This window comes from Microbacterium sp. MEC084 (assembly GCF_004514465.2).
In the GTDB taxonomy this organism is placed as follows: Bacteria; Actinomycetota; Actinomycetes; order Actinomycetales; family Microbacteriaceae; genus Microbacterium.
In genome coordinates, this window is sequence record NZ_MYFP02000008.1 from 1 (window position 1) to 104,542 (window position 104,542).

General features: G+C 72.9%; 93 protein-coding genes. 49 read left to right on the forward strand and 44 right to left on the reverse strand.

Annotation, left to right across the window (positions count from 1 at the left end; all coding sequences use genetic code 11):
• Together B5M43_RS15135 and B5M43_RS08745 are read right to left on the reverse strand one after the other, a co-directional pair.
• On the reverse strand, window positions 1–264 hold a 264-nt coding region (locus tag B5M43_RS15135; RefSeq protein ID WP_268993260.1), incomplete at its 3' end, for an ATP-binding cassette domain-containing protein.
• Window positions 261–950 (reverse strand): nucleoside/nucleotide kinase family protein, encoded by a 690-nt coding sequence (locus B5M43_RS08745; RefSeq protein ID WP_230667853.1) that lies wholly within the window; start codon window positions 948–950, stop codon window positions 261–263. The genes B5M43_RS08745 and B5M43_RS15135, both read right to left, overlap by 4 nt.
• 240 nt (window positions 951–1,190) lie before the next feature.
• On the opposite strand from B5M43_RS08745, the gene B5M43_RS08750 reads away from it, so the two are divergent.
• The gene (locus tag B5M43_RS08750; RefSeq protein ID WP_134746403.1) at window positions 1,191–1,919 is read left to right on the forward strand and encodes an SDR family oxidoreductase; all 729 of its coding nucleotides are present in this window, start codon (window positions 1,191–1,193) and stop codon (window positions 1,917–1,919) included.
• A gap of 11 nt (window positions 1,920–1,930) precedes the next feature.
• On the opposite strand, the gene B5M43_RS15140 is transcribed toward B5M43_RS08750, so the two are convergent.
• The 5 genes from B5M43_RS15140 to B5M43_RS08770 form a co-directional block, all read right to left on the reverse strand.
• Window positions 1,931–2,059 (reverse strand): hypothetical protein, encoded by a 129-nt coding sequence (locus B5M43_RS15140; RefSeq protein ID WP_268993261.1) that lies wholly within the window; start codon window positions 2,057–2,059, stop codon window positions 1,931–1,933.
• The gene (locus tag B5M43_RS08755) at window positions 2,056–2,781 is read right to left on the reverse strand and encodes an alpha/beta hydrolase fold domain-containing protein (protein ID WP_230667856.1); all 726 of its coding nucleotides are present in this window, start codon (window positions 2,779–2,781) and stop codon (window positions 2,056–2,058) included. The genes B5M43_RS15140 and B5M43_RS08755 overlap by 4 nt, the downstream gene beginning before the upstream one ends.
• 142 nt (window positions 2,782–2,923) lie before the next feature.
• Complete coding sequence (rhaI, locus tag B5M43_RS08760) at window positions 2,924–4,033, reverse strand: L-rhamnose isomerase (protein ID WP_134746401.1); 1,110 nt, start codon at window positions 4,031–4,033, stop codon at window positions 2,924–2,926.
• Between the two features lie 74 nt (window positions 4,034–4,107).
• Window positions 4,108–4,458: an L-rhamnose mutarotase gene (locus B5M43_RS08765; protein WP_134746399.1), complete on the reverse strand. Its 351-nt coding sequence runs from the start codon at window positions 4,456–4,458 to the stop codon at window positions 4,108–4,110.
• 91 nt (window positions 4,459–4,549) lie between these two features.
• Window positions 4,550–5,512 (reverse strand): acetylxylan esterase, encoded by a 963-nt coding sequence (locus B5M43_RS08770; protein ID WP_134746397.1) that lies wholly within the window; start codon window positions 5,510–5,512, stop codon window positions 4,550–4,552.
• Window positions 5,513–5,649: 137 nt separating this feature from the next.
• On the opposite strand from B5M43_RS08770, the gene B5M43_RS08775 reads away from it, so the two are divergent.
• Complete coding sequence (locus B5M43_RS08775) at window positions 5,650–6,651, forward strand: LacI family DNA-binding transcriptional regulator (protein WP_134746395.1); 1,002 nt, start codon at window positions 5,650–5,652, stop codon at window positions 6,649–6,651.
• Window positions 6,652–6,716: 65 nt separating this feature from the next.
• Window positions 6,717–8,156 carry an aldehyde dehydrogenase (NADP(+)) gene (locus B5M43_RS08780; protein WP_134746393.1) on the forward strand — a complete coding sequence of 480 codons (1,440 nt, stop codon included), beginning with the start codon at window positions 6,717–6,719 and terminating at the stop codon, window positions 8,154–8,156.
• Between the two features lie 10 nt (window positions 8,157–8,166).
• Here B5M43_RS08780 and B5M43_RS08785 read toward each other — a convergent pair whose 3' ends face one another.
• The 5 genes from B5M43_RS08785 to B5M43_RS08805 form a co-directional block, all read right to left on the reverse strand.
• Window positions 8,167–9,348: an ROK family transcriptional regulator gene (locus B5M43_RS08785; RefSeq protein WP_055990112.1), complete on the reverse strand. Its 1,182-nt coding sequence runs from the start codon at window positions 9,346–9,348 to the stop codon at window positions 8,167–8,169.
• A gap of 102 nt (window positions 9,349–9,450) precedes the next feature.
• Entirely contained in the window at window positions 9,451–11,898 is a 2,448-nt protein-coding gene (locus B5M43_RS08790; protein ID WP_134746391.1) for a glycoside hydrolase family 3 N-terminal domain-containing protein, read from the reverse strand.
• On the reverse strand, window positions 11,895–12,773 hold the full coding sequence (locus tag B5M43_RS08795; protein WP_055990114.1) for a carbohydrate ABC transporter permease: 879 nt from the start codon (window positions 12,771–12,773) through the stop codon (window positions 11,895–11,897). Before B5M43_RS08795 ends, B5M43_RS08790 begins: the two co-directional genes overlap by 4 nt.
• Window positions 12,770–13,786: a carbohydrate ABC transporter permease gene (locus tag B5M43_RS08800; RefSeq protein ID WP_055990116.1), complete on the reverse strand. Its 1,017-nt coding sequence runs from the start codon at window positions 13,784–13,786 to the stop codon at window positions 12,770–12,772. Before B5M43_RS08800 ends, B5M43_RS08795 begins: the two co-directional genes overlap by 4 nt.
• A gap of 4 nt (window positions 13,787–13,790) precedes the next feature.
• Window positions 13,791–15,086, reverse strand: coding sequence for an ABC transporter substrate-binding protein (locus B5M43_RS08805; protein ID WP_134746389.1), 1,296 nt, complete (start codon window positions 15,084–15,086; stop codon window positions 13,791–13,793).
• Between the two features lie 147 nt (window positions 15,087–15,233).
• Between B5M43_RS08805 and B5M43_RS08810 the strand changes: the two genes are divergently transcribed.
• The 5 genes from B5M43_RS08810 to xylB all read left to right on the forward strand — a co-directional run bounded on the left by B5M43_RS08810 (window position 15,234) and on the right by xylB (window position 21,041).
• Entirely contained in the window at window positions 15,234–16,259 is a 1,026-nt protein-coding gene (locus tag B5M43_RS08810; RefSeq protein WP_055990122.1) for a LacI family DNA-binding transcriptional regulator, read from the forward strand.
• Window position 16,260: 1 nt separating this feature from the next.
• The gene (locus tag B5M43_RS08815) at window positions 16,261–17,448 is read left to right on the forward strand and encodes an endo-1,4-beta-xylanase (protein WP_134746387.1); all 1,188 of its coding nucleotides are present in this window, start codon (window positions 16,261–16,263) and stop codon (window positions 17,446–17,448) included.
• 50 nt (window positions 17,449–17,498) lie between these two features.
• A complete protein-coding gene (locus B5M43_RS08820) occupies window positions 17,499–18,245 on the forward strand; it encodes a sulfite exporter TauE/SafE family protein (protein ID WP_134746385.1) in 747 nt (248 codons plus the stop codon).
• An 81-nt stretch (window positions 18,246–18,326) separates the two neighbouring features.
• Window positions 18,327–19,517, forward strand: coding sequence for a xylose isomerase (gene xylA, locus B5M43_RS08825; protein WP_134746383.1), 1,191 nt, complete (start codon window positions 18,327–18,329; stop codon window positions 19,515–19,517).
• A 108-nt stretch (window positions 19,518–19,625) separates the two neighbouring features.
• Window positions 19,626–21,041 (forward strand): xylulokinase, encoded by a 1,416-nt coding sequence (gene xylB, locus B5M43_RS08830; RefSeq protein WP_134746381.1) that lies wholly within the window; start codon window positions 19,626–19,628, stop codon window positions 21,039–21,041.
• Window positions 21,042–21,078: 37 nt separating this feature from the next.
• Here xylB and B5M43_RS08835 read toward each other — a convergent pair whose 3' ends face one another.
• Window positions 21,079–21,849, reverse strand: a complete 771-nt coding sequence (locus B5M43_RS08835; RefSeq protein WP_134746409.1) for an LLM class flavin-dependent oxidoreductase — start codon at window positions 21,847–21,849, stop codon at window positions 21,079–21,081.
• Between the two features lie 65 nt (window positions 21,850–21,914).
• Between B5M43_RS08835 and B5M43_RS08840 the strand changes: the two genes are divergently transcribed.
• Window positions 21,915–22,958 (forward strand): winged helix DNA-binding domain-containing protein, encoded by a 1,044-nt coding sequence (locus tag B5M43_RS08840; RefSeq protein ID WP_134746379.1) that lies wholly within the window; start codon window positions 21,915–21,917, stop codon window positions 22,956–22,958.
• A gap of 17 nt (window positions 22,959–22,975) precedes the next feature.
• Here B5M43_RS08840 and B5M43_RS08845 read toward each other — a convergent pair whose 3' ends face one another.
• Both B5M43_RS08845 and B5M43_RS08850 read right to left on the reverse strand, forming a co-directional pair.
• Window positions 22,976–23,389 (reverse strand): VOC family protein, encoded by a 414-nt coding sequence (locus tag B5M43_RS08845; RefSeq protein ID WP_134746378.1) that lies wholly within the window; start codon window positions 23,387–23,389, stop codon window positions 22,976–22,978.
• A 98-nt stretch (window positions 23,390–23,487) separates the two neighbouring features.
• Window positions 23,488–26,016: an ATP-dependent Clp protease ATP-binding subunit gene (locus tag B5M43_RS08850; protein WP_134746376.1), complete on the reverse strand. Its 2,529-nt coding sequence runs from the start codon at window positions 26,014–26,016 to the stop codon at window positions 23,488–23,490.
• A gap of 139 nt (window positions 26,017–26,155) precedes the next feature.
• On the opposite strand from B5M43_RS08850, the gene B5M43_RS08855 reads away from it, so the two are divergent.
• A complete protein-coding gene (locus B5M43_RS08855) occupies window positions 26,156–26,911 on the forward strand; it encodes an EI24 domain-containing protein (protein ID WP_230667858.1) in 756 nt (251 codons plus the stop codon).
• A gap of 12 nt (window positions 26,912–26,923) precedes the next feature.
• Here the strand turns inward: B5M43_RS08855 and B5M43_RS08860 are convergent, their stop codons facing one another.
• Complete coding sequence (locus tag B5M43_RS08860; protein ID WP_230667862.1) at window positions 26,924–28,234, reverse strand: HNH endonuclease signature motif containing protein; 1,311 nt, start codon at window positions 28,232–28,234, stop codon at window positions 26,924–26,926.
• 243 nt (window positions 28,235–28,477) lie between these two features.
• Window positions 28,478–28,870, reverse strand: coding sequence for a hypothetical protein (locus tag B5M43_RS08865; RefSeq protein WP_055990156.1), 393 nt, complete (start codon window positions 28,868–28,870; stop codon window positions 28,478–28,480).
• A 244-nt stretch (window positions 28,871–29,114) separates the two neighbouring features.
• Here B5M43_RS08865 and B5M43_RS08870 point away from each other — a divergent pair, with 244 nt between their 5' ends.
• A complete protein-coding gene (locus B5M43_RS08870) occupies window positions 29,115–29,363 on the forward strand; it encodes a WhiB family transcriptional regulator (protein ID WP_029152980.1) in 249 nt (82 codons plus the stop codon).
• Window positions 29,364–29,447: 84 nt separating this feature from the next.
• On the opposite strand, the gene B5M43_RS08875 is transcribed toward B5M43_RS08870, so the two are convergent.
• Genes B5M43_RS08875 through B5M43_RS08885 form a run of 3 tightly spaced genes read right to left on the reverse strand, consistent with a single transcriptional unit; the run spans window position 29,448 to window position 33,022 of the window.
• Window positions 29,448–30,968 (reverse strand): sensor histidine kinase, encoded by a 1,521-nt coding sequence (locus tag B5M43_RS08875; RefSeq protein ID WP_055990158.1) that lies wholly within the window; start codon window positions 30,966–30,968, stop codon window positions 29,448–29,450.
• A gap of 9 nt (window positions 30,969–30,977) precedes the next feature.
• Entirely contained in the window at window positions 30,978–32,270 is a 1,293-nt protein-coding gene (locus B5M43_RS08880) for a P-loop NTPase (protein WP_134745405.1), read from the reverse strand.
• Complete coding sequence (locus B5M43_RS08885) at window positions 32,267–33,022, reverse strand: SAF domain-containing protein (RefSeq protein WP_205829465.1); 756 nt, start codon at window positions 33,020–33,022, stop codon at window positions 32,267–32,269. The genes B5M43_RS08880 and B5M43_RS08885 overlap by 4 nt, the downstream gene beginning before the upstream one ends.
• Before the next feature lie 98 nt (window positions 33,023–33,120).
• Between B5M43_RS08885 and B5M43_RS08890 the strand changes: the two genes are divergently transcribed.
• Window positions 33,121–33,381 carry a helix-turn-helix domain-containing protein gene (locus B5M43_RS08890; RefSeq protein WP_055990163.1) on the forward strand — a complete coding sequence of 87 codons (261 nt, stop codon included), beginning with the start codon at window positions 33,121–33,123 and terminating at the stop codon, window positions 33,379–33,381.
• A gap of 33 nt (window positions 33,382–33,414) precedes the next feature.
• On the opposite strand, the gene B5M43_RS08895 is transcribed toward B5M43_RS08890, so the two are convergent.
• Complete coding sequence (locus B5M43_RS08895) at window positions 33,415–34,020, reverse strand: hypothetical protein (RefSeq protein ID WP_134745404.1); 606 nt, start codon at window positions 34,018–34,020, stop codon at window positions 33,415–33,417.
• A 155-nt stretch (window positions 34,021–34,175) separates the two neighbouring features.
• Between B5M43_RS08895 and B5M43_RS08900 the strand changes: the two genes are divergently transcribed.
• Window positions 34,176–34,637: an Rv3235 family protein gene (locus B5M43_RS08900; RefSeq protein WP_230667865.1), complete on the forward strand. Its 462-nt coding sequence runs from the start codon at window positions 34,176–34,178 to the stop codon at window positions 34,635–34,637.
• Between the two features lie 20 nt (window positions 34,638–34,657).
• Here the strand turns inward: B5M43_RS08900 and B5M43_RS08905 are convergent, their stop codons facing one another.
• Together B5M43_RS08905 and secA are read right to left on the reverse strand one after the other, a co-directional pair.
• A complete protein-coding gene (locus B5M43_RS08905) occupies window positions 34,658–35,917 on the reverse strand; it encodes a pyridoxal phosphate-dependent aminotransferase (RefSeq protein ID WP_134745403.1) in 1,260 nt (419 codons plus the stop codon).
• A gap of 82 nt (window positions 35,918–35,999) precedes the next feature.
• Window positions 36,000–38,804 (reverse strand): preprotein translocase subunit SecA, encoded by a 2,805-nt coding sequence (gene secA, locus B5M43_RS08910; protein ID WP_134745402.1) that lies wholly within the window; start codon window positions 38,802–38,804, stop codon window positions 36,000–36,002.
• Window positions 38,805–39,208: 404 nt separating this feature from the next.
• On the opposite strand from secA, the gene B5M43_RS08915 reads away from it, so the two are divergent.
• A complete protein-coding gene (locus B5M43_RS08915; protein WP_230667868.1) occupies window positions 39,209–40,675 on the forward strand; it encodes a stealth conserved region 3 domain-containing protein in 1,467 nt (488 codons plus the stop codon).
• Here B5M43_RS08915 and B5M43_RS08920 read toward each other — a convergent pair whose 3' ends face one another.
• The 3 genes from B5M43_RS08920 to B5M43_RS08930 are packed head-to-tail and all read right to left on the reverse strand — an operon-like array spanning window position 40,676 to window position 44,338.
• Complete coding sequence (locus B5M43_RS08920; protein WP_134745400.1) at window positions 40,676–41,620, reverse strand: phosphodiesterase; 945 nt, start codon at window positions 41,618–41,620, stop codon at window positions 40,676–40,678.
• Window positions 41,621–41,655: 35 nt separating this feature from the next.
• Window positions 41,656–43,770: a hypothetical protein gene (locus tag B5M43_RS08925; protein ID WP_134745399.1), complete on the reverse strand. Its 2,115-nt coding sequence runs from the start codon at window positions 43,768–43,770 to the stop codon at window positions 41,656–41,658.
• Window positions 43,745–44,338: an RNA polymerase sigma factor gene (locus tag B5M43_RS08930; protein ID WP_167626757.1), complete on the reverse strand. Its 594-nt coding sequence runs from the start codon at window positions 44,336–44,338 to the stop codon at window positions 43,745–43,747. Before B5M43_RS08930 ends, B5M43_RS08925 begins: the two co-directional genes overlap by 26 nt.
• Before the next feature lie 165 nt (window positions 44,339–44,503).
• On the opposite strand from B5M43_RS08930, the gene B5M43_RS08935 reads away from it, so the two are divergent.
• The 4 genes from B5M43_RS08935 (at window position 44,504) to B5M43_RS08950 (ending at window position 47,250) form a co-directional block, all read left to right on the forward strand.
• Window positions 44,504–45,100, forward strand: coding sequence for a PadR family transcriptional regulator (locus B5M43_RS08935; protein WP_134745397.1), 597 nt, complete (start codon window positions 44,504–44,506; stop codon window positions 45,098–45,100).
• Between the two features lie 103 nt (window positions 45,101–45,203).
• On the forward strand, window positions 45,204–45,440 hold the full coding sequence (locus B5M43_RS08940) for a hypothetical protein (protein ID WP_134745396.1): 237 nt from the start codon (window positions 45,204–45,206) through the stop codon (window positions 45,438–45,440).
• A gap of 48 nt (window positions 45,441–45,488) precedes the next feature.
• Window positions 45,489–45,848: a hypothetical protein gene (locus B5M43_RS08945; RefSeq protein ID WP_134745395.1), complete on the forward strand. Its 360-nt coding sequence runs from the start codon at window positions 45,489–45,491 to the stop codon at window positions 45,846–45,848.
• Between the two features lie 46 nt (window positions 45,849–45,894).
• Window positions 45,895–47,250, forward strand: coding sequence for a hypothetical protein (locus tag B5M43_RS08950; protein ID WP_134745394.1), 1,356 nt, complete (start codon window positions 45,895–45,897; stop codon window positions 47,248–47,250).
• A 67-nt stretch (window positions 47,251–47,317) separates the two neighbouring features.
• Here the strand turns inward: B5M43_RS08950 and hpf are convergent, their stop codons facing one another.
• The 5 genes from hpf to mtrA form a co-directional block, all read right to left on the reverse strand.
• Entirely contained in the window at window positions 47,318–47,983 is a 666-nt protein-coding gene (gene hpf / locus B5M43_RS08955; protein WP_134745393.1) for a ribosome hibernation-promoting factor, HPF/YfiA family, read from the reverse strand.
• Between the two features lie 138 nt (window positions 47,984–48,121).
• On the reverse strand, window positions 48,122–48,844 hold the full coding sequence (locus B5M43_RS08960; RefSeq protein ID WP_134745392.1) for a ComF family protein: 723 nt from the start codon (window positions 48,842–48,844) through the stop codon (window positions 48,122–48,124).
• A gap of 90 nt (window positions 48,845–48,934) precedes the next feature.
• Window positions 48,935–50,656, reverse strand: coding sequence for a GerMN domain-containing protein (locus B5M43_RS08965; RefSeq protein WP_134745391.1), 1,722 nt, complete (start codon window positions 50,654–50,656; stop codon window positions 48,935–48,937).
• On the reverse strand, window positions 50,653–52,461 hold the full coding sequence (gene mtrB / locus B5M43_RS08970) for an MtrAB system histidine kinase MtrB (protein ID WP_134745390.1): 1,809 nt from the start codon (window positions 52,459–52,461) through the stop codon (window positions 50,653–50,655). The genes B5M43_RS08965 and mtrB overlap by 4 nt, the downstream gene beginning before the upstream one ends.
• 2 nt (window positions 52,462–52,463) lie before the next feature.
• Window positions 52,464–53,159, reverse strand: coding sequence for an MtrAB system response regulator MtrA (gene mtrA / locus B5M43_RS08975; protein WP_134745389.1), 696 nt, complete (start codon window positions 53,157–53,159; stop codon window positions 52,464–52,466).
• A gap of 188 nt (window positions 53,160–53,347) precedes the next feature.
• Here mtrA and B5M43_RS08980 point away from each other — a divergent pair, with 188 nt between their 5' ends.
• From B5M43_RS08980 to aqpZ, 6 genes are all read left to right on the forward strand, one after another.
• Window positions 53,348–54,646 carry a hypothetical protein gene (locus B5M43_RS08980; RefSeq protein ID WP_134745388.1) on the forward strand — a complete coding sequence of 433 codons (1,299 nt, stop codon included), beginning with the start codon at window positions 53,348–53,350 and terminating at the stop codon, window positions 54,644–54,646.
• A complete protein-coding gene (locus tag B5M43_RS15330; RefSeq protein WP_134745387.1) occupies window positions 54,643–55,299 on the forward strand; it encodes a DUF4129 domain-containing protein in 657 nt (218 codons plus the stop codon). The genes B5M43_RS08980 and B5M43_RS15330 overlap by 4 nt, the downstream gene beginning before the upstream one ends.
• Window positions 55,296–56,495 (forward strand): DUF4350 domain-containing protein, encoded by a 1,200-nt coding sequence (locus B5M43_RS08990; RefSeq protein ID WP_230667871.1) that lies wholly within the window; start codon window positions 55,296–55,298, stop codon window positions 56,493–56,495. The genes B5M43_RS15330 and B5M43_RS08990 overlap by 4 nt, the downstream gene beginning before the upstream one ends.
• 19 nt (window positions 56,496–56,514) lie before the next feature.
• Window positions 56,515–57,507 (forward strand): MoxR family ATPase, encoded by a 993-nt coding sequence (locus B5M43_RS08995; protein WP_055990209.1) that lies wholly within the window; start codon window positions 56,515–56,517, stop codon window positions 57,505–57,507.
• 11 nt (window positions 57,508–57,518) lie between these two features.
• The gene (locus tag B5M43_RS09000; protein ID WP_055990212.1) at window positions 57,519–58,829 is read left to right on the forward strand and encodes a DUF58 domain-containing protein; all 1,311 of its coding nucleotides are present in this window, start codon (window positions 57,519–57,521) and stop codon (window positions 58,827–58,829) included.
• A gap of 106 nt (window positions 58,830–58,935) precedes the next feature.
• Window positions 58,936–59,721: an aquaporin Z gene (gene aqpZ, locus B5M43_RS09005; RefSeq protein WP_134745386.1), complete on the forward strand. Its 786-nt coding sequence runs from the start codon at window positions 58,936–58,938 to the stop codon at window positions 59,719–59,721.
• A gap of 73 nt (window positions 59,722–59,794) precedes the next feature.
• Here the strand turns inward: aqpZ and B5M43_RS09010 are convergent, their stop codons facing one another.
• Both B5M43_RS09010 and B5M43_RS09015 read right to left on the reverse strand, forming a co-directional pair.
• On the reverse strand, window positions 59,795–60,256 hold the full coding sequence (locus B5M43_RS09010; RefSeq protein WP_134745385.1) for a heme-degrading domain-containing protein: 462 nt from the start codon (window positions 60,254–60,256) through the stop codon (window positions 59,795–59,797).
• Between the two features lie 34 nt (window positions 60,257–60,290).
• Window positions 60,291–61,286, reverse strand: coding sequence for a stage II sporulation protein M (locus B5M43_RS09015; RefSeq protein ID WP_055990217.1), 996 nt, complete (start codon window positions 61,284–61,286; stop codon window positions 60,291–60,293).
• A 16-nt stretch (window positions 61,287–61,302) separates the two neighbouring features.
• Here B5M43_RS09015 and B5M43_RS09020 point away from each other — a divergent pair, with 16 nt between their 5' ends.
• Complete coding sequence (locus tag B5M43_RS09020; RefSeq protein ID WP_082543033.1) at window positions 61,303–62,151, forward strand: RDD family protein; 849 nt, start codon at window positions 61,303–61,305, stop codon at window positions 62,149–62,151.
• Between the two features lie 310 nt (window positions 62,152–62,461).
• Here B5M43_RS09020 and B5M43_RS09025 read toward each other — a convergent pair whose 3' ends face one another.
• Window positions 62,462–62,671 carry a DUF3499 family protein gene (locus B5M43_RS09025; protein ID WP_055990220.1) on the reverse strand — a complete coding sequence of 70 codons (210 nt, stop codon included), beginning with the start codon at window positions 62,669–62,671 and terminating at the stop codon, window positions 62,462–62,464.
• Window positions 62,672–62,875: 204 nt separating this feature from the next.
• On the opposite strand from B5M43_RS09025, the gene B5M43_RS09030 reads away from it, so the two are divergent.
• Window positions 62,876–63,226, forward strand: coding sequence for a hypothetical protein (locus B5M43_RS09030; protein WP_055990654.1), 351 nt, complete (start codon window positions 62,876–62,878; stop codon window positions 63,224–63,226).
• Window position 63,227: 1 nt separating this feature from the next.
• Here the strand turns inward: B5M43_RS09030 and B5M43_RS09035 are convergent, their stop codons facing one another.
• The 4 genes from B5M43_RS09035 to manA form a co-directional block, all read right to left on the reverse strand.
• Complete coding sequence (locus tag B5M43_RS09035) at window positions 63,228–64,622, reverse strand: DUF5719 family protein (protein ID WP_134745384.1); 1,395 nt, start codon at window positions 64,620–64,622, stop codon at window positions 63,228–63,230.
• A complete protein-coding gene (locus tag B5M43_RS09040; protein ID WP_134745383.1) occupies window positions 64,619–67,441 on the reverse strand; it encodes a glycosyltransferase in 2,823 nt (940 codons plus the stop codon). The genes B5M43_RS09035 and B5M43_RS09040 overlap by 4 nt, the downstream gene beginning before the upstream one ends.
• Window positions 67,442–67,782: 341 nt before the next feature.
• A complete protein-coding gene (locus B5M43_RS09045; protein WP_082543034.1) occupies window positions 67,783–68,106 on the reverse strand; it encodes a WhiB family transcriptional regulator in 324 nt (107 codons plus the stop codon).
• Window positions 68,107–68,288: 182 nt separating this feature from the next.
• Window positions 68,289–69,446: a mannose-6-phosphate isomerase, class I gene (gene manA, locus B5M43_RS09050; protein ID WP_134745382.1), complete on the reverse strand. Its 1,158-nt coding sequence runs from the start codon at window positions 69,444–69,446 to the stop codon at window positions 68,289–68,291.
• A gap of 43 nt (window positions 69,447–69,489) precedes the next feature.
• Between manA and B5M43_RS09055 the strand changes: the two genes are divergently transcribed.
• From B5M43_RS09055 to B5M43_RS09100, 10 genes are all read left to right on the forward strand, one after another.
• Window positions 69,490–70,884: an O-antigen ligase gene (locus B5M43_RS09055; RefSeq protein ID WP_134745381.1), complete on the forward strand. Its 1,395-nt coding sequence runs from the start codon at window positions 69,490–69,492 to the stop codon at window positions 70,882–70,884.
• Window positions 70,881–72,215: an O-antigen ligase gene (locus B5M43_RS09060; RefSeq protein ID WP_134745380.1), complete on the forward strand. Its 1,335-nt coding sequence runs from the start codon at window positions 70,881–70,883 to the stop codon at window positions 72,213–72,215. The genes B5M43_RS09055 and B5M43_RS09060 overlap by 4 nt, the downstream gene beginning before the upstream one ends.
• 76 nt (window positions 72,216–72,291) lie before the next feature.
• Window positions 72,292–74,244: a glycosyltransferase gene (locus B5M43_RS09065; protein ID WP_134745379.1), complete on the forward strand. Its 1,953-nt coding sequence runs from the start codon at window positions 72,292–72,294 to the stop codon at window positions 74,242–74,244.
• A complete protein-coding gene (locus B5M43_RS09070; protein ID WP_134745378.1) occupies window positions 74,241–75,239 on the forward strand; it encodes a glycosyltransferase family 2 protein in 999 nt (332 codons plus the stop codon). The genes B5M43_RS09065 and B5M43_RS09070 overlap by 4 nt, the downstream gene beginning before the upstream one ends.
• Window positions 75,236–76,408: an acyltransferase gene (locus tag B5M43_RS09075; RefSeq protein WP_134745377.1), complete on the forward strand. Its 1,173-nt coding sequence runs from the start codon at window positions 75,236–75,238 to the stop codon at window positions 76,406–76,408. The genes B5M43_RS09070 and B5M43_RS09075 overlap by 4 nt, the downstream gene beginning before the upstream one ends.
• 95 nt (window positions 76,409–76,503) lie before the next feature.
• Window positions 76,504–78,069, forward strand: a complete 1,566-nt coding sequence (locus tag B5M43_RS15335) for a C40 family peptidase (protein WP_134745376.1) — start codon at window positions 76,504–76,506, stop codon at window positions 78,067–78,069.
• Between the two features lie 210 nt (window positions 78,070–78,279).
• On the forward strand, window positions 78,280–78,444 hold the full coding sequence (locus B5M43_RS09085; protein ID WP_230667875.1) for a hypothetical protein: 165 nt from the start codon (window positions 78,280–78,282) through the stop codon (window positions 78,442–78,444).
• A 128-nt stretch (window positions 78,445–78,572) separates the two neighbouring features.
• Entirely contained in the window at window positions 78,573–79,922 is a 1,350-nt protein-coding gene (locus B5M43_RS09090) for a hypothetical protein (RefSeq protein WP_134745375.1), read from the forward strand.
• A gap of 37 nt (window positions 79,923–79,959) precedes the next feature.
• The gene (locus tag B5M43_RS09095; RefSeq protein ID WP_134745374.1) at window positions 79,960–80,652 is read left to right on the forward strand and encodes a hypothetical protein; all 693 of its coding nucleotides are present in this window, start codon (window positions 79,960–79,962) and stop codon (window positions 80,650–80,652) included.
• Window positions 80,649–80,948, forward strand: a complete 300-nt coding sequence (locus tag B5M43_RS09100; protein ID WP_134745373.1) for a hypothetical protein — start codon at window positions 80,649–80,651, stop codon at window positions 80,946–80,948. Before B5M43_RS09095 ends, B5M43_RS09100 begins: the two co-directional genes overlap by 4 nt.
• A 61-nt stretch (window positions 80,949–81,009) precedes the next feature.
• On the opposite strand, the gene B5M43_RS09105 is transcribed toward B5M43_RS09100, so the two are convergent.
• From B5M43_RS09105 to glf, 4 genes are all read right to left on the reverse strand, one after another.
• A complete protein-coding gene (locus B5M43_RS09105) occupies window positions 81,010–82,173 on the reverse strand; it encodes a polysaccharide pyruvyl transferase family protein (RefSeq protein ID WP_134745372.1) in 1,164 nt (387 codons plus the stop codon).
• 140 nt (window positions 82,174–82,313) lie between these two features.
• A complete protein-coding gene (locus B5M43_RS09110; RefSeq protein WP_055990264.1) occupies window positions 82,314–83,072 on the reverse strand; it encodes an ABC transporter ATP-binding protein in 759 nt (252 codons plus the stop codon).
• Complete coding sequence (locus tag B5M43_RS09115; protein ID WP_055990267.1) at window positions 83,072–83,866, reverse strand: ABC transporter permease; 795 nt, start codon at window positions 83,864–83,866, stop codon at window positions 83,072–83,074. The genes B5M43_RS09110 and B5M43_RS09115 overlap by 1 nt, the downstream gene beginning before the upstream one ends.
• A 20-nt stretch (window positions 83,867–83,886) precedes the next feature.
• The gene (gene glf / locus B5M43_RS09120) at window positions 83,887–85,026 is read right to left on the reverse strand and encodes a UDP-galactopyranose mutase (protein ID WP_055990270.1); all 1,140 of its coding nucleotides are present in this window, start codon (window positions 85,024–85,026) and stop codon (window positions 83,887–83,889) included.
• A 239-nt stretch (window positions 85,027–85,265) separates the two neighbouring features.
• Here glf and B5M43_RS09125 point away from each other — a divergent pair, with 239 nt between their 5' ends.
• The 8 genes from B5M43_RS09125 to B5M43_RS09160 are packed head-to-tail and all read left to right on the forward strand — an operon-like array spanning window position 85,266 to window position 93,055.
• Window positions 85,266–86,312, forward strand: coding sequence for a glycosyltransferase family 2 protein (locus tag B5M43_RS09125; RefSeq protein WP_134745371.1), 1,047 nt, complete (start codon window positions 85,266–85,268; stop codon window positions 86,310–86,312).
• Window positions 86,309–87,415, forward strand: a complete 1,107-nt coding sequence (locus B5M43_RS15340) for a glycosyltransferase (RefSeq protein ID WP_230667878.1) — start codon at window positions 86,309–86,311, stop codon at window positions 87,413–87,415. The genes B5M43_RS09125 and B5M43_RS15340 overlap by 4 nt, the downstream gene beginning before the upstream one ends.
• Complete coding sequence (locus tag B5M43_RS09135) at window positions 87,415–88,377, forward strand: lysylphosphatidylglycerol synthase domain-containing protein (protein ID WP_055990276.1); 963 nt, start codon at window positions 87,415–87,417, stop codon at window positions 88,375–88,377. Before B5M43_RS15340 ends, B5M43_RS09135 begins: the two co-directional genes overlap by 1 nt.
• On the forward strand, window positions 88,374–89,762 hold the full coding sequence (locus B5M43_RS09140) for a hypothetical protein (protein ID WP_167626755.1): 1,389 nt from the start codon (window positions 88,374–88,376) through the stop codon (window positions 89,760–89,762). Before B5M43_RS09135 ends, B5M43_RS09140 begins: the two co-directional genes overlap by 4 nt.
• Complete coding sequence (locus B5M43_RS09145) at window positions 89,759–90,268, forward strand: GtrA family protein (protein ID WP_055990283.1); 510 nt, start codon at window positions 89,759–89,761, stop codon at window positions 90,266–90,268. Before B5M43_RS09140 ends, B5M43_RS09145 begins: the two co-directional genes overlap by 4 nt.
• Entirely contained in the window at window positions 90,265–91,098 is an 834-nt protein-coding gene (locus tag B5M43_RS09150; RefSeq protein ID WP_134745369.1) for a glycosyltransferase family 2 protein, read from the forward strand. Before B5M43_RS09145 ends, B5M43_RS09150 begins: the two co-directional genes overlap by 4 nt.
• Window positions 91,095–92,117: a glycosyltransferase gene (locus B5M43_RS09155; protein ID WP_205829463.1), complete on the forward strand. Its 1,023-nt coding sequence runs from the start codon at window positions 91,095–91,097 to the stop codon at window positions 92,115–92,117. Before B5M43_RS09150 ends, B5M43_RS09155 begins: the two co-directional genes overlap by 4 nt.
• On the forward strand, window positions 92,114–93,055 hold the full coding sequence (locus B5M43_RS09160) for an NAD-dependent epimerase/dehydratase family protein (RefSeq protein WP_167626754.1): 942 nt from the start codon (window positions 92,114–92,116) through the stop codon (window positions 93,053–93,055). The genes B5M43_RS09155 and B5M43_RS09160 overlap by 4 nt, the downstream gene beginning before the upstream one ends.
• Here B5M43_RS09160 and B5M43_RS09165 read toward each other — a convergent pair.
• Window positions 92,997–95,246 (reverse strand): YfhO family protein, encoded by a 2,250-nt coding sequence (locus B5M43_RS09165; protein WP_134745368.1) that lies wholly within the window; start codon window positions 95,244–95,246, stop codon window positions 92,997–92,999. The two genes, B5M43_RS09160 and B5M43_RS09165, sit on opposite strands and share 59 nt — an antisense overlap.
• A 65-nt stretch (window positions 95,247–95,311) precedes the next feature.
• Between B5M43_RS09165 and rfbA the strand changes: the two genes are divergently transcribed.
• Genes rfbA through B5M43_RS09185 form a run of 4 tightly spaced genes read left to right on the forward strand, consistent with a single transcriptional unit; the run spans window position 95,312 to window position 100,420 of the window.
• The gene (rfbA, locus tag B5M43_RS09170) at window positions 95,312–96,181 is read left to right on the forward strand and encodes a glucose-1-phosphate thymidylyltransferase RfbA (RefSeq protein ID WP_055990295.1); all 870 of its coding nucleotides are present in this window, start codon (window positions 95,312–95,314) and stop codon (window positions 96,179–96,181) included.
• Window positions 96,181–97,179, forward strand: a complete 999-nt coding sequence (gene rfbB, locus B5M43_RS09175) for a dTDP-glucose 4,6-dehydratase (RefSeq protein WP_055990297.1) — start codon at window positions 96,181–96,183, stop codon at window positions 97,177–97,179. The genes rfbA and rfbB overlap by 1 nt, the downstream gene beginning before the upstream one ends.
• Before the next feature lie 5 nt (window positions 97,180–97,184).
• Window positions 97,185–98,600, forward strand: a complete 1,416-nt coding sequence (gene rfbD / locus B5M43_RS09180; protein ID WP_055990661.1) for a dTDP-4-dehydrorhamnose reductase — start codon at window positions 97,185–97,187, stop codon at window positions 98,598–98,600.
• Window positions 98,597–100,420, forward strand: a complete 1,824-nt coding sequence (locus B5M43_RS09185) for a hypothetical protein (protein ID WP_134745367.1) — start codon at window positions 98,597–98,599, stop codon at window positions 100,418–100,420. Before rfbD ends, B5M43_RS09185 begins: the two co-directional genes overlap by 4 nt.
• Before the next feature lie 64 nt (window positions 100,421–100,484).
• On the opposite strand, the gene B5M43_RS09190 is transcribed toward B5M43_RS09185, so the two are convergent.
• Entirely contained in the window at window positions 100,485–103,235 is a 2,751-nt protein-coding gene (locus B5M43_RS09190) for an SPOR domain-containing protein (RefSeq protein WP_134745366.1), read from the reverse strand.
• 152 nt (window positions 103,236–103,387) lie between these two features.
• Here B5M43_RS09190 and B5M43_RS09195 point away from each other — a divergent pair.
• The coding region (locus B5M43_RS09195; RefSeq protein WP_230667880.1) for a UDP-glucose/GDP-mannose dehydrogenase family protein at window positions 103,388–104,542 on the forward strand (1,155 nt) is incomplete at its 3' end.

A 104,542-nucleotide genomic window follows, 5' to 3' on the forward strand; every position in this document is an offset into this window, starting at 1 on the left:
CGTCTCGATACCCAGCGCCGACGCCTGCGACGGGGTGGACATGTCCACCTCCTGCCCATCGAACAGGATCGTCCCCGAATCGATCGCGAGGTTCCCCGACAGCGCCTTCACCAGCGTCGACTTCCCCGCACCGTTGTCACCGATCAGCGCCGTCACCTCCCCCGGGAACACCTCGAAGTCCACCTGATTGAGCGCCCGCACATGCCCGAACTGACGCGACAACCCCCGCGCCTGCAGAACCGGAACCGTTGCCGTCGTCGTCATGCGGAATCTCCTTCGGAAGGGACGGTGTGGTCGGGGACGACGCGCACGACGAGGTCGGCGCGGTCTCGTGCGGTCTCGACGACCCGCGCGTTGGGCTCGTCGACGTCGCGGACCCACGCGGTCGCCTCGTCGGCAGGATGCCCGTGGCCCAGGCGTCGGGCGACCAGGCGGCGTCGGCGCTCGTCGGCGTCGATGTCCAGGTACCAGACCTCGTCGAGGAGCGGGCGGACCCCGTCCCACCCGTGCGCGTCGTGAAGCAGGTAGTTGCCCTCGGTGATCACCAGGGGCACCTCGGCGCTGACCGCCACGGCGGAGCCGATCGACTCCTCGAGGGCGCGGTCGAAGACCGGGGCGTAGATCGTGCCGGCCGTCTGTGCCGACAGCCGGCTCAGCAGCGCGACATAGCCGTCGACGTCGAACGTGTCGGGCGCGCCCTTGCGGTCGCGACGCCCGAGGCGGAGGAGCTCGGCGTTGGCGAAGTGGAATCCGTCCATGCCGACGATGACGGCGCGATCCCCGAGAGCCGCGAGGAGCGCGGCCGTGACCGTCGACTTGCCGGCTCCCGGGGTCCCGGTCACGCCGAGGATGCGGCGCCGGCCGTCCTCGGCGAGGAGGCGTGCGCGCTCGGCGAGCTCCGCGAGCGTCGCCTCGGCGATCGGCGGCGGAGTGGGGCGGTTGCTGAACACTGCTTCGTGGTCTTCCTCGGGTCGATGCGGGAGCATCGCGGCTGCGTCGGTGGAGCGGTCGCCGGTGTGACCGGAGCGACTCCGAGCACGCTACGCTGTCCATGTCACCGGTGTCAACCCAGGCGTCCCGCGCCCGATGACACCGGAGACATGACCGCCGTTCTGTGGTTACATGTCCCACGGTGACGGCGCCTCGGCGGCGTCGGTCGCATGAATCATCCCGCAACAGAGAGCACGTCCATGAGCGAATTCCAGGGCCGCACCATCCTCGTCACCGGCGCCGGCGGCGGCATCGGCGGTGCCACCGTCCGGCACCTCGTCGCGGCCGGTGCGGACGTCCTGGCGGCGGGCCGCACGACCGAGAGCGTCGAGGCGATCGTGGCCGAGACCGGGGCCACGCCGGTCGCTTTCGACCTCGAGTCCGAGGACGAGATCCACGCGGCCATCGAGGGCCGCGACCTCTACGGCGTCGTGAACTGCGGCGGCTGGGGCGGCGAGATCGCCACCCCGATGGACACCGACATCGCCGTCTTCGACAAGGTCATCAGCATCAACGCCCGCGGCGCGCTCCTGGTCACGAAGTACGCCTCCCGCGAGATGGTGCGCGTCGGCAAGGGCGGCGCGATCGTCAACGTCTCGAGCCAGGCGAGCCTCGTCGGGCTTGCGGGCCACATCTCGTACGGCTCGTCGAAGGCCGCGCTCGACAACATCACGCGCGTCTCGGCTCTCGAGCTGGGCGGATACGGCATCCGGGTCAACAGCGTCAACCCGACGGTGGTCATGACGCCGATGTCGGCCTGGTACTGGGGCCGTCCCGACATCGAGGGGCCGTTCCTCGACGCGATGCCGCTGCACCGCTGGGCCACCGAGGACGACATCGCCGCGCCGATCGTCTTCCTCCTGAGCGACGGCGCCGGCATGATCTCGGGCGTCTCGCTGCCGATCGACGGCGGTTACACGAGTCGCTGAGTCGCGGCTCCTTACGACGCCGTCCGGGCGCGGCCGGGAAGGGCGGCGAGGCGCGCCGCGAAGCGGTCGAGGGTGACGGATGCTGCCGGCTCCGCCGGGCGGTTGAGGTGGCCGTGGTCGGTGCCCGGCTCGACGATCATCTCGACGGGCGCCCTGCCGTCCGCAGCGTGGCGGCGAACACCTCTGCCGAGACGCGGAGCTCGTCGACGTCTCCGTTGACGATGAACGTCGGCGGGAAGCCGGCGAGCGCGCCCGGCGTGGCGAGCCCCGGGATGGCGGCCACCGGCGCTCCGTCGACGTCGCCGCCGAGGTAGTTCTCGTACATGCCGCGCACGACGGTCGGTCCGAAGCGGTCGGCGTCCGGGTTCGCATCCAGTGCCGCGCGCAGCGCCGCGTCCGGCGCCGGCTGCACGGCGAGCAGCGTCGGGTAGGCCAGCAGCACGAGGGCCGGAATCGTGGCCGAGCCGCTCTCGAGCAGCCGCAACGTGGCGCCGGCGGCCAGGTTGCCGCCCGCGCTGGCGCCGCCGAGGGCGAGGCGCGCGTCGTCGATGCGGAGCCTGCTCGCGTTGTCGAGCGTCCAGAACCAGGCGGCGAGGATGTCGTCGGACGCGGCGGGGTAGTGGTGCCCGACGCGCGCCGGCGTCCCGGAGGACGCCTCGGCGACCGGCGCGAGGCGGTAGTCGACCGAGATGACGGTCGTGCCGCGCGTCGCGAGCGTGCGGGCGACGCCGTCCGCCTCGGGCATGTCGAGGTCGCCGAAGGCGAAGCCGCCGCCGTGCGCCCAGACCAGCCCGGTGCGGTTCGGCTCACAGGCGGGGTAGACGCGCACGAGGCCGTCCGCGGCGGAGTAGGGGTCGCTCATCGTCGTCCTTCCGAACGCGAGTGGTGCACCGGAGACGCCGGGATCGGCATCCGACGCCTCCGATGGGTCTGTTCTCCGGGGAGGCTTACGCGCCCCAGCCGGCCTGGACGCCGCCGACGCGGTCCTCGGCGATGGTGCTCTGTTAGCCGGAGGCCGCATAGGCCGCCATCGGGTCGGCGGCAAGGCCCCGCGACTGGCGCCACTCGGCGAGCGCGGGACGCACGTCGGTGTAGAACGCGTCCATGAAGACGGCGTTGGCGGCCAGCACGTCGTTCGCCTGCTGCGCGGCGGCCAGCGCCTCGCGGTCGACCAGCAGGGCGCGGGCGGTCATCTCCTGAACGTTGAGGACCGAGCGGATCTGGCCGGGGATCTTGTCCTCGATGTTGTGGCACTGGTCGAGCATGAACGCCACGTCGGGGTTGTTCAGCCCGCCGCCGCGGATCACCTCGAACAGGATGCGGAACAGCTGGAACGGGTCGGCGGCGCCCACGATCAGGTCGTCGTCGGCGTAGAAGCGCGAATTGAAGTCGAACGAGCCGAGCTTCCCGAGGCGCAGCAGCTGCATCACGATGAACTCGATGTTGGTGCCGGGCGCGTGGTGCCCGGTGTCGAGGCACACCATCGCGCGGTCGCCCAGCGCGGCCACCTGCGCGTAGGAGGTGCCCCAGTCCGGCACGTCGATGTGGTAGAACGCGGGCTCGAAGAACTTGTACTCGAGCACCAGGCGCTGCTCGCCCGAGAGGCGCTCGTAGATGGTCGCGAGCGACTCGTGCAGCCGGTCCTGGCGGCCGCGCAGGTCGGCCTGTCCCGGGTAGTTCGAGCCCTCGGCCAGCCAGATCTTGAGGTCGCGCGAGCCGGTGGCGTCCATCACGTCGATGCACTCGAGGTGGTGGTCGATGGCCTTCCGGCGCACCTTCGGGTCCTCGTGCGTGAGCGCGCCGAACTTGTAGTCGTCGTCCTGGAACGTGTTCGAGTTGATGGTGCCCAGGCTCACGCCGAGGTCTTCGGCGTGCCGGCGCAGGGCGCCGAAGTCGTCGACGAGGTCCCACGGGATGTGCAGCGCGACCGAGGGCGCGAGGCCCGTGAGGCGGTTCACCTGCGCGGCGTCGGCGATCTTCTCGAACGGATCGCGCGGCGTGCCGGGCGTCGCGAACACCTTGAAGCGGGTGCCCGAGTTGCCGAACGCCCACGAGGGCAGCTCGATCGCCTGCCTCTCGAGCGTGGCGAGGATGTCGGCGGAGAGGATGCTCACGGTGAGGCCTTTCTCACGAGGGGCGGCGACGCCCCGGTTCACTGGGTCGGTATCGATCCGGCGGATCGGTCGGGTCAGGAGGTGGCGCGCGCGGCGGCGAGCTGGGTCTCGAGGTGGAAGACCTCGGGGTGGGTCTGGGCGGCCTGGTCGGGGCGGCCGTCGAGTCCCACGAAGAAGGGCGCCATCGACGCCTCCCAGCGGGCGGCCACCTCGGACCGGGCGAGGTGCTCCCGCGCCGCGGCGTCGTCGTCGGTCGTGTAGGTGCCGACGAGCAGGCCGTCGCCGAGATGGAAGATCGAGTAGTCGCGACGCCCGGAGGCGGCGATCTCCTCGAGCATCTCGGGCCAGACCGGGCTGTGACGGGCGATGTACTCGTCGATCAGCTCGGGCTTGACGCGCAGTGTGAAGCACACGCGCTCACTCATCCTCGAGATCCCTCTGTGCGGCACCGTCATGGTGCGATGAATCGTTTCAGATGGCGACTGTACGGCATCATCCGCAATCGCGCCACCGGCCTCAGCGCATGCGCTCCGCGAGCCAGTCGAGCTGCGCCCGGCGCTGGAAGGCGCCGCCGCCCTCGTGGTCGTTGAACGGGTACACCTCGATCCGCCGGTCCTCGCCGCCCCACGCGTTGTAGGCGGCGAACACCGTGGACGGCGGGCAGATCACGTCCATCAGAGCGACCGAGAACAGCGCCGGCATGGTCGCGCGGCGCGCGAGATTGACCCCGTCGAAGTAGCTCAGCGTGCGATAGACGCGCTCGACGCGGCCGCGGTGACCGGCGAGGTACTCCCCGATCTCGCGGTACGGGCGGGCGTCGGTGATCGTCGTCGCGCGCGCGAAGTGGCACAGGAACGGCACGTCAGGCATGGCCCCGGCCACGCCCTCGGCCAGCGCCGCGGCCGCGATCGAGATGCCGCCGCCCTGACTGCCGCCGGTCACGAACAGCGGAAGGCCCGGCGCCAGCTCGCGCGCGGTGTCCACCGCGCGCACGGCGTCGGAGTAGACGCGGCGGTAATAGTACGTCTCCGGGTCCTCGATGCCCTGGGTCATCATGCCGGGCGCCGCGGACCCGGAGCCGTGCGGGTCGGCCGTGTCGCCGGAGCGCCAGTGACTCCATCCCTGACCACGGGTGTCGACGACGAGGTGGGCGCACTCGGCGAGCGGCCACGCCGCGACGTCATGCGCGAGGCCCCGGCCGCCGCTGTAGCCGATGAACTCCACGACCACGGCGCGGGGCCGCCGCCCGGCCGGCACATGCCACCAGGCCCGGATGGGGTCCCCCGCGTATCCGGCGAACGTCACGTCGCTCGTGTCCACCAGCGCGAGCCCGTTGTCGACCGGCTCGACCCTCGCCTCCCAGGCGGCGGCCCGCGTCTGCGCGAGCGTGTCGGCCCAGAACGCATCGAAATCGTCGGGGCACGCCACGTCGGGGGCGTACATGCGCAGGTCCTCGAGCGGGAGGTCGTACAGGGCCATCGATCGGTTCCTTCCATCGCGGCAGCGGTGCCGCATCCAGCATGACCCTAGCGCGGGTGAGACGTTTCACCCGGGGATGCCGCGTCGCGTCTCGCGCGGCCCGCGGCGCGCGGTAACGTCGAGCCGCAGGAGGAACCATGGGTGTCAGCATCCGCGACGTGGCGACGCGCGCCGGCGTCTCGGTCGGGACCGTCTCGAACGTGCTCAACCGACCGCAGTCGGTTCCCGACGCGACGGTCGAGCGCGTGCGCGCGGCGATCGACGCCCTCGGCTACGTGCGCAACGACGCCGCCCGGCAGCTGCGGGCCGGCCGGTCGCACACGGTCGGGCTGGTCGTGCTGGACGCCCGCAACCCGTTCTTCACGGATCTCGCGCGGGGCGCCGACGACCTGGCGGCCGAGCGCGGGCTCTCGGTGCTGATCGGCAACAGCGACGAGCGCCCGGAGCGCGAGCTGCGCCTGCTCGCCCACTTCGAAGAGCAGCGCGCGCACGGCGTGCTGCTCTCCCCCATCGGCAACGACCTGACCCGCCTGCGCGCGCTCCGGGGCCGCGGCATCCCCGTCGTGCTGGTCGACCGGGCGGCGCCCGGGAGCGGGTTCTCGTCGGTGGCCGTCGACGACGTCCGCGGCGGGGCGCTCGCGGCGCGGCACCTCATCGAGACCGGCCGGCGCCGCATCGCGTTCGTCGGCGGCCCGGGGACGCTGCGTCAGGTCGCCGACCGCGCCGAGGGGGCCCGCGCGGCGATCTCCCCCGCGCCGGGCGCGGCGCTCGAGACGGTCCCGGTGGGTTCGCTCACGGTGGCCGAGGGCCGCGCCGCGGGCGAGCGGATCGCCGCCCGCCCGCGCACCGAGCGGCCCGACGCGATCTTCGCGGCGAACGACCTGATCGCGCTCGGCGTGCTGCAGGCGCTCACGGCGGCGGGTGTCTCCGTGCCGGGCGAGATCGCGCTCATCGGGTACGACGACATCGACTTCGCGGCGGCCGCGGCCGTGCCGCTGTCCTCCATCCGGCAGCCCAGCCGCACGATGGGCGCCACGGCCCTGTCGATCCTGGTCGAGGAGGCGGCGGATCCGGCGCTCGCCCCGCGCGACGTGGTGTTCGAGCCGGAACTCGTCGTGCGGGCCTCGACCGCGGGCTGATCGCGCCCGCTCCGGCCCGCTCTGCGCTTCACTGGTAGCGTCCGCTCTCGAAAGGGGCTCCCTGCATGACCGACACCGCCGTCGACGACGTCGACCGGATCGCGCGCGCCGCGCGCGAGGCGTTCGCCCACACCTCCCGCGCCGACGCCCGCACGCGCGCCGCCTGGGTGCGCGCCGTGGCGGACGCGCTCGACGCCGACGCCGAGGCGCTCGTCGAGCTGGCCGCCCGGGAGACCGCTCTGCCGGCCGCACCGCGCCTGGCCGGCGAGGTGGCGCGGACCACCGCGCAGCTGCGGCTGTTCGCCCGGGTCGTCGAGGAGGGCTCGTACCTCGAGGCGGCGATCGACCATCCGGATCCGTCCACCACTCCCCCGACGCCCGACCTCCGGCGCGTGCTGCGGCCGATCGGGCCCGTGGCGGTGTTCGCGGCGTCGAACTTCCCGTTCGCTTTCTCGGTCGCGGGCGGCGACACCGCCTCCGCGCTCTCGATCGGCTGCCCTGTGGTCGTCAAGGCGCATCCGGGCCATCCCGAGACGTCGCGGCGGACCGCAGAGGTGGTCTCCGCGGCCCTCGCCGCCGCCGGCGCACCGGACGGCGTCTTCGCGCTGGTCGAGGGCTTCGAGGCCGGGCTGGCGCTCGTGGACCATCCCGCGATCCGCGCGGTCGGGTTCACCGGATCCGTGCGCGGCGGGCGCGCGCTCTTCGACCGCGCCGCGGCGCGACCCGATCCCATCCCGTTCTACGGCGAGCTCGGCTCGCTCAACCCGGTCGTGGTCACTCCGGGCGCCGACGCCGAACGCGGCGCCGCGCTGGCGGAGGGCCTGGCCGGTTCGTTCCAGCTCGGCGCTGGCCAGTTCTGCACCAAGCCGGGCGTGGTGCTCGTGCCGCACGGCTCGACCCTCGAGGCCGCTCTGCCCGGCCACCTCGCGCCCCAGCCGCGGCTGCTCACCCCCGCGATCGCCGAGGGCTTCGCGGCGAGTGCCGAGCGCGTCTCGAACCTGGACGGCGTCGAGGTCGTGGCGACCGGCGAGGCCGGCGACGGTCCGGCCCCGCTCGTGGCGGCGACCGATGCGCCGACCCTGCTGCGCCACGCCGACGAGCTGCTCGAGGAGGTGTTCGGCCCGTTCACGCTGCTGGTCCGCTGCGCCGACGAGGCCGAGCGCGACGCCGTGCTGGACGCCATGCCGGGCAGCCTCAGCGCGACCGTGCACCGCGAGCCCGGCGAGGACGTCGGCGCGCTCGTGGGCCGCCTCGAGGAGCTCGCCGGCCGCGTGCTGTTCACCGGCTGGCCGACGGGCGTCGCGGTGAGCTGGGCGCAGCAGCACGGCGGCCCGTGGCCGTCCAGCACGTCGCAGTTCACGTCGGTCGGCGCGACCGCCGTGCGCCGCTTCCAGCGCCCCGTGACCTACCAGGACGCCCCGGCCGAGCTCCTGCCCGCGGCCCTCCGCGACGACAACCCGCTCGGCATCCCCCGCCGCGTCGACGGCCGCCTCGTGCTGCCCTGACGGGCCGTCCTCAGGAGGAGGAAGCCGGCAGGCCGAGCGGGTCGGCGAGCAGCGGCTCCAGCGCCGCCTCCGCCGCGCCGATCAGCAGGCGGTCGGCGCCGAGCGCGGCCGCGCGGATCTCCAGGTCCTCGGCCGGGGCGGCGAGCATGTGCGCGCGGACCTGGTCGAGGAGCCCCTCCGGGTCGTGATCGTGCAGGATCGCGAGGAATCCGCCGAGCACGATCACCGAGGGGTTGAGCACGTTCGCCGCGTTCGCGAGGCTCGGGGCGAGGATGCGGCGCTGCCGCTCGACCTCGTCGGCCACGGCCGGGTCGGACGACGCGGCGAGCGCGCGCGCCAGCTCGTCGTCGTCTGCCGCACCCAGCCCGAGGGCGCCCAGCAGCCGCGCGCGGTTGACCTCGTCCTCGAGCACGCCGTCGTCCGTGCGGCGGTCGGCCGGGTCCAGGATGCTCGGACGGTTCTGGCCCCACTCCCCGGCGTAGCCGCGGGCGCCGCCGATCGCGGTGCCGTGCAGGATCAGCCCGCCGCCGATGCCCGAGGCGCCGCCGTTGAGGTACACGACGTCGGCGTGATCCCGCGCGGCGCCGAACAGCTTCTCCGCCCGCGCGCCGAGCGACGCGTCGTTGCCGACCGAGAACGCCAGCCCGGTGGCCGAGCGGAGCGGGCCCGCGACGTCCACGTCGCGCCATCCGAGGTGCGGCGCCAGGCGGACGGTGCCGTCGGCCGCGCGCACGAGACCGGGCACGGCCACGCCGCCGCCGACGATCCGGCAGCCGCGCAGCTCCGAGCCGCGCCAGCCGTCGACGACCCTCGCCACGGCCGCGGCCACGTCGTCCACGCGGACGTCGCCGGAGACCTCCTCGCGCACCCGCGCGCGGACCCGCCCGCCGAGGGTCACGGCGCCGACCTCCAGCGCGTCCACCTCGGGGTTCACGGCGATGGCCACGACGTCCTCGCTGGCGGCGACGATCGGCGAGGGACGCCCCACGCGCCGGGTCGGATCGGGATCGCGCTCCTCCACGAGGCCGGCGGCCACGAGCGTCGTGACCAGGTCGGAGACCGTGGAGCGGTTCAGCCCCGTCTCCGCGGTGATCACGGCGCGCGAGCGCGGCCCCTCATGGTGCACGAGGCGCAGCACCTCGCCGAGGTTGGTGCGCCGCACCCCCTCGACGCTCGTCGTCAGCGGTCGCATCCCTGCCCTCGCACGTGTCGGTCCGTCCCAGGCAATCTATCGGCCCCGGACGCCGGAGACCGGATGCGCGGCCGGGTGGGCGCCGCGCATCCGGCCTTCGGATCAGCCGAGGGTCACCTCGACGACGCGAGGATCGTCGATCCCGACGACGTGGACGTCGCCCGTCACCGTGACCCGCGCGCGCGGCGTCGCGTCGCCCGCGAGCTCGCGCGCGCCCCGGGCCCTGGCGTTCGAGATGACGCCGCCCGTGGAGTCCCTGACATCGGCCGCGCGGCTCGACGCCGCGGCGTGCGCCGCGACCCACACCTCGACGTCGCCCGGCTCGACCACGCGGGTCAGACTGCGGTCCGTGAACGCGAAGCGCTGCACCGGCACGTCGAACGCCACGCGGCGCGACTGGCCGGGCTCCAGCTCGACGCGCGCGTAGCCGAGCAGCTGCGCCACGGGGCGCGTGACGGTCGCCTCGACGTCGCGGCCGTAAAGCTGCACCACGTCGGCGGCCGCCACCGCGCCGGTGTTCGTCACGGTCACGGACGCTTTGAGCCGGCCGTCCGCGGGCACCGTCTCGTCGACCGCGAGGTCGTCGTACGCGAACGTCGTGTAGGACAGGCCGAAGCCGAACGGCCGGACGGGCGTCGGATCGGTCGAGGTGACGTCGGACGGACCACCCAGGATGGGGCTCAGGTACGAGTACGGCTGGGCGCCGGCCGAGCGCGGCAGGCTCACGGGAAGCCGGCCGGACGGCGAGACGGCGCCCGTGATGACATCCGCGATCGCGGTGCCGCCCTCCTCGCCCGGGAAGAAGGCCTGCAGCACGGCCGCGGGACGCGCGGCACCGGCGCCCTCCTCGTCGAGCGCCCACGCGATCGCGTACGGGCGGCCGGTGAGCAGCACCATGACGACCGGGGTCCCGGTCTCCGTGAGCCGCTCGACGAGCTCGCGCTGGACGCCGGGCAGGTCGAGCGACTCGACGTCGTTCCCCTCGCCCACCGTGCCGCGGCCGAACAGGCCTGCCTGGTCGCCCACGACCACGATCGCGACGTCGGCGCCATCCGCGGCCGCCACGGCCTCGTCGAAGCCCGAGCGGTCCTCGCCCTCGACCTCGCAGCCGCGCGCGTACACGAGCTCCGCGTCCGGCAGCGCGGCGGCGAGCGCCTCGCGCACGGTCGCGATGGCGAACCCGGTCTCGTACCCCGGGTGGTGCGCCAGCACGTGGTTCGCGAAGGAGTAGCAGCCCTGCAGCGCGTCGGCGCGGTCGGCGTTCGGGCCGATCACCGCGACGCGGCGGGCACCCGATGCCAGGGGCAGCGCGCCGTCGTTCGACAGCAGCACGATCGACTCGGCCGCCAGGCGCCGCGCGATCTCGCGGTGGCGGGGCGTGTCGAGATCGACGCTCGCGGGCGGCTCGTCCTCGAAGGCCTCGGGGTCGAGCAGGCCCAGCTCCTCCTTCTGCGCGAGCACGCGCAGCACCGCGCGGTCCACGTACGCCTCCTCGAGCGCGCCGGACCGGACCGCCTCGACGAGCGGCTCCAGGTAGGCGTCGCCCGAGGGCAGCTCGACGTCGATACCGGCCCGCAGCGCGAGCGCGGCCGCCGCGCCGCGGTCGGCCGCGATGGCGTGCATCACCTCGAGGAACGCCACGGAGAAGTAGTCCGCGACCACGACCCCGTCGAAGCCGAGTCGCTCGCGCAGCACGCCGGTGAGCAGCTCGGGGTCGGAGGCCACGGGCACGCCGTCGATCTCCGCGTAGCTGTTCATGACGGAGCGCACGCCGCCGTCGCGGATCGCCATCTCGAACGGGGGAAGGAACACGTCGGCCACCTCGCGGGGGCCGGCGTGCACGGGCGCGTGGTTGCGCCCCGCCCGCGAGTTCGAGTAGCCGAGGAAGTGCTTGAGCGTGGCGTGCACGCCCGCGCCCTGCAGGCCACGGACATACGCGGTGCCGATCGTCCCCACCACGTAGGGGTCCTCGGCGATGCACTCGTCCACGCGCCCCCAGCGGGGGTCGCGGATCACGTCGAGCACGGGCGCCAGACCCTGGTGGATGCCGAGCTCGCGCATCGAGGCGCCGATCGCCCGGCCCATCTCCTCGACGAGCTCCGGGTCGAAGGACGCGCCCCACGCGAGCGGGGTCGGGAACGTCGCGGCCTTCCACGCGGCCAGGCCCGTGAGGCACTCCTCGTGCACGAGCGCGGGGATGCCGAGACGGGTTTCGCGCTTCAGGCGGCGCTGCTCGCCCCACAGCCAGGCGGCGCGCTCGGCCGGCTCGACCGGTCGCGTGCCGTACACGCGGGTGTAGTGCCCGATCCCGTGCACGGTGATGTCGGAGAGCGCTCGGCCGTCGCCGGCGGTGCCCATCTCGTCCACCATCGGCGCCACGACCTCGCCGCCCTGGTCGATCCAGTAGCCGACGAGCTGCGCCGCCTTCTCCTCGAGCGACATGCGCGCGAGCAGGTCGGCGACGCGGTCGGACGCCACGGGGTAGGCGCGGACGTCCGCGGGCGCGGAGGTCTCCACGGCGGCGCGCTCGGTGGTCTGCACGTCGGTCATCCCTTCACCGCCCCGGTCAGGCCGCCGACGATGCGACGCTCGAACAGGCTGAAGAACAGCAGCGCCGGAAGCATCGACAGCGACGTGTACGCGAGCACGCGTGCGGTGTCGACCGAGTACTGCGACGAGAAGTTCTGCACGCCCAGGGGAAGAGTGAACAGATCGGCGTCGCTCAGGATGAACAGCGGCAGCATGTAGCCGTTCCACGAGCCGACGAACGCGAGGATGCCGGTCGTGATGACGCCCGGGAGGCTGAGCGGGATCACCATCCGCCAGAAGAAGCCGAGCCGGCTGGCGCCGTCGATCGATGCGGCCTCCTCGAGCTCCTTCGGGATCGCCCGCAGGAACGGCACCAGGATGATCACGGTCGTCGGGAGCGCGAACGCGATCTGCGGCAGGATGAGACCGCCCAGGTTGTTCACGAGCCCCAGGTTGCGGATCAGCAGGTACAGCGGCGTGATGGCCACCGTGATCGGGAACATCAGGCCCGCCGCGAACAGCGCGTACATCGCTCCCTTGGCGCGGAAGTCGTAGCGCGCGATCACGTAGCTCGCCATGATGCCGAGCACCACGGCGCCGACCGTCGTCCCGAGACCCACCACGGTCGAGTTGAGCATCGCGGTCCAGAACTCGCCGCTCGCCAGCACGTCCGTGTAGTTGCCGGTCTCCCACGGATCCGGCCAGCCCGACGGGTCGGCCGTGATCTGCGAGTTGGTGCGGAAGCCGCCGATGATGATGTACAGCACGGGGCCGATGCAGATGGAGATCAGGATGACCGCGATCAGGTACACCCAGGGGTTGCCCCAGTCGCGCCGGGGACGTCGCCGGCCCCGGCGGTCGAGCGGCTGGACCAGGACAGAGGTCGCGGTGCTCACCGGCGGCTCCTTCCACTGTCGCCCGTGAGGGCGCCGTCGGTGTCGCGCCGCAGCACGAACCGCTGGTAGACGAGGGCCACGACGAGCGAGATCAGGAAGATCACGACGGCGACCGCGTTGCCGAAGCCGTAGTTGCCCGCGAGGTGGCCGTTGAGGTACATGTACGTCGCCATGGTCGAGGTGCCGGCCGTCGCGGAGACGTACTGCCCCCAGATGATGTTGACGAGGTCGAACAGCTGCAGCGCGCCGATGATCGACAGGAAGGCCCAGATGCGGATGGTCGGGCCCAACAGCGGCAGCGTGATGCTCCACTGGATCTTCCAGAAGCCGGCCCCGTCGATCGCGGCTGCCTCGTAGAGCTCCTCGGGGATCGACTGCATTCCCGCCAGCATCAGGATCACCGCGAACCCGATGTACTTCCACGTCAGGATGAACATCAGCGTGCCCATCGCGACGGACGGGTCGGCGATCCAGGAGTTCTGCCACGCCTCGAGCCCGATCTTGGCGAGCAGCGAGTTGATGGCTCCGGTGTCCTGCAGCATGAGCGCCCAGCCCGTGCCGACGACGACCTCGGAGATCACGTACGGCACGAAGATGAGCACGCGGATGAGCGAGCGCCCGCGCATCTTCTGGTTCATCAGCAGCGCGAACAGGATGGCGAGCGGCCCCTGCAGCAGCAGGGAGAACACGACGACGATCGCGTTGTGCCAGAGGGCGTCGCGGAAGGTCGGGTCCTGCAGGATGAGCTCGTAGTTGCCGAACCCGACGAAGTCGTCGGGGAAGCCGAAGCCCTTCCAGCGGAAGAATCCGTACACCGCCGCCATGACGACGGGCAGGATCACGAAGAAGACGAAGACGACGATCGCGGGGCCTGCGAGGAGCGCGATCTCGCCGCGCATGCGCCAGTCGGCTCGTCGCGGCCGCCGCCCCGGGGCCGACGCGCGGGCGCCGGCCCCGGAGGGCGCACTCCCCACAGGTCGCGCCGCGAGCGGCGTGGCCTGGGTTCCGGTCATGATGTCAGCCTCGCGCCGCCGCCTGAGCCGCCGCGTCGACCATCGACTGCGCGTCTCCCTGACCGGCGAGCATCTCGACGACCGCGGTGTTCAGCGCGTTGCCGACGTTCTGGCCGAGCATCGTGTCGAGCCACACCACGACGTACGCGGCCTCGCTCGAGGCCTCCATGAGCGGCTGCAGGGCGGGGTCCTCGACCGCGTCCTGAGCGTCGGCGCTCGCCGGGATGGTCTGGTACGCCACGGCGTACGCCTCCTGCTGCTCCTCGGTCGCGAGGAAGTTCAGGAAGTCCTCGCACGCTGAGGGCGAGTCGGCCGCGCACGAGAAGCCGTCGACGCCGCCCATCATCGCGGTCGGGTCGCCCTCGCCGCCCTCGACGGCCGGGAACGGGAACCAGCTCAGGTCGGCCAGCGGCTGCTGGTCCGGGGTGAGCGAGGCGATCACGCCCACGTCCCACGCGCCCATGAGCTCCATGGCCGCCTGGTGGTTGGCGATCAGGCCGGCGGACGACGACGCGCCCTCCTGCGGGTCGGTCGTGAGGAAGCCCTCGTGGAACGGCTCGGTGGCCGCGAACTCCTCGAGGTTCTCCGCCGCCTCGAGCCAGCACGGCTCCGAGAAGTCCATCGTCACGGCGATGTTCTCGATCGTGTCCTGGCTGCAGGCGCGCAGCGCGAAGAAGTAGTACCAGTGCGCGGCGGGCCAGGCGGCCTTCGCTCCCAGCGCGATGGGCTGGATGCCGGCCCCCTTGAGCTTGTCGACCGCGTCGCTCAGCTCGTCGATCGAGGTCGGCGGCTCGTCGATGCCGGCCTGCGCGAACAGGTCCTGGCTGTAGAAGAAGCCGCCGGGCAGCACGGCCATCGGGACGGCGTACGTCTTGTCCTCGATCGTGAACGCGCTGAACGGCGCGTCGCCGAACGCCGCGCGCGCGTCGTCCGAGATCAGGTCGGTCAGGTCCTTGACGGCCCCCGCGTCGACGATGTCGGCGAGCTTGCCGCCGCCGCGCGCCATGAACACGTCGGGCATGTCGCCCGAGTTCACGGCGGTCTGCAGCTTGCCGTCCATGTCCTCGTTCTGGATCGCGGTGATCTTGAACGTGACGTCCGGGTTCTCCTCGGTGAACGCCGCCGCGGCGTCCTCCCAGAACTGCTTGCCGGGGCCCGTGGTCGAGTTGTGCCAGACCTCGAGCTCGACAGGTCCGCCGTCCTCACCGCTCTGTCCTCCGCCGCCGGCACAGCCGGTCAGGGCGAGGCCCGCGGTGACGGCGACGGCCGCCGCGGCCATCCATGTCCTGCGAACGTTCATGGGCATTGCTCCTCTTCGTTGAGTGGGACGCACCGCCCGGGTCGGATCGCCGAGGCCTCCGATGCGTCTCGGATGACTTTGTCACCGGGTCCAACAAATGTCAATCGTTATCGATATCGTTTTCCATATTGTGACTAGGCTGTCCCCATGACCGACACCCCTGTCGCGCGCGTCGGCGTCGGACGCGTGACGATCCGCGACGTGGCGCGTGCCGCCGGGGTCTCCGTCGCGACCGTCTCGAAGGTGATCAACGGGCGCGACGGCATCGCGGACGCGACCAGCGCGCGCGTGCTGGGCGTGGTCGCCGAGCTGGGCTACGAGAGCTCGCTGGTCGCCACCTCGATGCGGCGGCGCCGCACCAACGTGATCGGCGTGCTGGTGGCCGAGTTCGAGCCGTTCGCGCTCCAGCTGCTGCGCGGCGCCTCGTCGGCGCTTCAGGGCACGGACTACGACATCCTGGCCTACGCCGGAAGCGTGTCGGCCGGTGAGCACACCGGGTGGGAGCGCCGGTCGCTGTCCCGGCTCGGCGGGACGCTGATCGACGGCGCCATCATCGTCACGCCGACGGTCGCCCTGCCCGAGTCGTCCGTGCCCACGGTCGCGGTCGACCCCCACACCGGGCCCACCGGGCCGGCCACCGTCGACACCGACAACCTCGGCGGCGCCCGTGCCGCGACGGAGCACCTCATCTCGCTCGGCCACCGCCGGATCGGCCATATCCGCGGCCGCGGCGACCTGGAGTCCGCGCGGCTGCGCGAGCAGGGATACCGCGAGGCGCTCGCGGCCGCGGGCATCCCCTTCGACCCGCGCCTCGTGACCGTCGGCGCGTACCGCACGGCCGAGTCGACCCCCGCGGCGACCGCCCTGCTCGACCTCGCCGAGCCGCCGACCGCCGTGTTCGCGGCGAACGACCTCTCCGCCATCGAGGCCATCCGGGTCGCGACCGCGCGGGGACTGCGCATCCCGCAGGACCTCTCCGTCGTCGGCTTCGACGACATCCCGGAGGCCGTGGCCTCCTCCCCCGGCCTCACCACGATCCGCCAGTCGCTGCCCGAGATGGGCGCGGCCGCGGTGCGGCTCCTGCTCGACATGCTCGGAGGCTCGCAGCCCGAGCACATCCGGATGCCCGCGGAGCTCGTGCTGCGCGGCTCGACCGCACGCCCGAAGGAGTGACGTGACCCCCTCCCCCCGCACCGCCGCCGCAGACGTCGTCGTGACCTCGGCCGAGGGCACCCCGCTCGCCGACCGCGAGGTCGTCGTGGAGCAGACGCGCCACGCCTTCGGGTTCGGCAACATCGGCTTCGAGCTGGTGCCCCATGCGAACGGCGAGGCCGACCTGTCTCAGCTCGCCGAGGACTGGCTCGGCCTGTTCGACACCGCCACGCTGCCGATCTACTGGGGCGACTTCGAGCCCCAGCGTGGGCACCCCGACACGGCGCGGCTGCTCACCGCCGCGCGCTGGTTCGCCGACCGGGGCGTGCGCCTCAAGGGGCACCCCCTCGTGTGGCACACGGTCAAGGCGCGGTGGCTCGACCCGCTGCCGAGCGACGAGGTCGAGCGCCTGATCCGCGAGCGCGTCACACGCGAGGTCGGCGACTTCGCCGGGCTGATCGACACGTGGGACGCGATCAACGAGGTCGCCATCATGCCGGTGTTCGAGAACGAGCCCGACGGCGTCCCGAACGCGGTCTCGCGGCTCGCGCGCGAGCTCGGGCGCACCGGGATCGTCGGGCTCGCGCTCGACACGGCGCGCGCGGCGAACCCGGATGCGACGCTGCTGATCAACGACTTCGACCTCTCCGCGCGGTACGAGCGCGTGATCGAGGACGCCCTCGAGGCCGGCGTCCGGATCGACGCGATCGGCCTGCAGACCCACATGCACCAGGGCTACCGCGGCGAGGAGCAGCTGCTGGAGATCGCCGACCGCTTCGCGCGCTTCGGGCTGCCGCTGCACTTCACGGAGGTCAGCCTCGTCTCCGGCGACCTCATGCCGCCCGAGATCGAGGACCTGAACGACTACGTCGTGGACAGCTGGCCCTCGACCCCGGAGGGCGAGGCACGGCAGGCGGACCAGCTCGAGAGCCTGTATCGCACGCTCACCGGCCACCCGGCGGTCGAGGCGATCACGTACTGGGGCATCACGGACGCCGGAGCGTGGCTCGGCGCGCCGATCGGGCTGCTCCGCTCCGACGGCAGCCGGAAGCCGTCGTACGAGCGTCTGCGCGGGCTGATCCGCGACGAGTGGTGGCTGCCGCCCACGACGATGCGCACCGACGCGGACGGGCGCGTGCGCGTCACGGGCTGGAAGGGCGAGTACCGGATCACCGCGGGCGAGCAGGTCGTCGACGTCGAGCTCACCTGACCGCGAACCCGGCCGGCGCCCGCATCCGGCGCCGCGGATAGCCTGAGACGATGCCCGAACTCACCCTCCTCGCCTGGGCCGCGCTCGCGGCCGCCGCCGTGATCGTCGGGGTCTCGAAGGCGGCGCTGCCGGGAGCCAACACGCTCGCGATCGCGCTGTTCGCGACCGCGCTCCCGGCCAAGGAGTCCACCGGCGCCCTGCTGGTGCTGCTGATCGTCGGCGACGGCTTCGCCCTCTGGCTGCACCGCAGGCACGCGCGCCTGCGCGCGCTCCTGCCCCTGATCCCGGCGGTCCTGGCCGGGCTGCTGCTGGGCACCGCGTTCCTCGCGTTCGCGTCCGACGCGTGGACGCGCCGCGTCATCGGTGCGATCCTGCTGCTCGTCGTGGGCGTCACCCTGTGGCGGCGGCGGCGTGCGCGCGAGGAGACCGAGGCCCCCGGCGCGGGCCTGCTGGCCGCCGCGGCGTACGGCACCCTCGGCGGCTTCACGACCATGGTCGCGAACGCCGCGGGGCCCGTCATGTCGATGTACTTCCTGGCGGCGCGGTTCCCGATGCGGGAGTTCCTCGGCACGGCGGCGTGGTTCTTCGCGGGCATCAACCTGGCCAAGGTGCCGTTCTCGGTGGCGCTCGGCATCATCGACGTCCCGACCCTGCTGATGGATCTGGCACTGATCCCGGGTGTCGTCGCGGGTGCGCTGCTGGGGCGCTGGCTCCTGGACCGGCTGGATCAGCGCACCTTCGAGCGCATCGTGATCGCCCTGACCGTCCTGGGCGCGCTCTATCTGCTGGTCGCCTGATCCCGCGTTGCGCGGACGCGCGTCGGTTGATATGTTTGGCTCCGCAACAATTCACCGACGATGCTGAAAGCGGGCACTCCCATGGCGCTCACCCCCACCAAGGACGACAAGTTCTCGTTCGGTCTCTGGACCGTCGGGTACAACGGCACCGACCCGTTCGGAGGCCCGACCCGCGCGCCGCTCGACGTCGTGCACGTGGTCGAGAAGCTCACCGAGCTCGGCACCTACGGCCTCACGTTCCACGACGACGACCTGTTCGCCTTCGGCTCCACGGACGCCGAGCGCCAGACCCAGATCGACCGCCTGAAGCAGGCGCTCGCCGACACCGGCCTGATCGTGCCGATGGTCACCACCAACCTGTTCAGCGCCCCGGTCTTCAAGGACGGCGGGTTCACGTCGAACGACCGCGAGGTCCGCCGGTTCGCGCTGCGCAAGGTGCTGCGCAACATCGACCTCGCCGCCGAGCTGGGCGCCAAGACCTTCGTGATGTGGGGCGGCCGCGAGGGCGCCGAGTACGACTCGGCCAAGGACATCCGCGCCGCGCTCGAGCGCTACCGCGAGGCCGTCAACCTGCTGGGCGACTACGTCACCGACAAGGGCTACGACATCCGCTTCGCGATCGAGCCGAAGCCGAACGAGCCGCGCGGCGACATCCTGCTGCCGACGCTCGGCCACGCGATCGCCTTCATCGACTCGCTCGAGCGCCCCGAGCTCGTCGGCCTGAACCCCGAGGTCGGCCACGAGCAGATGGCCGGGCTGAACTTCGCGGCCGGCATCGCGCAGGCGCTGTACCACGGCAAGCTCTTCCACATCGACCTCAACGGTCAGCGCGGCATCAAGTACGACCAGGACCTGGTGTTCGGCCACGGCGACCTGCACAACGCGTTCGCGCTCGTCGACCTGCTCGAGAACGGCGGCCCCGGCGGCGTGCCCGCCTACGACGGCCCGCGTCACTTCGACTACAAGCCCAGCCGCACCGAGGACGAGACGGGCGTGTGGGACTCGGTCACGGCGAACATGCGCACCTACCTGCTGCTCAAGGAGCGCGCGGCCGCCTTCCGCGCGGACCCCGAGGTGCAGGAGGCGCTGAAGGCCGCCAAGGTGCTCGAGCTCGCCGAGCCCACGCTGGGCGAGGGCGAGTCGTACGACGACCTGCTAGCCGACCGCTCGGCGTTCGAGGACTTCGACGCGGACGCGTACCTCGGCGGCAAGGGCTTCGGCTTCGTGCGCCTGCAGCAGCTGGCGACCGAGCACCTGCTCGGCGCGCGCTGAGCCCAGCCCTCGGACGTTGACTGGTCCTGGGGGACGAGACCGGTGTCGGGAAGACCAGTCTCGTCGCCCGGAACCAGTCTCGTCACGGATACATCGGAAAGGACGGCGATGACCCTCGTCGCGGGAGTCGACAGCTCGACCCAGAGCTGCAAGGTCGTGGTCCGGGACCTCGGCACGGGCGCCGTCGTGCGGCAGGGGCGCGCGACGCACCCCGACGGCACGGAGATCGACCCGCAGCACTGGTGGGACGCGCTGCAGACCGCGCTCTCGGATGCCGGCGGGCTCGGCGATGTGGCGGCGATCTCGATCGGCGGCCAGCAGCACGGCATGGTCGCGCTCGACGCCGAGGGTCGCGTGATCCGGCCCGCGCTCCTGTGGAACGACACCCGCTCGGCCGACGCGGCCGCCGCCCTGCGGGACGAGGTCGGGGCGGACGCGTTCGCGCGCCGCACCGGAGTCGTGCCGGTCGCGTCGTTCACGGCCACGAAGCTGCGCTGGCTCGCCGACGCGGAGCCGGAGAACGCGGCCCGCGTGGCGGCCGTCGCGCTCCCCCACGACTGGCTGACGTGGCGCCTGCGGGGCTACGGCCCCGCGGACGAGTCGCCGCTCGGCCCCGTGCTCGATGAGCTCGTGACCGACCGCTCCGACGCGAGCGGCACCGCGTACTTCGACGGCGAGCGCGGCGCGTACGACCGCGAGCTGCTGTCGCTCGCGCTGCGCCGCGACGCCGCCGACGTCGTCCTGCCGCGCGTGCTCGGCCCGTCCGAGTCCGTCGCGGGCGGGGCGGGATCCCTCGCCGACGGACTCGTGATCGGCCCGGGCTGCGGAGACAACGCGGGGGCGGCCCTCGGCCTCGGGGCGGCCACGGGCGACGTCGCGGTGTCGATCGGGACCTCGGGGACGGTGTTCGCCGTGACCGACGCCCCGGTCCGGGACGCGAGCGGGACGGTCGCGGGCTTCGCCGACGCGTCCGGCGCCTTCCTGCCGCTGATCGCCACGCTCAACGCCGCGCGCGTGCTGGACGGCATCGCGAAGCTGCTCGGCGTGGACCACGACGAGCTGGGCCGACTGGCCCTGTCGGCGCAGCCGGGGGCCGGCGGCCTCGTGCTGCAGCCGTACTTCGAGGGCGAGCGCACGCCGAACCTGCCGGACGCGACCGCGACGCTGTTCGGGATGACGCTCGCCTCCACCACCCGCGAGAACCTCGCCCGCGCCGCGATCGAGGGAATGCTGTGCGGCCTGGCCGACGGGCTCGACGCGGTGCGCGCACACGGCGTCGGGGCCGACCGCATCCTGCTCGTCGGCGGCGCGGCCCAGAACCCGGCCGTCGCGGCGATCGCCGCGCAGGTGTTCGACGCACCGGTCGTGGTGCCCGAGCCCGGCGAGTACGTCGCGGCGGGGGCCGCCGTTCAGGCGGCGTGGGCGCTGACCGGCGAGCGCCCGTCGTGGCCGGTGTCCCTCTCGGCGGAGCCCGCTCCGGACACCCGCGCGGTGATCCGCGAGCAGTACGCCGCGCGCCGCTGACCGCCTCGGTCCTCCGCCCGCGGGGCCGCCGGACAGGTCAGACGGCGTCGGCGGTCTCGCGGATGCTCTCGCTCACCCGGTCGACGAAGCGCGCGTAGTCGTCGGGGCCGTCCTGCGCGACCACCGCCCGCAGCACGACCTCGTCGACCACGTCGGCGTAGCGCTCGACGCGGCCGGGAAGGCCGTCGGGCAGGATGACCGTGTCCATGGGCGCGAGCCCCAGCCGTGCGAAGTTGGCGGCGTACGACGGGATCGACTCGTAGCGCGCCGCCTCGTGCTCGAGACGCGGGACCGCGTCGTCCTCCACCGCGGTGCGGACGTAGAGCACGACGCGGCCGGCGCCGTCGCTCGCGCGGTGCTCGGACGCCTCCTCCGCGGCCGCGCAGGGCGTCAGCCAGTTGAGCAGGACCCCGTCCGCGCGATCGGCGGCGAGCCGGCGCATGCGGGGGCCGAGCGCGCCGACCACGATGTCGCCCACGCCGCCCTGCCGCAGCTCGTCCACCGCGTCGCGGACGAGGCCGAGCGCGCCGCTCCGCGCGGCGCCGGAGCCGATGCCGAGCACGAGCCGGTCGGCGGGGATGTCCAGCCTGGCGAGGTCCGCCAGCAGCTGGGGCGCCGGGCGCCGGTCGACCGCGATCACGCCGGTCGCGACCCGGAGGCGGGACGTGACCGCCGCGGCCGCCGCCGAGACCTCCAGCGCATCGGCACCCGGGGTGTCGTTCACCCAGAGGGCTCCGAAGCCGGCCTGCTCGATCGCCGGGGCGATGCGGCGGGCGACATCCGGCCCGACGGCGGCGGCGATGCCGATGGATACGCTACTCTTCCATGTCCCCGATCCTGCCCGGTGTCCGCGGGCGGGTCTAGCGTGGGGGCGTGACGAGGGATCTCTCGGGCGTCGACGCCCGACGCATGCGCCACGCCGCCCAGCTGCTCGGCGGCTCCGACCTCTCGCCCGCCGAGGTGGTGGCTCGCGGCGTCGCGCTGCAGGGCCAGGACCTGCCGGCCGTGCTGCGCGCGATCGCCATCCGCTCCCGGCCGGGCACGACGCTCGACGACGTGCGGGCGGCGTTCGACACGGGGCGGCTCGTGCGCTCGTGGCCGATGCGCGGCACGCTGTTCGCGACGACGCCGCGCCACCTGGCGGCGATCCTGCACCACACGGCGGACCGCGTGCAGCGCTCAGCGACCCGGCGCCGCGCCGAGCTGGGCCTCGACGACACCACGATCGACCGGGCGCGCGGCATCCTGCGCGACGCCCTGCAGGAGCGGCCGCGCACGCGCGCGGAGGCGGTCGCCCTGTGGGAGGCGGCGGGCATCCCCGCCGGCGGGGGACGCGGGTACCACCTGCTGTTCCATCTCGCGATCGACGGCCTGATGCACTGGGGGCCGTTCGCGGGCGCTCAGCAGCAGCTGGTCCTCCCTCCCGCGATCGAGACGCATCCGGACGACCTCGTCGGCGTCCTGCGGGGGTACATCCTGTCGCACGGGCCGGTGACACCGGACGACGCCGCCTGGTGGCTCAAGCTGCCCAAGACGCAGGTGCGCCGGGAGGCCGCGCGCATCGCGGATCTCGTCGAGGTGACGGTCGAGGGCGCCCCCGCCTGGGTGATCGGCGACCCTCCCGTGCCGGGGCCCTCGGGCGTGACGCTCACGGCGGGCTTCGACGAGTGGATCCTCGGCTACGCCGACCGCTCCCTGGTCGCGACGCCCGAGGTGCTGGCGGCGCTGGTGCCGGGCGGCAACGGCATCTTCCGCCCCACCGTCCTGGTCGACGGCGTGGCCGTCGGGACGTGGCGGCTGCCGCCCGCGCGGTCCGCCTCGGCGCCGCGCGTGCCCCTCCTGGATCTGGTCGCACCGGTCGACGCGGCCACCCGGCGCGCCATCGACGACGCGCTCGCGACCTGGCCTCACGGCTGAGCTCGGCGCCCCGCGGATCAGGGAAGCACGGACTCCCCGATGGGCCCGGGGTTGTACGCGACCTCCCAGCGATAGCCGTCGGGGTCGGCGATGTAGCCGGTGTACCCGCCCCAGGAGCGGCGGACGGGCTCGGAGACGAGGGTGGCCCCGGCCGCGCGCGCCTCGGCGATGACCGCGTCGACCTCCGACTCGCTCGCGACGTTGTGGGCGAGCGTGATGGGCGCGACGCCGTCGGCCTTCACGGGCCCGAGCTCGGCCTCCGCGTGCGCGCGGTCCCAGAGCGAGAGCATCAGCTTGTCGCCCACCCGGAGCATCAGCACCTCGCCCTCGACATGCAGTTCCTCGTGCCATCCCAGCCGGTCGACGTAGAAGGCCCGGCTGGCCTCGACGTCGTCGACCACGAGCGTGATGAAGCTGATGCGCTGTTCCATCTCCGCATGCTCCCACGCGGGCGGGACATCCGGTAGCGGCGGCCCCGCGAACGCGACGAGGCCCCGGAGCGCTCGGCTCCGGGGCCTCGCCGGCGGGTTCAGGCCGCCGCGGGCATGCGGGCGGCGGCGCCGACCGTCAGCGCGCCGTCCCTGACGTCCACCGTCACGCAGCCGCCGTCGGCCAGGTCACCCGAGACGAACAGGTCGGCGATGCGGTCGTCCACTTCGCGCTGGATCAGGCGGCGCAGCGGCCGGGCGCCGTACTCGGGCTCGTAGCCGCGCTCCGCGAGCCAGTCGACCGCGGCCGCCGAGATCTCGAGCGACACCTCGCGGCCCGCGAGGCGATCGCGCGTGTCACCAAGCATGAGGTCGACGATGCGACGCAGCTGGGGCCGGTCGAGCTTGCGGAACAGCACGATCTCATCGATCCGGTTCAGGAACTCCGGTCGCATCGACTCGCGCAGGCGGCCCATGACCCGGGCGCGCAGGTCCTCGTCGTCGAACTCGCGTCCGCCCGTCGTGAACCCGATGGCGCCCGCGCGCGAGGCGAGGAACTCCGAGCCGAGGTTCGACGTCATCACGACGACCGTGTTGCGGAAGTCGACCGTGCGGCCCTGACCGTCGGTGAGGCGGCCGTCGTCGAGCACCTGCAGCAGCAGGTTGAACACGTCGGGGTGCGCCTTCTCGATCTCGTCGAACAGCACGATCGAGTACGGGTTGCGGCGCACGCGCTCCGTCAGCTGCCCGGCCTCGTCGTAGCCGACGTAGCCGGGAGGGGCGCCCACAAGGCGGGCGACCGTGTGACGCTCGCCGAACTCGCTCATGTCGAACCGGATGATCGCGCCCTCGTCGTCGAACAGGCTCGCCGCGAGCGCCTTGGCCAGCTCGGTCTTGCCGACGCCGGTCGGCCCCAGGAACAGGAACGAGCCGACGGGGCGCCGCGCGTCGCCCATGCCGGTGCGGCTGCGGCGCACGGCCTTCGCGACCGCGGTCACCGCGTCGTCCTGCCCGATCACGCGCCGGTGCAGCTCGTCCTCGAGCGCGGCGAGGCGCTCGCGCTCGGTCTCCGTCAGGCGCGAGGCGGGGATGCCCGTGGCGCGGCTCACGACCGCGGCGATCTCGGCCTCGTCCACGACCGCCCGCGTGCCGCCCTGGCCTGACGCCTCGTCGATCCGGTGCTGGACCTCGGCGATCTCATCGCGCAGGCGCAGCGCCTCCTCGTAGCGCTCGGCGGCCACCGCGGCGTTCTTCTCGGCCTCGAGCGTGGTGAGCTTCTCCATGAGCGCGCTCACGTCGGTCGGGGCGCCCAGACGCAGCCGAAGGCGCGCACCGGCCTGGTCGATCAGGTCGATCGCCTTGTCCGGCAGCACGCGCTCCGTGAGGTAGCGGTCGCCGAGCTCGACGGCCGCGCGCAGAGCCTCGTCGGTGTAGCTCACGCGGTGGTGCTCCTCGTACGCCGGGCGCAGGCCGCGCAGGATCTCGATCGCGTCCTCGATCGAGGGCTCCCCCACGCGCACCGGCTGGAAACGGCGCTCGAGCGCGGCGTCCTTCTCGATCGTGCGGTACTCCTTCAGCGTCGTCGCGCCGACGAGGTGCAGCTCGCCGCGCGCGAGGCGGGGCTTCAGGATGTTGCCCGCGTCCATGGCGCCCTCGCCGCCGCCCCCGGCGCCGACGACCGTGTGGATCTCATCGACGAACAGGATGATCTCGTCGCGCTGCTCGGCGACCTCCTCCATCGTCTTGGTCAGGCGCTCCTCGAAGTCGCCGCGGTAGCGCGTGCCGGCGAGCATGGCGGGGAGGTCGAGCGCGATCACGCGCTTGCCCCGCAGCTGCACGGGCACTTCGCCCGCGACGATCGCGCGCGCCAGGCCCTCCACGATCGCGGTCTTGCCGACGCCGGCCTCGCCGACGAGCACGGGGTTGTTCTTGGTGCGGCGCGACAGGATCTCGATCGTCTGCTCGATCTCGGATGCGCGGCCGATCACGGGGTCGAGGAGCCCGTCCCGGGCGCGCGCCGTGAGGTCGGTGCCGTAGGTGTCGAGCATGCCGCCCGGCTGCCGCGGCTCCGGGGTCTCCGTGCGGGTCTCGGTCTCGCCGGCCGCGATCGCCTCGCGCATCCCCTGCGTGAGGGCCTCCGCGGTGATCCCGGCCGCGGTCAGGATCTGGCCGGCCGGGGTGTCCTGCGCCAGCACGAGCGCGAAGAAGACGTGCTCGGGGTCGATGTACGTCGATCCCGACGCCCGGGCCACCTGGAACGCGTGGAACAGCGCGCGCTGCACGGCGGGCGTCACGACGGCGGCTTCGGCGTCGGCCGCCTCGCTGGCGGCCGGCAGTCGCATCTCCGCCGCAGAGGCCACCGCCGAGGGGTCGGCGCCGATGCGCGTGACGGCCGACGCGACCGTGGGGTCCTCGATCAGCACGCGCAGCACGTGGAGCGCGTCGAGCTCGTGCTGTCCGCGCTCGAGGGCGTAGCGCCCGGCGCGCTGCAGCAGCTCTTGCGTGCGCGCGCTGAGGTAGCGGGCCAGGTCGAGCGACCGCGCGGCACGGGCGCGCTCGCCCTGCAGGTAGCGGGCGAGGAACTCGTCGAAGGCGCTCGGGCCGCCCAGAGGGAACGTGTTGTCGGGCATCGCGGATCTCCTCGATGGACGTGAAGTTGCGTGATGTCGTATCAAGCCTAAGAACTTGAGCCGACTGATATCAACTTCAACCACGGTCACCCCGGGTTATTCCCGGCGCCGCTCTGCCGGCTTGGCCTAGCCTGGGCTCGTGCGCGAGTTCTGGCGGGGTGTGAAGACGCTCGTCGACGGCTTCCGATGGTGGCGCCGCAGACCCGGCGTCATGGCGGCGGGCCTCGTCCCGGCAGCGATCGTCGGGGCGCTGCTGACCGGCGCGCTCGTCGCCCTGGGATTCGCGCTTGCCGGCTTCGTCGAGCTGATCACGCCGTTCGCCGACGGCTGGGGCGAGGCGTGGGCCGGGCTCTTCCGCACGGTGATCGGGATCGCGCTGTTCGGCGGCGCGGTCGTGCTCTCGATCGCGACGTTCACCGCGCTCACCCTCGTGGTGGGCGAGTCGTTCTACGACCGGATCTGGCGCTCGGTCGAGCGGGAGATCGGCGGCGCGGTGCCCGAGACGCCATACGGCTTCCTCGCCTCGGTCGCCGACGGCCTGGGGCTGTTCGGGAAGGGCGTGCTCGCCGCACTGGGCGCGGGCGCTGTGGCCCTCGTGCCGGTCGTCGGCGGCCCCGCGGGCGCCGTCGTGGGCGCACTGCTCAACGGCCGCGTGCTGGCCGACGAACTCGCCTCTCACGGGCTCACCGCGCGGGGCCTCGACGCCTCGGCCCGCGCGCGCCTGCTGCGCGCGCACCGCGCCCGCGTGTTGGGCTTCGGGGTCGCGGTGCACGTGTGCTTCCTCGTGCCGCTCGCCGCCATCGTGGTGATGCCCGCAGCCGTCGCCGGCGCCGCGCTCCTCGCGCGCCACGTCGTCGGCGAGGCGACCACGCTCCCCTCACCGCGCCGCGCCTGATCGACACCACCTTCAGAAGGGCGGCGGGTCTGAGCCGAAGTCGGGGCGGGCGATCTCCGCTGATGCCTCGAATCGGACCACCGGGGTGGGTTTGTGCTTGACGGCCCTGCCGGTGGGGCTGATGACCTCCATCACCCCGCCCGGGCCGTGTCTGAAGTCCCAGTTCGAGTTGTGTTTCAGGACGTGGTGGGCGCGGCACAGGTTGGCGAGGTTGCGGACGTCCGTCGGACCGCCGTGGGAGTACGGGATGGTGTGGTCGTCCTCGCACCGGATCGCGGGTTGCCGGCAGCCGGGGAAGCGGCAGTGCTCGTCCCGGGCGATGAGGAAGCGGCGCTGCGCTTTCGTGGGCGTGTAGGTGTCGACCGTTCTCAGGCACCCGGTGTCGGGATCCTGGAACAAACGGATCCACGTCGCGGCCTCCCCGGCCAGGCGGCGCGCGGCCTCCGCGGGGATGGGGCCGTACCCGGCGAGGAACGCCGACTCGTCGCCGACGCCGGTCAGTGACTGCCACGGGACCGTGACCTGCACCGTCGCCTTGATCTTCGTCAGGGCATCCCCGCCCTGCTGGTCGATCAAATCCGCCGTGGGGAGCCCGGCGAGGGCGATCTCGGCGAACACGTCCGCCCGGATCTGATCCAGGGTGCGGTCGTCGGTCCCGTCCTTGGTGCGGTGGATCGTGCGCGCCATCTGAGTCGCCCGGTCGTGCATCGCGTACACCATCACCGCCGGACCGATGTAGGTCAACTCGCCCATCCCGTCCGGAAGCGGAGCCACGCGGACGGAGCGGTCGGCCATGGCCTCCTCGTGCCGCTCCTCCAGCGGCAGCGGCTCGATGTCATCGGCGAGCTTCCGTGCGACCGACCCGAGCTGCCCGGCGGTGAGCTTCACCGCGCGGGGCAGGATGATCCGCTCGAACTCGGCGCGAGCGTCCTCGTCGTCCAGCCGTGACCCGGCGTCGACGATCGCGCGGACATGGCCCTCGCTGATCCGGCCCTCCTCGAACAGGGCGAACGTGGCCGGGAACCCGTCGACGAGGTCGACCGCCCACTCCATCCGGGCCCGGATCGTGCGGTCTGACATCCGCCCGGCGACCGCGAACTCGGCGGCCATGGACCTCAGCGGGTGCTCGAACTCCGAACCCGTCCCACCCCGGCGGGTCTGGGCTTCGGCGATCGCGCGGCCCTCGGCGAGGATCCGCGCCTGCCGGGCATGGGCCTGGGCGATGATGACCTGCTGCTCCAGGTAATCGTCGACGAGCTCCGACGTGCGGGCGCGTTCGGCCGGGGTGGGAGCCCACCGGGTCGAAGTCGCCTGTGTCGTCATGGCCCGATTCTCCTCCGGGCCACCGACATTCACCGGGCCGGAAAGCGCAGATCAGCGATTCAAACCGAATCTGTGGAGAAGTCCTCGGGGCGGTGCCCTGTGGACGAGCGGTGGGCCGGTCGGCAGGGAGGGTTCGGACACGTTTCGACTCCGCTCGCTGGCGCTCGCACCGCTCAACGACCACAGGGTGGGTTCGCGCTGGCGCGCCTCCGCTCAACGACCGGAGGCCACGGGCCGAGCGGGTCAGCGACCGGAGGGGTCCGGGGACTCGCGGTGGGCGGATCGTGCGGCGGCCAGGAGCAGCCCGATTCCGAGCAGCGCGGGGGCGGCGAGCAGGAGGGCCGTGCCCACCTGCGGGTACGGTCCCGTGACGGCGCCGACCGCGACGGCCAGGATGAGCAGCTGCGTCACGATGCCCCCCGATCGGCCCCATGAGCGCGCCGCCCAGACGGCGCCGGCGAACGCGGCCACCGCCACGGCGCCGATCACGGTGAGGACGATCAGCGCGATCGCGCTCGACGCCGCCATGGTGTCGTCGCCCAGCAGGGCGACCACCTGCCAGCCCGCGAGCGCCAGGAGACCCACGGTCTCGATCGCGAGAAGGGTGCCCGCCGCACGGGCGATGGGGAACCTCATGCGGCCGCTCCTGTCGTCATCCGGTCGGGTTCGCACACCTCGGAGGGACCCATTTCGCCGAAAACCCTTGATTTCGGATTCCAACTGTATGACGATTGTTAACGGCTTGTTTCCCACGGCGTGGTGGGTCGCGAGATCAGACTCGCGACATGGCCAGCGTATCCGAACCCGGGGTGCGCTTTCCCGATTCCCCCGAGCGTGCCCGTTGCTCGGAAACCCACCACCCCTGCGAGGAGCTCCCACCATGGATTGGCGCGACAAGGCTGCCTGTCTCACCGTCGACCCCGAACTGTTCTTCCCGGTCGGCAACACCGGCCCGGCGGTCGACCAGATCGAGAAGGCGAAGTCGGTCTGCGCCCGCTGCACGGTCACCGAGGTGTGCCTGCAGTACGCCCTCGAGACCGGTCAGGACTCGGGCGTCTGGGGCGGCCTGAGCGAGGACGAGCGCCGCGCCCTCAAGCGCCGCGCCGCGCGAGCACGCCGCGCCGGCTGATCTGCATCACAGCGCACCACACAGCACACACAGCAGCGAGAGGCGCCCCGCCGGATCCGGAGGGGCGCCTCTCGCTTGTCCGCGTCAGCGCTTGATCCAGCGCAGCGGGATGTCGATGACGACCTCGGTCCCCGAGGCCGCCGGCTCGCCGTCCGCCGCCGCGTCGCCATCGGCGGACGCGCCGCCGAGCGTGTGCCACTCGATGGATCCGCTCAGCTCGCCCTGGATGAGCGTGCGCACGATCTGCGTGCCGAGACCGCGCCCGACCGTGCCCTCGGGGAGGCCGCTGCCGGTGTCGCGGACGCGCACGAGGAGCTTCTCGTCGTCGCGCTCGGCGATGATCTCGACCTTGCCCTCCTGGCCCTTCAGGCCGTGCTCGACCGCGTTGGTCACGAGCTCGGTGAGCGCCAGGGCCAGCGGGGTCGCGTACTCGCTGGGCAGCACGCCGAACTTGCCGACCGAATGAGTGTGGGCGAGAGTGTTGGGCGCCGCCGCGACCTCGGCGACGAGCCGCAGCACGCGGTCGAACACCTGGTCGAAGTCCACGTTCTGGGACAGGCCCTCCGACAGCGTGTCGTGGACGACCGCGATCGCCGCCACGCGCTGCATGGCCTGGGTGAGCGACTCCCGCGCCTCCTCGGACTTCGTGCGGCGCGCCTGGATCCGAAGCAGCGACGCCACGGTCTGCAGGTTGTTCTTGACGCGGTGGTGGATCTCGCGGATCGTCGCGTCCTTGGTGAGGAGCTCCTGCTCCTGGTGGCGGAGCTCCGTGACGTCGCGGCACAGCACGATGGCGCCGGTGCGGTGGCCGCGGTCGCGCAGCGGGATCGCCCGCAGCGACACCGTGACCCCGCGGGCCTCGATGTCCGTGCGCCACGGCGCGCGCCCGGTCACGACGACCGGCAGCGACTCGTCCGTGTCGCGCGAGGCGGGCAGGATGCGGCTGGTCACCTCGGCGAGCGACTCGCCCTCGAGCTCGTCCGCGAATCCGACGCGGTTGAAGGCCGACAGCGCGTTCGGACTCGCGAACGTCACGACGCCGTCCACGTCGAGCCGGATGAGGCCGTCGGCCGCGCGCGGCGCACCGCGGCGCGGGCCGGTCGGGGCCGACAGGTCCGGGAAGTCGCCGTTCGAGATCATCCGGAAGATGTCGTCGGCGCACTCGTTGAAGGTGATCTGCTGCCGCGAGGGGGCGCGCACGTCACCGAGGTTGGTGTGCCGCGTGAGCACGCCGAGCACGCTCGACGACCCCTCGGCCTTGCGCACGATCGGCACCGCGCGCACGCGCGTCGGCGTCTCCTCGAACCACTCGGGCGACGACGAGTCGATGATGTCGGACGCGTGGAACGCCTCGCGCACCTGCGCCTGCCACTGCGGGCGGATGCGCTCCCCCACGATGTCGCGGTAGAAGAGCGTCGCCGAGCCGCCGGGGCGGGTGTGGGCCACCGCGACGAACGAGTCGTCGCTCGTGGGAACCCACATCACGATGTCGGCGAACGACAGGTCCGCGAGCAGCTGTCCGTCGCCGGCCACGCGATGCAGCCACTCGACATCCGCCTCGGTCGCGATGCCCTGGGCGAAGACGAGATCACTGAGGGTCGACACGCATACAGCCTATTGGTCGCCGCCCGGCCCGGCCGACGCGCGGGCCCGCGAGGCGCCGCGCCGCAGCACCCCGCCGCGCGTGCGGGAGGTGACAGGCTCGAGGCGCCGTGCGGCGGGCTGCATTCCGGCCGCCAGGCGCCGGACCGCCTGCGCCAGCGCCGAGCGCGGGCTCACCTCCGACGCCGGTCGCGCCGCGAGCAGCGCGGCATCCGCGGCGCGACGGTCGTCGGGCACGAAGGCGACGTCGGCGATCCCCGAGAACCGTTCGAGCGCGCGCCGCACCTGCCCCCGTGGATCGAGACCGAGCGGGCCCGGGCGCAGCCGGTTCACCACCACGCGAACGGGCGTCTGCCCGACGATCTGCCGCAGCTCGGAATGCCCGCGCACGAAGCGGGACAGCCCGACGGGGTCGGCCGCCGCCACCGCCACGATCTCGTCCGCCGCCCGCAGCGTCGCGAGAGTCGCCGCGTTCCGCCTGGGGCCGTCCAGGTCGCTCACGATCTCCTCGTCCGCCTCCAGGGACGCGCCCACGTCGACCACGACGACGTCCGCCCATTCGCGGATCACGGCCAGCGCCGCCGCGACGCGCGGCGCCGACAGCTCGGGCCAGCGGGAGACCCGGTTGATGCCCGTCAGCACATCCACGCGCCCGTCGGGGTCGCCCAGCGGCACGCTCACGCGCAGCAGCTCACCCGCGTCGAGCAGGCCGTGCTCCGCCTGCCGGCAGGCCGCCGCGAACCCCGGGCTCTCGTCTGCGAGGCCGAGCACGACGGCGACGGACGGCGCGCGGCCGTCCGCGTCGACGAGCGCGACGTGCCGGCCCGCCCGGGCCATCGCGCAGGCGAGCTCGATCGCGATCGTGGTCCGGCCAGGCGCGCCCTCGGGACCCCACACCGCGATGATCCGGCCGCCCCTGGGCTCCCGGTCGCCGGATTCCACCCCGGGGGACGGAAGTCCCGCCTCCCCCGCCGCCGCGGCGATCCGCCATCCCGGCGCGTCCGGCGGAAGCGGCTCCGCCAGACCGAACGCCCTCGCCGCCCGCAGGTCGCCCGGCCTCTCGGCGAGGAGCACGATGCGCACGCCGAGCCGATCGCACGCCGACACGAGGGCGGCGGTCAGCTCGCCGCGATCGGCCGAGAGCACGAGCGCGTCCACGCCCTGCAGGAGGTCGGACGGTCCGGAGCGCCGGCTCCCGGCGGCCGCCAGAGCGCCGGGCTCGAGCACGGCGGGCACGATCACGCCCTCGTCGCGGAGCTCCTCCGCGATGCGCTCGCCGTCATCGGCCGCGACGAGCGCGATCACCCCGCCGGCTCCTCGTTCGCGCTCTCGCCCTCCGGCACGTCCTCGCCCGCAGCCGGCTCGTCCGCGCCGTCCGCAGGAGCGTCGGCCGCCGCGCCGCCCGCGGTCGGCACGGCCGAGAGCACGGACCCGGCCGCGACCGCCGCGAGCACGTCAGCGACCCGCGACCGCTCGATCACGAGCTCGAGCGATGCCCCGCCCGAGGCCATCACGCCGTCGTCCCGTGTGATCCTGGCCACCACGGCGTCGCCGACCAGAATGCGCGGCTCGGCGAATTCGCCGGGGTCGGCCGGGTCGACCGGGGGCGTCTCCCACAGCTCGACCAGCGCGCCGCGGTCCAGGCCCGCCGGCACGTCGACCGAGCTCTGCACCACGACCGAGGTGCGGTCGCTGAGCTCCGACTCCCCGACACCCGCCGCGGGGACGAGCTCGCCCACCTCGATCGTGCGCAGCGCCACCAGCCCCTCCCCGAGCGCGTCGGGAGCGAGATATGCGTCGCGCGCCTGCCCGAGGGCGACGTCGACCACCGTGACGTCGGCCGCTGTGACGGGCTGGCCCGGCACGAGCGTGTCGGCCGCGGCCAGCACCGAGACGGTCTGGCGGGAGGCCGCCACCACGAACCACACGCCGGCGATCGACGCCGCCACCAGGAGGACCCCGATCAGGAAGCGCGCGTCCGCCCAGAAGGCGCGACGGCCGGGCCTCGCGGGGGCGGCGTGCCGTCCGCTGCCGGGGTGGCCGATGCTGCTGCTCATGGGGTCATCGTGGCAAATCCGCGTCACGGTCCCCGAGACTTGTCCACAGGCCCCGATTCGCCCTCACACCCGGATGCCCGGGCACCCATAATGGGGGCATGGTCGAGGATGTCGCACGCCGTCACGTGCCGCCCGCGCAGGTCGCGGAGCTGCTCGGAATCGACGTCGACGAGGTGATCGCCCTGGTCGAGGAGGGGCGCCTGCGCGGCACCCGCCTCGGCACCCCCGCGCGCTGGCGGATCGAGCACGACAGCGTCGCGGAGTACCTCGACGCCCAGGTGGAGGAGGCGCGGCGCATGGCTCTGTGGCGCCAGTCGAACGCCGCGAGCTTCCCCGAGCTCTGGGGCACGCGGGGCTGAGCCCGCGCAGAGACCCGGGCCCCCGCCGCGGCGTCAGACCACCGGCACGCCCGCCGACGCATCGATCCGCACCCAGGACACCGCGCCGAGCGGAATCATCCGGTACCCGCGCACGTCCGCGGCCCGCCGCGGTGCGCCCGCGTCGTGCAGGGCCAGGTCGATGTGGTCCGATCCGACCCGGTCGATCGTCCCGGTCAGCGTGCGCTCGGGCCCGGTGCCGACCGCCACGCCGATCCTGCGCCGGGCCAGGTCGCGGAGCGCGAGGCCGAACGTGACCCGTTCCGCGAGCCGGTCGCCGCGCTCGGCCGGGCGCGCGCAGCGCAGCAGGTCGCCGTGGCTCGCCTGGACCGCGCGGATCGCGGCGAGCGGCACGAGCAGCAGGCGGCGGCCTCCGTCGGCCTCGGGAGCGGCGAGCCAGTCGGCTCCGACCGCTGTGATGCGCGCCTCCAGCGACTCCCCTCCCGCGAGCTCCAGCGTGACGGCGTCCTCGCCGTCGTGAGCGAGGCCCGCGAGTCGCGTGCGCAGGTCGACCCGCGCCAGGCGCAGCCGCTCGGCTTCGGACTCGAGGGCCGCCCGCTCGGCCTCCCACTCGGCCGCCAGCTGGTCCTCGAGGTCGTCGAAGAATCGCTCCCATCGCACGAGCGTGAGCGTAGGCCAGCGGGCGCGCCGGCACCCACGGCTGTCCACAGCCCGGCGCCCGCAGACCTCTCCACGGACATACCTGCCGCCTCGGTGCCCCGTGCGACGCGGTGCTGGACTGGCGACTCGCCACGCACCGAGAAGAGGGGGTCTCGATGTCCCAGCCACTGCCGTCCGTGCCGCCCGGGCCAGCCGGGCGTCGCCCCACCGACCGGCCCCTGCGCAGCCTCGCCGACGTCGAGGAGCACTTCGCCCCGCAGCGCACGCCGAGCCAGAGCCTCCCCGACCCCGAGCCCCTGCTCACCGCGCTGACGCGGGGCGTGCTCGAGGTGCTGGCCGGGGTGCGCGAGCCGGAGCAGATGGCGCGGTGGCTCACGGACGAGCCGTACCGGTCGCTCGTCACGCGCGCCGGGATGGCCGTCCGGGCGCGCAGTGCGCGCCGCACGCCCGTGAGACGCCCCGTCTACGCCATCCGCTCGATCCACCACTCGTCGCCCGCGGACGGCGTGGTCGAGGGCGTGGTGATCGTCGAGACGCCCCAGCGCACCCGCGCGGTCGCCATGCGCCTCGAGGGCATCGACCGCCGCTGGCGCGCGACGAGCCTCTCGATCCTGTAAGCCCGTTCAGGCCGCGGGGCCTACTGCTTGTACGAGCTCAGGAAGTTGCCCAACCGCTCGATCGCCTCGCCCAGCACGCGCGCCTCGGGCAGCGTGACGATGCGCAGGTGATCGGGCGTCGGCCAGTTGAAGCCCGTGCCCTGGACGAGCAGGATGTGCTCGGCCACCAGGAGGTCGTAGACGAGCTTGGCGTCGTCCCGGATGTCGTGCACCTCGGGGTCGAGGCGCGGGAACGCGTAGAGCGCCCCCTCGGGCTTCACGCACGTCACGCCCGGGATCTCGCTGAGCTTCTGCCACGCCACGTCGCGCTGCTCGTGCAGACGACCGCTCGGCGCGATCAGGGCCTCGATCGACTGCACCCCGGTCAGCGCCGCGAGCACCGCGTGCTGCGCGGGCACGTTCGGGCACAGGCGGGTCGACGCAAGCAGCGTGATGCCCTCGATGAAGCCCTTGGCGTGACCCTGCGGGCCCGTAATCACCATCCAGCCCGAGCGGTAGCCCGCGACCCGATAGGTCTTGGACAGGCCGTTGAAGGTCAGGCACAGCAGGTCGGGGGCGACCGTGGCCGTGGGGATGTGCTCCACCCCGTCGTACAGGATCCGGTCGTAGATCTCGTCGCTGAGCAGCAGGAGCGAGTGCTCGCGGGCGATATCCGCGATGCCCTCGAGCACCTCGCGCGAGTACACGGCGCCGGTCGGGTTGTTGGGGTTGATGATCACGATCGCCTTGGTGCGCTCGGTGATCTTCGAGCGGATGTCGTCGAGATCCGGCTGCCAGCCGTTCTGCTCGTCGCACAGGTAGTGCACGGGCGTGCCGCCGGACAGGCTCGTCATGGCGGTCCACAGCGGGTAGTCGGGCGCCGGGATGAGCACCTCGTCGCCCGAGTCGAGCAGCGCCTGCATGGTCATCGTGATGAGCTCGGACACGCCGTTGCCCAGGTACACGTTCTCGGGGTCCACGCGCGGGAAGCCCGGGGTGTCCTCGTACCGGCTGACGATCGCGCGCCGGGCCGCGAGGATGCCGCGGCTCTCGCTGTAGCCGTGCGCCGTGGGCACCGCCGCGATCATGTCGCGCACGATCTGGTACGGCGCCTCGAAGCCGAACACGGCGGGGTTGCCGGTGTTGAGCTTCAGGACCGTGTGGCCTGCCGCCTCGAGCCGAGCCGCCTCGTCCAGGGCCGCGCCCCGGATCTCGTAGAGGACGTTCTTCAGCTTCGAGGACTGGTCCAGCGGGCGCAGCCGGCCCTTGCCGGGGGCGCTGGACGGGACAGGGATGGTCATCACCCCAGGATACGGCCGGGCCGACCGGTCCACGCGCCGAGGTGTGGACCGGTCGGCCCGGCCGGAGAGATTCGCCGAGGGGCTACTTCCCCTTCTTCTGCGCGCGGCGCTGCTCTCGGTTCAGCGGCGCCTCGTCGGCCTGCGCGGCATCCGCCGCGTGCCCGAACGCGCTCGCGCCGGGACCGGCCTGGGGCGCCGTCGCCTGCGTCGCCTGCGCGGCCCGGCGCACCCGGTCCGTGGCGGCCTTCTGCACCTGGCCGCGGTCGTTGCGCACCTCGACCTCGCCCGCGTCGTTCGGAGCCGAGTACTCCAGCTGCGTGTCGGCGGGGTGCTCCGACAGGCCCTTGGCCTCGACCTCGGCCTGCTCGCCCTCGCCCACGCGACGCACCTGCACCTCGAGGTTGAAGAGGTAGCCGACGGCCTCCTCCTTGATCTGGCCCATCATGGCCTGGAACATCGAGTAGCCCTCGCGCTGGTACTCGATGAGCGGATCGCGCTGCGCCATCGCGCGCAGGCCGATGCCGTCCTTGAGGTAGTCCATCTCGTACAGGTGGTCGCGCCAGCGGCGGTCGAGCACCTGCAGCACGACGCGGCGCTCGAGCTCGCGCATCGCGGACGCGCCGAGCTGCTCCTCGCGCTTGGCATAGGCGATCCGGGCGTCGCTCAGCAGCTCGCGCTTGAGCGCGTCCGCCGTGATGCCGCCCTTGCGGCCGCCGGCCTCGGCCACGACCTCGTCGATCGTCACGCCGACCGGGTACAGGGTCTTCAGCTCGCTCCACAGGGCGTCGAAGTCCCAGCTCTCGTTGTGCCCGCCCGACGTGTGCTCGTCGATGACGGCGGTGATCGCGTCCTCGATGAAGTGCTGCACGCGGTCGGCGATGTCGTCGCCGTGCAGGATGTGCCGGCGATCCGAGTAGATCGCCTCGCGCTGACGGTTGAGCACGTCGTCGTACTTGAGGACGTTCTTGCGCGCCTCGGCGTTGCGCGACTCGATCGCGGCCTGTGCGCTCTTGATGAGGTTGGAGACCAGGCGCGACTCGATCGCGACGTCGTCCGGCAGGTCCGTGCGCGCCAGCAGCGCGTCGGCGGCGCCGGACTGGAAGCGGCGCATCAGGTCGTCCTCGAGCGACAGGTAGAAGCGGCTCTCGCCCGGGTCGCCCTGACGGCCGGCGCGACCGCGCAGCTGGTTGTCGATGCGGCGCGACTCGTGGCGCTCGGTGCCGAGCACATACAGGCCGCCGACCTCGACGACCTTCTCGGCCTCGGCCGACACCTCGGCGCGGACGCGGTCGAACACGACGTTCCACTCGGCGTCGTACTCCTCCGGGTCGGTGCCGGCCGGGTCGAGGCCCTTGGCCTTCATCTCCTGCACCGCGAGGAACTCGGCGTTGCCGCCGAGCATGATGTCGGTGCCTCGGCCGGCCATGTTGGTCGCGACCGTGACGGCGCCGAGCTTGCCCGCGCGGGCGACGATCTCGGCCTCGCGCGCGTGGTTCTTCGCGTTCAGGACCTCGTGACGGATGCCCTTCTTGGCCAGCAGGCGCGAGAGGTGCTCGCTCTTCTCGACGCTCACGGTGCCGACCAGCACGGGCTGGCCCTTCTCGTGGCGCTCGGCGATGTCCTCCACGACCTGCGCGAACTTGCCCGCCTCGTTGCGGTAGACGAGGTCGCGCTGGTCCACGCGGATCATGGGCTTGTTCGTCGGGATCGGGATCACGCCGAGCTTGTAGGTCGACATGAACTCGCCGGCCTCGGTCTCGGCCGTGCCGGTCATGCCCGAGAGCTTCTCGTACAGGCGGAAGTAGTTCTGCAGCGTGACCGTGGCGAGCGTCTGGTTCTCGGCCTTGACCGGCACGCCCTCCTTGGCCTCGATCGCCTGGTGGATGCCCTCGTTGTAGCGGCGGCCGACCAGGATGCGCCCGGTGTGCTCGTCGACGATCATGACCTCGTCGTTCATGACGACGTAGTCCTGGTCGCGCTTGAACAGCGCGAGCGCCTTGATCGAGTTGTTCAGGAACGAGATGAGCGGGGTGTTCGCCGACTCGTACAGGTTGTCGATGCCGAGGTAGTCCTCGACCTTCTCGATGCCCGCTTCGAGCACGCCGACCGTGCGCTTCTTGATGTCGACTTCGTAGTCGACGCCCTCCTCGAGCGTGCGGGCGATCTTCGCGAACTCCACGAACCAGCGGTTCGCCTCGCCCGACGAGGGCCCCGAGATGATGAGGGGCGTGCGCGCCTCGTCGATCAGGATCGAGTCGACCTCGTCGACGATCGCGAAGAAGTGGCCGCGCTGGACGAGGTCCTCCTTGCGCCACGCCATGTTGTCGCGCAGGTAGTCGAACCCGAACTCGTTGTTGGTGCCGTACGTGATGTCGGCGTTGTACTGCTCGCGGCGCACGGCCGGGGTCTGGCCCGACACGATCACGCCCGTGGTCATGCCGAGCGCGCGGTACACGCGGCCCATCAGCTCGGCCTGATACGAGGCGAGGAAGTCGTTGACCGTGATGACGTGCACGCCCTTGCCCGCGATCGCGTTCAGGTAGGCGGGCAGGGTCGCGACGAGGGTCTTGCCCTCACCGGTCTTCATCTCGGCGATGTTGCCGAGGTGCAGCGCCGCGCCGCCCATGATCTGAACGTCGTACGGGCGCATGCCGAGCGTGCGCTTGGCGGCCTCGCGCACCGCCGCGAACGCCTCCGGCATCAGCTGGTCGAGGGTCTCGCCCGCCTCGAAGCGGGCGCGCAGCTCGGCGGTCTCGCCGCGCAGCTCCTCGTCGGTCAGCTGCGTGTAGTCCTCCTCGAGGGCGCCGACGGCGGCGACCACCTGCTGGAGGCGCCGGCGGACGCGTCCCTCTCCGGCGCGGAGCAGCTTCTCGAAGGGGTTGGCCACGTGACATCTCCTCGTTCGTGCGGCATCGCGCTCCAGGATGGGCGGCGCCGGGTCCCCGCCGACCGGCGGCGGGCATACGGACCCATGTTATCCGTCCGTGACCTATGCGTCGTCTGGGCGCGCGCCCCCGGTTTCGGCCCCGGTGATATGCCGGAAGCGCAGGGGCTCTACAATCACTCCACCGGCTTCTCCACGCCGGTCGCACCGCTGCCGCTCTCGAGCGCTCCCGGCGCTTCGCCGGCCCTCATCCGAGCGGCCGCCGGCCCCACGGGGCCGACGACTCGATCATTCCTGAACAGAGGTGACCGATGACGCCGCTCAGTCCTCCCCCGGCTGCCGCCGCCCCGTCCGCGGACGCATCCGCCCCCCGCCCCCTGACGACGGACACGCGGCTCTTCGCCGGCGTGCCCCATCTCATCGAGGACGCGACGCCCGCCGAGGCCGAGGCGCGCGACCTCCTGGCGCTCGCAGAGCTGCTGGAGTCGGCCGGCCTCGAGCCCTGGCTGCTGCGGCGCTCGAGCGGACGCCCGGCGCTCGCCCTGCCCGCGGAGGCGCGCGAGGCCGCCCTCGCCGCGCTGGACGCGGCCGCCGAGACCGCCCCGTGGACCGCAGCCCGGCGCGAGAAGAGCACCGCCCGCCCGCTCACCGCCGGGGCGGCGCGCGCGTTCGGCGGCGGGGACGTCGCCATCCTCTTCCGGCCGCGCACCACCGCGTCGGGCACCCTGCGCTACGGCGCGGAGCGCGGCATCCGGCTCGAGTTCTGGCGGCGCGAGGGCCGCCTGCTGCAGGCCCCGCGGCCGAACGCGCTGACCCGCCGCACGGTCGCGATCGACGACCTCGGCCTCGAGACCGTGCGCCGCTTCGGACGCGACTGGCGCACGATCGAGGACATGTGGGATCCGCTCCCCAACGAGTTCACGGGCGAGGTCGACATCGTCTTCTCGTGGGTGGACGGCTCGTCCAACGAGTTCCAGCGCGAGCGCGCGAAGCGCATGAACGCGTACGTCGTCGGCGACGGCGACGATCACGCCGCGCGCTACCGGCAGGTCGACGAGCTGCGATACGCCCTGCGCAGCGTTCACATGTTCGCCCCGTGGATCCGCACCATCTGGATCGCGACCGACAGCCCCGCGCCGTGGTGGCTGCGCGACGACCCGCGCGTGCGGATCGTCCGGAGCGAGGAGTTCTTCGCCGACCCCTCGGTGCTCCCCACCCACAACTCGCACGCGGTCGAGGCGCAGCTGCACCGCATCCCGGGCATCGCCGAGCACTTCCTCTACTCGAACGACGACATGTTCTTCGGCCGCCCCGTGCGACCCGAGCTGTTCTTCACGGCCGCGGGGATCACGCAGTTCGTCGAGGCCGACATCCGCATCGGCGTGGGCGGAACCGACCCCTCGCGCAGCGGTCACGACAACGCCGCGCGCGTGAACCGCGAGGTGCTGCGCCGCCGCTTCGGCCGCGTCATCACGCGCGACCTGCAGCACTGCGCGACGCCCCACCGGCGCAGCGTGATGTTCGAGCTGGAGCGGGAGTTCCCCGAGGAGTTCGCCCGCACGGCGGCCGCCCGGTTCCGCAGCGCGACCGACGTGTCGGTCACGAACTCGCTTTACCACTACTACGCGCTGATGACGGGCCGGGCCCTGCCGACCACGGCGCCGCGGACCGAGTACATCCAGACCACGCTGCAGGAGTCGCTGCACCGGATGGAGCGACTGCTCGCGCGCCGCGACGCCGACATGTTCTGCCTCAACGACGGCAGCGTGCCGGAGCTGCCGGAGGAGCTGCGGGAGCGCGCGGTGCGCGACATGCTCGAGGCGTACTTCCCGGTCGCCGCGCCGTGGGAGCGGATCTCTCCCGACGAGGACTGATCAGCCGACGACGGGGATGGGCGACGTCGGCGGCGCGATGCCGTCGACGCGCGCCCGGGCCGCGGAATCCGGGATCACGACGCCCGCGTCGGCCAGACGGCGGCGCGTCTCGTCGGCCGTCGTGACCTCGGCCGGCGGGGCGGCCGTGAGCGGCACGACCGAGTGCACCACGGTCTCGTCGTACACGTGCACGAGGTTGTACGACTGGGCGGCGTCGCGCGGGCGCATGCCCCCGTCGGCGATGCCCGGGTCCTGCGTGTAGCAGGTGGCGGATGCGACCGACACGGGGATGCCCGCGAAGGTCGCCGAGGTCGAGAAGTGAACGTGTCCGGCCAGGATGGAGCGCACGTCGCTGCCGCGCAGCACGTCGGCCAGGCGCTGCTGGTCCCGCAGCTCCACGAGCGTCGCGAGGTCGAGGACGCACGGCACGGGCGGGTGGTGCATCGCCAGGATCGTGCCGTGCGGCGCGGGCACCGCGAGCTCGAGCGCCAGCCAGTCGAGCTGCGCGTCGGTGATCTCGCCGTGGTGCTGCCCCGGGACCGACGTGTCGAGCACGATGACGCGCAGCCCATCGAGGTCGTGAACGGCGTCGACCGGGGCGTCGCCCGGCTCGCCCAGCAGCTCGCGGCGGAACACGTCGCGGGAGTCGTGGTTGCCCATCACCCAGATCACGCGCGCGCCCAGGCGCTCGGCGGCCGGCTGGACGATCTCGCGCAGCCGTGCGTATGCGTCGGGCTCGCCGAGGTCGGCGAGGTCCCCCGTGAAGACCAGCGCATCCGGCCGGCCTCCGGCCGCGACCAGGTCGGTCAGCATGCGCTCCACATGGGCGGCCGCGTCGATCCCGAAGACCCCTCCCTGGGCCCTCAGGTGCGTGTCGCTCAGGTGGACGAGCAGGTGACTCGGGCGTGCGTACTCTGCGATCCGGACGTCGGGCGTGTCGGACATGGCCGCGATGCTACTCCGCCCGCGGCGGCCCGCCGTCAACACACGCTGAACGCGAGGTGAAGCGCCGGTGCCCGGACCGTTCCGCGCTCCGTCAGGCGGGAGGGCAGGCGAGGAACATCGACGACGCGGCGTTCACCCGGATCGTCGCGATCCCACCATGCGGCGAGTGCTGTGATGCCGGCCTTCGTGCCCACGCTCGTCAGCGGTGAGGAGTCGTCCGCATAGGAGTCCCACGCGGTGATCTCGCGCACCTGGTCGATGGCGGGGTCGCGCCACACGTAGATCCCGCTCATGTCCGACGGGGTCAGCGCCGGAAGACACGCGTTCGGCGCCGTGTTCCATCCGAGCTCCTGTGCGATCCGCACCGCCTCGCTCCAGGCCATCCCGACCGCGAACGGCCCGAAGCCGTCCTCGTCGATGGTCCAGCCGGTCCACTCGCCCTCCGCCGCGCCTGCGCCGGCTTCGCGGGCGGTGCACATGCCCACCACGTCGTCGGAGGCGGAGATCGGCGTCGGGGTGCGGTCCGCCGGGATGACGCGGAGGTACTGGACGGTCTCGACCTCGGCACCCCAGTAGGAGGCGTCCGTGCCCGCGACCTCGACGATCAGCTGCCCGGGGTCGCCCGCAACGACGAACAGCGTCGAGAGCCCGCCGTCGATCCGAGATGCGGACGGGTAGGCGGACTGCACGTCGGCCAGCGATGCGCCGACGCGGATGCCCTCTGGCGTGCGGATGGCCGACGACACGACGTCGATCCGCTGCACGGCGCCGTCGGTCGCGATCGCGAAGGCGGGCCCGCCGCCGCCGTAGTCGCCGTCCGCCGCGTGGTACGCATCGTTCGTGCGCCAGTACGGGTGGGCGCACCCCTCGGTCGTCTCGGTGACCATCTCGAGCCCCGGGCCCGAGACCGGCTGCCCGAGCGCGAGCGGACCGAGCCCCGCCGGCGAGATGACCAGGTCCTCCAGCGCGGGCGCGCCGGCCTGCGGCTCCTCCGACGCCGCGGGCGCCTCCTCAACCGGCGTGGCGCTGATCGTGGTGCGAACGGTCCAGTCGTCGCCGCCCGGGATCTGGTCGGCGAACGCGCCGGGGTCGCCGCCGAAGGAGCGCTCCTCGACCATGCCCACGAACCCGGTCGCGTCGTCCACTGTCATCACGGTGCGCTGCGCGGCGTCCGGCCCGAGCTGCTCGGACACGACGAGGCGCGCGATGTCCCCGTCGGCGTCGCGCTCGACCTCCGCGGCGGGGACCAGCGCGACGGCCTCGATCATGGCGGCCGCGAGGTCGTCGGGCATCTGGTTCAGCGCCAGGGCCTCGGTCATCACGCCCAGCCAGGAGCGCTCGAACGTGTCGGCACGGCTCTCGTACCACTCGAGCAGCGCCGCGGGCTCGCGCGGCAGCTCGTCCCACACGCCGTGACCGCCGTCGACCAGCGCGAGCGGGATGTAGGCGCCGTCGGCGCCCTGCGCGGCATCGCCCGTCGCGATGTCCGGCCAGGCCGCGCGGTGCTCGACGCCCGGCGCCTCGAGGTCGCGCTCGCGGCACTGCTGGAGCGCCGGCGCGGGATCGATCTGCTCGCCGAACACGTCCACCAGGCGGCAGTCGTCGCCGTACCGCCACACCCATTCGGCGTCGCCGCGCGGGTCGCTCGGGACGTACAGGGACACGGTGGCCTCCGTCACGACGGCCGCCTCGGCATCCGCCCACGACATGGCCATGGCGCCCGTGTCGACGTCCCACGGCGTCGTGTACTCGACCACGCGATCCAGCCGGAAGTACGGCGCGTCCCCGAGCGCGGGCGGCGGCGTCGGATCCGGCTTGGTCGTCTGCACCGGGCCGGTCGACCGCTCGTCGGGGGCGAGCTCGCGGAACAGGGCCACGCCGCCCACGGCCGCGGCGCCCACGGCGACCACGGCCGCTGCGGCGAGCGCGATCTCGGCGACGCGACGGCCGCGGGTGCGGCGGGGCTCGAGGTCGGTGACGGGCGCGATGCCCTCGGTGCGGCGCGCGTCGCGGTCGGGCCGCGACAGCGGAAGGTGCGCGGGGGCGTCGGCGATCTCCGCCAGCAGGCGGTCGCGGGCGGGGGCGAGGTCCTCCCGGGTGGGTGGCGGGACGTCGCGCCCGAGATCACGCACGAACGTGAGCGCGTCCATCGTTCTCCTCCTGGTCCTGGTCGCCGGCGATCGGGTCCTCCATGCGGAGCTTCCGGCGGATCCTGTTCAGCCGCGACCACACGGTGCCGACGGGCACGCCCAGGGCGGTCGCGATCTGCTCGGTCGTGAGGTCGCCCCACGCGGCGAGCAGCAGCGTGTCGCGGTCGTCGTCCGACAGCCGGCGGATGCGGGGCACGAGCGCGCGCAGCCGCGATGACGCGTCCGCGCGCTCGGCGGCGGCCTCGATGTCGCTCACGGCCGTCTCGACCGCGACGCGCGCCGACGCCTGCAGCACGCGCCAGCGCCGCGCCTCGGCGGCCCGCGACCTGTGGGCGAGGCGGGTGGCGATGCCGAGCAGCCACGGCAGGGCGGACTCGTGCGAGAAGTCGAAGTCGGCCCGACGGCGGAACGCGACGAGGAACGTCTCGCTCACCACGTCGTCGCCGGCGTCCGCCCCGACGAGCCGGCGCGCGTAATGCCCGACCGCCACGGCGTGCCGGTCGAACAGCGCGGCGAACTCCTGCGGTCGCGCGAGCGACAGCCGGATGATCTCGGCATCGGTGGTCACGTGAGGTATTGCCCGTCCATGCGAATCCCCTTCACGCTCGCGATGATCCTCCGTCCCGGGCGTGTCGGGCGGCCGGGCGACGCGCCGCGATCGCATCGTTGCGCGCCGTGCTTTCCCGGTATGCATATTCTCGGACGGGGCCCGACGGCCCGGAAGGAGCTTCGGATGAGCGTGCGACAGAGCCTGCTGGCGATCCTGGATCAGGGCGCCTGCTACGGCTACCAGCTGCGCGCCGAGTTCGAGCGCCGCACCGGCTCGACCTCCCCGCTCAACGTCGGCCAGATCTACAACACGCTCGAGCGCCTCGAGCGCGACGGGCTGGTCGCGCGAGGCGAGGCGGACGAGCACGGGCACGTGTACTGGCGGATCACGGACACCGGGCGCATCGAGGCGCGCGACTGGCTGGACTCCCCCGTGCTGCGGGCGCCCGGCGCGCGCGACGAGCTGGCGATCAAGCTCGCGCTCGCGGCCACGCTGCCGGGCGTCGACGTCGGCGTGCTGATCCGGCGCCAGCGGCAGGCGACGCTCGCCCACCTGCAGCGCCTGCGCGAGCCCCGGCCGGCCCCGCGGCCCGGCCCCGAGGAGCTCGCGGGCTCGCTCGTGGTGGACCACCTCGCGTTCCAGGCGGAGGCCGAGCTGCGCTGGCTCGATCACGTCGAGGAGCGCCTGGCCGCGCACCCCGACCACGCGATCGGCCTCGAGCTCGCGACCGAGCGCCCCAAGCGCGGTCGCCCCGCGAAGGCGCCGCTCGCGGTCGCCTGAGCCGGGGACCCCTCCCCGGGTGCGGTTCTCGTGCGATCGCGCGCCCGGATGCCAGGATGAGCGCAGGGGTGTCGCCCGAGCGCGACCGATCGAGGGGGAGAACATGAGCGAGCCGACTTCGCCGCACGAGCCGACGTCCGCGCCACGGCACGCGGACGCCGCACCGACCGCACCGGCCCCGGTTCCGGCGGAACGGCGGCCCGACGCCGCATCCGCGCCGCCCGCGCCCGAGAAGCCGCGGAAGCGGATCAATTGGAAGCGGGTCGGCATCCTCACGGCTGTCGCGCTCGTGACGCTCGGCATCCTGTTCGTGATCGTCTACAACTTCGCGCCGGTGTAGTGGGCGCGCATCATCGGCGACTTCGCGCAGGAGGACTTCGGCCGTTCGATGCTGGTCGGGCTCATCGTGGGCTTCTGCTTCACGCTGGTGCCGCTGATGATGCTCCTGCTGCTGATGTACCGCTCCCCCGTGTGGGTCAAGGTCGTGATCGTGGTCGTGGCGGTGTTCCTGGCGGCGCCGAACCTGCTGACGCTCTGGATCGAGCTGGGAGCGTCGGGGGCGACGCACGCGGCCGACCGCATCCTCGACACCGAGGCCTTCTCGTTCGGCGGGGCGAGCATCTGGGGCGCCGTGATCGGCGGCATCGCCTTCCTGTTCTGGGCGTGGCTGTTCGTGTCGCGCCGCTTCACGAAGCGCCGGCTCGCGACGCTCAAGTCCGAGGCCGCCGAGAGCAGCCGCGCCGTCTGAACCGGCGGCCCGCCCGCGCCCGACGCGCCGACCGTAGGATCGGACCATGGCGGGTTTCTGGGGCAGGCGCAGGCGCGAGGACGAAGCGGCACGGCAGGCGCAGGACGACGACCTGGCGCGGCGCGCGCGGGCGGCGCTGGTCGCGGCCGACGAGCGCATCCGCACGACCTCCGACGAGGTCGAGTTCGCCCTCGCCGAGCTCGGCGAGACGGCCACCAAGCCCCTGCGGGAAGGGCTCGAGGCGGTGCGCACGCACATGGCCGAGGCGTTCCACCTGCACCAGCTGAACCACGACGAGATCCCCGACACGGCCGAGGAGCTGCGCACCCGCAACGCGCGCATCGTGCAGCTGTGCGAGTGGGCCGAGGACGTGCTCGACGAGCGCACGGAGGCGCTGCGCGAGAAGATCGCTCTCGTGCGCCAGGCGCCCAAGATCATCGACGGGATCCGATCGGACGTCGAGCGCCTGCGCGCCCGCCTGCCGCAGGCGCGCGAGACCGTGGACAGGCTCGCCGGCCGGTACAGCCAGGCCGCCCTGCACCGCGTCGCGGCGAATCCCGCCGAGGCCGAGCAGCTGCTGGACTTCGCGCTGCACAGCGCCGACATCTCGGTGCGGCGTCGCGAGGCCCGCCGGCCCGAGGAGGCGAACGTGGCCCTCGAGACGGCCACGGAGGCCGTGCGCCGTGCCGGGACCATCCTGGACGCCGTCGAGGACTTCGAGATCGAGGCGCTGCGGGCGCAGTCCACGCTCGCCGACGTGATCGCGGACTCCCGCGAGGACATCGTCGCCGCCCGCCCGTTCACGCAGAGCGGCGCGCCGCACGCTTCCGAGGTGTCCGCGGCGGTCGCCCGCCTCGAGGCCGCGCTCGCGGCTCTGCCCGGCCCCGGCACACCGAGCGACCCGTTCGAGGATCTGGCGACGCTGCGCGAGGCCAACGCCGCGCTGGACGCCGCTGTCGACAAGGCGCGTGAGCGCGCCTCCCGGCCCGTGCCCCCGCTCGATCACGTCCGCCACGCCGTCGAGGCCGCCGACCACGCGATCGCGGTCGCACGCAGCGTGATCGACGGACACCGCGGCTGGATCGGCGCCGATGCGCGCACCCGCCTCGTGGAGGCGCAGCGCCTGCGTCCCGAGATCGACCCGCTCGTCGTGCCCGAGGACACCCGCGAGCAGGCGCTCGTGCTCGCCCGGCGCGTCCAGCAGCTGGCCGGCGAGGCCCTGCAGGCCGCGCAGCGCGACATCGACTCGGGTCGCCCCGACGGCGACGACTGGGGCGGCTACGGCGGTTTCGGCGGCGGACGCCGCCGCCCGCGCTCCGGCTTCGGCGGGGGCGGCGACCTCCTGGGTCCCGTGCTCGGCGGCGTCCTGCTCGGCGGCCTGATGGGCGACATGTTCGACTGAGGCGCGACGCGACGAGGGCCCGGTCCGCAGACCGAGCCCTCATCGTCCCCTCCCTGGGTCCGCGCGCCTATGAGGCGAGCGCCTCCTCCTCCGGCGGCGCCGTGGCGGTGAGCGAGATCACGCCGTAGTCCCAGCCGCGGCGGCGGTACACGACGCTCGGGTGGTCGGTGCGCGCATCGATGAACAGGAAGAAGTCGTGGCCGACCAGCTCCATGCGGTCCACGGCCTCCTCGACCGTCATCCACTCGGGCTCGAAGGTCTTGGTGCGGATGACGACCGGGTTGTAGTCCTCCTCGTCCTCCCCCTCCTCGACGACCGGCACCTCGCCCGTCGTGACGGCGCGGATGACGTCGGCCGGGGCCGGCTGGACGTCGATCCCCTCGAGCGCTCCCGAGCCCTTCTCGTAGTGGGCGCCGCGCGGGTGCAGGCGGCCCGCCACGCGCTTGTCCTTGGCGCGGCGCAGCTGCTCGGCGAGCTTGTCGAGCGCGATGTCGAGGGCGGCGAACTTGTCCCCCGCGCAGGCCTCGGCGCGGACGACCGGGCCCTTGCCGACGACCGTCAGCTCGACCACGTCGTCCTCCAGGCGGCCGTTGCGGTGGGCCTGGTGGGTGACCTTGACCTCGAGACGGAGCGCGCGCGGCGCGAGACCGGCGATCCTCGCGATCTTCTCTTCGACCACGGATCGGAAGCGCTCGGTGATCCCGACGCCGACTCCGGAGATGTGCGTTTCCATCGTGCCTCCCTGTCCGGTCCGCCCGGTCACCGGCACCTGTCCGGTAGCGCGGACCTCGGTCGATCCCCGAGGCGCACCTCGGGTCTGTGATGCCCTACCGTAGACCCCCTTCGGGCAAGTGTCACGCACTATTTGCCGTCAGGCCGGATCCCATTCACCGGGATGTGTCAGGGAATCCGGAAGCCGCCGCGCGCGGGTCCGGACGCCCGTGAGCGGCGTGGCGGCGACGACCGCCGCGCCGACGACCCGCACCCCGGCGGCCTCCAGCGCGCGACGCGCCTCCTGGAGGGTCGCACCGGTCGTGACGACGTCGTCGACGAGCACGACGTCGAGCCCCGCGGTGCCCTCGCGGGCGCGCATGCTCCCCGCCACGTTGCTCGCCCGATCAGCGCGGCCGAGGATCCGCTGGTCCCGCGTGGCCCGCGCGACCCGCAGCAGGCGCGCGGTCCGCACGCCCGCGCGGCGAGCCAGCAGCTCGGGGACGCGATAGCCGCGCCGCCGCATGGCCGCCGCCGAGGTCGGCACGGGCACCGCGAGCACCGGCGAGGCGGCCGATGCGACCGCCTCGCGCAGCGCCTCGCGCAGCGCCGGGGCGAGGGCCCGCGCGGCGTCGGAGCGGCCGCGCTCCTTGAGCGCTCGCACCGCGCTCGCGCACGGCCCGTCGAACGCCAGCCCCGCCCATACCGTCAGCCCCGCCAGCTCCCTGCTCCGGGGCGCCGGCCGCAGCTGGTCGGCGCACGGCGGGCACAGTGCGATCCCGCCGGTGCCGCACCCGGCGCACGAGACCGGCAGGAGCAGCGTGAGCGCCCCCGCGAGCGCGTCGCGGAGGCCCGGCGGGAGCCGCTCCCGGAAGCCGTCCATGACTCGAGGATGTCCGGCGCGGAGCGCGCCGGATGAGCCCCCCTGTCCGGTTCGGAGAGCCGCCGGCGAGGTCGCGCTGGGGACGAGCGGTCAGCCCGTGCGCGGCGGCGTGCCCATCTGAGTGGCGAGCACCTGGACATCGGCCCCGGTCTGCTGCCACGACGAGCCCCGACGCATGTACATCACTCCCTCCTCCGTCAGCAGCCGCACGGAGGAGTCCTGCGTCCCGAAGGCGATCGACGCGGTGCCGGCCGGCGCGTCGGACACCTCGGCGGGGCCGCCGATCTGCTGTTCGACCACGCGCCAGGTCTCGCCGTCGCTCGTGACCACGCCGATGCGCGCGTCCTCGATCCAGGCGACCGCGACCCCCGCCTGCGCGAGCTCGGTGACCCGCATGGCGGGGCCGAGCCCGGCGGGGTTGCCCGAGCGGTCCCGACGCACGCTGGCCACGACCGCGAGGTGCTGGCCGCCCGTGGTGACGAGCGCCGCGATCCGCGACCCGTCGCGCGACATGGCCCAGGCGCGCACGGCGTCGGCCTCGGGCCACGCCCCCTCGATCGCGAAGGGCTCCAGGTCGGCGTTCCACGCGGTCACCTCGCCGGGGCTGCGGCCCACGACCGTCCAGACGTACCCGAACGGGTCGATGAGGGGCTCGATCTGGCCGCCGCGTTCGTCGACCGTGTCGACGTTGCCGTCGGAGGTCACGCGCGACACCAGGCCGGTGCCGAGCTTGACCGCCGCGACCTGCTGGTCCGGCGAGACCGAGATCGCCTCGATGTCGGCGGGGATGTCGAGCAGGGTGGGGCTCAGTCCGTCGATGGGGGTGAGCTCGGATCCCGACAGGAAGCCGAACTCGTCCTCGCGCAGCACGAGGGCGCGGGAGTCCGGCCGCGTCTGCGACACGGGCACGGGCTCGACATCGACGGGCCGCGTGTCGCTGCCGGTCGTGAGCCGCACGCTCTGCACGCCCGTGTTCGCCAGACTCGCGTCGAGCTGCGCGAGCATCCGCCCGAGGGCCGTGGCGTCGGCGCCGGCGGCCACCGAGTTCAGCTCGACGTGCGCCACCTGATCGGTGTCGACGGGCACGGCGTCGGTCTGCAGGTCGATGTCCTGCGCGAAGGCGCTGGCCACCGAGCCCGCGAGCCACGGGCTGGGCGCGCCGTCCACGAGCTCCCGGACGATGGACGTCGCGGTGTTGCCGCTGGTCGGGAACCACCGGACATCCGGCACCAGGAAGCGCCACGTCGGGTCGAAGTACGCCAGCGGGTGCGGGTTGAACACCACGGGGAAGTTCTGGCGGTCGAGCACGATGCCGTCGGGCGCCTCGACGATGCGCCACTCGCCGTCCTCGCGCTGCGCCACGCGGAACTGCAGGTCGACCGAGCCGGATGCCGACGTCGTGTATGTGCCGTGCTCGTCCACGGTCGCGGTGGGCGCGACCGTCATGGTCACGAGACCGGTCTCCTCGTCCACCTGGGTGCGCCGCGCGTCGGCGGCATCGACCGTGACGCCCGCCTCGGGCCGCCAGGTCGCCGCGAGGTCCCTCGAGAGGAACAGCCGCGCGGTCTCCCATCCGTCGACCGGCGAGAGCGCGGCCTCGATGAAGCCCGTCACGATCTGCTCGGGCGTGGCGCCCGCCGTCGGCGCGAGCGGGAAGAACTGGGTGTCGGGCTCCTCCGGCGCCGCCCCGGGGACCAGGCCCGCGGTCACCTCGCCCGACGTCGGCAGGCCCGTGCATCCCGTCAGCGCCACGGCGAGCGCGAGCAGCAGGAGCCGCGCGCGCCCCCGGCGCGTGGTGTTCCGCCCGGTCATGACCGCTCCCCTCCGTCGTCCTGGGGCCCGTCGTGGGACCCGCCGCCCGGCTCGTCGCCGTGGCGCCGCGCCTCCGGCGCGCCCCGCTCCGCCACGCCGTCGAGCTCGCGCAGGTCGCGCAGCTGCCCGACGTCGTCGAGCTCCTCCACCTCGGAGGGATCGAGCGTCAGGATCGGCTGGGTCGCTCCGAGCGCCGCCGACAGAGACTCCTCCGACGGCTCCAGCGGGACGGGCGACGGACCGTCCAGGCGGCCGTCGCGCCGCGGCAGCGTCAGCACGAAGTTCGTGCCGGCGCCCAGCTGCGACCACACCTCGAGCGTGCCGCCGTGCAGCTTCGCGTCGCCGAGCGCGATCGACAGCCCGAGGCCCGTGCCGCCGAGCGTGCGCTTGCGCGACGGATCCGCGCGCCAGAACCGGTCGAACACGCGCTCGGCGTCGGCGGCCGACATGCCCATGCCGTAGTCCCGCACGCCCACGGCGACCGCGTGCGGATTGCTGTCCACCGTGACCACGATGGGGCGTCCCTCGCCGTGCTCGATCGCGTTGCCCAGCAGGTTCCGCAGGATGCGCCGCACGCGGCGCGGATCCATGTCGACCGGCGAGTAGCCGCCGGGGGCCACGAACCGCAGCTCGGTCCCGTGCTGCTCGGCCACCTGACGCATGGACTCGATCACGTCCTCCGCCAGGTGCGCGAGGCTCGTGGCCTCGAGCTCCAGCTGGACGGAGCCCGCGTCGTACCGGCTGATCTCGAGCAGGTCGGTGAGCAGCCCCTCGAACCGCGCGACCTGCGCGTGCAGGAGCTCCGCGGCGCGCGCGGTGGCCTGGTCGAACTCCTCGCGACGGTCGTGGATGATCGAGGCCGCCAGGCGGATCGTCGTCAGGGGCGTGCGCAGCTCGTGCGAGACGTCGGACACGAAGCGCTGCTGCACGAGCGACAGGTCCGCCAGCTCCTGGATCTGCGATTCGATGCTGTCCGCCATGGCGTTGAACGAGCGGCCGAGCGTGGCGAGCTCGTCCTCGCCGTGCACGGGGATCCGCACCTTGAGGTCTCCCGCCGCGAGTCGCGCGCTCGTGGCGGAGGCCTCCACGATGGGGATGGACAGCGCGCGCATCACGAGCCACAGGATCGCGACGACGATCAGCACCATCGCAACGCCCGACCCCCACAGCGTGCGCTGGACGAACTCGAGGGTCTCGGCCTCCTCCGCGAGGTCGTACGCCATGTACAGCTCGTACGCCCCGACGCCGGGAACGCGCAGCTGCTGGCCGACGAGGATGCCCGCGAGCACGTCGCCCTCGGCGTCCTGCAGACCGATCGACTGCCACCACTGGCGCTCGTCCCCGTTCTCGCGCACCAGCTCGCGCAGCCCGGGCGAGACGGCCTCGGCCGCCAGACCCCCCAGTCCGAAGTCGGGCGGCGCGAGCGGCACGGGCTCGTCCTCGATGCGGAAGCCGGCGATCAGGTCCGTGGTCGCGAGCCGCGCGATGTCGTCGATCGTGGCGCTCCACAGCTGCTGCATCTGGGCGCGGCTGGTCGCCAGCTCCGACGCGTCGAGCGTCGCCTGGGCGTCCTGCACGGCGCGCTGCGCATCGCTGAGCACCTCGTCGCGCCGGTTCTGGAACAGGTCGTTCTGGATCGCCAGCGCCATCCAGAGACACGCGACCGTGATCGTGATGGCGGTCAGCGCCGTCGTGATGAGGATCGTGCGGAACTGCAGGGAGCGCGTCCAGAGCTGCAGCAGCCGGGCGGGCCAGGTGCGCGGCGAACGCCACGCGAACAGCGCCGGTGCCGCTGCGCCCGGCATGACTAGGACGCGGCGGCGCCGGTGACGGCGCCGGCGCGGTAGCCGACGCCCCGCACCGTGGTGACGATCTTGGGGTTGTCGGGGTCGAGCTCGATCTTGGCGCGCAGGCGCTGCACGTGCACGTTCACGAGCCGGGTGTCGGCCTTGTAGTGGTAGCCCCACACCTGCTCGAGCAGCTCCTCGCGCGAGAACACCTGCTGCGGCTTGGACGCCAGCGCCACGAGCAGCTCGAACTCGAGCGGGGTCAGGGCGATCGCGGTCTGGCCGCGGCGCACCTCGTGAGCGGCCACGTCGACCGTGAGGTCGCCGATCCGCAGGATGGCGCTCGACGCCTCGGGCGTCGGCCGCAGGCGCGTGCGGATGCGCGCGACCAGCTCCTTGGGGTTGAACGGCTTGACGATGTAGTCGTCCGCGCCGGCCTCGAGCCCGTTGACCACGTCGGCGGTGTCGGCGCGCGCGGTCAGCATGATGATCGGCACGCCCGACTCGGCACGGATCTCGGTGCAGATCTCGATGCCGTCCTTGCCGGGCAGCATCAGGTCGAGCAGCACGAGGTCCGGACGCTCCTGCCGCCACATGTCGACGGCGAGCTCGCCGTCGGCGCAGAACAGCGTCTCAAAGCCCTCCGTGCGCAGCACGATGCCGATCATCTCGGCGAGGGCGGTGTCATCGTCGACGACCAGGATGCGGGCGGTCATGGAGTGCGAAGATCCTTTGCTCGAATCCGCGACTGAAAACGGATCCCTGGCCGCGGAAGGTCAGGGACCCGATCAGCCTAGACGACGACCCCTGTTCTGTAACGTTTGACGCGGGAGTGGCTGCTGCGACTCCCCTGCCAGCAGCGCCGGGCGGACGAGTGCCGCCGGGCGGCGTCGAGGAGGAACACGTGACCAGCACGCCCGGGTGGACGCCGGCCCCGCGGGCCGGGCTCGTGCCCCTGTATCCGTACGGGTTCGGCACGGCGCTGGGTCGCTCGTTCACGGCCCTGCGCGGCAATCCCAAGGTGCTGCTCGGCTTCGCCGTGGGCGTGCAGGCGGCCGCCTCGCTGATCGGGCTCGCCGTCATCGGCGGCGTCGCGGCGCTCACGTTCGGCCGTCTCGACACCGTCGCGCCCTCGTCCGAGGACTTCGAGGCGATCTTCGCCGGGTCGACCGCCATCACGGTGGTCGTGACGATCCTGACCTCGCTCGCCCTGAGCGCCGTCAGCGTGATCGTGCAGGGCGTGGTCGTGGCGGAGGTCTCCCGCGCCGTCGTCGGGGAGCGCGCCACGCTGCGCCAGCTCTGGGCCGTCGTGCGCCCCGCGTTCTGGCGCCTCGCCGGCTGGTTCGCGCTGCAGCTGCTCGCCGGGGCGGTCATCGCGCTCGTCGTCGCGGTGCCCATGGTCGCGGGGGCGGCCACCGAGCAGTGGGGCCTCATGATGCTCGCGATCCCGCTGCTGCTGGCGCTGTTCCCGCTGTGGGCGTGGCTCGGCACGAAGCTGTATCTGGTCCCGTCCGCGATCGTCCTCGAGGCGGTCGGCCCGATCACGGGCATCCGGCGCTCCTGGGTCCTGACGCGCGGGCGCTTCTGGCCCACGTTCGGCGTCATGATCCTGATCAATCTCCTGGTCGGGGTCGCCTCGAGCGTCGTCGGCTTCCCGCTGCAGATCGCGTCGTCCTTCCTGCCGGCGATCGTGATGCCGTTCGGCGCGAGCGCGGCCGATCCCGGCCCCGCGATCGGCATCGCTGTCGCGGTCGCCGTCGTGAGCGCCGCGCTCCAGGTGCTCGTGTCGGCGATCGGCACGATCGTGGTCGCGACGGGCGGCGCGCTCATGTACGTCGACGCCCGGATGCGGCGTGAGGGGCTCGACCTGCGGCTGCAGGCGTACATCGAGCAGCGCGAGCTGGGCGCGACCGCGCTCCCGGACCCCTGGGCCTACGACCCGTCGCACGTGGCGCCGCCGCGCGCGACCTATCATCCGGGCGCGTACCCGCCCGGGCAGCCATACCCGCCGCAGCAGCACCCGCCGACGCAGGGGTACCCGGCAGCGCAGCACCCGCCGACGCAGGGGTACCCGCCGGCGGCGTATCCGCCGGCGCAGCCGCACCCGCCGGCCGCGTATCCGCCCGTGCAGGGGAATCCGCCGGCCGCGCCCGGGCCGGCCTGGCCGGCGCCGCCCCCGCCGCCCGGGGCGGGAGGCTCGTGACGGCGCTCGCGGCTCCCGTGCCCGGCGGTCTGGATCCCGACCGCGACGAGGCGCGCGAGTGGGCCGAGCGTGAGCTGGCGGATCCCGCGTACGACGCGGCGGAGCCGACGCTCATCGACCGCATCGCGCGGACGATCGCCGACTTCTTCACCGACCTGCTGACGCCGCGCGGCGACCTCGAGTGGAGCCCGGTGCTCGCTGTCGCGGCGGTCGTGCTCGCGATCGGGCTCGTGGTGGCCGCCGTCCTGATCTGGGGCCGTCCGCGCCTGGCGCACCGCACCGCCGAGCGCTCCGCGCTGCTGTTCGGCGAGGCGGAGTCCCGGTCGGCGGCCGAGCTGCGCGCGGCCGCGGCCTCGCATGCTGCCGCGGGCGAATGGGATGCCGCGGTCGTCGTCCGCTTCCGCGCACTGGCCCGAGGCCTCGAGGAGCGCGGGGTCCTCGAGGCGCCGCCCGGCACGACCGCGCAGGGACTGGCGCGGCGCGCCGTCCCGGCGTTCCCGCCTGAGGAGGCCGCGCTGCACGACGCCGCGCGCGCCTTCGACGACGTGCGCTACCTGCGGCGGCCCGGCACCGCGGAGCTGTACGCCGCCGTGGCCGCGCTCGACGAGCGGCTGGCCCGCACCGTGCCGACCCGCGAGGCGGTCGGCGCGTGACCGCGGTCGACCGGACCGCAGGCGCCGACCCCTTCGCGGCCGAGATCGGCGAGCGACGCACGCGGGCGCGGTCCGCGCTCGGCTGGGTCCTGATCGGGGTCGCGGTGGTGCTGATCGGCGCCGTCGTCACGCTCCTGAGCTCGGACGGCTGGAGGGAGCGCGAGCCGCTCGATCCCGAAGGGTCCGGTCCCGACGGCGCGCGCGCCATCGTCTCCATCCTGCGCGAGCAGGGCGTCGAGGTCGTCGAGGCCGACCGGCGCGGCCAGGCGCTCGCCGCGCTCGAGACGCCGGGGACCACGCTGGTGATCACCGACCCCTGGTACCTGTCCGACGACACGATCCTCGCGCTCGCGGACGCCGCGGACGACACCGTCGTCCTGGACCCGAGCGCCGAGACCGCGGCTCTGCTCGCTCCCGGCGCGGAGCACTCCGGCTTCGGCGACGGGCCGGTCGAGCCGGCCTGCGCGCTGCCCGCCGCCGAGCGCGCGGGCGCCATCCTGCCGGGTCGCGGCTTCACCGCCCCGAGCGGTGTGACGGGCTGCTACCCGGTCGGCGACGGGCACGCGCTCCTGCGCAGCGAGCGGCCGTCGCCGGTCACGCTGATCGACGGCACCGAGCTCTTCGACAACGCGCACCTCGCCGCGGAGGGCAACGCCGCGCTCGGGCTGGGCCTGATCGGCACGCACGACCGGGTCGTCTGGTTCGTCCCGTCGCTCGCCGACGCCGACGACGGCGAGGCCGCACCTCAGCTGGGCGACCTGGTCCCGCCCTGGCTCACGCCCGGCATCGTGCTCCTGCTGGTCGCGGGCCTCGCCGCGGCGGTCTGGCGCGGGCGGCGGTTCGGTCCGCTGGTCGCCGAGCGCCTGCCCGTGACCGTGCGGGGCAGCGAGACGCTCGAGGGGCGGGCGCGGCTGTACGCGCGTGCCGCGGATCCCGCTCACGCCGCCGCCCTGATGCGCGACGGGGCGACGGAGCGGATGGCGCGCCGCCTCGGCCTGGCCGCCACGGCGTCGCGCGCCGAGGTCGCCGACGCGGCCGCCGTCCGCGTCGGCGGGCGCGCCGCCGTGATCCGCGCGATCCTCGAGGACTCCCCCGCCACCGACGCCGACCTGGCCGAGTTCGGCACCCGGCTTCGCGATCTGGAGGACGCCGTCGAGGCGGCCGTCCGCACCACGTCCGGGCCTTCCGCCCGCTGACATCACCGAGAGGACAAGCATGGAGAACACCGCAGCCGCCGGTACGACCGTCGTCGACGCCGGATCCGCCGACGCGCTCCGCCAGGCGATGCACCGCGTGCGGCTGGAAGTCGGCAAGGCGGTCGTCGGGCAGGATGGCGCCGTGAGCGGCCTGCTGATCGCGCTGCTGGCGCGCGGCCACGTGCTGCTCGAGGGCGTCCCCGGCGTGGCCAAGACCCTGCTCGTGCGCACCTTCAGCCGCGCCCTGGGCCTGGACACCAAGCGGATCCAGTTCACCCCCGACCTCATGCCGGGGGACGTGTCGGGATCGCTGATCTACGACGCCAAGGCGGGCGAGTTCGAGTTCCGCGAGGGCCCGGTCTTCACGAACATCGTGCTCGCCGACGAGATCAACCGCACGCCGCCGAAGACGCAGGCGGCGCTGCTCGAGGCGATGGAGGAGCGCCAGGTCTCGGCGGACGGCGTGACGCGCCCGCTGCCGGAGCCGTTCCTGGTGTGCGCCACACAGAACCCGATCGAGCACGAGGGCACGTACACGCTGCCCGAGGCGCAGCTCGACCGGTTCCTGATCAAGCTGCTGATCGACGTGCCGCCCCGGGAGTCGGAGGTGGCGGTGCTGCGCCGCCACGCCGACGGGTTCTCGCCGCGCGAGCTCGAGGGCGTCGCGGCCGTGGTGTCGCCCGACGAGATCCGCGCCGCCCAGCGGTCCGCCGCGGCCGTGACGGTCACGGACGACGTGCTGGGCTACGTCGTCGACCTGGCGCGCGCGACGCGGCAGAGCCCGTCCGTCCAGCTCGGCGCGAGCCCGCGCGCCGCGACCGCGCTGCTCGCGGCCGCCAAGGCATGGGCCTGGCTGGGCGGCTACCCCGCGATCACGCCGGATCACGTGCAGGCCATGCTCGTGCCGGTGTGGCGCCACCGCATCCGGCTGCGCCCCGACGCCGAGATCGAGGGCGTCACGGTCGACGCCGTGCTCGGTTCGGTGCTGCAGCAGACGCCCGTGCCGCTCTGAGCCGCGCCGCCGTGTACCTCACCGCTCTGGTCCCCTGGATCGTCGCCGCGGGCGTCCTGCCGCTCGTGCCGCTGACGGCGATGGGCGTGAACGCGTGGCTCGTGGTCGGCGCCTGGCTCGTGCTCTGCGTGGCGCTGGTGGCGGCGGATGTCGCGGCCGCGCCCGATCCGCGCGCGCTCTCGCTCGATCGATCGATGCCCGCGCGCGTGCGGCTCGGCGAGCCCGTGGAGGTGCGGCTGCGGCTCGCCAACCGCGGTGCCCGCCGCATCCGGGCCACCGTTCGCGACGCGTGGCAGCCGACGGCCGGCGCGCCGGCCGCGCGGCTGCGGTTCGACGTGCCGCCGCACGAGGCGCGCACGGCCCGCCTCCCGCTGCTCCCCCGGCGCCGCGGCGAGCTGCGGACCGAGTTCGCGATCATCCGGTCGGTGGGCCCGCTCGGGCTCGCGGGAGTGCAGAGGCGGATGGACGCGCCGGGCGCGATCCGGGTGCTGCCGCCGTTCCACGCGCGGCGGCACCTGCCGTCGCGCCTCGTGCGGCTGCGGGAGCTCGACGGCAACACGAGCGTTCAGGTGCGGGGCCGGGGCACGGAATTCGACTCGCTGCGGGAGTACGTGCGCGGCGACGACGTGCGCTCGATCGACTGGCGAGCCACGGCCCGTGCGAGCACCACGATGCTGCGCACCTGGCGCCCCGAACGCGACCGGCACGTCGTGATCGTGATCGACACGGGCCGCACCGCGGCCACGCGCGTCGGCGACGGCACGCGGCTCGACGCGGCGTTCGAGTCGGCGCTGCTGCTGGCGGCCCTGGCGGCGCGGGCGGGCGATCACGTGCATCTCGTGGCGTTCGACCGCGTCGTGCGCGCCCGCGTCACCGGGGTGGACGGCCCGGCGCTGCTGCCGGCGCTCGTGGACGCGCTCGCGCCCGTCGAGGCGCAGCTGATCGACACGGACTGGGACGGCGCATTCGCCCAGGCGCGCGCACTCGCCGTGCATCCGTCCCTGCTGGTCGTGCTGACCGCGCAGGAGGCGCCCGAGGCCGCACGCGGGTTCCTGGGCACCCTGCCGCAGACGGTGCGGGCCGGGACCGTGGTGCTGGTCGGCACCGCGACGGATGCAGACCTCGAGAGCACCGCCCGCGCCCGGGGATCCGTCGAGGACCTCTACCGGGCGGCGGCCGCCGAGGCGGCGCTGCGCACCGCGGGGCGCGTCGCGCGCGCCATCACGCGGGCCGGCGCCGAGGCCCTCGCCGCGCCCCCGGACGACCTGCCGCCGCGCATCGCCGACCGCTACCTGGCGCTCAAGGCCGCGGGCCGGCTCTGACCCGCGGGCCCGGAATGACGCGTTCGTGAAACCTTCGTCGCGTCGCTTGCCGCCCCGGATGACGCGCTGACAGCATGCGAGAAGACCGCCACACGAGAGGACGAGCATGACCGATCCGAACCCCGAGATCCCCGTCGAGCCCACAGAGCTCGCCCACACCCCGCCCGCCGACCCGACGCCCACCTCCAAGCTGGTGGCCGAGGCCTTCGGCACGCTGCTGCTCGTGTTCGGCGGCGTCGGCACGGCGGTCTTCGCCTCGAATCACTTCGCCGACACCCCGGCGGCCGTGTACACCGCGGTCGCGCTCGCGTTCGGCCTGACGGTCGTGGTGGGCGCGTACGCGTTCGGTCCGATCTCGGGCGGTCACTTCAACCCGGCGGTCACGCTCGGCCTGGCCGCGGCGGGCCGCTTCCCGTGGCGCGAGACCGGCGGCTACATCGTCGCGCAGGTGGTCGGCGGCGCGATCGCCACGACCCTCCTGGTGCTGATCGGCCTGTTCGGACCCGCCGACTGGCTCGTCACGGCGCAGGACGCGGGCTTCGCGAGCAACGGCTGGGACAACCTGTCACCCGCCGGCTTCGGCCTTCCCGCCGCGATCATCGCGGAGGTCGTGCTCACCGGCCTGTTCCTGCTCATCATCCTCGGGGTGACCCACCCCACCCGCGGCACGCCTCTCGCGGGCCTGGCGATCGGCCTGTCGCTCGCGCTCATCCACTTCATCAGCATCCCGGTCGACAACACCTCGGTGAACCCCGCCCGCTCGATCGCCTCGGCGATCTACGGCGGCGGCGAGGCGCTCGCCCAGCTGTGGGTGTTCCTGGTGTTCCCGATCGTGGGCGCGCTGCTCGCCGGCTTCGCCTACAAGGCGCTGTTCGACTCCGTCCGCGCCTAGCGGCCGTTCCGGTGCCGTCCGGCCCTTCTCACCCGCGATATGGGCCGGACGGCACCGCTTCGCGGGGGCGCGGTCACGAGGCGAAACGACGGAGGGCCTCGACGACGAGCGCGTGGTCGTCGGCCTGCGGCAGGCCGGACACCGTGACTACGCCGACGATCCCGACGCCGCGGACCCGGATCGGGAACGCGCCGCCGTGCGCCGCGTACTCCGACAGCGGCAGGTCGTGGATCTCGTTGAACGCGTCGCCGTGACGACGCCCGACCAGGTACGAGGACGCGCCGAAGCGATAGACCGTGCGGACCTTGCGCTCGATCCACGAGTCGTTGTCGGCGACGGCGCCCTCGCGCGCGGCGTGGAAGACCTGCTGTGTCCCCTTGCGGATGTCGATGGTCACCGGCAGCTCGCGCTCGGCGGCCAGCTCGACCAGCAGGCACCCGAGCTCCCACGCCTCGTCGTGCGTGAAGGACTCGAGCACGAGCTCGCGCTCCTCGGCCTCGAGCCGGGCGACCAGGGCGACGTCGATGTCGGTCATGGCACCAGCGTGCCATGCCCCGCGCCCGCACCGTTCAGCCCGCGACGAGAGTCGGGGTGCCCGCCTCGTACTCGGTGAGGTCGCCGGTCTCGCCGGCCCGGGCCGCACGGCGGCCGAGCACGAGCATCCAGAACAGCAGCACGCCGAGCGCGAGCGCCCCGATGCCGATCTTCAGCCACCACGGCCACGGCTGTCCGGTCACGAACCCCTCCACGGCGCCTGCGATCGCGAGCGCGAACACCAGGCCGATCGCCACCGTGGCGAGCGCGCGGCCCTCGGCGGCCAGCGCGGCGCCGCGCGTCCGCGGCCCGGGCGCGACCCACGCCCAGAACACGTGCAGGCCCGCGGCCGCCGCGACGAAGATGCACGTCAGCTCCAGCAGGCCGTGGGGCAGGATGTACAGGATCATCACGTCGAGCCGGTCGTAGGCGGTCATCACGGCCGCGGCCGTCCCGACGCCGACCGCGTTCTGCACCAGCACGTACAGCGGGAACAGCCCGGTCACGCCGAACAGGACGCACTGCGCCGCGATCCAGGCGTTGTTGGTCCACACCATCCCCGCGAACACGGCCGCGGGGTTCTCGGTGTAGTAGTCCGTGAACTCCTCCTCGGCGTACTGCTCGAGCTGCGCCTCGCTGCCCAGCGTCGCGACCACGGCGGGGTCGCCCGCGATCCACGCCGCGGACAGCGCGGCGGTCGCGAGGAACGCCAGCGCGATCGCGAGCGTGGTCCACCGCACGCGGTGGAGCGCCGCCGGGAGCTGATGCAGGAAGAACCGCGGCAGCTGCCGCAGGACGTTGTCGGATGCGCCGGTGAGCGCCAGCCGCGCACGCGCCAGCATCGTCGAGACGTGATCGCCCTGCGGAGTGCGGCCGGCCGACGTCTTGATGTCGGCGAGATCAGCCGAGGCCGCCTGGTAGCGGGCGACGAGCTCGTCGACCTCCTCGCCTGTCAGCCGGCGCCGCTGGGACAGCTCGTCGAGCCGCTCCCACTCCGCGCGTCGGGCGGCGGCGAGGGCGTCGAGATCCACCTGGTTTACTGTACGCATGTCGACTGGCGGCGTCACGGAACCGGCCGCCGCGCGGCATCCGCATCGCTCCTCGCGCGCCGTCGTGGTCGCGCACGACGAGGTGCTGACCGGCGAGGCGGTCGCGCTCGACGTCCAGCCGATCGGGCTCGTGCTGCGGGTCGCCGGCGCGGCCATCGATGTCGCCGTGACCGTGGTCGTCTACGTGCTGCTGGTGCTCGCGATGGCGGGTCTGCTGATGGCCGGCGTGCTGCCCGAGAACGTCGTGCAGATCCTGTCGATCGTGCTGCTCGTGCTGCTCGCCGTGGTGGTCCCGACCGCGGTCGAGACGGTCACGCGCGGACGCAGCCTGGGCAAGCTGGCCGTGGGCGGGCGGATCGTGCGGGCCGACGGCGGCGCGATCTCGTTCCGGCACGCGTTCATCCGGGCGATGGTCGGCGTGCTCGAGGTGTACATGACCCTCGGGGGCCTGGCGCTGCTCGTCGCGATCTTCACCCCGCGCTCGCAGCGGCTCGGCGACCTGGTCGCGGGGACCTACGCGGAGCGCACCCGCACGCCGAAGCTGGTCCCGCGCGAGATGCCGCTCCCGCCCGGACTCGAGGGCTGGGCGCGGATCGCCGACGTCGGGCGCCTGCCGGACCGGCTGGCGCGGCGCGTCGCGCAGTTCACGGCCGGTGCGGCGGCGATGCACCCCGCGGCCCGCGAGCGCCTGGCGCGCGAGCTGGCGGACCAGGTCGCGCCCCACGTCGCGCCTCTGCCCCCGGTCGATCCCGAGACGCTGCTTCGCGCGGTCGTGGCCGTGCGCCGCGAACGCGAGCTCCACGCGCTGCGCGCCCGCGCCGACCGCGTCGCCCACCTCTCCCGCTGACCCCGCCGGCGCCGGTGGAGGCTTCAACCGTTTCGACTCCTCGCTGGCGCTCGTCGCTCAACGACCACGGGTTGGGACTCCGGCTTCGACTCGCTACGCGCGGCTCAGCCCGTTTCGACTCCGCTTCGCTCCGCTCAACGACCGGCAGACACGGCCGACAGCGAGCAGCCTCACTTACCGTCGTGCGAGCGAGGCGAGCGTGGAGCGAAGCGACTCCCGCAGCGCGAAGCGCTGCCGAACGGAGCGTCAGCGACGTTCCTCGCTCGCAAGGGTGCCGCTTGCGGCCCCGCAGCGTGCGAGACGCTCCTGATCAGGAAGCGCGGAGCGTCTCGTGACGTACGACCACCCAGCCCTGCGGCACCGACAGCCGGTCGGTGTGGATCGCGCAGAGGTCGTGCGCATGGGGGTTGTTCGCCGCACCGAGCGGGCCGAGGGCGGCCATCTGGTCGGTGTAGTCGTAGGTCAGCGTGGTCACGGCCTCACGGGCGCAACCCACTTTCGAGCAGACTCTCTCACGCATCGAGCCCACTCTAGGCGCGGGCCGGGCGCGGCCCGGGATGCCTCGCCGGACGGCGTGCGGATCTGCGCTCGGCGGGGCGCTCGCCGGCCGCCGGATCGGTCCTAGGCTGAGGGCATGGCCATCTTCGGACGCGCGCGACGCCCGAGCCCGCGCGGGCGCGCGGCACGGCACGGTCGGCACGGCCGCGTGGGCCGCAGCCCGGTGGTGCGGCCGCCGCTCCCCCCGATCGACACGCGCGTGGAGCGCTTCGACGTCGCCGTGGGGGGCGCCGCCGAGTATCTCCGCGGGGCGTGGCCGGAGCTGCGAGACGTGAGCTTCGAGATCGGCCGCCTGCCGCGCGATGCGGACGCCGACGGCATCCCGCGCTGGAGCATCGACCGTGCGGCCCAGCGCATCGTGATGTACCGCGTGCCGATCGAGCGCCTGAACCGCCTGCACCGGGTGGACGACACGCACCGTCGCATGATGATCGAGGGCGAGGTGTTCCGCGCCGCGGCCGAGTACCTCGACCGGGACCCGTGGGACCTCGGCCCCGACCGCTTCCGCTTCTTCTGACCTACGGGTAGACGGTCACCGGCCGCGGATGCGCGGCGTCCGGCCAGACGGCCACGGACGCGAGCGCCGACTCCCCGGCGAACCCCACCGCCGCGTGGAGGGACGCTCCCGCGGGGTCGACCGTGTACAGCCTGTCGCCGCGGACGCCGATCTTCGCCGCTCCCCCGGCGGGGACGTCGAACTCCTTCGGCTCGTCCCCCACGCCGGCGACCGACACCGTGACGTCCTCGTCCGACGGGTTGGCCAGGTGCAGCGCCGCGTCGTCGCCCCGCGGGACGGCGACGAGCGTGCTCTCCGTGATCGCGGGCGACGGCGTGTGCCAGGCGAAGTCCGCGCCGGCGCCGAATCCCGTGGTCTGCCACACGGCGGCCACGGCGGGGGCGTCGGCGGCCACCGTCACGGTGTAGTCGCCCTCGTCGAGCCCGTCCAGCTCGACCTCCACGGGAGCTCCGGCCGCCAGGTCCACGTGCTGCGGTTCGATGGCCTGCTCGCCGTCTTGGTCGCGGACCGTGATCGTCGCCGGGGTGTCGCCCTCCGACAGCAGCCGGACGATGGTCGACGCACCCTCGGTCTCGGCCACGTCGCCCGTCACGGTGAGCCCGGGGATCACCTGGACGAGAGCGGGCCGGACCGACGGCTGGCTGTCGACGCCGCCCGGATCGAGCGTGCGCACCAGGCTCGACTGCAGGCTGGCCCGCACGGGCGCGCCGGTCGCGGTGATCCGCAGGACCGGGCTCTGCTCGTCCCCCGCGAACCCGGCCACGGGCAGGGCGAGCTGGGTGCGGGCGGGCACGGGGATCGCGTCGGCGCCGGGAGGCGTGACCGGCCCCATGACGCCGTACGACGTGACCTGCACGGTGGCGTTGACGTCGCCGGGGTTCGCGATCAGCAGGATGCCGGTCGTTCCCGTCTCGGTGTCGCCTCCCACGATCCACGACTCCATCTGGGCGGGGCGGCACGCGGAGGCCGTGAAGCCGGCCAGGTCCTCGTCGCCCAGCGTGGCGGAGGTGGCGGCGGCGACGGACACGGGCTCGCGTCCGGTCGGCGCCTGCACCAGCCGAAGGGCTCCCGCCTCGCCCGCGACGCCGGGCTGGCCGAGCGCGTCGGACGGCGGCTGCCCGCCTGCGTCATCGCCTGCCGTGACGTCGGCGGGCGCGGCGACCGAGAGCGCGGCTGCGTCCTCCGGCACGCGTCCGAGCGCGAGCACGGGTCCGTCGCAGGCCAGAACCGTCTCGGCGGGCCGGGGGGCGACCTCCAGCGCGCGCGGCTCGGTGGCCACGTCCGGCCAGGGCAGGGCCGCGGCCGCGGTCACCGCGATCACGGACCCGACGGCGACGGCCGCCCCGACCACGACGCGCGCCGCGGCGATGCGCTGGGCGACGGTGATCCTCTTCACAGCTTCGCCTCCTCGTAGCCGCGGCCGACGACCCGCGGCGTACGCCGGGCCTCCCGGCGGGACGCGAACGTCGGCACGGCGAGCAGCAGCGCCACGAGCATCGCGGCGAGCTGCGTCGTGGCCGCGAGGCGCGCGGTCGCGCGCTCCCGGTCATCCAGCGCGGGACGCGGCTGCGGGTCGGCCTCGAGACGCCACAGCACGCCCTTCGCGGTCTCGCCCACGCGCACGAATCCCGCGCGCTGATCGATCGCCGTGATGGCCTCGAGACGCCGCGTGCGCGACGCGTCGGTCTCGGGTCCGGCGCCGGCCTCCAGCAGCACGAACCGGACGCCCGCCTCGCTCAGCCGCTCGGGCACGTCGCCCGCGCTGGCCGACACCAGATCGGTCGCGACCTCGGCCAGCCGCTCGTCCGCCTCGTCGACGTCCGGATCCGTGCTCCGCAGCGTGGACTGTCCGCCCAGTGTCTCGCTGGCACCCCAGACGACGCGCGCCGCGACGCCGCCGTCCGCCTGCGCGGACAGCACGAACGTGCCGAGGTCCTCCTCGTCGGCGGCTCGGGCCGTGACGTAGGCGGGCAGCGTCGAGGCGGGACCGTTCGTCAGGCGGGCGTCGCCGCGGGCCACCGCCGTGAGCGCGGGCATGGCGACGACCGCGACGCACACCACGGTCAGCACGGCGGCGGCGGAGGCCGCGCCCCGGCGGAGGATGCCCGCGTCCAGGGTCACCGCGGCGGCCGCGATCGCTCCGAGCCACGCGAGGCTGAGCGCGCTGCCCGGCCACACCGGCACGGGTGCGGAGGCGGAGGTGGCCACCTGGACGCCTGCCACGAGCTGCGCGGCGACGAGGCCCGCCGTGGCGATCACGACGGCGCCGACGCCCGCGCGCCAGCGCGGGGTGAGCGGCGCGGCGAGCGCGAGCGCCGCGAGCGGCAGGAGCAGCAGCGGCACCCAGGCGCCGGGCGTCGCTTCGCCCGCGCCGAGCCAGGCGAGCAGCGCGCCCCAGCCGCCCGGATCCGCTGTGGGGAAGCCCGTCGCGAGCCGCAGCGGCGACGCCGCCTCGCCGCCGGCCCACGGTCGGCCGGGATCGGCGAGCAGCGCCCACGGGGTGCCACGGGACAGCTGCGCCTGCACGAGCGGTGCGAAGAACAGGATGCTCGGGATCACGAGCCACAGCACGCGCGCGACGCCGCGTCGCGCGCGGAACCCGATCGCCAGGAGCAGCGCCAGCGCCCAGAGCACCGCGAGCGCGGGCGCGAGCGACGGCGCGCACGCCAGGACGGCGACGAGCAGGATGGATCCGGCGCCGGACGCGCCCCACGAGCGATGGGCCACCGACCCGGCGAAGAACAGCCACGGCAGCAGGATGTGCACCAGCACGGCGGCCGGGCGACCCTCGACGAGCGCGGTGAGGAAGGTGGGCGCGAGCGCCCAGAGCACGCCGACCGCCACCCGCACGCCCGACCGCTCGGTGACGCGCGTCGCGGCGAACCAGCCGCCCAGCACCGCGAGCGGGAGCGCCAGCACCCACACGAGCACGATGGCGAACGACGGCCGCGCGGGCGACAGCGATCCGAGGACGGCGATCAGCGTGGCGAACGGGTCGGCCGCGGACGGCGCGTCGATCCCGAGCGAGCGCAGCCCGTATCCGGCGTCGTCCCAGAGGCCCGCGACCGTGTCGCGCAGCGGCAGCAACGCGCCCCCGCCCAGCACGGGCCAGGCCAGCAGCGGCAGGAACGCCGCCACGGCCACCACGAGGGCCGCGAGCACCGCCCACGCGCCGCCGCCCGAGAAGAACCTGAGCTCGCGACGGACGACCGGCTCCCCGCCGCCCGGGTCGTAGCGCTCGCGCAGCTGCCCGTGGGTCGCGCGCAGCGCGGCGATCTGCGACCACGGCACGGACTTGATCGCGCGGATCTCGCCGCGCGAGCGCGCGACCGCGGGGATCCGGGCCATGACCGTGAGGGCGGCGGCCCACTCGGCGGGCACGCGCGCGGGCGTCTTGGCCACGAGGTGCACGAGGGTGCGCCACAGCGCGAGGGGCAGCAGGGAGAGCCAGTGCAGCGGGACGGCCCACGCCGGGGCGTAGGCGAGGCGGCGGTGCAGCTGCGCCGTTCGCACGGCGTAGGCGCGCGCCATCGGCCGGCCGGGGAGGCCCGCGGCGCCGGCCTCCGGCGCATGGAGCCTGGCGCCCGGCGCGAGGGCGACGCGGCGGCCCGCCAGGCGCGCCCGCACGCCCATGTCCAGGCCCTCGTCGGCGCCCGCGAGCGCCGGGTCCGGCAGCAGGTGCGCCCGGGCGTCGCTGCGCAGCAGGAGACCGCGCACGTCGGCCCCCAGCACGTCGTCGTCGCCGTCGTGCTGGCCCTGGTCGAACTCGCCGTTCGCGAGCGGCACCGTGCGCCCGAAGCGCGTCATGCTCACGCCGAGGGACAGGATGACCGCCGGATCAGCGGCGTCCACGACCTTCGGAGCGGCGATCGCGACCGAGGGAGCCCGCTCGAGGGCGGCCGCGAGCGCCGCGAGCGCTCCGGGCTCGGGGCTCGTGTCGTGGGCGAGCAGCCAGACGGCGCGGTCGGCGGGAACGCGCCCCGCCGCGAGGCGGACAGCCGCGGCGAACGAGATGCCGGCGGGGGCCTCGATCGCGCCCTCGGCGCCCGAGGCGTCGATCACGGCGCGCAGCGGCCCGGCGGGGCCGCACACCACGACCGTGAGTGCGTCGACTGGGCGCTCCTGGGCGCGGAGCGCTTCCAGGGTGCGCTCGAGCTGGGCCGCGGCGTGCGGCGTGGAGCGGGCGACGAGGATGGCGTGGACGGCGGGGGGCATGTCGCGGACAGCCTAGGCGGGCCCGCTCCCCGATCCGTCGGCACGCGCCGGAGACACGCACATTCCCGGCCGGCCGGGAAGGATCGGCGCCGTTTCGACTCCGCTTCGCTCCGCTCAACGACCGGCAGAAACCCCCGTCGTCTGCGGGCGTGCGAGCGTCCCCGTGCGCTTCTCCATCCGTCGCATTCGCGACGGACGGAGCCTCGGCGCCGGGGGCCCAGCGAGCGTGGAGCGAAGCGACCCCGCAGCGCGAAGCGCTGCCGACGGAGCGTCAGCGACGTTCCTCGCTCGCAAGGGTGCCGGTTGCGGCCCCGCAGCGTGCGAGACGCTTCTGAAAAGAACTAGCCTGCGGCGCGCTTGAGCTTGCGACGCTCGCGCTCGCTGAGGCCACCCCAGATGCCGAAGCGCTCGTCGTTCTGCAGCGCGTACTCGAGGCACTGGCTGCGCACGTCGCACGAGGTGCAGATGCGCTTGGCGTCGCGCGTGGATCCGCCCTTCTCAGGGAAGAACGCCTCCGGGTCCGTCTGGGCGCAGAGCGCGTCGCTCTGCCAGGCGAGTGCGGTGTCCTCGTCGCCCTGAGGCGGGCGGACGCCCGGAACACCCAGGTTGACGGGGTCGACGAACCAGTTGTCCGGTACGCCGGAACGGTACTGCGATCCGGTCATTTCGCTCTCCCACTCCCTCTGGCCCCCCATGGGCGGATGTCGTGGAAGTAATTACACCCGTGTGATTCCCAAAGATCAAGTCGCAGATCGTAAAGCCTCAACCGCGGCATGAACCTTCATTGACCGGCTCCGGCGTGTCGCGCTCGGGCGTATCGCGCGGCGCGCCCGGGCGCTCGCTCCGCTCAGTCGGCGCGGCCCGGCTGGGCGAGGAAGGCCTCGCCCTCGCCCGAGATCCGGATCTCGGTCTCGTCGGGCGTCACGAACGCGGCGCGGCCGGGCTCCAGGTCGAGCGCGCCCCGTGCGCCCGCGACCGAGACGGCGCCGGTGGTCGCCAGCACGATCAGCGGCCCGATGGGGCGGATGACCGCGTCGGAGCCCTCCGCGACGCGCGCGCGCAGCAGCTGGAAATCGGGGACGTCGGCCGGGAACGCCTCGACGCCGCGGTTGCCGTTGTCCGCTGCCACCGGGAGCACGACGGGTACCGGACCGGGCGTGGGGTCGAGGATGCGCAGCAGCTCGTCGACGTCGATGCGCTTGGGCGTGAGCCCGCCGCGGAGCACGTTGTCGCTCGCGGCCATCAGCTCCACGCCCAGGCCGGACACGTACGCGTGGAGCATCCCGGCGCGCAGGAACACGCTCTCGCCGCGGTGCAGCACGACGAAGTTCATCAGCAGCGCGACGACGACGCCGGGGTCGCCGGGATACCAGGACGCGAGCTTGCGCGCGTTCGCGAGCTCGGCCGCGAACTCCGTCGACTGGGCGTCGGCGAGGCCGGCGGCGATCGCGGCGACCGTCTCGTGCGCGTCGCCCGAGAGCAGCCAGCCGATCGCGTCGGCCAGGCCCTCGGGGTCGGTGAGGCGCTCGCGCAGCGGCGCGGCCGCAGCGCCGAGGGCGTCGAGCAGGCGGCGCGACGCCTCCAGCTCCCGCAGCCCGCACAGCGCCTCGAACCGCTCGGACAGGGCGACGATCATCTCGGGCTTGTGGTTGTCGTCGGCGTAGTTGCGCACGGCGTCGGCCGGCAGGGCGGACTCGCGCGCGAACGCCTCCTCCGCCTGCGCCTTCGACGGGTGCACCTGGATCGAGAGCACGGTCGACGCGGCCAGGAGCTTCAGCAGGTACGGCAGGCGCCCGGCTAGACCCACGCCGGCGCCCTCCTGGGCGATCCACTGGTCCAGCGTGCGGCCGGAGCCGTCCTGCACGTCGGAGGGGTCGGAGGGGTGGTCCCCGTACCAGATCTCGGCCTCGGGGTGCTCCGCGGGCGGGCGGCCCTGGAGTGCGGCGATGAGCGAACGGGAGCCCCACGCGTAGTCGCGCGGGACGTTGGTCAGGGGAACGAGCACGCACCCAGGGTATGCCTCGGCGGCGCTGTAGCCTGGAGGCACAATGGCCCAGATCTCGCGGTACACGGTAGACACCCCTCCGGCCGCTCCGGAGCGTGAGGGCACGGCGCATCTCATCCTGCGCGCGTATGCCGCGTTCGTGATCTTCTCCGGCTTCGCGCACACCGCCTGGTGGAACCTGCTCGGCCAGGGCGGCGCGGCTGTCGTCCTCGGGCTCACGACCGTCGCGACGCTCGCGATCTGGGTGCCTCTGCTGCGGCGGCACGGGATCCGCTGGCGCCGCCTGCCGTGGCTGAGCCTCGCCTACGTCGCGTGGGCGCTCGTGTCGGTCCTGTGGTCGGGATGGCCGGGCGCGACCCTGCTCACCTGGACGCTGCTGGCCGCCGGCACACTGCAGGGCCTGTTCATCGCGCATCAGCTGACCTGGCACGAGATCCTCCGCGCGCTGGACGTCGCGCTCAAGTGGGTCATGGGCCTGTCGATCGCGATCGAGCTGTGGGTGGCCCTCATCCGCCGCGAGCCGCTGCTGCCGAACTTCGTGTCCCCGCCCGAGGGCTTCGACCCGCACTGGTACTGGGTGCGCGGCAACCTGTTCGACGCGCTGATCGGCGATCGCATCCAGGGCATCGTCGGGAACGCCAACTATCTCGGCATCCTGTGCGTCGTCGCGTTCGCGGTGTTCGCGATCCGGATGGCGACGCACCCGCCGCACGCGGCGATGCAGACCGTGTGGATCGCGATCGCGGCGGTGCTCTTCGTCCGCTCCGGCTCGGCGACGGCGCTGGGCGCGTTCGGCGGCGCGTTCGTCGTGCTGCTGGCCGTGCTGGTGATGCGCCGCGCGCGGACGGCGGGCGAGCGCAGCCGCCGCTACCTGCTGTTCGCCGGGGTGGGCGCAGTGGGCGCCGTCCTGGTCTTCCAGCTGTGGGACCGGATGCTCGGCATGCTCGGTCGCGACGGCTCGCTCACCGGCCGCGACGAGATCTGGACGACGGTCTGGCGCCGCGCGGTCGAGCACCCCGTCGTCGGCAACGGCTTCTCGAGCCCGTGGGTGCCGTGGGACCCCGCGTTCGACGGATGGATCGTGGACCACGGGCTGTCGGTCTTCCACGCGCACAACATGTGGCTCGACGTCTTCTTCCAGCTGGGAGCGGTCGGCGTGATCCTGATGTTCGGCGTGTACGCGGCGCTCACGTGGCGCGCGTGGTTCTTCGCGGTCGACCGCCCGCGGTGGGACCTGGACGCGCAGCGCCCCTACTCCCCCGTCTCGATGCTCGCGCCGCTCCTCGTCGCGATGCTGCTGGTGCAGGGCCTGACCGAGTCCGGCCCGATCATGCTATGGGGCTGGACCCTGGCCGTCCTGCTGTCGTTCAAGCTCAAGCTCGCGCCGATCGTGGGCGTCGGCGCCGACGAGGCGCCGGTGGGGACGCCGGCGCGATGAGCCCGGCCGGCGACCCGGCGCCGGGCACGGCGCTGCGTCTGCTGCGATCGGCCGAGCTGGCGCGCGCCTACACGCTCGCGGCCCTGGCGACCGGGTTCGCCTCGCTCCTGATCGAGCGGACGGCGGGCGAGGTGACGCTCGTGACGATCGTGGCCGCGCTCGGCGCGCTGGGCGTGGCCATCCTGATCGCGCGGCGCGACGAGATCGCCCCGATCCACCTCGCCCCGACGACCCTGCTGGCGTTCCTCGGCTGGACGCTCGCGAGCGTCGTGTGGTCGTTCGACGAGGCGGGCACCCTGACGGGGTGGCTGGGCCTGCTCGGATGGGGCGTGCTCGCGATCGTGATCGCACACGTGCGCGATACGCTCCAGACCGTCCGGGCGCTGGGCGATGTGCTGCGCGCGATGCTGGCCCTGTCGCTCGCGGTCGAGATCCTGGCGGGGATCCTGCTCGACATCCCGTTCCCGTTCCTGGGCGTCCAGGGCGACATCGCGCTGGGCGGCCCCGTGCAGGGCGTGTTCGGCACGCGCAACATGCTGGGCTTCGTGGCCGTGATGGCCCTGATCACGTTCGCGATCGAGTGGCTCACGCAGTCGATCTCGCGCGGGCTGGCGATGTTATCCCTCACGCTGGCGGGCATGCTCGCGGTGCTGTCGGCGTCGCCGACGGTCCTGGTGCTCGCGGTCACGGTCGGCGTCGCGACCGTGGCGCTCGGCATCGTCCGGCGCGAGGAGCCGCATCGCCGCCGCGCGACCCAGTGGACGATCGCGGCCGTCGTGGCGGTCGGGCTCGGCGCGTGCTACCTGCTGCGCCACCGCATCATCCGGCTGCTGGATGCGGCGTCCGACTTCTCGACGCGCGCCGACCTCTGGAACGAGATCCTCGACTGGGTCCGTCACCGCCCCGTTCAGGGATGGGGCTGGCACGGCCGGTGGCACGACGGCAGCGGCGCCGGCGAGCCGTATCCGCTCAACGTCATCAACTTCACGCTCGACGACCACCACGCCTCGGCGCTCAACGCGTACTTCGACGTCCTCGTCCAGGCCGGATGGGCGGGGCTGCTGCTGTTCGTCGCGTTCGGCCTCGTCGCGACGGTGCGCTCGTGGCTCGTCGCGAGCGAGCGCCGCTCGGTCGTGCACGCCTGGACGCCGCTGATGCTCATCGCCCTGCTTGTCGACTCGATGTTCGAGAGCTTCACCCTCTCGGGGCTCGGATGGATGATGCTCGTTGTGTGCGCCGTGCGCGCGGGGCAGTCGCGGTCGTGGCGCGAGCGCATCCGCGACGTGGCCGGCGGGGCGGGGTCACAGGATCCCCTGGGGTCGTCAAGGTAGGCTCGTCTGCGGTCCACAGCCGCCGCGCCCACCCTTCTGCGCGGGCGGCCCCGCTGAAACCGTTCGGAGCCCGCCCTTGGTACACGTCCTCCAGAACGTGGTCTTCCCTCTCGACCGCGACCCCGATCTGCTGCCGCTCTACGCCGACCCCGACTCGTGGTCGGTGGTCAAGATCGAGGATGAGACCACGCCTCTGCGGGTGTCGGACAACGCGCGTCTGAGCAATGTGCTCGGCCGCAACCGCGCGCGCGTCGTGGCGGGCCGCCGGGTCTCGTTCGGCGCGTACTTCAACGCGTTCCCCGCCGCCTACTGGCAGCACTGGACGCCGATCCGCGACGTGCGGCTGACGGTGCGCACGACGGGCGACGCGACCATCCTGGTGTTCCGCTCGAACGGCGCCGGCATCCGCCAGCGCCTCGAGACGCGCGACGTCACCGGATCGTCGGAGACCAGCTTCGACATCTCGCTGACGCAGTTCAGCGACGGCGGCTGGATCTGGTTCGACATCGCCACGGACTCCGAGGACGCGATCTTCGAGGGCGCCGAGTGGACCACCGAGCAGGACCCGGTGCGCACCGGCAAGGCCTCGCTCGGCATCACGACGTTCAACAAGCCCGACTACTGCGTCGAGACCCTGCGCGCGCTCACGGAGAGCCCCGAGGTGCTCGAGCTCGTCGACCGCGTCTTCCTGGTCGACCAGGGCACCCAGCGGGTGGACGCCCAGCCGGACTTCCCCGAGGTGGCCGAGGCGCTCGGCGAGCAGCTCGAGGTCATCACGCAGCCCAACCTGGGCGGCTCGGGCGGCTTCGCGCGCGCGATGTCCGAGACCCTGAAGCGCCCCGACAGCGACTTCGTTCAGCTGCTCGACGACGACGTGCGCATCGAGCCCGAGTCGATGCGCCGCTCCATCGTGTTCGGCCGGTACACCACCAAGCCGACCCTCGTCGGCGGCCACATGTTCGACCTGCTCGACCGCCCCAAGCTGCACGCGTGGGCCGAGGTCGTCGACGAGGACCAGTTCCTGTGGCGCAACCTCTTCGCGGGCGAGCTCATGCCGCACGACTTCGGCGTGACCAACCTGCGCCAGACGAAGCAGCTGCACATGCGCATGGACGCGGACTACAACGGCTGGTGGATGTGCCTCATCCCGACCGCCGCCATCCGCAAGGTCGGGCTGTCGCTGCCCGCGTTCATCAAGTGGGACGACGCGGAGTTCTGCCTCCGCGCCGGCCGCTCCGGCTTCCCGACCGTCTCGATGCCGGGCATCGCGCTGTGGCACGTATCGTGGGTCGGCAAGGACGACGCGATCGACTGGCAGGCCTACTTCCACGCCCGCAACCGCACGGTGGCGGCGCTGCTGCACTCCAAGAAGCCGCGCGGCGGGTCGTTCCTGGCGCACAGCCGCAACACCGACCTGAAGCACCTGCTGATGATGCAGTACTACCCGACGGCGCTGCGCCTGCAGGCGCTGCGCGACGTGCTGTCGGGCCCGCAGCACATGATCGGCAACATCGCGACGGCCATGCCCGCGGCGCGGAAGACCGCGCAGGACTTCCCCGAGACCGTGGTGCACAAGGAGACCGACCGCGTGCTGCGCTCGCGCAAGGGCCGCCCGATCTACCGTCGCGTGCGCCGCTTCGCGCTGCACTCGGCGCCGACCGGCGCCGCGCTGCGCGTCTTCACGCTCGTGCACCTCGCGGCGCACTGGTTCCACAAGCCGCAGACCAAGAACGTGCGGATGCCCGAGGTCGAGTTCGCCAAGGGCGACGCGAACTGGTGGCGCATCCCCTACTACGACAGCGCCCTCGTGAGCTCGGCCGACGGCGGCGGCAAGCAGATCTACACGCGCGACCGGGAGAAGTTCCGCTCGATGCTGCTCGAGTCGATCCGTCTGCACGCTCAGCTGTGGTGGCACTGGCCCAGGCTGACGCGGCAGTACCGCCGCCAGCTGAAGTCGCTCACCTCGCCCCAGACCTGGGACGGGATCTTCGCAGGCTCCCCGGCGAACGAGGTCGGGGCGGCGAAGTGAGCGAGGCGCTCGCCCCGGCTCCGGATGCCGCGCTGCCGGCGTCGTTCGATCCGGCGTCGGCGACGATCGTCGTCGTGACCTACAACCGGTCGACGCTCCTGAAGGCCCTGCTCGAGTCGATCGGGCGGATGGATCCGAAGCCGGGCCACGTCGTGGTCGTCGACAACGCGTCGTCGGACGACACGGGCGCGGTCGTCGAGTCGATGCGCGAGGCCGTGGGCGCCGAGGTCGTGTACCGCCGCCTCGACGAGAACACGGGCGGCTCGGGCGGCTTCAGCGAGGGCATGCGCGTGGCGTACGAGCTGGGATCCGAGTGGATCTGGCTCATGGACGACGACGTCGAGGTCCTCCCGGACGGCCTCGCCCGCATGGGCGTCTGGACGCCGCGGTTCCGCAGCATCCAGGGCCGCCGGTACGACTACGACGGCAGCGAGTTCTACTGGCAGTACCGGGTCTCGGTCGCGCTCGGCATCCCGATCCCATTCGCGCCCGCGGGCTTCGACGCCTCGGGCTACCGGGAGATGAACTCGGGCTGCTTCGAGGGCATGTTCATCCACCGCGACGTCGTCGCGCGGATCGGCCTGCCCGACCCCCGCTTCTTCATCTACTGGGACGACACGATCTACGGCTGGCTCGCCTCGCGCGTGACGCGCTCGGCGATCGTCAACGAGTTCGTGCTCCGCCGCACGCGCGAGATCAAGCAGTGGGACATGGGCATCCGGCACTTCAATGCCTCGAGCGACATGTACCGCTACTACATCCTGCGCAACCGCGGCATCATGAAGCACTACTACGCGGCCCACGGCGCCTACCGCCCCGCGCTGTTCGCGATCGGGACGGCCGCGACCTTCGCCAAGGAGATCCTGCGTCTCGTGTTCGTCGAGCGGAAGATCACCAGGCAGGGCTGGACCAACCTGTGGCGGGGCGTGCGCGACGCGCGCGCGATCGCGCGCGACGAGTCGTGGCGCCCGATGCCCGCGCTGATCGAGGGATGACGCTCCCCCGCGACCGCATGACCTCCGCCTCGCCCACTCCCCCCGAGCGCCCGGTTATCCCGGTGCCCACGCGCCTGCCGGCGCTGGACGGGCTGCGCGGGCTCGCGGCGCTGCTGGTGATGGTGCACCACACCCTCCTCACGGTCCCGCTGTTCGCGGCCGCGTACTTCGACTCCACGTCCGAGGAGACGTGGAACGTCGGCAACCCCGCATGGTGGATCGCGCACACGCCCGTCCACGTGCTGTGGGACGGCAAGTTCGCGGTCATGATCTTCTTCATCCTGAGCGGATTCGTGCTGACGCTGCCGGTGCTGAAGGCGGGGATCGCGTTCCGCTGGGATGCGTACTTCCCGCAGCGCCTCGCGCGGCTGTACCTGCCGGTGTGGGGCGCGCTCGCGGTCGCGATCGCGGCCATCTTCCTCACGCCGCGCGGGCGGAACGACCAGACCGAGTGGCTGCGTCGCCGCGCCGATCCGGTGTCGTTCCAGGACGTGCTCAACAGCATCATGCAGATCTCCGCCGGCAACGAGATCCTCAGCCCCCTGTGGACGATCCGCTGGGAGATCCTGTTCTCGCTGCTGCTCGGCCTGTTCGTCTGGGTCGGCCTGCACGCCAACGGCCAGGCCGTCGTGGTCAGCTGCCTCGTGCTGATCGCCACCGGCGGCGCGTGGCAGGTCGACGCGCTCATGTACCTCCCCATGTTCCTGATCGGGGTCGTCCTCGCGGTGCACCGCGGCGCGCTGCACGCGCGCCTGGGCCACCTGCCCGCCCGGACGTGGGCCATCGGCCTGGCGGCAGCCGTGCTGCTGGCGTCGTCCGTCTGGATGATGCCGCCCTGGGTGCCCGAGCGGGTGCACGACGGCTCCATCGCGCTCCAGGCGACCGGCGCGCTGATCGTGGTCGCGGCATGCGCGTTCGGGTTCCCGCACGCGCGGGTGCTGTGCTCTCGCCCCGTGCAGTGGCTCGCCACGGTCTCGTTCAGCCTCTATCTGGTGCACGAGACCGTCGTGGTCGCGACGGCCGACCTGGTGGGGCCGAGCGAGTCGTCCATCGTGCTCCCCGTCGCGATCGCGGCCTCGCTGGTCGCCGCGCAGCTGTTCTTCCTGGGCGTGGAGCGCCCCAGCCACCGCCTGTCGCGTCACATCTACAGGCGCGTCGTCAAGCACTGACCGCCCCGGCGCCGTCGCCCCATCACCCCGGCGGGGGCAGGAGCACCCATGGCATGCCCTCGCGGGATCGCGGATCCCGGGGCACACTGGACGTCGTGGCCGATGACGCAGCGAGGATCCGACGACGTCTCCGATGCGCTTCCGCCCTGTCGGCGCTGGTGCTCCTGGCCGCGTCGCTGATCTCGGTGAACGCGCCGACGCCCGCGTACGCCCAGGGCGGCGAGATCGGCGGCAGCGGCACCCACTTCTACTTGAACGACGCCTGGAGCGGCGAGGCGAACCGGGTGCATCAGTTCGGCCTGCGGTACGATCGCGCCTACGTCGGCGACTGGAACCGGGACGGCTCCGACAGCCTCGCGGTGCGGCGCGGCAACGAGTACATCCTGTCGAACGACAACCGCACGGCGAGCACGCGCTTCCGCTACGGTCGCGCGGACGACGAGACCCTGGTCGGCGACTGGGACGGCGACGGAGTCGACACGCTCGCGGTGCGCCGCGGGCACATGTACTACTTCACGAACCAGCTCCAGGGCGGCGAGGCCGAGACCGTGCTGGCCTACGGGCGCGCCGGCGACGAGGTGCTCGTGGGCGACTGGAACGCCGACGGGAAGGACACGCTGGCGGTGCGCCGCGAGCACCGGTTCTACTTCGCCGACGCCCTGCAGGGCGGCGAGGCCTCGCGGGTCGTCGCCTATGGCCGGGCGGACGACCTCGTGTACGTCGGGGACTGGGACGGCACCGGCACGGACACGCCGGCCGTGCGCCGCGGCGCGACGTACTACATCACGAACCGCTTCGAGCCGGGCGAGGCCGAGCGCGTGCTCACCTACGGCCGCGCCACCGACAGCACGGTCGTGGGCGACTGGAACGGGGATCGACGCGACACGCTGGGCGTGCGGCGCGACATCCCCGTCTACCAGACGCCCGGGACCTACGCGAAGATCTCGTTCACCGGGGTGCCCGCCCCGGCCGGGATGGGCTTCAACCTCGACTCGGGCCGCGAGGGCGCGAAGGTGAAGGTGATCGCCGATCGCTTCGGCCTGGCCCGCCCGACGCAGTGGGTCGACGCCACGATGATGTCGAAGGTCCGCGAGTGGCAGGCGAGCCGCGGACTGCCCCAGACCGCGGTCGTCGACCATGCGACCTGGGTCTCCATGGGATACAGCTCCTCGTCCTGGTGGGACCTGGACGGGTACCGGGCACCGCTCCGCGCCCGCACCGACATGTCGCGCGGGCAGCTGATCGAGGCGATGATCGCGACCGCGCTGACCTACCAGGGGTCGCGGTACGTGTGGGGCGGCGCGAATCATCCGAACGTCGGCGCGGACTGCATCGGGGTCGTGATGCAGGCGCTGTACTCGGTGGGCATCAACATCCACCCGAGCAACACCGTCACGCACACGCTGCCCGGCAACACGACTCCCCGAGAGCTCTACAACAGCGGCAAGTTCATGCACGTCCCCTACAGCCAGCGCCAGCGGGGCGACCTGATCTTCCAGGCCCACGACCCGCGCGACCGCCACAGCGTCCGCCACGTGCAGCTCTACCTCGGCAACGGCATGGTCATGGAGTCGGTGCACGTGGGCGGCATCGTCCGCGCCGAGAACACGACCTACCCGGCGAGCGCGAACATGCCCACCGTCATCCGCCCCCTCCCCTGACGCGGCGCCACACGCGGATGTCGGGTGGGATGCGTCGCGAGCGATATCGTTCGACCATGACGCCCCGATGAGGGGGTGCACGAGCCTCCGGAGCGACGATGCCCGCCGTCCACACCCGCCGAGCCCTCGGCATCCTGACCCTCATCCTGGCGGCGGCAGGCTCCACAGGGTGTCTTCCTCTACGACAGCCCGGCATCGACCGCGATGGTCGTGCGCGGTCCCGACACGTTCTTCTCCGTGTCGCAGGTGGCGGGCGACCGGTATCACTCGGTGGCGAACGTGCTGCATCCGGAGACGAGCGCCGCGACGCTCTTCGCGGGCCCCTCCGTCATCCACGTCTCCACGCGCGATCCCTGGGCGCTGTCCATCCCGTGACCTGACGCGCGACACGCCGGGCGATCACTGATCGCATAGCGATATCCCGAGGCGCTAGCGTGACTCGCATCAGCACTCCTCATGCGGTTTCCGTGGAGTTCCGGCCCCTTCCCCGTGACGGAGTTGTCATGTCCCGCCTTGCCCCTGCCGCCGGCCTCACGGCGATCGCCACCGCACTCCTCTGCCTCTCCGCCGTGCCCGCGCATGCCGCGGGCGGCGAGGTGGGCGGCACCGGATCCACCTACTACCTCAACGACGAGTGGAGCGGTCAGGCCAACCACGTGATCCAGTACGGCCGCGCCTCGGATCGCGCCTACGTCGGCGACTGGAACCGCGACGGCAAGGACACGCTCGCCGTGCGCCGCGGCAACCGCTACTACCTCACCGACGCGGGCGGCGAGCCGTACGACCTCCAGTTCGCGTACGGACGCGACACGGACGTGACGCTGACGGGCGACTGGAACGGCGACGGCGTGGACACGCTCGCGGTGCGACGCGGCAACGTCTACTACTTCACCAACCAGCTCACGGGCGGCGCGGCCGAGGCCGTGATCGTCTACGGCCGCGCCGGCGACCAGGTGCTGGTCGGCGACTGGGACGGCAACGGCACCGACACCCTCGCGGTGCGGCGCGAGAACCGCTTCTACTTCGCGAACGCGCTGCAGGGCGGCCAGGCCTCCAAGGTCGTGGCGTACGGGCGCGCGAGCGACCAGGTCTACGTCGGCGACTGGAACGGCAACCGGGTCGACACGCCGACGGTGCGCCGCGGCGCGACCTACTACGTCACGAACAGGTTCGCCCCGGGCGAGGCCGAGCAGGTCCTGACCTTCGGCCGCAGCACCGACAAGACGCTGGTGGGCGACTGGAACGGCGACTTCCGCGACACGCTCGGCGTGCGCCGCGACGGCGCCCCCACGCAGTCCGCGACCGCCGCCTGGGCCCAGGCGGAGTTCGGCACCTTCACGCCGGTCGCCATCTCCGGCACCGGCAACCGCGACATCCCGCTGCCCGCGGGCGCCGTCGGCGGCCTGCTCAACGCGACGGTCTACGGCGACGGGCCCGTGACGATCGAGACGATCTCCGGCGGAACCCCCGTCGAGACGCTGCTCCAGGGCGACGGCCCGGGCTTCGGGCTCGCCATCTTCGGCGTCGGCGAGGCCTATCACGGCGACACGATCCGCATCACGACGGCAGGCGCCTGGCACGTCAAGCTCCAGCCCCTGCACACGGCGCCCATGCTGCCCACCAGCGGCGGCGGGAGCGGCGCGTTCCTGTGGGGCGGCGACTACACCGACGTGACGATGCGGAACTACGGCGGCTTCTTCTTCGCCGCGCAGTGGAACGGCGAGGACTCCCCGAGCACCGGCGTCATCGGCGAGGTCGAGGGCGAGGGCGCGACGTACGACAGCTGGATCGACGCCGGCCCCGGCCTGATCTACATCGTGGCGGACGGCACGTGGGAGTTCGAGCACCACTGATCCGCACACATCGAAACCTGTGCGAACGAGGACCAGGATGTTCCCTCGCACCCGCATGGCGACCGCGGCGGCCGCGATCGCCGCGGTCGTGGCGGCCGCCGCCCTCGTTCCGACCCCGGCGCACGCCAAGGGCGGTGAGGTGGGTGGCAGTGGCGCGAGCTACTTCCTGAACGACTGGTGGAGCGGTCAGGCGAACCGCGTCATCCGGTTCGGTCTGGCGGGAGATCGCGCGTACGCGGGCGACTGGAACGGCAACGGGGTCGACACGCCGGCGGTCCGGCGGGGCCGCGTCTACCACTTCTCGAACGCGCTCGCGGGTGGCGAGGCCGACGCGGTGATCGCCTATGGGCGCGCCTCCGATCGGGTGCTGGTCGGCGACTGGAACGGCGACGGCCGGGACACCCTCGCGGTGCGGCGCGGGAACACGTTCTACTTCACCGACCGCCTGCAGGGCGGCGATGCGACGCGGGTGGTCGCGTATGGGAGGACGGGCGATCTCGTGTACGTGGGCGACTGGAACGCCGACGGGCTCGACACCCCGGTCGTGCGGCGAGGCGCGACCTACTACGTCACCGACCGCTTCGAGTCCGGCGAAGCGGACCGGGTCCTCACATACGGACGCGCGACCGACCATCCGCTCGTCGGAGACTGGGACGGCCATGGTGAGGACACGCTCGGACCGGAGCCTTCGGCCTCGATTCGACCACGCAGGGCGACGCGATCCGCGTGACCGGCGACGGCGACTGGCAGGTCAAGGTCCAGCCGCTCGAGCAGGCGCCCTTAGTGGGGCCGGGCGGCGTCGGGGACGAGGTGTACCTGTACGGCGGCGGGGACGCCCAGGTGTCCTTCTTCCATCGGGGGCTGGCGGAGTACATGATCGTGCAGTGGAAGGGGACCGCCCCCGCCGGATCCCGGCTCGTGCTGGGTGGATCGGGGCCCATCAGCACGGCCGGATACTCGCTCTCCGCGGGCCCGTCGGTGCTGTACGTGACCGCCACCGGCCTCTGGGCGCTTACTCCGCGCTGACCTCGCTTCCGAGCCCTGCGGCGTCCGGCCCCCTTCGGGCCGGGCGCCGCCGTCATATGACTCAGACCGGGTACAGCCGATCCGCCTGCGCGCGCTTGCGGGCCGCGAGCTGCTTGGCCTTCTCCGGGAACGCGGGGTCGATCGTGGCGTCCTGGGCGCGGACGGGCTCGCCCGCCTCGACCACGGTCCATCCGGTGCCGAGGTCCAGCAGGGACTGGTGCTTGACGTCGTAGTAGCCGCGCTTCCCCGCGACCACGAGACCAGCTGCGCCCGCCGCCGCCGCGAGCAGGTGGATGTGGAAGCGGGAGGTCAGCCAGCGCTGCCCGGCGCGGGCCGGGAGCCCGTCGGCCCACATCCCGCCGAACGTGTAGATGCGCGCGTCGGGCCGGGACAGGCCGCGGAAGTGCTGGTCGTCCGGCGGGTTCGATTCGGCGAAGCCCACGCTCGCCTCGGAGATGCCCGCGAGGAAGCCGTCGATGGTCGTGACGACCGCCTCGTCCTCCCACTGCCGCAGGTCGCCCTGCACCAGCACCATCCGGTCGGGGGTGGGCCGCCGGTCGTACAGCGCGCGCTTCAGCGTCAGGGCCAGGAAGGCGTCGTCGAGCCCGAGTTCGGCGCCGAGGGCGTCGGCCGTCGCCTCGTCGCGTGCCTCGACCGAGTCGAAGACCGCGAGGCGGTCGCGCAGCCACGCGGGCAGGTCGCCCTCGAGCGGCATCGCGTCCAGGCCGGTGGCGAAGGCCGGGATCCCGAACTCCTCCTTCACGGCCGCGATCGCGGTCACCAGCCCGAGGTTGTCGCGCCACATCGAGTTGACGTATCCGCCGCCGACGAGATGGATCGACGCGACGCCGCGCAGCGCCTTCACGCCGGCGTCGAAGCGGGGCGAGCCGAGGTCGCGCACGATGCGGGCGATGCGGTCGGCGTCGGCGACCGGATCATGCGATTCGCTGCCCATCGCCAGCTCCCACACGGTGCTGGTGGTGCGCAACGCGGGGTGCACGTTGCCGAACAGGTGCGACGCCCGGCCCGGGTGCGGGCAGTCGAGCCATACGGGCCGGCCGGGGTGGCGCTCGGCGAGGTGCTCCAGCCATGCGCGCGTGACCAGCTCGTCGCCGTAGTTGGGATGACCGGCGGTGGAGACGAGGTAGAACGGCGTGCTGACGGCGACGGGGCCGGTGGTCGGGTTCGCGGGCGCCTTCGCCCGCGGCGCACCGAAGAGCTTCATTGTCCGGTGGACTCCAGGATGAGATGACGTGTTCGGGACGGGTCGCACATCGGGATTGCACGCCCAGACACGCTCCCAGACAACATACAGGTCCGACGCGCACCTCGACAGACCGGCTCGCCTCGCGACGGCCTGGCCGATCAGGCCTCGGGGTTGTCCGCGTTGTACTGGTCGATGACCTCGCCGATCGGGGCGTCGAGGACGAGCGAGTGATCGCGGATGTAGAGGCCGCGCGTGCAGAAGCGGCGCAGGTCCTTCTCGTTGTGGCTCACGAAGAACAGCGTTCGACCCTCGGCGAGCAGCTCGTCGATCCGGCGATAGCACTTCGCGCGGAAGGCCTTGTCCCCCACCGCGAGCACCTCGTCGACCAGCAGGATCGGCTCGTCCAGCTGCGACACGACGGAGAACGCGAGCCGCACCTTCATGCCGTTGGAGAGGTGCTTGTACGGAGTCTCCTGCGCGTCCTCGAGCTCGGCGAACGCGATGATGTCGTCGTAGCGCCGGGCGATCTCGGCCTTCGCCATGCCGTGCAACCCCGCCGTCAGGCGCACGTTCTCGCGCACCGTGAGGTCGCCCACGAACCCGCCCGTGATCTCGATCAGCGGCGCGACGCCGCCGTTCACGGTCACCGCGCCCTCGTCCGGCAGCAGCACGCCCGCGACGAGCTTCAGCAGCGTCGACTTGCCCTGGCCGTTGCGTCCGACCACGCCGATGGACTCCCCCGGGCGCACCGTGAACGACACGTTCCGCAGGGCCCAGAACTCCCCCGGCCGGTTGCGGCGGGACGCGTCCGCGAACATGTCCTTGATGCTGCGGCGCCCGCGACGGTTGCGGCGGAAGCGCACGCCCAGGCCGGCGACCTCGATCGCGTGCTCGGGTGCGGATGCCTGCGACGTCATCACAGCTCCTTCAGCAGCGGGCGCTCGAGGCGGCGGAACGCGAGGATGCCGACGCCGAGGAACAGCAGGCACATCACGGCGGACATCGCGACCGCGAAGGGGTCCCACAGTTCCGGGAAGAAGCCCACCCGGTAGAGGGTGAAGATGCCCGCGAGCGGGTTGAACGCCATCACGGCGGGCAGCGACCCCGGCAGGTCATGGATCGCGTAGATGATCGGCGACGCGTAGAACAGCACGCGCAGGATGAGCCGGGTCGTGCGCTCCAGGTCGGTGAACAGCACGCACAGCGGAGCGACGAGCAGGCCGAGGCCCACCAGCAGGACCGCCTGCAGAACGACGCCCAGGGGGAACAGCAGGATGCCCCAGCCGACCTCGGCGCCCGAGAACACGGCGAACAGCGCGAGCACGGGCAGCGCGAACAGGAACTCGAAGCCCTTGCTGAGCACGACCCGGTTCACCCAGATCGAGCGCGGTATCGCGGTCGACCGGACGAGCTTGGCGTCCTTGTTGAACGCACGAGTGAAGTCGGTGACCGACGCGTTGAACCACACCCACGACAGCAGCGCCGTGATCAGGAACACGATGTACGGCTCGACGCCGACGGTGCGCTGGAACACCATCGTGAACACGAACCAGTAGATCGCGCTCATCACGAGCGGATCCAGCACCGACCACAGATAGCCGAGCCAGCTGGTGGCATAACGGACCTTCAGGTCGCGCGCCGACAGCAGCCAGAGGGCGTGCAGGTACCGCCGGGGTGTCCCGGGGGCGCCGACGGCGTGGCTGCTGGACACGGGGATGGTCCGCGCTCGGGTCAGGCGTTCAGGGTGTTGTTCCACATCGACAGCGCCGACCCGATGGCCATGTGCATGTCGAGGTACTGGTACGTGCCGAGGCGGCCGCCGAAGTGCACGTCCTTCTCGCCCTTCGCGAGCTCGCGATAGGCCAGCAGGCCCGCGCGGTCGTCGGCGGTGTTGACCGGGTAGTACGGCTCGTCCTCGCGCGTCGCGAAGCGCGAGAACTCGCGCATGATGACGGTCTTGTCGTCCGGGTAGACGTCCTTGCGCTCCGGGTGGAAGTGCTTGAACTCATGGATGCGCGTGTACGGCACGTCCGCGTCCGGGTAATTCATGACCGAGGTGCCCTGGAAGTCGCCGACGTTCAGGACCTCCTCCTCGAAGTCGAGCGTGCGCCACGCGAGCTCGCCCTCGGCGTAGTCGAAGTAGCGGTCGACCGGGCCGGTGTAGACGATCGGCACCTGGCCGACGAGCGCCTTCTTGTTGAGGGGCTGCGACTCGTCGAAGAAGTCGACGTTCAGCTTCACCTCGATGTTCGGGTGGTCGGCCATCCGCTCGAGCCACGCGGTGTAGCCGTCGGTCGGCAGACCCTCCCACGTGTCGTTGAAGTAGCGGTTGTCGTAGTTGTAGCGCACGGGCAGGCGGCTGATGATGTCGCCCGACAGCTTCTCGGGCGAGGTCTGCCACTGCTTGGCCGTGTAGTGGGCGAAGAACGCCTCGAACAGCGGGCGGCCCACGAGGGCGATGCCCTTCTCCTCGAAGTTCGCCGCGGTCTTGACGTCGAACTCGCCGGCCTGCTCCTTGACCAGGGCGCGCGCCTCGTCGGGCGTGTACGCGGCCTGGAAGAACTGGTTGATGGTGTGCAGGTTCACCGGCAGCGCGTAGACCTGGCCCTTGTGGGTCGAGTACACGCGATGGACGTAGTTCGTGAACGTCGTGAAGCGGTTGACGTACTCCCACACGGCCGGGTTCGACGTGTGGAACAGGTGGGCGCCGTAACGGTGCACCTCGATGCCGGTCGTGGGCTCGTTCTCGCTGTACGCGTTGCCGCCGATGTGGTGACGGCGGTCGATCACGGTCACCTTGCGGCCCGCGTTGGCCGCGCGCTCCGCGATGGTGAGTCCGAAGAAGCCGGAGCCGACGACAAGCAGATCCATACGAGTGAGTGCCTTCTGTAGGGAACAGGTCAGCCGCGACCCCGGGGTCGGCGACGCCCCATCCTAACGGGGCGAGCCTCCCAGCCCGCCGAGCGTGCGGGCGTGGCTCTCAGACTGGCTGGATCGCGCTTGGTAGACTCGCTCGCCGGGTCACGGCCCGCCTTCGTGCGCGATCGTGCCGCAGCTGCGCACGCAGGAGAACAGATGCGCCGTCCCCGACAGACTTTCTCAGGAGCAGCATGAAACTCGTCATCCAGATCCCGTGCCTGAATGAGGAGGAGACCCTCCCGCTCGTCCTGGAGACGATGCCGAAGGAGATCCCGGGCATCGACGAGATCGAGCTGCTCGTGATCGACGACGGCTCCACCGACCGCACGGTCGAGGTGGCGAAGTCGTACGGCGTGCGCCACTTCGTGCACCACACGCGCAACATGGGCCTCGCCCGCTCGTTCCGCGACGGCGTCGAGTACGCGCTCGGCGTCATGGGCGCCGACATCGTCGTGAACACGGACGGCGACAACCAGTACCCGCAGCAGATGATCGGCGACCTCGTGCAGCCGCTGCTGCGCGGCGAGGCCGACATCGCGATCGGCGACCGGCAGACCGCGACCATCGCGCACTTCTCGCCCTTCAAGAAGGTCATGCAGCGCGTCGGCAGCGAGGTCGTCAACTTCGCCGCCGGCACCGAGCTGCCCGACGCGGCGAGCGGCTTCCGGGCCTACTCGCGCAAGGCGCTCATCCGCCTGAACATCGTCACGCAGTTCTCGTACTGCATGGAGACGATCATCCAGGCCGGCAACAAGCGCCTGAAGATCGCGAGCGTGCCGATCACGACCAACCCGAAGACCCGCGAGTCGCGCCTGTTCAAGAACATCTTCCAGCACATGGCGAAGTCGGGACAGGCGATCATGCGCAGCTACATCATGTTCAAGCCGCACACGATCTTCACGACCCTCGGCGTGCTGCTCCTGGTCGTCGGCCTGATCCCGTTCCTGCGCTTCCTGATCCTGAACTGGATGGGCACCGCGGGCGACCACATCCAGTCGCTCATCCTCGGCTCGTCGCTGCTGGTCGGCTCGCTGCTGTCGTTCGCGCTGCTGATCATCTCCGACCTGCTGCGGACGAACCGCGTGCTGCTCGAGGACACCCTGCAGCGCCTGAAGGAGATCCAGTACGGCGAGGATGCGCGCCCGGCCGACGTGCGGCACGTGCCGCTGCCGGGGCCGGCCGGCTCGGTGGTGGATGCGCCCACGGAGGACGCGGGATCGGCCCGGACGACGTCGTGATCGTCTCGTTCGGCACGTACGACGCGGTCAAGCACCCGCGCGTCGGCATCATCGTCGACGGCCTGCGGGAGCGCGGACTCGAGGTGCGGGAGCTGAACCGCCCGCTGGGCTTCAGCACGGCCGAGCGCGTGCGCATGCTGAAGCAGCCGTGGCGGCTTCCCGCGTTCGCGTGGCGCCTGCTGACGTGCTGGATCGCGCTCGCCCGGGACGCCCGCGCGCTGCGCCGCGCCGGCATCGTTCCCGAGGCCGTGCTCGTGGGCTACATGGGGCACTTCGACGTGCTCCTCGCCCGCCGCCTGTTCCGCCGGTCCACCATCGTCCTGGACCACCTGATCTTCGCGGGCGACACCGCGCAGGACCGCGGTGCCGAGGGCCTGCGCGTCCGCCTGCTGCGGGAGCTCGACCACCGCGCGCTGGCGGCCGCGGACATCGTGCTCGTCGACACGGTCGAGCACCTCGAGATGCTGCCCGATCGCTCCAAGGGCGTGCACGTGCCCGTCGGCGCGCGCGCCGAGTGGTTCGACGCCCGCCCGGCGACGGATGCCCCCGCCGACGGCCCGCTGTCGCTCGTCTTCTTCGGCCTGTTCACCCCGCTCCAGGGCGCGCCGACGATCGCCGAGGCTCTGCGCCGCGCACACCAGGCCGGAGCCGAGTTCACCGCCACGATCGTGGGCACGGGCCAGGACTACGACGCCGCACGCGCGGCGGCGGGCGACCTGCCTGGCGTCACGTGGCTGGACTGGGTCGACGCGCACGAGCTGCCCGCGCTGGTCGCGCGGCACGACGTCTGCCTCGGCGTCTTCGGGACCTCCGGCAAGGCCCGCCGCGTGGTCCCGAACAAGGTCTACGAGGGCGCCGCGGCCGGCTGCGCGATCATCACGGGCGACACCGCGCCCCAGCGCGCCGCCTTCGGCGACGCCGCGCTCTACGCCGCGCCGGGCGACGCCGCCGCTCTGGCCGACGTGATCGCGGAGCTCGCGGGCTCGCGCGACCGCGTGACCGCCGCGCGCGCCGCCGCGGCCGCGGCCGCCGAGTCGTTCCGCGCGGTCGACGTCGTCGCGCCGCTCGTGGACCGGCTAGCGACGCGCGGCGGATCCGCCTGATGAAGCGCGTCCTCGGCGTCCTGCGCTCCCCCGCCGTCAAGTGGGCGTTCCTCGCGGTCGCGCTCGGCTTCGCGGCGTGGTTCGTCGCGAGCCGCTGGGAGGCGATCGCCGCCGCGCTGGCCCGTCTGCCCTGGTGGGCGCTCGTCGTCGCCCTGGTCGCGAGCGCCGTGTACGTGGGTCTGACCCTCGAGGCCTGGCGCGGCATCGTGCGCGACCTCGGGCACCCGCTGGCCGTGCGCCCCGCCGTGGCCCTGTTCGGCGTCAGTCAGCTCGGCAAGTACATCCCCGGCGGCGTGTGGAACATCGCCGCCGCCGCGGATCTGGGGCGCGCCCACGGCATCCCCGCCCGGCACTCGGTCGCCGCGATGACGATCGCGCTGCTGATCTCGCTGGTCTCGGGCGTCGGCGTCGGCGCGCTCGGGTTCGCGGTCGCGCCCACGCCCGCGCTCGCCGACTGGGCGTGGCTGATGTGGTTCGGCGTGCCGCTGCTCGTCCTGCTGATCCCGCCCGTCCTCAACCGGCTCATCGCACTCGCGTGGCGCATCCTGCGCCTGGAGCCGCTCGACACCCCGGGCGGTTCGCTGTCCCCGCGCGGCGTCGCGGTCGCCACGGCCTGGTCGCTGCTCGCGTGGATCGTGGCCGGCGTCGCGGTCGCGGCTCTCGCGATCGGCCTCGGCGCCCCGGCCACGTGGCACACGGTCGTCCAGTGCATCGGCGGCTACGCGCTCGCGTGGGTGATCGGATTCCTGTTCGTGATCGCGCCCGCGGGCGCGGGCGTGCGGGAGCTCGTGCTCGCCGCCGCCCTCGCCGGCACGCTCGCCTCGGCCGAGATCGTCACGCTCGTGCTGCTGAGCCGGGTCCTGCTCACGGCCGTCGACCTCGGCTTCGCGGCCGTCGGCGGCGTCGAGACCCGGCTCGCCCGGCGACGCCTCGGCCGCACCGGATCGGCGGAGCCGGCATGAGCGCCCGCGTGACCCGCATCCGGGCGGTCCTGGAGCACGTCGCGCTGGTCCTCCTCGGGATCGGCGGGCCGTTCGCCTACGCCATGGCCTCGCCCATCTACTCCAGCGGCGACGAGGCCGCGCACGTCGACTACGCCTTCCAGGTGTGGCACGGCGAGCTGCCCGTGTTCGAGGAGGGGCTCGAGCTCGGCAACACGGTCGGAGTGCACCCGCCGGTTCAGTGGACCGCCCACCACCCGCCCCTGCTGTACCTCCTGCTCGCCCCGTTCGTCGGTCCGCTGGCCGACGCCGGGAACATCGAGGGCGCGGGCATGGCGGGCCGGATGGTGATGGTCGCTCTCTCGATCGCCCTCCTCTACGCGATCCGCGGCATCGCCCGTCTGCTGCTCCCCGCCGTCGCGGGCATCGGCCTCGCGTCGGCGCTGATCGTCGGACTCTCGGTCTGGTTCGTGCGCCTGGGCGGCTCTGTCTACACCGACACGCTCGCCGCCCTCGTCAGCGCGCTCGCGTTCTATGCCCTGCTGCGCCTGGCCAGGGGCCGCACCCCGGTCCGGGACATCGTGCTGTTCGCCGTCGCCTGCGCGGGATGCGCGCTGACCCGCTTCTCGCTTCTGCCCGTGGCGGTGCTGTTCGCGGTCGCGGTCATCGTGATCGGTCACCTCCCCGGCCCCCTCCGCGCCCGGCACGCGTGGACCGCCGCGGTCGCGGCCGGGGTCGCGGTCGTGGCATCGTCCCTGTGGTTCTATCTGCGCAACATCGCGCTCACCGGCAACGCGAGCGGCGGCCACCCGGACTGGGCGGCCGAGCACACGCGACGCGTCGCCCGGCCCGTGCTCGAGGTCACGCGCGACCCCGCGTTCTGGACGCGCATGACCGAGCAGTTCTCGACCGGGACGTACCCGCCGCTCCCCCGCGCGCTCGAGACCCCGCTGCCGTGGACGCTGCTGCTGTTCGCGCTGCCGCTCCTGATCGGGCTCGTCGCGCACGTGGCCGGCGTACTCCGCGAGCGCCGCGAACGCGCCGTGCGCCTGGTGATCCTCGCGACCGCCCTGTGCGCGTGCGGCGGCATCGCGATCATGCAGATCATGCATCACGCCGGCGGCGGTAGCGCGTTCGCGCGGTACTTCTTCGCGATGCTGCCGTTCCTGGCGCCGTTCCTGGCGCTCCCCCTGCTGTGGGCGCGCGCCCTGCCCCTGGCCGCGTGGACGGCGGTCCGCACGACGCTGCTGGGCCTCGAGATCGCGGCCACGCTGGCGCGCGAGCTGTCCGGTCCGCAGGCCGCCTTCTACCCGACGCCCACCTGGATCGGCTTCGGCGTCGCCGTGGCCGGCGCGTCGATCGCGCTCGGCGTCCTCGTCGGCGCACCGCGGCGGACGACGCCGTGACCGCCCCCGATCAGGCGGGCGACGCGCCGGAGCTGCCCGGCGGCGCCGAGCAGGCGATCGGCGGCGGCTCGGCACCCGACGGCCCGCTGCTGCGGCTCATCAAGGACCGTCGCGTGGCGTTCCTGCTCGTCGGCGCGATCAACACCGGCGTCGGCTTCGTCTGGTTCATCCTGTTCTCGCTGCTCGCGGCCGCCGTGTGGCCGGACGCGCCCTGGCGCATCTTCGTGATCATCACGTGCGCGCACCTGGCCAGCACCATCTCCGCCTTCGTGCTCTACCGGAGGCTCGTGTTCCGCGTCACGGGGCACCTGTGGCTGGACTTCTGGCGATTCCAGCTGGTGTACCTGACCTCGTTCCTGCTCAACCAGCTCGTCGTCCCGCCCCTGACGATCCTGCTGGGCATGAACGAGATCGTCGCGCAGTTCCTGTTCACGTTCGTGATCGCGGTGATCAGCTACGTCGGCCACAGCCGGTTCTCATTCCACCGCAGGAAGGAGGAGCGATGAGCGCCGGCATCCGCCTCAGCGTCGTCGTGCCCGCCTACGACAACGGCCGCACGCTGGACGAGACGCTCCGCTCGATCCTCGACCAGGAGGTCGAGGGCCTCGAGCTGATCGTGGCCGACCACGCGTCCTCCGACGACACCCTCGACGTCATGCGGCGGTTCGCGGACGATCCGCGCGTCGCGCTGCTCGAGACCGAGGCGGGCGGCGGCGCGGGTCGCAACTGGAACCGCGTGACCGAGGCGGCGCGCGGCGAGCTCATCAAGCTCGTCTGCGGCGACGACGTGCTGCGCCCCGGCGTGCTGGCGCGCCAGGCGGCGCTGCTCGAGACCACCGGCGCGGTGATGACCGCGTGCCGCCGCGATCTCATCGACATGAACGGCGACGTGCTGCTGGCCGGCTGGGGACTGCGGGGCCTGGACCGGCGCATGCCCGGCGCCGAGGCGGTGCGCCGGGCCGTGCGCGCGGGCTCCAACCTCTTCGGAGAGCCCGCATCGGTCATGATGCGCCGCGACGTGCTGGCCCGCACGGGCGGCTGGTTCGACCGGTTCTCGTACCTGATCGACCAGGCGACGTACACGCGCGTCCTGCTGGAGGGCGACTTCGTCCCCGACCCCGAGGTGGGGGCCACGTTCCGGATGAGCGACTCCCAGTGGAGCGTCGCCCTCGCCTCCCGCCAGTCGGCCGAGGCGCGCGAGTTCCACGCGTGGGTGCGCGAGGCGCATCCGGATGTCCTCTCGGGCCTCGACCGCCGCATCGGGGATGTCCGGGCCGCGCTCATGGCCCGCGCCCGGAGGCTCTCGTATCGTGTGCTGAAGAGGAGGATGCGATGACCGAGCCGTACGTGCACCGCATCAGCGTCGTGATCCCCGTCTACCAGGGCGAGCGCACCCTGCCCGGCGTCGTGGGCGAGCTTCGCCCCCTCACCCAGGGCTTCCGCACGCCCGGAGGCCGCCTCGCGCGGGTCGAGGAGGTGCTGCTGGCGCACGACCGGGGCCCCGATCGCTCCGACGCCGTGATCCGCGAGCTCGCGAGCGGCGACGACTGGATCACGCCCGTCTGGCTGAGCCGCAACTTCGGTCAGCACGCCGCGACGCTCGCCGGGATGGCGGCCTCGGGCGGCGAGTGGATCATCACGATGGACGAGGACGGGCAGCACGACCCCGCCGACATCGGCGTGCTGCTCGACGCGGCGCTCGACGAGCAGGCGGACCTCGTCTACGGAGCGCCGGCCAACCGGCCCCCGCACGGGCTGATGCGCAACACCGCCTCGCGCGCGTCGAAGCGCGTCCTGCAGACTGTGTTCGGCGGCGGCAACGCGGCCGAGTTCAACAGCTTCCGGCTGGTGCTCGGCGAGATCGGCCGCAGCGTGGCCGCGTACGCGGGCACCGGCGTGTACCTGGATGTCGCCCTCGGCTGGATCGCCGCCCGCACCGCCACGGCCCCCGTGACGCTGCGCGAGGAGGGCGACCGCCGCTCGGGCTACTCGTACCGGCGCCTGTTCGGGCACTTCCTGCGCATGGTCCTCACCTCGGGCACTCGCGGGCTGCGCATCGTCACGCTGACGGGCACCTCGGTGTTCGTCGCGGGCCTCCTGTTCGCGCTGTACCTCGTGATCGCCCGTCTCGCCGGCGTGGTGAACGAGCCCGGCTGGACCTCGCTCATGGTCGTGCTGCTGCTCGGCATCGGGGTGATCCTCGTGGCGCTCGGCATCATCGCCGAGTACCTCGGGGTCGCCGTGAGCACGGCGCTCGGCAAGCCGTCGTACCTGATCGTGCGCGATCCGGCCCTCGGCCCGCTCGCGCACACCGAGCGGGCCGCGCACGAGGGATCGACGGCCCGGACGTCGTGACGATCCGCCGCTGGATCATCGGCCGGGGGCTGCTCGGCAGGGCGGTCGCGCGCGCGAGGTCCGACGCGCCCTTCGCCGTCGATGTACCCGACTGGGACGACGGCGCCGGCACGAGCGCGGTGCTCGCGGACGCGCTGCGGCGCTTCGTCGAGGCGGCTGGGACGGACGAGCGGCTCGAGATCTCGTGGACGGCCGGCCGCGCGGTCACGTCGACGCCGCCCGAGCACGTCCAGGCCGAGGTGGACGTGTTCCGCCGGTTCGTCGCCGAACTCGCCACCCTCCCGCCCGCGGCGCGGGCCCGGCTGACGGTCGTGCTCGCCTCGTCCGTCGGCGGCGCCTACGCGGGCTCGTCGGGCGCGCCCTTCACCGAGGCCACCCCGGTCGCGCCCGCCTCACCCTACGGCGAGGGCAAGCTCGCCATGGAGGCGGCGCTCACGGCGGCGACCGCGTCGGGCGGATGGACGGCGCTCGTCGCCCGCGTCACGAACCTGTACGGCCCGGGCCAGGATCTCGCCAAGGCGCAGGGCCTGATCTCGATCCTCACCCGGGCGCACGTCGCCGGGGTTCCGGCATCGATCTACGTGCCGCTCGACACGCTCCGCGACTACGTCTACGAGGACGACGCGGCGCAGATCCTCTCGAGCGCCGCGCTGCGCGCCGCGGCGACGGCGCCGGGCACCACCACCGTGAAGATCGTCGGCAGCGGCCGCGCCGTGTCGATCGGCGCCCTGATCGGGGAGCTCCAGCGGCTGAACCGCCGCCGCGGCTTCATCGTGCTGGGCGGCGGCGATCCGCGGGGTCAGGCCCTCGACCTGCGCGTGCGCTCGCGGGTGTGGCCCGACCTGGACGGTCTGGCCCGCACCCCCCTCCCCGAGGGGCTCAGCCGCGTGTACGCGTCGCAGCTGGCGACGTGGGCGCGGCGCCCCGTGGCCGGCTGAGGCCCTGCGGGCGCAGGCGACGCGCCACGAGCCATCCGGCGGCGGTCAGCACGCCGAGCAGCGCGGCTCCCGCCAGCAGCGGCAGTCCCGGCGGCAGGAAGCGGACCGTGACCACGTCGCCGGGCGCGGCGCCCGAGACGTCGACCGTGAGCAGCCAGTCGCGCACCGGCTCGGCCTTCGCCGCGCCGTCGACGGCGTAGCCGGGGTAGTCGAGTCGGCTGAGCACCACCCGGCCGTCCGATCCCACCGAGTCGACCCGGAAGCTCACGGACGTGTCGGTCGCCTCGAGCTCGGAGACCTCGGTGCCCTCGCCCGACCACACGACGCCTCCGGCTGCCGGGAGCACCTCGTCCCGCCGGAAGAGCCACGTGTGCTCCCCCGCCTCGGCGAGATGCCAGCCGGCCGGGGGCTCGGGCTGATCCCGGTAGGTCGCGCGCATCGCGATGACGGTGCTGACGCCCATCAGGTCGCTGACGCGCTCGCCCGTCGACTCGTCGACGCTCCACAGCGTCGAGAGGCCGTCGCCGCACGTCTCACCCCGCAGGTCCATGCAGAAGTCCTGCACGAATTCGGAGTACGGCAGCACCGTGTAGAGGTTCGACACGTCGGTGTCGCTCAGGTACCAGAGGTTGGCGAGAAGGCGCTCGCGCCAGGAGGCGGGATCGCCCGCCCCCGCGCTCGCGCGGCCCACGACCATGGCGTCGCCGTACGACTCGCCGTCGGCCTCGCTCAGCACCTGCCGCATCTCGCCCACCGTCGGCACGGCGCCGCCGGGAAGCGGGGTCGCCGGCATCGCGACGATCTGCAGCGCGACGGTGACCGCCGTCACGCCGAGCGCACCGGCGACGAGCGCGAAGCGCCGCGCGTCCTCGCGCCAGGGCCGGGTCGCCACGCGGCGGATCGCCCACAGCAGCGCGAGCTGCGCGACCGCCGTGGCGACGATGCCGCGCCAGTCCAGCGGCACGTTCCCGAGGTTCACGAGCGCGAGCGCCACGATCAGCGCGACGGTCCAGCGCATCCGGCGCGCCGAGAGCTCGCCCCACCTCGTCCGGGTTGCGGCCACCGCGAGCAGCACCAGCAGCGCGAGGGCGAGGTACGGGATGAACCGCAGCGGCCAGCGGATGGGCCCCATGTGGCTCGGCGCCAGCACGGCCACGAGCGCCGCTGAGCCGATCGCGAGCAGCGGGACGCAGCGACGCAGGGCGGCACGCGACATCGGCAGCACCAGCAGGGCGAACGGCAGCAGCCAGGCGATGTACACGAGGGGCGCGTCCGTGACCTCGCCCGTCCACAGCATGACGCCCTTCTCCAGCACGCCCTCGGGTGCGCGCACCTCGCCGTCCCAGGTCCGGATCGTGCCGGTGAAGGTGGGGCCGGCGGCACCGGCGAGATCCGTCAGATCGGCGTTCAGGAAGAACCAGTTGCGCACGACGAACGAGCCGCGGTCGGTCACGGGGGCGGTGAGGATCCCCGGCAGGTACACCACGACGGTCCAGGCGGCGCCCCACACCGACGCCAGCAGGCTCCGGACGATCCGCCCGCGGTCGCGCATCCACGCGGCGCGCACGAGCGACTCGACCAGCACGCCCACGAGCACGATCACGCCGAAGACGTACCCGAATGTGATGAGGACGTAGCTCGCGACCAGGTACGGGATGGGCGACCGCGACGCCTCCACCGCGCGCCGCAGGGCCCACCACACCCACGGCAGCAGCGCGGAGTTGAACAGGCCGGTCGACCAGGAGGCGGCGTCCATGTAGACCGTGAAGCCGCACAGCGGCACGAGCACGGCGGCGAGCGCCGCCCACGGCCGCGCGGCGGTGAAGGAGCGCGCGAGCAGGTACACGCCCATGGTCATCAGCACCAGGAACGCGATCTTGACGACGGTCGCGAACACAACCGGGTCCTCGCAGGCCCGCGCGCCCAGCGCGATCAGCCAGTTGAGCGGGTTCAGCAGCGCCCACTGCCCCTCCGCCAGGTAGTTGCCCGCCTGCCACGCCGACGGCTCGAGGAGCGGGAGGCGCCCCTGCCGCAGCAGGTCGCCGAGCTGCCACCACTGCCCGAAGGATCCGAGCTGCGTGTCGTCGGCGAAGTAGAAGCGCGGATTCCCGGCGAGGCGCGCGAGCGCGAACACCAGCGTGGCGGCCGCCGCAGCGATCGGCCAGCCGATCCTGCGGACACGTCTGCTCACGGAACCCGATGCTAACAACCGCGCCTCCCAGGGATGCGGACAAGCGCATATGACACGATGGTCGGGTGAAGGGCATCATCCTCGCCGGTGGTTCGGGCACGCGTCTGCATCCGATCACGCTCGGCGTCTCCAAGCAGCTCGTTCCCGTGTACGACAAGCCGATGGTGTACTACCCGCTGTCGACGCTGATGCTGGCGGGGATCCGGGACATCCTGGTGATCACGACGCCGCACGACGCGGCCGCGTTCGAGCGGCTGCTCGGCGACGGCTCGCAGTTCGGCGTGAACATCACGTTCGCGCAGCAGCCCTCACCCGACGGCCTGGCCCAGGCCTTCACGATCGGCGCGGACTTCATCGGCGACGACAAGGTCGCGCTGGTCCTCGGCGACAACCTGCTGTACGGCCCCGGCCTGGGCAGCCAGCTCAAGCGCTTCGCCGACGTCGACGGCGGAGCCGTGTTCGCGTACTGGGTCGCCGAGCCGCAGGCGTACGGCGTGGTCGAGTTCGACGCCGACGGCAAGGCCGTCTCCCTGGAGGAGAAGCCCGCCGCCCCCAAGAGCAACTACGCGGTCCCCGGCCTGTACTTCTACGACAACGACGTGGTCGAGATCGCCCGCAACCTCAAGCCGTCCGCGCGGGGCGAGTACGAGATCACCGACGTGAACGCCGCCTACCTGGAGCGCGGCAAGCTCAGCGTCGAGGTGCTGCCCCGCGGCACCGCCTGGCTCGACACGGGCACGTTCGACCAGATGACAGACGCGGCCGACTACGTGCGCACGATGGAGCGCCGCACGGGCCTGAAGATCGGCGCGCCCGAGGAGGTCGCCTGGCGGCAGGGGTTCCTCTCGGACGACGAGCTGCGCGAGCGGGCGCAGAAGCTGGTGAAGTCGGGGTACGGATCGTACCTCCTCGAGGTTCTGGAGCGTGGTCGCTGATGTCGAAGCTTCTTGTCACCGGCGGTGCCGGGTTCATCGGGTCCAACTTCGTGCACCACGTCGTCGAGCACACCGACCACCACGTGACGGTGCTCGACAAGCTCACCTACGCGGGCAACCTCGCCTCGCTCGAGGGCCTCCCCGAGGACCGCGTGCGCTTCGTGCAGGGCGACATCGCCGACGCCGAGCTGGTCGACGGCCTGTTCCGCGAGGTCGACGCGGTCGTGCATTACGCGGCCGAGTCGCACAACGACAACTCGCTGAACGACCCGCGCCCGTTCCTCGACACCAACATCATCGGCACGTACACGCTGCTCGAGGCCGCGCGCCGCCACGACGTGCGCCTCCACCACATCTCGACCGACGAGGTGTACGGCGACCTCGAGCTGGACGACCCCGAGCGGTTCACCGAGAGCACCCCGTACAACCCCTCGTCGCCCTACTCGTCGACCAAGGCCGGCAGCGACCTGCTGGTCCGGGCCTGGGTGCGCTCGTTCGGTGTGCGGGCCACGATCTCGAACTGCTCCAACAACTACGGCCCCTACCAGCACGTCGAGAAGTTCATCCCGCGCCAGATCACCAACGTGATCCGCGGCATCCGCCCCAAGCTCTACGGCACCGGCGAAAACGTGCGCGACTGGATCCACGCGGACGACCACTCCTCCGCGGTGCTGACCATCCTCGACAAGGGCGAGATCGGGCAGACCTACCTGATCGGCGCCGACGGCGAGGAGAACAACAAGGACGTCGTCGAGCTGATCCTCGAGCTGATGGGCCAGCCGCGCGACGCGTACGACCTGGTCGCCGACCGTCCGGGACACGACCTGCGCTACGCGATCGATTCCACCAAGCTGCGCACGGAGCTCGGCTGGCAGCCGCGCTTCCAGGACTTCCGCGCCGGTCTCGCGGACACCATCGAGTGGTACCGCGCCAACGAGGCGTGGTGGGCTCCGGTCAAGGACGGCGTCGAGGCGTTCTACGCCAGCAAGGGGCAGTGACGGCCGTGACGGAGCTGGGCAAGCAGCTGGCCGCGACGCCGACCGCCATCGAGGGGCTGCTGCTGTTCGACCTGCCCGTGCACGGCGACGCGCGCGGGTGGTTCAAGGAGAACTGGCAGCGCGAGAAGATGACCGCGCTGGGCCTGCCCGACTTCGGCCCGGTGCAGAACAACATCTCCTACAACGACCGGCCCGGCGTCACGCGCGGCATCCACGCGGAGCCGTGGGACAAGTGGGTGTCGGTCGCGACCGGCCGCGTGTTCGGCGCCTGGGTGGACCTGCGCGAGGGCCCCGGCTTCGGCAACGTCTTCACGGCCGAGATCGACCCGTCCACGGCGATCTTCGTGCCGCGCGGCGTGGCCAACGCGTTCCAGACGCTGGAGCCCGGCACGGCCTACACGTACCTGGTCAACGACCACTGGTCGCCCGACGCTTCGTACTCGTTCCTGAACCTGGCCGACGAGACCGTCGCCATCCCGTGGCCCATCCCGCTCGAGCAGGCGGAGATCTCCGACAAGGACCGCGCGCACCCGCGCCTTGCGGACGCCACGCCCGTCCCGCCCCGCCGCACGCTCGTGATCGGCGCGAACGGCCAGCTCGGCCGGGCCCTGCGCGCCCAGCTGGGGGACGCCGCGCACATCGAGTACGCCGGCCGCGAGGACCTGGACCTCACCTCCCCCGACCTGGCCGCCGCGCGCCGCTGGCGCGACTACGGCGTGATCGTGAACGCCGCCGCGCACACCGCTGTCGACGCCGCAGAGACCCCCGAGGGCCGCGCCGAGGCGTGGGCCGCGAACGTCACGGGCGTCGCGGCGCTCGCGCGCGTCGCGGCGCAGCACGACATCACGCTCGTGCACGTCTCGAGCGACTACGTGTTCGACGGCACTGCCGCCGAGCCGTACCGGGAGGACGACCCGATCGCCCCGCTGGGCGTCTACGGGCAGACCAAGGCCGCGGGCGACGCGATCGTCGCGACCGTGCCGCGCCACTACATCGTGCGCACCTCGTGGGTCATCGGCGACGGCGGCAACTTCGTGCGGACCATGGCGTCCCTGGCCGAGCGCGGCGTCGACCCCACGGTCGTCGACGACCAGACCGGCCGGCTCACGTTCACCGCGGACCTCGCCCGCGGCATCCAGCACCTGCTCGAGACGCGCGCGCCCTACGGCACGTACAACCTCACGGGCGCGGGCGAGCCCCGCACCTGGGCGCAGTACGCCGCCCGGGTGTACGAGCTGACCGGACACGACCCCGCCCGCGTCACGCCCGTCACCACTGCCGAGTACTACGCCGGCAACGACCGGCCCACCGCTCCCCGCCCGCGCAACAGCGTGCTCGACCTCACCAAGATCGAGGGCACCGGCTTCACCCCGCCGGACGCCGACGCGAGCCTCGTGCGCTACCTCGAGGCGACCCCGTGAGCCGCACCCGCCCGCCGGCCTTCCCGGTCGGCGCCGTCGCGCTCGCCCGTCCGCGGGACCCCCGCGCGGTGACGCGCATCTGGTGGATCGTCGCGGCAGGCGCCATCCTCGCCAACCTCGTCACGACCGCCATCGTCGGGCTGTCCGCGGACCAGCCGGCATTCCCGTTCGACGAGCTCCACCTGCTGCAGCTGGCGCGCCTGCTCGCGGGCGACCCGATGCCGGAGTACGGCTCCGCCGGCTACTTCCCCGGCTGGGGCATCCTGCTCACGCCGCTGTGGTGGTTCCTCGACGATCCCGACACCGTGTACCGCGCCGCGGGCATCATCGGCTGGGTGCTGGCCGCCGCGACCATCTGGCCGCTCGCGCTTCTCGTGCGCCGCATGCGCCTCGACCTGCCGCAGGCGCTCACGGTGGCGGCCGTCGTCTCCACGCTGCCCTCGCGCGCCATCCAGGCCGACTACGTCCTGAGCGAGCGGCTCCTGTTCCTGCTGGTCGTGCTGGCGGCCCTCGCGGCGTTCCGCCTGTTCGAGCACACCACGATCTGGCGCGCGGTGGTGTTCGCCGTCGCCGTCGCCGCGGTCTACCTGACGCACATGCGCATGCTGCCCGTCGTGCTCGCGAGCGGCGTCTGGCTCGTCGGCCTGCTCGTGAAGCGCTGGCAGGCCGCGCTGGCCGGCGGGCTCACACTGGCCGTCGCCTGGTACGCGGTCGAGCGGATCGGCAACACGCTCAACGACGTGCTGCTCGAGTCGGAGCCGAACCAGAGCGAGTCGGTCATGAAGAACATCGAGAACTTCGTTCCCGGCTTCTTCGTCCGCGTCGCGCTCGGCCAGACCTGGAACCAGGTCGTCGGGTCGTACGGCCTGGTCGCGATCGGGTTCGTCGCGCTCGTCGTCCTCGCGTGGCGGGAGGTGCGCCGGTTCCGGATGGGCCGCGCGACCTGGCTGTTCGGGGTGTTCACGGCCTCCTGGCTGCTGTCGGTGCTCGCGTGGGCCAACGACTGGAACCTCTGGGAGAACCCGTGGCGCCGTCTGGACTCCTGGGTGTACGGCCGGTACCTCGACCCCGTGTCCGCGCTCGTCGTGGCGCTGGGCCTCGCCGTGCTGATCCGCGGCGTCCGCACCGGCGTCTGGGCCTGGGCGACCGCGGGCACCGCCGCCCTGTTCGCGCCCGTGCTGGTGTGGCTCGCCCCACAGGCGCCCACGTGGGCGCACGTGACGCCCGTGCACATCGCCGGCGTGCTCCCGTGGGGCTTCCTGCTGCCGACGGAGCCGTTCGATCCGGGCGTCATCCCGTCGTTCACGAACGAGAACCGGTTCTGGCTGTGGGCCTCGCTCACGGTGCTCGCGTGCCTCGTGGGCTATCTCCTCGTGCGGCGCTGGGCGCTCGTCGCCCCCGTCGCGGTCCTCGCCCTCGGCATCGCCGGCACGGCGGGCGCCGACGCCTGGTCCGACCGGTTCCGCGCGGGCGAGGAGATCCAGCCCGCCGACACCGCCGCGTTCGAGGAGTTCGTGGCTGAGACGGGCGAGACCGAGATCGCGTACGACTTCTCCTGCGGCCGCCCTGGCGGCTTCCCCGGCGTGTACTTCAACAAGCTGGGATGGAGCATCCTGCCCGACGCGGTGGTGGACCGCGTCGACTCGAACGGGGAGCCGAACCCGCCGTACGACATCGTGGTGTCGTGCGTGGGCGACTCGAACCTGCGCGCCTCGGGCGCCCTGCCGGTCGAGGGCATCGAGTTCTACGCCAGCTGGGTCTGGATCATGCCCGGCGAGCTGCAGGACGAGCTGCGCGCCGAGGGCCTCCTGATCGACTGACGCCCTCCCCGCCGTCCGGCGGCCGCGACGGATCCGCCGTCGGCCGCCGGAGCGGGGATCCGGGTCAGCGGCTGCCGGCCTGCACGAACGCCAGCGTGCCGGCGTTCCACGTCAGGACGGTCGGCGTCTTCCCGCCGTTGAGCGACGCGGGCGTCTCGCCGGCGCGCAGCGCGCGCATCCGGCCCGCCTCGGCCACGTAGGTCGTGGTGCCCACCTTCACGAACAGGCGCCCGCTGATGGCGGCGGCGGCCTTGGGCAGCGAACCGCACGTGGCGGCGGCGAGGCCCTGGCCCGGCAGGCCTCCGAGCCCCGCGAGCGCGATACGGTGCAGGCGCCCCTGCGCGGCCACGTAGTACCCGTCGTGGCAGCTCACGATCGGGCGGAGGCGGTTGCGGGTCTGCACGGTCAGGGCGGCGATCGCCTCGCGCGACGACACGACGGCGTGCCGCGAGCGGATGCCGAACTCCTCGCCGATGTCCCACGACGAGATCCACCACGCCTTCGCGCCGTCCGTGAAGTACACGGGGTCGGTGCCGCGCACCTGCATGACGGATCCGGACGGCGGCACGGCCGACGTGATGCGCGTGCCCTTGGGCAGGTGGTCGATCAGCGCATCCGCCAGGCGGAGCACGGTCGGCCAGCGCCCGCCCGTCAGGGCCTCCATGACGCCCCGGGAGGCGATGTGGCGCCAGCGTCCGGCCTCGGCGACGTACACGTCGCTGCGGCCGACTCCCTGCACGAACACGCGCGTCTGCGGCACGGCGGAGGACAGCTCGAGCACTCCGCACGTGCGCGCGTCGAGCGTCGTCACGGGGAAGCCGGCGACCGCCGCGGCCGTCACCGGCTGCAGCGTGCCGCGCGAGGGCAGGTAGATCGTGCTGCCGCACTTGACGAACTGCGCGAGGGTCCCCCCGCTCGTGTAGCCCTGGTACGCGGTCGACGGGACGCCGGTGTCGCGCGCGCGTGTGAGCCCCATCTCTGCCGGATACAGCCACGTCGGCAGGTACAGCAGGCGCGAGTCCCACGTGGGCAGGTAGGTCCGCGTGGAGGCCGCGGGCTCGATGAAGCGCCCGGGCGCCCACCTCGTCGCGGTGACCTGGTACTGCGCGGCCTTGGCGGCGGGCATGACGGCCGCGTACGGCACGGCCCCGCCGGTGATGGCGGCGACGTTCGCCTCGTTGTAGATCGGGATGAGCGTCGAGCCGGAGATCTGGTGGATGGTGCCCCCGGACGTGCGGCGGGCCCAGCCGGTGATCGCGGCTCCGGCCGGCACCCGCGTGTACTCGGCCGAGGCCAGCACGGTCTCGGTCCCGCACGAGCCTCCCCAGGCCGACACCTGCGCGCACGACGAGAAGTGATGCCGCTGCCCGCCCTGCAGGAGCGACACGTCGCCCGTGGTCGCGTTGCGGAGGAAGAACGAGGCCTGACCGCCGTTCGGGATGGACTCCGCCGTCTCCGCCGTCACGGTGCGCGGCGCGCCGAACACGCGCTGGTACTCCGCGAGGGTCTCGCGCGTGATGTGCACCTTCTTGCGACCGGTGACGAGGTAGACGTGCGGCTCGGCCTTGATCATGGTGCCGTCCGCGACGCTCGTGACGCCGGTCCCGGTCGAGCCGAACCACAGCCGGAAGTAGCTGTAGAAGTTGCGGTTGCCGTACGACGAGCAGGAGTCGCCGGTGCCGAAGCCGGCCGCGAGCGCGGCTGCGTTGGGCTGGTACGGCGTGTAGTAGTACAGGTTCGCGGTCGCCTGGTTCTTGACGTAGACGCCCGACGACCCGCACGCGGAGTTGGGGTGGTATCGGATGCTGCGCGTCCCGCCCGGCGCGTACCAGGTGAAGTAGGTGCTGGAACCGTAGATCTTCATCTGCCGGGCGGCCCCGTACACCTGGTTGAAGAACCCGTAGTAGGTCTTGTCGCAGTCGGCGGTGTCGGGGCATCCCATGCCCATCGCGATCGTGAAGCGCCAGTCGCTGGGCCAGGTGTGGGTGATCAGACCCTGCTCCTTCTGGAGCATGACCAGCAGCACCTGCGGGTTGATCCCGCACGCCTGCGAGACCTTGGAGATGATCCGGGCCGCGCTCTCGTTCGCTCCCCCGGTGTACTGCGCGCAGTACGCGTCGGCGGCGCGCGTCGGCGTCGTCTCGACGTACTCCTCGAGGCACGTGTAGCCGGACTGGCAGGTCGCGACCTTGCCGTCGATGAAGCTCGCGATCTGCGCCGCGGTCATGGTCGACCGGTTGGTGAACACCGCGTTGCTGATGATGTCGCCCGCCACGAAGCCGACCACGGCGGCGGCCGGCACGAACGCCTCCTTGGGCGCGACCAGCTCGAAGCGGCTCGAGGACGCGTCGCCGCCCGATCCGGAACCCGACGCGGGGTACGGCACGTTCCCGGGGTTCGCGGCGTCGAGGGTCTCGTCGCCGGCCTTGTCGCGCTCGGCCAGCTGGTCCGCCCCCGCCCGGTGGTCGTCGCGATCCATCGGGACCTTCGCGACCGGCGGCGTGGGGGTCGCCTTCTGCTCGGGCGTCGGGGTCTCGGGATCGGGCGAGGCCGCCTGGGGCGCCTTCACCTCGGACGCGCCGGGCGCGTCGGGGGCCGGCTCGTCCGTGGCGGCCGGAGCCTCGGGCTCGGACGTCGGGGCGGGCTCGGACGTGGCGGCCAGAGTCGGGGCGGGCGTCGCCGCCGATGCCGACTCCAGCGGGAACAGCCCGGCCACGAGGGCGAGCGCGGCGAGCGAGGTCGCGAGGAGGCGCGCCACGCGCACCGGGGATCCGCCGCGGGGCATGGCGGGGCGGACGTGGTCGGGGGCACGCATGTGAACAGTGTGACAGAAGTGAAGAAAGCCTGGTAGACGGGCCCGATGCCCTCCCACCTGCCGGGACCGGCCCGCGCTCCCCATCCATGGAAGGATGGAGGGCGTGCGTGCGCGCGGGTCGGCCGCGGGCCCGACGAGAGGAGCCTTTCGGGATGAAGCTGAGCGTCATCGGCTGCGGGTATCTCGGCGCGGTGCATGCCGCGGCGATGGCGTCGCTGGGTCACGACGTGGTCGGCATCGATGTCGACGAGGCGAAGATCGGAAAGCTCGCCGCGGGTGAGACGCCGTTCTTCGAGCCCGGGCTGGCGGAGATCCTGACCGCGGGGATCGGGTCGGGCCGGCTGTCGTTCACGACCGACATGGCCACCGCCGCGGACGCGGACGTGCACTTCATCGCGGTCGGCACCCCGCAGCGGCGCGACGGCGCCGGCGCGGATCTGCGGTTCGTGGACTCCGCCGTCGAGGGCCTGATCCCGCACCTGAAGCCCGGCTCCCTGGTGGTGGGCAAGTCGACCGTGCCGGTCGGCACCGCCGCCCGCCTGGCCGGGCTGGTGGAGCCTGCCGGGGCGCGTCTGGCGTGGAACCCGGAGTTCCTGCGGGAGGGCTTCGCCGTGAAGGACACCGTCGAGCCGGACCGGCTCGTGTACGGCGTCGCCGACGCGTCCCGGGAGCAGGACACGCAGATCCTGGACGAGGTGTACGCGACGGCCCTGTCGACCGGGACGCCGCGGATCGTGACCGACTACGCCACCGCGGAGCTGGTCAAGGTCGCCGCGAACTCGTTCCTGGCCACGAAGATCAGCTTCATCAACGCGATGGCCGAGATCGCCGAGGTCACCGGCGCGGACGTCACCCAGCTCGCCGACGCGATCGGCCACGACAACCGCATCGGCCGCCGCTTCCTCAACGCCGGCGTCGGATTCGGCGGCGGCTGCCTGCCCAAGGACATCCGCGCGTTCGCGGCCCGCGCCGAGGAGCTCGGCAAGGGCGAGTCCGTCGCGTTCCTCAAGCAGGTCGACGAGATCAACCTCCGCCGCCGCAAGCGCCTGGTCGACCTCGTCGTGGACTCCTTCGACGGGCAGGTCTACGGCCACCGCGTCGCCGTGCTCGGCCTGGCCTTCAAGCCCGACAGCGACGACATCCGCGACTCCCCCGCCCTCGACGTCGCCGTCCGCCTCAAGGGCCTCGGCGCGGAGGTCATCTCCCACGACCCCGAGGCCATGCCCAACGCCCGCCGCCTGCACCCCCAGCTCGACTACGCCGACACCGTCGACCAGGCCCTCACCGGCGCCGAGGCCGTCGTGATC

Coding starts and splice junctions, on each gene's coding strand:
- B5M43_RS08850 (WP_134746376.1), bottom strand. CDS start 26,016: ATGCCCGACAACACGTTCCCTCTGGGCGGCCCGAGCGCCTTCGACGAG.
- B5M43_RS09040 (WP_134745383.1), bottom strand. CDS start 67,441: ATGCCCCCCGCCGTCCACGCCATCCTCGTCGCCCGCTCCACGCCGCAC.
- xylB (WP_134746381.1), top strand. CDS start 19,626: ATGACCCTCGTCGCGGGAGTCGACAGCTCGACCCAGAGCTGCAAGGTC.
- B5M43_RS09190 (WP_134745366.1), bottom strand. CDS start 103,235: ATGCGTGCCCCCGACCACGTCCGCCCCGCCATGCCCCGCGGCGGATCC.
- B5M43_RS08905 (WP_134745403.1), bottom strand. CDS start 35,917: ATGACCATCCCTGTCCCGTCCAGCGCCCCCGGCAAGGGCCGGCTGCGC.
- B5M43_RS08960 (WP_134745392.1), bottom strand. CDS start 48,844: ATGGACGGCTTCCGGGAGCGGCTCCCGCCGGGCCTCCGCGACGCGCTC.
- B5M43_RS09055 (WP_134745381.1), top strand. CDS start 69,490: ATGGCCCAGATCTCGCGGTACACGGTAGACACCCCTCCGGCCGCTCCG.
- B5M43_RS08870 (WP_029152980.1), top strand. CDS start 29,115: ATGGATTGGCGCGACAAGGCTGCCTGTCTCACCGTCGACCCCGAACTG.
- B5M43_RS09140 (WP_167626755.1), top strand. CDS start 88,374: ATGAGCGCCCGCGTGACCCGCATCCGGGCGGTCCTGGAGCACGTCGCG.
- B5M43_RS09020 (WP_082543033.1), top strand. CDS start 61,303: ATGTCGACTGGCGGCGTCACGGAACCGGCCGCCGCGCGGCATCCGCAT.
- B5M43_RS09150 (WP_134745369.1), top strand. CDS start 90,265: ATGAGCGCCGGCATCCGCCTCAGCGTCGTCGTGCCCGCCTACGACAAC.
- B5M43_RS08770 (WP_134746397.1), bottom strand. CDS start 5,512: ATGGCCCTGTACGACCTCCCGCTCGAGGACCTGCGCATGTACGCCCCC.
- B5M43_RS08810 (WP_055990122.1), top strand. CDS start 15,234: ATGACCGACACCCCTGTCGCGCGCGTCGGCGTCGGACGCGTGACGATC.
- B5M43_RS08885 (WP_205829465.1), bottom strand. CDS start 33,022: ATGAGCAGCAGCATCGGCCACCCCGGCAGCGGACGGCACGCCGCCCCC.
- B5M43_RS09025 (WP_055990220.1), bottom strand. CDS start 62,671: ATGCGTGAGAGAGTCTGCTCGAAAGTGGGTTGCGCCCGTGAGGCCGTG.
- B5M43_RS09090 (WP_134745375.1), top strand. CDS start 78,573: ATGTCCCGCCTTGCCCCTGCCGCCGGCCTCACGGCGATCGCCACCGCA.
- B5M43_RS08765 (WP_134746399.1), bottom strand. CDS start 4,458: ATGAGTGAGCGCGTGTGCTTCACACTGCGCGTCAAGCCCGAGCTGATC.
- B5M43_RS08995 (WP_055990209.1), top strand. CDS start 56,515: ATGGAGAACACCGCAGCCGCCGGTACGACCGTCGTCGACGCCGGATCC.
- B5M43_RS08860 (WP_230667862.1), bottom strand. CDS start 28,234: ATGACGACACAGGCGACTTCGACCCGGTGGGCTCCCACCCCGGCCGAA.
- B5M43_RS08755 (WP_230667856.1), bottom strand. CDS start 2,781: ATGAGCGACCCCTACTCCGCCGCGGACGGCCTCGTGCGCGTCTACCCC.
- B5M43_RS09110 (WP_055990264.1), bottom strand. CDS start 83,072: ATGACGTCGCAGGCATCCGCACCCGAGCACGCGATCGAGGTCGCCGGC.
- B5M43_RS08775 (WP_134746395.1), top strand. CDS start 5,650: ATGGGTGTCAGCATCCGCGACGTGGCGACGCGCGCCGGCGTCTCGGTC.
- B5M43_RS08865 (WP_055990156.1), bottom strand. CDS start 28,870: ATGAGGTTCCCCATCGCCCGTGCGGCGGGCACCCTTCTCGCGATCGAG.
- B5M43_RS09045 (WP_082543034.1), bottom strand. CDS start 68,106: ATGACCGGATCGCAGTACCGTTCCGGCGTACCGGACAACTGGTTCGTC.
- B5M43_RS08820 (WP_134746385.1), top strand. CDS start 17,499: ATGCCCGAACTCACCCTCCTCGCCTGGGCCGCGCTCGCGGCCGCCGCC.
- B5M43_RS09060 (WP_134745380.1), top strand. CDS start 70,881: ATGAGCCCGGCCGGCGACCCGGCGCCGGGCACGGCGCTGCGTCTGCTG.
- B5M43_RS08790 (WP_134746391.1), bottom strand. CDS start 11,898: ATGACCGACGTGCAGACCACCGAGCGCGCCGCCGTGGAGACCTCCGCG.
- B5M43_RS08950 (WP_134745394.1), top strand. CDS start 45,895: ATGGCGGGTTTCTGGGGCAGGCGCAGGCGCGAGGACGAAGCGGCACGG.
- B5M43_RS08920 (WP_134745400.1), bottom strand. CDS start 41,620: ATGTCCGACACGCCCGACGTCCGGATCGCAGAGTACGCACGCCCGAGT.
- B5M43_RS08945 (WP_134745395.1), top strand. CDS start 45,489: ATGCTGGTCGGGCTCATCGTGGGCTTCTGCTTCACGCTGGTGCCGCTG.
- B5M43_RS08890 (WP_055990163.1), top strand. CDS start 33,121: ATGGTCGAGGATGTCGCACGCCGTCACGTGCCGCCCGCGCAGGTCGCG.
- rfbB (WP_055990297.1), top strand. CDS start 96,181: ATGTCGAAGCTTCTTGTCACCGGCGGTGCCGGGTTCATCGGGTCCAAC.
- B5M43_RS09125 (WP_134745371.1), top strand. CDS start 85,266: ATGAAACTCGTCATCCAGATCCCGTGCCTGAATGAGGAGGAGACCCTC.
- B5M43_RS08940 (WP_134745396.1), top strand. CDS start 45,204: ATGAGCGAGCCGACTTCGCCGCACGAGCCGACGTCCGCGCCACGGCAC.
- B5M43_RS15140 (WP_268993261.1), bottom strand. CDS start 2,059: ATGATCGTCGAGCCGGGCACCGACCACGGCCACCTCAACCGCCCGGCG.
- mtrA (WP_134745389.1), bottom strand. CDS start 53,159: ATGACCGCCCGCATCCTGGTCGTCGACGATGACACCGCCCTCGCCGAG.
- B5M43_RS09075 (WP_134745377.1), top strand. CDS start 75,236: ATGACGCTCCCCCGCGACCGCATGACCTCCGCCTCGCCCACTCCCCCC.
- aqpZ (WP_134745386.1), top strand. CDS start 58,936: ATGACCGATCCGAACCCCGAGATCCCCGTCGAGCCCACAGAGCTCGCC.
- B5M43_RS08900 (WP_230667865.1), top strand. CDS start 34,176: ATGTCCCAGCCACTGCCGTCCGTGCCGCCCGGGCCAGCCGGGCGTCGC.
- hpf (WP_134745393.1), bottom strand. CDS start 47,983: ATGGAAACGCACATCTCCGGAGTCGGCGTCGGGATCACCGAGCGCTTC.
- B5M43_RS08750 (WP_134746403.1), top strand. CDS start 1,191: ATGAGCGAATTCCAGGGCCGCACCATCCTCGTCACCGGCGCCGGCGGC.
- glf (WP_055990270.1), bottom strand. CDS start 85,026: ATGGATCTGCTTGTCGTCGGCTCCGGCTTCTTCGGACTCACCATCGCG.
- B5M43_RS08845 (WP_134746378.1), bottom strand. CDS start 23,389: ATGGAACAGCGCATCAGCTTCATCACGCTCGTGGTCGACGACGTCGAG.
- mtrB (WP_134745390.1), bottom strand. CDS start 52,461: ATGCCGGGCGCAGCGGCACCGGCGCTGTTCGCGTGGCGTTCGCCGCGC.
- B5M43_RS08780 (WP_134746393.1), top strand. CDS start 6,717: ATGACCGACACCGCCGTCGACGACGTCGACCGGATCGCGCGCGCCGCG.
- B5M43_RS08785 (WP_055990112.1), bottom strand. CDS start 9,348: ATGCGACCGCTGACGACGAGCGTCGAGGGGGTGCGGCGCACCAACCTC.
- B5M43_RS08965 (WP_134745391.1), bottom strand. CDS start 50,656: ATGACCGGGCGGAACACCACGCGCCGGGGGCGCGCGCGGCTCCTGCTG.
- B5M43_RS09010 (WP_134745385.1), bottom strand. CDS start 60,256: ATGACCGACATCGACGTCGCCCTGGTCGCCCGGCTCGAGGCCGAGGAG.
- B5M43_RS08925 (WP_134745399.1), bottom strand. CDS start 43,770: ATGGACGCGCTCACGTTCGTGCGTGATCTCGGGCGCGACGTCCCGCCA.
- xylA (WP_134746383.1), top strand. CDS start 18,327: ATGGCGCTCACCCCCACCAAGGACGACAAGTTCTCGTTCGGTCTCTGG.
- B5M43_RS08805 (WP_134746389.1), bottom strand. CDS start 15,086: ATGAACGTTCGCAGGACATGGATGGCCGCGGCGGCCGTCGCCGTCACC.
- B5M43_RS08800 (WP_055990116.1), bottom strand. CDS start 13,786: ATGACCGGAACCCAGGCCACGCCGCTCGCGGCGCGACCTGTGGGGAGT.
- B5M43_RS08935 (WP_134745397.1), top strand. CDS start 44,504: ATGAGCGTGCGACAGAGCCTGCTGGCGATCCTGGATCAGGGCGCCTGC.
- B5M43_RS09095 (WP_134745374.1), top strand. CDS start 79,960: ATGTTCCCTCGCACCCGCATGGCGACCGCGGCGGCCGCGATCGCCGCG.
- B5M43_RS09135 (WP_055990276.1), top strand. CDS start 87,415: ATGAAGCGCGTCCTCGGCGTCCTGCGCTCCCCCGCCGTCAAGTGGGCG.
- B5M43_RS09105 (WP_134745372.1), bottom strand. CDS start 82,173: ATGAAGCTCTTCGGTGCGCCGCGGGCGAAGGCGCCCGCGAACCCGACC.
- B5M43_RS09155 (WP_205829463.1), top strand. CDS start 91,095: ATGACCGAGCCGTACGTGCACCGCATCAGCGTCGTGATCCCCGTCTAC.